The following is a 115,343-nucleotide window of genomic DNA, read 5'->3' as shown; positions in this document are numbered from 1 at the left end:
CAGGCTTAATGAGCTGCTCGCTAATGACTCGCTCAAGCGCTCGCCGCTTCAAGCTGCGATCCATCGAGCCGGCGGATTGGCCGTGCAAAATCGCCTTTTTCATCGCATCATACCATATGAGTCCATCCATTGGGGCTTTGTCACTTGGTACAACAGATACACCGACATGCAGCTTCCCGCCCACATATGATTGCTCCTCGTTGCCTAGCTCCTCTGCAAAACGTTTCTCCCACTCTGGGATATGCTTATGAGCAAACTCAAGCAGCCAGCCTTCCAGCAGCTGCTGATGCCCTGCCGCCAAGCGCATATGGATAAACAAATCCTCCTTCATCCAATACAGCCCTTCGTAATGCAAGAAGTTCCCAAATTCAGCTTCTGCCTCGAACTCAGCAAAAACTCGCCATTTTTCATGCTGCGAGGCAAAATGCTGTTTACGATCATCAGTCGGAAGCTGCCACGATAAATAAATTATGCCAAGATGACTCGAGTTCACGTTATCCGTATCATTAAGCCGCCATATGTCCCGAAGTTGTCTCAATTTCCGTTCCGTTCCTCTCCATGATGCATTCCTCTTATCTGATCCATTACGTAGACGCTGCCTTTAAGTGCTTTTGCTTGTTTCTTCAGCTTTGCCGCAATCCTCGGAATATCATCTGCTGCAAGCGCTACTTTGCCATCCCACAGCATCAATGACAAGGAGAGCGTTACACCCTCCTGCTCAATGAGATTACCCTCTCGATCCTCAACGGTTGTTACCTGGGCGCCTCCGTAAAATGCCTTTATCCCGTTATCAAAACGCTTAATCATGGCCTGACACAAATGCTCCGCCGCTTCCGCTCTCATCACCACAATGAAATCATCGCCGCCAATATGCCCGACAAAATCGTAGCCTTCGCCAAGCTGATCAAGCTCTCTTCGCAGCATATCTCCCAAATAGCGAATGAGATTATCTCCGAGCCCGAAACCAAAGGTATCGTTATACCATTTAAAATAGTCCAAGTCCGCATAAACGACAGCGAACGGCTCTGCTTGCCCGATCCGTCTAGACAGCTCAAGCTGAATCTCCTCATTGCCAGGCAGCCCCGTGAGCGGATTAGCTGTGCGAGCCGCCTCTGTACGAAGGGTCGTTATGCATTCCAGAATAGACCTTATTGTAGCCGCACCTGCCATCTGTCCGTCTCTGGTGATAAGAACTACATCGTATAGCTGCGAAAAATCTCTTGCCATAGCCAGCTGCGAAACATGCTCGACGGTTAGCTGCTCATCCACAATAAGCGGTTGATTGTTCATAATCCGCTCGATTGGCCTATTCCAATAAAGCGGCAGTCCGAACTGTCCTGCTAACATTTGATGAAGCTTCTCTTTCATTAATATACCTATCGGCCTGCCTTTATCGACGATTACAGCGCCCTGCGCCTTCGCGTTCGTGTCGAATAAATAAGCAACCTCAGATACCCTTGCCCTAGCAGGGAATATTGGAAAAGGTGCGGCAAGCGCTCCGATACGAACCGTTCGGGAGTGAAGCGCAAGCACATGCGCATGCGGAATTGACTGCATACACTCGCCAGCTCCGGTAAGATGCCCAAAACTCTCGATTGCCTGCATACTCTCCTTCATGGATTCATGGCGGTCCATGCCAAGCGTAACGTTATAGGCGCTTTGCTCCATCGCATCCAGCAGCATTCGGTAAACAACCGATTCGGAGGAGCGGCCAGTTGCTGGCGGATAAGCAACGGACAGACCTATGCTTACCTCCAGATCCGTGTCTGGATAATTCCCGTTCTGTACTTTTGTACTTGACTTCCTTAGACTGGCAATGAGTCGCTCCATCGCTTTCTCGATAACCCTAATGATTGGCTCTTCATTCTGCTGCCGATCAAAAAAATAGAAGTAATCCCATTCCAGTCGCTGACGCCAAAAGAGTCCTGATTCTGTGCTCTCCCATATCTGCAATGTCGATTCTGCTGCTGTGTTACCAACACGGAAGTGAACGTAAATGACACCTATTCCGCCTTCATGCCAGCGCTCTTTAATGCTGCGGAGCATGTCTCGATTGAATAAACCAACCTGAGCTCTATTCATGACAATCCCCTCAATCGACTATCGTCTATTTCAGTTCCCTATGTATTACTTTACCAGCCAATTGTGAATAGAGATGCATAAAAGGGTTAACGTTCGGTAAAATTCGACATTTTTCTTAGTTCTTTTTTCCTAAAAAAAAAAAAACCGTCCAGCAGTTTACTTGGGCGGCTTTAAGTATGTTTTTAAAGTAGGTTATACATTCAAATCGGGTCTGCTGCCTGTCACGAGGTAGACTACACTCTCACCGATATTCGTGGCGTGATCGCCAAATCTCTCCAAGTAACGGCCTACAAAGCTTAGCAGGGAGGATTGCGTAATATTCTGAGGATTTTCCATCATGATGGTATAAAGCTCACGCGTAATTTGACCATACAAAGCATCGACCTGATCATCGTCTTTTGCCATTTTGTAAGCCAAGTCCACATTTTCTTGTATGAAGGATTGGATGGACTCATACGTCATCAGCTGTGTGATCTCTGCCATGCGCGGCAAATCGATCAACGGCTTAATAAGCTTCTGGCCCTCTAACCGCAGCACAACATTTGCAATATCTACGGAGAGATCACCCATCCGCTCCAGATCGCTGGCGATTTTGAAAGCAGACAAAATGCGTCTCAAATCCTTGGCAACCGGCTGCTGTGTCGCAATAAGCTTCGAACCGATTTCCGTAACCTTTTCTTCCATTTGGTTAAGTGAGGGATCCTTCTTAATAACCTGCCTCGCGCGATCTGTATCTATCGTCTTCAATGCTTCCATCGATTCGACAAGGGCATTCTCTACAAATACACCCATTTCGATGATCAGGTTATGAAGATGCTCCAGTCCTTGGTCAAACTCTTTACGTGTGGTCATCACAACAGCATTCCTCCTAAAGGTTTGTGGAACAAACCTACTTCGAAAGCGTAGGCTTAGGTTTGTGGAACAAATCTACTTCGAAAGCATAAGCTTAAGGTTTGTGGAACAAACCTACTTCGAAAGCATAGAATCAGCCGAAGCGGCCGCTAATATAATCTTCCGTGCGTTGGTCCACTGGATTGGAGAACAGCTTCTCGGTATCCGAGAACTCTACAACTTCGCCATTAAGGAAAAACACGGTTTGGTTGGATACGCGAGCAGCTTGATGCATGTTGTGAGTAACCATAACGATCGTGTATTTATCCTTCAGCTCTTGAACAAGCTCTTCAATCTTCAGCGTGGAAATCGGATCAAGTGCCGAAGTTGCCTCATCCATTAGCAAAATATTCGGATTCACAGCTAGTGCGCGTGCAATGCACAGACGCTGCTGCTGTCCGCCGGACAGGCCAAATGCGGAGCGTTTCAAGTAATCCTTCACTTCATCCCATAATACAGCCGATTTCAAGCTCGTTTCGACAATTTCATCAAGCTCGCGCTTGTTTGTAATGCCATGCAAACGCGGCCCGTAAGCGACATTATCATAAATCGATTTAGGGAATGGATTCGGCTGCTGGAACACCATGCCTACCTTTTTGCGCAATGTCTCAACATCTACTTCATTGGAATAAATTTCTGTACCGCCAATTGCAATGCCGCCCTCGATACGAGTACCCGGAATCATATCATTCATACGGTTCAGCGTACGAAGCAGCGTGGACTTGCCGCAGCCGGAAGGCCCGATGAAAGCCGTGATCGCTTTCTCTGGTATCGTGAGCGTTACATCCTTCAAAGCGTGGAAAGCGCCGTAGAACAAATTCAATTTGTTAATATTAATAAGTGCTTCCATATCGTTCTCCTCCTAAAACTCTCTTTAAACGTTCTTCTGGTACTTGTTGCGAAGCAGAATAGCCGAGAAGTTCATAAGTAACAGCAATGCGAGTAAAACGATAATTCCGCTGGCCGCAAGCTCCTTGAACTCAAGCTGAGGCTTAGACAACCAGTTGTACACTTGAATCGGAATAACGGTGAATGAATCCTTAATACCGCTCGGCAGAAATGCAACATAGGTTAATGCTCCGATCATAACGAGCGGCGCAGTCTCCCCGATTGCCCGCGACATCGCTAGGATGACCCCGGTCAATACGCCCGGAAGAGCGGAGGGCATAACCGAACGGGCTACCGTTTGCCATTTGGTTGCACCAAGCGCGAACGAAGCATCGCGGCGTGATTTGGGAACCGCGCGTATTGCTTCCTGTGCCGAAACGATAATAATTGGCAGCACAAGCAGCGTCATCGTTAATGCGCCGGCAATTAGGCTGCGGTCTAACGAGAGAAGACGGACGAACAGGGTTAAGCCCAAAATACCGTATACGATAGACGGAACACCCGCCAAAGTACTGATGTTAAGCTGAATCATTCGGGTAATACGACTTTTCTTTGCATATTCCTCTAGGTAAATCGCTGCTCCGACACCGAAAATAAATGAAATAGGCGCCATAATAAGAAGCATATAAATCGAACCTACCAGCGCTGATTTCATACCTGAGCCGTCAGCCCTGCGGGATGGAAAGTTAGTGAACAAATCCGGCTTAAGACGGGCGACTCCGTCGATGAGAATATCTATGATCAGCGCGGAAAGCGCGAGAACTCCGACTGAAGTTGCTGCAACGAACAGGATATGCAGCATCCAGTCCATTTTCCTTCTGTTAGCAATTTGCTTTCGGTTTGCATCTTGAAATATGTTCATCTTAATACTCCTCTCTGAATCTTCTTGCAATATACTGGGCAAGAATATTAAGCAGGAACGTAATGACGAACAGCGTCATGCCGACCGCGAAGATCGATCCATACTCAATCGTTCCATGCGGTGTATCCCCTAAGCTTACTTGTACGATATAAGCGGTCATCGTCTGGATGCTTTCGAGCGGATTTGCGGTCAAATTAGGCGTAGAACCTGCTGCAACCGTAACGATCATCGTCTCACCAATCGCTCGGGAGAAGGCCAGTACAGCAGATGCCACGATTCCCGAGAAAGCGGCTGGCACTACGATTTTCAATGCGACTTCGAATTTTGTAGCACCAAGTGCATACGCGCCGTCGCGCAAGCTGCGCGGGACAGCTGACATGGCATCCTCACTCATCGAGCTAACCATTGGAATAATCATAATTCCTACTACGATACCGGCACTCAGAGCGTTAAATACGCCGGCACCGTTGAATATGCTTTGAATAATAGGCGTTACAACGCTTAGTGCAAAGTAACCGTACACGATTGTCGGAACTCCTGCGAGAACCTCCAAAATTGGTTTAATAATTTTGCGAACCCGTTTCGGCGCATATTCCGATAAGTAAATGGCGCTTGCCAACCCAAGAGGAATGGCAACCAAGCAGGCAATGAGAGTAATCATAAGCGTTCCTGACAAGAGCGGCAGAACGCCGAAGCTTTTGGGCGGGATTAACGGAGACCATTTCGTCCCAAATAAGAAATCAAAAATCGGTATTTTCTGAAAAAACTGATACGTTTCCGAGATGAGCGTGACGACAATTCCTATTGTTGTAAGAACAGATACGGAAGCACATAGAAACAATAGAATTGGCATAACCTTATTCATGATGCTTACACGTTTATTTTTGAAATCATATATTTCCTTGGTTACGGTCTGAGTCTTCTTGTTTACCGCTTGTATTCTTTGCGATGGCATTGCGGCGTCCTCCTTCTTGCCTTTACAAATCGTTTACATATATGCCGTGAAAAATGTGATGCCCCTCGAGACACCACATTTATTCATCCGGCTATATTGCTTCTTATTGGATTTTTGCCGCTTCTGCTGCGTATTGTTCATCTGGAAGAGCTACATAACCAACTTCATCAGCGAATTGTCCAATGTTGTTGATGTAATATTTCACAAACTCTTTTACTTCAGGACGCTCAAGCTCTTTGTTGTTTGCATAGATGAAGAGCGGACGGGACAATGGCGCATAACTGCCGTCTTTGATTGTTTCATAAGTTGGTTCAATTGCACCTTTTCCAGCATCAACTGGAACAACCTTCAACTTATCTTGATTTTCTTCGAAATAAGCAAAACCGAAGTAACCAATACCGTATTTGCTGCCTGCTACGCCTTGAACAAGTGAGTTGTCATCTTCGGAGAAGCTGATTGCTTTGTCATTGCGAATGCCTGCTTTATCAAGGATAGCTTCATTGAAATAATCATAAGTTCCGGAATCAGCGCCTGGCGAGAACATAACGATCGGTTCAGCAGGGAACGTATCACGAACGTCTTTCCACGTTTTAACTGTGCTGCCTGTTACAAAAATCTTGTTCAGTTCTTCTACTGTCAAGTGATCAATGAAATCATTGCTTTTGCTAACGACTACGGATAATCCGTCAAAAGCTACCGATAAATCGGTGTACTCGATGCCAGCAGCTTTGCAATCTGCTGCTTCTGAATCTTTAATCGGACGTGATGCATCCGCGATTGCGATCTCGCCTTTACAGAATTGCTTGAAGCCGCCACCTGTACCGGATACGCCAACAGGTACGCGCACATCCTTGTGCAATTTATTGAATTCTTCAGCTGCTGCTTCTGTTAGAGGGAATACGGTGCTTGAACCATCAATTTTTATTTCACCTGCTAGTTTAACTGTGTCATCCGTTGCTGCATTAGTAGGTGAATTGCTAGCAGAACCTTTAGTTCCGTTATTTGTACTATTTCCACAAGCTGCTGTAAACGCAAGCAGCACCACCATCGATAACATCAAGATCCCCTTAAAGCCTTTTTTCTTTAACAACTCTACCACTCCTCTTAGTATGTCTATAGGGCGTTGTTTCCCCGTGCCTCTTATACTACTAGCTGTTTGTAAATCTGGTATTCTGTTTTTGTAAACTCCATGTTAAAAATAAGATTGCTGCAATTTTTTCATTTCGCCAGAAACATGAACCGATTGCTGATGTGCTTGTTCAGTCAGTGAGCCGATCTGCTTCGCACTATTTCGGTTGTCCGCAGCGGCCCGGAACAGCCGGTTAAATGCCTCCACTGCATTATTTACAGACGCTTCACTAGCAGTCGTCTCAGCAAAGCCGGTTTGCGCCAGTAGAGCAGTCTGCGTGATTGCATCCACGATCATCTTCGTCAATGTTGTAATCTCATTCGCGAACTGCTTCGTCTGACCAGCCAGCTTCATCACTTCACCAGCCACTACAGCAAAGCCTCGACCATGCTCCCCTGCCCTGGCTGCTTCTATTGAAGCATTCAATGCGAGCATGTTGCTCTGCTCCGCGAGCTCTTTAATTAATAGCGATACTTTACTAATAGAGCCCGCTTCCGCTTGCAGCTCTTGCATCCGATTCTCCTGCAGCTTCGAGTTTGTAGCGATAGCCTCGAACGCTTTCGTAACTTTATCGAGCTCATTTTTTCCGGATAGCGTCAAATCCACCATCTCAACCGACAAGGACTCTCCCTGCGCTGTCGATTCGCGAACGCTGCTAACCGCATGCTCGATTTCATTCATTCGTTGATCGGCCGAGCGAATCATCATCATTTGGGCGTCTACGGCTTCCTGCTGCAGCAAGCGGGACAATTTGAGCAGGTCTGATACAGTCAAAATGCCCGCCAGCTTGTTATTTGAGGTCACGATGACGCAATCATAAAGCACGCTGTCATGGCGGCTTAATGCGCTGTCAATGAGCAGCTGTGGTGCATATTGATAATCTACCAGCAGCGGATTTCCATCCATCAACTTCGTAATTGGCTTATCATCATATAAATCGGCGCTAAAGCGATGTCCTAGTTTCAAGAAAAAACGATTTCGCATCATTAGGCCAATTGGAGCTCGGTTGTCATCGATTACGATGACGCACTCACACTCCGGATGCTTCTTAAAAATGGAAATCGTTTGTCGACATGTCTGCTCAGCCGTAATCGTCGGTACCTGACGCAAAAAATTGTTCAGCAGTACAGCTTTATTTGCCGCATTATTTGCCACTGAATCTGCTGAAGTATGATCAACTGTCGAACTGTTTTCTTTTTCTAGAACAGTCGCTATCATTTCTCCTCATCCTTCCTTCTATTTCCTCTTGCCATTACTATAGGTCTGAAGCATCAAGTGGAATACGCAGAAATGTTATCGCAATGTTAAATTCAACATTTTTTTTGAAGATTCGATACGATTAGCATTATTTCAAAAATCAAGATTGGGTTATCTGTCCTATAAACAAAACAAAAAAAGCTGTGCGCAGCATACATGTTCCCGTATGCTGCACACAGCTTTTTAATTGATAATCTTATTTCGATTCACGCTTTAGAATCCGGCAGCTATAAGGAGCCAATTCGATGCTTTGACCCGCATCATCACCTGTTAGCAAATCCAGATAGTTTCGCTCGTCGAGCTGAACAGCTTCTTTATTCGCGCTGAAGTTAGATAGGAATACATAATCGTTTGTGCCATCTGTACGCATTTGTGCAGTTACACTTTTCGGAAGCTCGGAATTAAGCACACGCTTAATACCTTCCTGCTCGACGATTCTTGCCAGCAAATCATTCGTAAACGCGGAATCATTGCGTGAGGCGATATAATAGGCCTTTCCAGCCCCTAATTGATTAACCGTTAATGCTGGACGCCCTGCATAGAAATCCTCTCCGTATACCGCTAGCGCCTCTGCGCCTTCAAGATGGATAAGATCGCATAACTCCCGTGCTGTATATTCACCGCTTAATCCAAGGGCATTTCCATCCTGAATGACAATGCGATTGGAATCATGATCATGAAGGGAATCGATTTCCTCTGACCATATGCCCAGCGTCTTACGAAGCGGTCCTGGGAAGCCGCTTAGGAAGCAAAGATCATTCTCGTCTACGATGCCTGTCCAATAGGTTGCAACGAATACACCGCCATTCTCAACGAAGCGCTCAATTCGCTCTCCAACACCAGCACGAACCATATAAAGCATTGGCGCAACAAGCAGCTTGTACGGATTGAATTCACATTCCGAGTCAATAATATCAACAGGAACGCCAAGATCCCAGAATGGGCGATAATGGCTCTTCGCCGTTTCTTCATAATGCAAGCCGCTGTTGCGAGGCCCTTGCGAGTCCTTCACCGCCCAGCGATTCTCCCAATCATAGATCAGAGCAACTTCCGGCTTAACAGTAGTACCCACAACCTCGGTCAGCTTCTCCAGCGTTGCGCCTAGCTCAGCAACATCACGGAAAACCCGGGTATGCTCATGACCGACATGATCAACAACAGCACCGTGCAGCTTCTCGCTTGAGCCTCTGCTTTTGCGCCATTGGAAGTATTGCACCGTATCAGAGCCATGCGCTACTGCTTGCAGTGAAGACAGCATATGCATGCCTGGACGCTTCATTTTACTGATGGGCTGCCAATTGGTCATACTTGGCGTGCTCTCCATGAGCATGAACGGCTTTCCGCCTTTGAGGGAGCGGAATACATCATGGTTAAAGCCGAACCACGCAGCTTGATCGCTGTCATCTGCACCATTATCATGCCACATTGGGTACGCATCCCATGAGATCATATCGAGCAAATCGGTAAATTTCCAATAATTCAACGGTTCGAAATCAAGCATAAAGTTCGTCGTAATCGGCAGCTCGCTGTTCGCAGAGCGAAGCGGCTCGATCTCATGGCGGCAGAAATCAACCGTTTGATCCGTCACGAATCGTCTCCAATCCAAATTTTGACCATGGACTGCTTTCTCGCCGCGGTCCGTTGGCGACTCGATCTGGCTCCAATCGGTATACGTATGGCTCCAGAATGCTGTCCACCATGCATCATTAAGCGCTTCAATTGTGCCGTATTTATTTTTCAGCCAACCGCGGAACGCCTCCTCGCAATACGAGCAATGACATTCGCCGCCGAATTCATTCGATATATGCCAGCCGATAACTGCCGGATGGTTGGAATAACGCTCCGCGAGCTTCGTGTTCATTATGTTGACCTTGTCCCGGTATACCGGGGAAGTAAAGCAGTGATTATGCCGGGCGCCATGCAAATTGCGAATGCCGTTCGGAGCTACGCGCAGCACCTCCGGATACTTCTGGGACATCCATATCGGACGCGCACCGCTTGGCGTAGCGAGCAAAGCATAAATGCCATTTGCAGCAAACCGTTCAAGCAGCTTATCCAGCCATTCAAACGTAAATACGCCTTCTTCCGGCTCAATGGCCATCCATGCAAATATGCCAACAGACATCACATTGCAATGAGCAAGCTTCATAAGCCGAATATCTTCTTCTAATACTTCCGGATATTTCAGCCATTGATCCGGATTATAGTCTGCACCGTGCAGCATTTGCGGTATTTTTCCACTAATTGGCGGGAATTTCAAGCTCATATCCATAACCTCCAGGTTCATCTTGATTATAGTCTTAGTTGGATATACTATAATGATATTCAAATTATAACTCGTATTTTATCTAAACAATATAATAGTATTTTCGCATATCTATCAAAATATGAAACTGGAGGTTTCACTAATCGATACGATGGTTTTTCCGACATTAACAGATACGGATCTGAGCCTTCCTGTCTATTTAACCAGCATTGGACATTGGAGCAATCAAGAGCCGATTGACCGTCCAGGCGGTTATCCCTTTTTTCAGTGGCTGCAGGTCGTTTCAGGGGCTGGGGAACTGCATGTGGGCGGTCAGAAAATGATTGTTCGAGCCGGACAAGGCTTCTGCTTATTCCCGAATGACCCGCATCAATATTTTGCTGTTCAAGAGCCTTGGGAGATTCACTGGCTCAGCTTCAGGGGAGAGCTCTCCAGCACACTGTTTAGACAAGCAGGCATTGTACAATCCGGTGTTTATTCCACCGCCGATCATGATATGATTGTGACTCATATGAAAAACATTTATGCGATGACACAATCCAGCCGAGCATTTCTCGGCCTTGAATGCTCTAAGCTTATTTACATGTTTTTACTTGATTTAATGAAGGTTATTCTCGTCAGCTCGCACTCTGTAGAACAGAATTATTTAAAGCTTCATCCTGTCTTTCAATATATAGAGAAGCATTATAACGAGCCAATATCCATTAAGGATTTAGCAGGTTGTTTAGATGTGACGCCGCAATATTTATGTTTATTGTTCAAGAAGGCGTTGAAGATCAGACCGATGGAATATGTAAACCGCGAACGCATCAATCGGAGCAAGGAGCTTATGTTCCACGAAAGCGACATCAAGATGCATGAAATTGCCCGCCGAGTCGGCTTTGATTCACCTAGCTATTTCAGCTCAGTATTTAGGCGAGTCGAAGGACTAAGTCCAGAGCAATTCAAAAAAATACACGGTATGCGCTAATAGAATAACATTTGGGAGGCTGCACCATGAAAAACAAACAAATCGTATATAAAGAAATTGATCATTACGCCGAGACATTTCGCTCCATATCCCGCTCCGTGGGAAACCGCCCTGAGCTTGGTCATCAGGAATTTTTCGCAGCTGAGCTGCTCTGCTCAGAGCTGGTTCGTCATGGCTTCAAGGTTGAACGAGGCATTCTCGGAATTGAAACCTCGTTTATAGCCGAGTTTGACACAGGTATGCCAGGTCCGTTGGCTGGCTTCCTATGTGAGTATGATGCCTTGCCGGAAATCGGTCATGCATGCGGCCATCACCTTATATGCTCGATGAGCGTTGCAGCCGCTGTCGGGCTGAAAGCTGCCCTGCAAGCGGGCAGCCTCGGCGGAAAAATCCGCATCTATGGGACACCGGCTGAGGAAACGCGCGGCGCGAAAGTTCCTATGGCCGCTGCTGGCCTATTCGATGATTGTGATTTCGCGTTAATGGCTCACCCCTACCATTCCTTTGAAAAATCCGGTGAGTCTCTTTCTATGGATGCGCTTCAGTTCGAATTTGCCGGGGCTTCTGCTCATGCGGCAGCAAGCCCTTATGAAGGAGTCAATGCACTTGATGCTGTGCTTCAGCTGTTCAACAGCATTAATGCGCTGCGTCAGCAAACGAGAAGCGATGCTCGCATTCACGGTATTATTGACAACGGCGGCAAGGCGCCGAACATTATTCCTGATTATGCATCCGCCAAATTTTATGTGCGCTCAGCTTCAAGAAGCTATACCAATGAGCTGACTGCGAAGGTGATGCGCTGTGCTGAGGGTGCAGCGCTCCAAACCGGCTGTACGCTTCGTGTTCACAATTATGAATACTCTTATGATGAGCTCCTTACGAACGAAGCTTTATCGGAGCAATTTATTACAAACCTCTTAGAGGCAGGCATACAGGCTGAACAAATTTCTAGCGGCAAGGATAATGGTTCACTTGATCTTGGCAATGTTTCTGTACGCTGTCCAGTAATCCATCCCTATGTGAAGGTTGTAGAGGATCGCCTTCTGCTTCATACGGAAGCTTTCAGAGACGCTGCAATGACCGATTATGCACTCGACGGCATGCTGTTCGGCGCCAAAATGCTGGCAGCCACTGCCTATGACGTATATGCGGATTCCGCACTGCTAGGCCGTATCCGCGAACAATTTGTAAAGCAAACGAAACAAGCTAATCGCAAGTAGCAAGGAGGAGAAGCCGTGACCAGCAAGCCGATTAGCAGTCAACAAATTACTCAAACCTGTTTATTAGCCGGTAAAATCATTTTGCAAAACGGCGGCGAAACCTATCGTGTTGAAGATACAATGGTCCGCATTGCCGCAGCTTACGGCATTGAAGACTCGCAAAGCTTTGTAACGCCGACCGGCATCATATTCGCGATTGATGGCTCTTCGCAAATAACGAGATTAATCCGTATTTCGGAGCGCTCAACAAATTTGAATAAGGTTTCGCTTGTAAACGATATTTCGAGACGTATCAGCAGCGGCAAGCTTCCCGTTGAGGAGGCCTATCGCCAGCTTCAAGAGGTTGATACGAATTCCTTTGTTTATCCTGCTTGGCTGAAGATTATTGCGGCAGCTATTGCAAGCGGCTGCTTTCTCATCATGTTCAAAGGGGGCTGGCAAGACTTTATACCTGTCGCCATCACAGGGGGTACCGGCTTCTGGTTTCTAATCAAGATTCACCGGATTGTACCGATCCGATTTTTTGCCGAGTTTATTACCGCTTTGCTTATTGGAACGATTTCAGTACTGCTCGTACATTATGGCTTAGGCAATAATTTGAACAAAATGATTATCGGTTCAGTCATGCCGCTCGTGCCTGGCTTGCATATTACGGCTGCTGTACGTGATTTGATGGCTGGTCATCTCGTATCGGGGCTTTCAAAGGGGGCAGAGGCATTTCTCACCGCATTTGCAATAGGGTCCGGCATAGCCGCTGTGCTCTCATTCTATTAAATATGCATCGGAGGTTTACTTGCGTTGATGATAATTGAACAGCTTCTAACAAGCTTTATCGCTTCCGCGGCCTTCGGCCTTATTTTCAATGTTCCAAAGCGGACCTTAATCCATTGCGGCGCCACTGGGATGGTCAGCTGGAGCATTTATATGATCAGCACAGAGCTATCCTTGGCAGCCATTCCCGCTACGCTCATTGCCGCATTTGTTGTTACCGTTATAAGTCAGCTATTCGCCAAGCTGTACAAAACGCCGATTATTGTATTCAGTGTCGCTGGAATAATCCCTTTGGTTCCCGGCGGCCTTGCTTATGATGCGATGAAACATGTCGTACAAGACCAATATGATATTGCGGTACAACTTGCTGTTGAAGCTTTCATGATCTCAGGGGCGATCGCCATTGGTCTTGTTTTCTCAGAAGTTATCAATCAATTAATTCGAAAAACAGATCGTTAGCTCAGCAGCTAAGTGGATGCAGGGGTTGTGTTATTCTTCGATCGCATACCTTGTCCGAAGGACATCAGCCATAGCGTGAACCTGCTCAATGGAAGGCATATCCAGCTTTGCTTCTGCTGCGCGAAGTCCCTGCTCCGTTTGCTGCGAGCGGATGATACGAGCAACCGCAGCAGCAAAGCTATCCCCTGCATTCTGGCCAATAGCCGTTAGCTCCTCTAAGCTTGCTGTGCTTCTATCGGTCACAACGGGATATTCGCCGGCTCCTTCTCCATTTGCCGCTCTATCATAAAAGGATCGAACAAGCCTTGCACGCTCTGCTCCAGAACCTTCAGCTACGACGAATGCTTGCACAATATAAGCATGTGTCTGCCTTCGCTGTGCAATACCGCAAAATTTATAGCCGTTTATGCTTAAATCAAATTCCCCTGGACAGTAAGCCCCTGCTATCTCACCCTTATCCACCTGACAGCCGTATGCTTCCAAGGCATGTCGAATCAGTCCGTACATTCGCTCGAAATCATCATGGAAATGAAAGCTGAGCGCATCCGATTTGGGCATTATTAGCGATATATTGATTACCCCTAGATCTAATGGAACGGCCGCTCCTCCTGAATTCCGCACAATAGTCGACCAGCCCATCGATTCCAACCATTGCTGCGCTGCGCCTGCTCCAGGCAATTTGCTGTCTCGCAAGCCCATTACGAACGCTTGCGGGTGCCGCCATATATGACAGATAGCCGGTCCGCCTTGGCCCGTTCTTCGGCACAGCAGCTCGTCCAGCGCAAATGGATACAGCACATCCCTTTGTGAGAAGTCATTCATTCGGTTCAAAACTAGCATATTATCAAGCTGCAAATCCTTTATATGATTCCATTCCATCTATCGTTCCCAGCCTTCTCCTGCTTATTGCAGCGCATTTCATGTTATTCTCCTTCTTATTCTACCGATAAATAAGCTTCCGTGCATCTCCTTTCCGTTTCTCCTTATTGCTAATGAGGTATGCTTTCACTACAATAAAGGTATTGTCATGTAACTAGCCAAGGGGGAAGCGGTATATTGGAAGCTGTTAACGAAAAAGTCGCATACGATAACCCGTTGCTGTCGCTGCGAGTTTTTCAGCCGTTGCGCGTTACTAGTGGATTTACAAACTGGCACTACCATAAACAGCTTGAGCTGTTACTTATTCTCGATGGTCATTTGGATGTTTATGTTGACGAGAGCAGCTTCCATCTAACAGCCGGCGACGTTGTCTTAATCGGCGCATCGGAGCTGCACCGGGATCGCAGTTCAAATTTATTAGATTATATTGTGCTTCAGTTCGATTTGGAGCAATTTTTCGATCAAAGCACGATTCCTTATATGCGCCATTTCTCAGAAACACAAATGCCTCTGAGTAAAGCCAATTATATTTTCGAGGAAAATGTAGAAGTCAAACAACAAGCCGCTTCATGCATTCGGCAAATATTAAATGAAGTTACGCTCAAAGAAACCGGCTATGAGCTGGCGGTAAGCATTCTCGTCAAGCAAATCTTATTGCTTCTGCTTCGCAATGATAGCCGTAAAGTATTAATTGAGCAGGAAAATTTCGATCGGTTGCGCTTAAAGCCTGTGCTTGATTATGTGGAGAACCATTTGACAGACCGCATTCAAGTCGAAGAGGTTTGCAAAATCGCAAATATGAGCTACTACTATTTCGTCAAATATTTCAAAAAAACGATTGGTCTCTCTTTTACGGAATATGTGAACTATCGCAAGGTAAAGTGGGCTGAGCGGATACTATTGACGAAGGATCTGAGTATTTCGGAGGTTGGCGAGCGGATCGGCATGCCGAATATGGCTCATTTCTACAAAATGTTCAAAAAATATAATGATTGCTCACCCAAGCAATTTCAACGCAAAATGCTCGTTTGGAATCGGCAGTAGCACCAAAAAAAGCTCTTACACCCTACTACAGTTTGGGAGTAACGAGCTTTTTGGGCATAACCAGCTTATAGCCGACACCGCGGATAGATTCGATTTGGACCGACTGTTGTCCAAGTTCAAGCTTCTTGCGCAGGGAGCTGACATGAACGTCAACCGTACGCTGACCACCAATATAATCAAAACCCCATACGACATTCATCAGATCATCACGTGTAATAACCATACCAGGACGCTGTACCAAATAGAGCAGCACTTCAAATTCTTTTGGTCGCAAAGGGATGGTATCATTATTCAAAATGACCTCATACTTTTCTGGGTAAATCGACAAATCTCCTGCTGTAATCACTTTCTCATTCGTTTCAACTGGCTTGCTCTCGTCAAGCTGCGTACGCCGAAGCACAGCTGAAACCCGCGCCAACAGCTCAGCAACACCAAAAGGCTTCGTTATATAATCGTCAGCCCCATGCTTTAGTCCTTGCACAACCTCTTCTTCTGCATTGCGAGCAGTCAGAATAATAACCGGTGTCCGAATACCATTCTGGCGAAGCCGATTTAATATTTCAAATCCGTTCATGCCCGGCAGCATGATGTCAAGGATAATCAAGTCAAAGGTATGCTTCAAAGCGGTTTGCAAGCCTTCTCCGCCATGATCTATAACGGTCGTTTCATAGCCCTCTTGCGTCAAATTGTATGATAATAATCGTGCTAGCGTCGGTTCATCTTCTATTACGAGCAACTTGTGCGACATGGTACCTCCAGCTTGGCAAATAGCAGCGCCGAAGCGCTGCATCTGCATATTTAAACTTTACTGCTATTTTAGCATGGTTTCGTTAAGAATAGGTAAACCTTTTTTTCTACTGCAGCACCGGAAGCTCAATAATAAACGTAGACCCTGCTCCAACCTCGCTCGTTACCGAAATGGTTCCTTTGTGCAGCTCAATCAAATGTTTGACGATGGACAAGCCAAGCCCCGTTCCGCCTGAACTGCGAGACCGTGCTTTATCCACGCGATAGAAGCGTTCAAAAATACGCGGCAAATCCTTCTTCGGAATACCGATTCCTGAATCGCTGATCACAATTCGGATATAATCCTCGCCTTTGCCTTCAACCTTTACCGACACTTTTCCCCCTTCAGGGGTATAATTGATGCCGTTCGATAGCAAATTCATAATAATTTGCCGCAGACGATCCTCATCGGCTTCAGCATACAAGCCCGGTTCAATGTCCATGCTCAGCTTTATATGCTTACGAGCGGCTTCCGACTCCATTAATTTAACCGATTTAGATACAAATGAGTCAATTTCAATGGGAGAAAAAATAAGCGGCACACGGCGCGATTCGATTTTGGACAGCTCCAATATATCGCCAATTAATCGGTTGAGCCGATCACTTTCATCAAATATGATTTGCAAAAAGGATCTCGCCGTTTCCTCATCATTAACAGCCCCGCCAAGCAGCGTTTCCGCAAAACCTTTAACTGCAGTAATTGGCGTCTTCAGCTCATGAGACACATTGGCTACGAATTCGCTCCGCATCCGCTCAAGTCTTCTTATCGCCGATACATCCTGCAGCACAAGCAGGACGCCAGAGAACTCATTTCCTTCCGGATGAATCGGTACTAAATTAAGCTCCAGCAGCCTCTCTTCCGGAAAGTAGAAATTAATCTCCTCGCGAAGATGCTCCTTGCTCTTCAAGCCTTCTTGAATCATTTGCGAAAGCTCATACTGCTGCTTTGCTTCCGCATAGTGGCGACCAACGAGATCTTTAGCCAAAATGCCCAGCACTTCCTCGGCACGTCTATTCATCAGCACGATCTTCCCATCGCGATCAATCATGACAATTCCGTTAATCATATTATCAAGCACGCTTTCCAGCTGATTTTCATTTTGCTGAATGCGCGTCATCTGAACCTGCAAGCTGTCCGCCATTGCATTTATAGCATGGCCAAGCTCGCCGATCTCACCTTTCCTAGCTACCTTGACGCGCGCCTGATAGTCCATATTTTTAATTCGTTTCGCAACCTTCGTAATCTGATCCAAGGGCCGCGTTAAGCTTAAAGCGATACGATAGCTGATTAATGCTGCAATTAGGAAAAGAATTAATAAGCCGATAAGCAGCACCATAGACAGATTTCGAATGCTTTCATCGACCTCGCGCAGGCTCATGGCAAGCCTTATAACGTATGGCGCCTCATTAGGCACCACCTGCACTGGGATCGCTACATAAATCATGTTTTGCTTAACCGTCTCACTAGAACGAATGGCTCTCCCCGTTCCGGACTCAAGCGCTTCCTTAACTTCCATACGGCTCAGATGATTGCCCATTTCCTTCGCATTTCCATCGGAATCGCCAAGAACAACACCATCATTGCGAATGAAAGTGACGCGAGCTCCCGTATACCCCTTAAATTCCTTAGCCTCGTTCATATAAAGCGTATAAAGGGATGATAATTCGCCTGTTTTCCATGTCATTTTTGCTGAGATGATCCTCATCTCTCTAATCATGTTATCTTCAAGCGCGTTTATATGATTTTCTTTAAACGTCTTGACCATAAATATTCCTGCCGCACTTACCGACAATGCGATCATTGCGATCATAATAAGGGTCAGTCTGGTGCGGAAGCTGTTCATCTGCCAATTTCCCTCCTTGTTTCACAATTAATTACAGATAACGTTCAGACGTCATTTCTACTTTATTTATCGTACATGCGGTGCTGCTGTTTCGCCAGCTTTGTTTTTATTAATTTTTTGTAAATAATAATGATGCAATGTTGCGAGCGGCTGCTGAATGAGAATCGATAATACGACCGGAACAGCGGCCAGTGGACTGAAATAGCCAAGCGCAAGCACGATGCCAAGCGAAATATTGCGCATGCCTGTCGCATAAGACACTGTCACTTGCTGCTCGTAGCTGCGCAGTGGAGCTGTCCCAATGAAACCTAATGCGTAGCAAATACCTACTAATACAACAACAAGCGGCACAAGCACCAGCATATCCTCCTTCAACTGCTCCAAATGCGGAGCGATCGCTGATGCATTAAGCGAAACAACCGCAACAAAACAAAATTTAGATATCGGTGCCGCATAGGGCTGGACGGCACCTTGAATGCGTCCGCGGCTAATTCCATTGAGCGCGACACCGATTACGGTAGGAAGCACAATAATTACGAGCAAATCCACGATAATAGGCCATGCCTTCACCTCAACTGCCGAATCAAAAAACAGTTGAATGCCCGTCGGCACGACAAGCGGGCTGAGCGCTGAATCAAGTACGACCATGGCGAGCATAAGCGGTACGCTTCCGCCCGACATTCCTACCCATAGAACGGTTGATACCCCTATTGGAATAATCGTGAACAATACAAGCCCTACCACATAGGGGGAATCGGCTCCAAATACCAGCACTCCAATACCGTAAGCTGCTAGCGGCGATATGACATGCGCTATGACGAAAGTAAGCACCATAATGCCCGGTCGCCGCATAACCTCGCGTAATTGTCCCAGACCGCAGCCAATCGCCATCGTCAATGTTACATATGCGAATAAATAAGGAACGGTTTCAATAAATGGCTGAAGCTGAGGAGCGAATACGAATCCAAGCACCAAAGAGCTCGGTATAATGATAAACATCCATTTTTCAAAAATCCGATTAAATGCCAAACCAAACTCTCTCATCTATTTTCCCCTCGTTTACCTCGTCTAGTCGTTTTTGTCCATAAGCTTTATAATAGCATAGACAGAACTTACCTTGAACGGAAACTCCAGCATTGAGTCAAGAAAAGGGGAAATTCGAATGAAAAACGGCAAATTCACGAATACCATAATCCGTATGCAGTATGTACCTAGATGGAGCGAGCACGCACCGCGCTTCGAGGACAGCGCCTCCAGCCATAGCTTTAGATGCGCTGCCTTATCCCTATTGGTCGGTATTATCGAAGAAAAAATTGTGCATCGCTCCGTCGATAAATTAAAGCTGCTCGCTAGATGCCTATGGGCAGACCTCAAAAACACCGGAACAGGCTCTATCAAGCACATTACAAAAAAAGAATCGCTCGTTATGAATCATATAAGGGACTTCGAAACCGAGCTGAGCAAAGAAATTGTATCCTATCTGTCTAAATCTCTGCAGCCAGCTGCCTTCGATTATATTGTGAATGCCCATGACGATTCCGATATCGGGCGTTTAGTTGATGCCATCGATACGTTAGACGCTTTTTTATTCTGTCATCGCGAGGCAAAGTCCGATACTAACCCTTTTTTTCACGCCAAATATGAAGAGCTGAAGCTTCAGCTTAAAAGTACAGAGCAGCAATCGATCCTTTGGCTGCTGGAGGAATACGAGAAAGAAGAAGGCGTATATGAATTTATTCAATATATTATTAATTTGGACACGGTAAAAAGATGGAACGGTAACTATAACCTCGTGCCAGATAACGATGCAACGCACTCTTTTCGGGTAGCTTCGCTCGCCTTGTTTAACGGCATGCTCGAAATCGAGCGCTTCGGGAACAATAGCATTGATCTGTATAAGCTTCTTGCAAAAGCTACGCTGCATGATTTGCCTGAAGCTCTTTCTGGCGATGTCGTAAGCAGCTTCAAGCATAATAACGCGGAAATTAAAGAAGCATTCCAACAATACGAGCGTGAAACCGCTCAATTAATGGTCAATAAACTGCCGAAGGAATTTCATGCAGACATGACGGAATTCATCGTGGACAGCAAATCAGATGATTACGAGGGTGAGATGGTAGATATTGCGGATAAGCTCGATGCGCTTATTAAAACAAGCCTGGAAATGCGAAATAATCCCCATTATGCTGATACCTATTACAACCAGCTTGTGAAAATCCAGCATCAGTACGAGAATCCTTGTGTCGTATTTTTCTTAGCCTACATTTTGCATGACTTAACCTATACTAATCTGATTGGACAGTAGTTTATACAGAAAAAGGCCAACCAGCATCTCTGGTTGACCTGATCATACGGTGACTGCCTTAAAGTGATACCCTTTAACCGCTCACTGCTGCACTCCAGCCAAATGGGTAAGCAGCCGAAATTTCCAGCGGCAGCGTACCTACAGGATTCAAGTCTCCCAGCAATGTTCTTGCGGCTGAGGAAAGCGCTAAAGGCCGGCATTCATACACAGCAATATAGGTATTCACATCGGGGTAAAGCAATAAATCAAGTGGATTGCGAACCGATACGGCTACTGTACGATCAGGAGCCAGGCTTACAACCTCACGTGCAATATTACGCTCCAACTCATGCTTGGACGCATCATAGGTAACCACGATGATCTGTGCGAATTTCTCCAAATCAGCGAGCGGATCAGCATCACTCATCTGACGCTCAACGACATTCGCCCCATATTGGCTAAGGAAATAGCCCAGCGTTCCATCTCCTTGGAGCATCTCATCCGCTACCGATACGGGGACGATGTCCGGCCATAGAACAAGCGTGCTTTCCGCACGGTTTAAAGGCAGCAAGCCTCCATCATCCTTTACGAGAGTGACCGAAGCTTCACTCCACCTTCTGGCCACAGCTTTATTCGCTTCCGTACCAATCATCGATTCCACCTGCGCCCAAGGCAGCAATGGCTCCTCAAGCATAAGCTTCTCCTTGAGCCTCATGATTCGATCAAGCGCCTCGTCAATACGCGCTTCGGCAAGCTCACCGTTCTCCACAGCAGAGGCAACTGCCTCTAAAGCAGCCCATTGCTTCTCAAACGTATGACTAACAAGCACCATGTCCGCGCCTGCTTGAAGCGCCATGATCGCTCCCTGCTCCGGGCCATAGTTTTGATCGATCGCATCCATCTCCAAGCAATCCGTTACAACAATTCCTCCATAGCCAAGCTCCTTGCGCAGCAAGCCCGTTATTACAGGCTCTGATAAGGTTGAGGGCACTCCGGATGGATCAAGCGCAGGCAAGCAAACATGAGCAGTCATTATGCATTCCGTACCCGCTTCTATTGCAGCACGGAACGGCTTCAGCTCAATTGATTCCAGCCGTTCGCGTCCATGAAGCAGAATAGGCAGCGCATGATGGGAATCAACCGCCGTATCGCCATGTCCCGGGAAATGCTTCACAGTCGCCGCCACCCGCGCTGATTGATATCCGGCAACAGCGGCTGCGCCAAGCTCAGCCACTACGTCCGAGCGGTCGCTGTATGAACGAACATTAATGACGGGATTATCTGGATTATTATTCACGTCTATGCAAGGCGCATAATTCATCGTAACACCTAGATAGCGAAGCTCTTCCCCGCAAATGCGCGCAGTTTCTCTTGCTCCCTCTGCTTGGCCGGCCGCTCCCAGAGCCATATTCCCCGGCATAAGCGTTACACCGTCAACAAGCCTCGCAACCATGCCGCCCTCTTGATCGATAGCTATGAATAAGGGAGGATTTCCTGCGTTTTTCGTGATGCTTTGAAGCTCTCCGCTCAGTTTATGCACCTGCTCTGCATTTCTAACATTGCGAGTGAAATAGATCGTACCGCCAATACCATTTGTTTCGATTAATTGTTTGATTCCCTCGCTTGGCTCGAAGCCGTGAAAGCCAAATACGAATAATTGTCCGACCTTTTTCCTAAGGCTCCAGCTCTGCCATTCCCGCTTGGTGCTCATTTGCTTCCTCTCCCATCTCATTCCCATTTATTGAGTCGGTTCAATTAGATCCTCGTCATGGTGCAAGTCGTCTTGCAATCTGCTGCGGTAGTCGGTTGGGTTCTCTCCCGTATATTTCATGAATACCTTCGTGAAATAACGCCGCTCCGCATACCCGACTTCCTTCGCGATTTGTGCCACGCTCTTCGGCGTGTCAGCAAGCAACGCCTTTGCCCGCTCCATTCGCTGCCGAGTTACATATTCAATAAACGTTTCCCCAAACGTTTGCTTGAACAATAGGCTGAAATAGGATGTGCTTAGGCCCACATGAGTTGCCGTCTCCTCTACGCTAAGATCACGGTAAAGGCTGCGATCCAGAAATGACTTTGCCTCGGTCATGGAGTACTCGGACTGCTTCTTCTTATCTGACGATTTCTCCGATACGGTATTCGTAACTTCGCGAATAACCGATAACAAATCCTTGACTCCAAATCGACGATCTAATCTGCGCCATAGCATATCCTCTTGCTCGCGAGAGAAAACGCCCATTTCCTTCATCTCTCGCATAAGATGCAGAACGAAGAAATGCAGCAATGGCTTGACTCGGTCAATCGATGGCTCATTCAATCGCTGCAATAGCAGCGTAATGCTCTGAAGCTCACTATCCACGCCGACCGTATCCCCGCGCTTGACCGCCCCTATAATCTTCTCCGCTGTGTCCCAGAATGCTTGATCCGCGATCGATGATTGCTGCTGATCAGAAGGATAAATGGCGATAATGTCATGAACAGGCGTTAGCTGCATTCCTTGCTGCACAGACCTGTAGGCTAATGATAAATCAGCAACAGCTGCAAACTTATGATAAATACCCGCAAATAAGGATAGCTTGACGTGGTTTTTGATTGTGGCTAGCAGTATATCTGCCCAGCCTCTAATAATCGCAATATCGAAAGCGGCTGTCTTCTCTGTTTCAATAAGCACACACCATTCGCCATCGCGAATTTGAATAACCGCATGATGCAGCCCGTTTTGCCGCAGCTGCTCACGCAGCACGTTGCAAACAGCGAAGTTCCACAGCTTTCTTTCCTTATCCGACCAGTCTCGCCAATCCTTCGTTTTCTCTGAGCTTACGTCCAAATCAAGCACAATCAATACGAATTGCTGACGCTTGAGCTGCTGCTCATCTCCCGTTAGAAGCCAGTTGTCTGCCGTAACATCGGTATAGTCCATAATAATGTCGTACAAAATCTTCTCACTAGCCAGATCAATCATCCGGCCCAGCTTCTGTTTCTCCTGATGCAGCTGCTTCTGCTTGCTTCGCTGGCTGGACATGACCCTTGCAATAACACCCGTTAATTCATCATAAGGTATCGGCTTCAGTACATAATCATTAACCCCGAATTGAATCGCTGTTCGCGTATAAGTAAAATCCTGATAGCCAGACAGCATAATAATATCGCAAGGAATCGCTTTATCACGAATATGCCGCACAAGCTCCAAGCCGTCCATGACCGGCATCCGAATATCACAAAGCAATAAATCAAACGTTTGCTGCTCCATAAGCTCCAATGCTTCAACACCATTTTTCGCTGTGCCTCCAACGGTCAATCCGAGCATTTCCCAGGGAATAACTTTTTCTAAATTTCGTGTAATATGCGCCTCATCGTCAATTAGAAGCACTTTACCTGTCATAGCTGATCACCTCTGCTCTTCGGAATGACGCAGCGTATAACCGTTCCGCTGCCCTCTTCACTGCAAATCCACAAACCGAAGGACGGGCCATAATGAATCCGCAGCCGGTCTGCAACATTGCGCAGTCCAAGTCCCCTTCTTTCACCAATCTCCGCAGTATTAGACGGCTTGCTCGAAGGATATGAGTTAGCCGCTAACTTCGTTAATACGCCTGTACTCATGCCTCTTCCGTTGTCGCTCACCATAATGACGATTTGGTGGGCCTGCACGCATACGTCCAGCGAGATAATTCCTTGTCCATCCTCATATCCTTCAAAACCATGCTGAATGCTGTTCTCAACAAGCGGCTGCAGCGTAAGCTTTAAGATTGAATAATCCAGCGCTTCTGTAGAAACATTCAATTCATAGGTGAACAGCTCCTCGAAACGGTACTTTTGAATTTCCAAATAGCTGCGGACATGCTCAATTTCTTGATTGATTCCTATTTCTTCGGAATGATGCATGCTTGTGCGAAGCAGATTGCTTAATCTGCGCACCATAAGCATAATTTTCGCGCCTTCATTTTGCGCCGCAAGGGCATTAATCGATTCCAGCGTATTAAATAGAAAATGAGGCTTGATTTGAGCCTGCATCAGCATCATCTCCGCATGCTGCTTGCGGGCTTGCTCTCTCCGAACCTCGCTAAGCAAGCTCCCTATTCGCTCCACCATGCTATTGAAGCTTTTTGCGAGCAGCACTGTTTCATCCTTGCCCTGTGCCGTTATTCGAATGTCGAGCATGCCTTGCTCAACCAATTTCATTTTCCTTACGACTTTGATGATCGATTTCGCTACCCGATTTACGAAGAAAACATTGAACAGTACCGCAGACAGTAAGCCAAGCACCGTAATCATGCCAATCCACTGTACAAATCGCACATTCTCATTCGTAAGCGAATTCCACGGCTTAACCGAAATAAGCGTCCACTCATTACGATCCAATTGATAGGACGAAACTAGACTGTCAACGCCCTCAAACTCAACCCTTGAGCTGACATAATTATTCGTCAGTTGCGGCAGTGAATTGGTTTGCTCATTAATGTTATGGCCGTCAAATTCATTCTTGCTGTCCAGCATAATAAGGCCCGATTTATTAACGATAAGATACCTTGTTTCTACAGCATCGGCTTGCGGGTTTTGAAAGGCTTTGAGCATGCTTGAAATCTCTTCTGTTTTATACTGTGTAATCATCACGCCAAGATCATTAAAAGTTTCCATATCCTTTACGACGCGCATTTGCGTAAATAAAGGCGGATCAACGCCTGTAAGCTCACGCTGCTCATAGGGGCCAATCCAGAGCGGCCTGCCGCCAAGCTTCATAACCTCTTTGTAGAGGGAATTCTGCTCCAGCATAACGAAGGAAATAGGTTTAAAGGTGATGGGATCATTGCGGAACGCGCGAAACATTGTCCCATCCTTCGCATAAAGTACCACAAAGCTGACGGCCGGATGCTGAAACAAAATACGCTTCATTTCTTTCTCAGCCTGGTTAATGGCAATGAGTGCACTGGCATCATCTGTCGTATGCTTACTGTATTTAAGCGTGTCCTGGACCTCCGAGCTTGTGAGATTGCCGTCGGAGAGCTGATCCAGCTCACGGAAGAAATAACGGATATTCCCGCCTACTGCTCTGAGTGAAATTTCAGTTTGCTCGCTATATTTTTTCTCGAGAAGTGTCTCTGAATGCAGGAAAGAGAATATGCCGAGACCAATCATCGGAATGATAATTAGAAATATAAAGGCAAGCATCAATTTCGGTCTCAAGTTCATCTAGCAGACTCCTTTTCTCTTATCCTGTCGAAATTACTTAGCTGCGTTTGCTCTTTCCTGCGATGCCTGAATTTTCTCTGCCGCTTGTTCCGGCGTGCTTACTTTTCCGATAAGCTCTTGGATGCTAACGTTGATGTCCGCTCCTACAGCTGGTTGAACGATAGCATCATACGCTTTCCAATAACTGGAGGCATTCGCCATTACCGTTAATATTTCAGTAGTCAGCGGATCTACGCCTGACAAGTCGCTGAGCCTCATGGATGGAAGCGTTTTATCTTCTACCAATGTACGCTTTTGGACCTGTTCCGTATAGAAATTAGCAATAAATCTTTTGACTGCAGCCACTTGATCATCATTCAGGTTGGCGGAGAAGCCAAAGCCGTTGGAATACGAAGCGTTGATGGATGTTTGATCGCCAGCGCCTCCTTCAATAGAAGGAAACGCAAAGTAGCCGATTTGTCCCCTCAGATCGCCCGCTTCATCGCCGGAGAAACGGTTGGCATCCCAGGTTCCCGTAAATACCATTGCCGCTTTGCCGCGAAGCAGCTGTGAACCTTGGTCAGCGTTAGGAAGCCCCAGAGCGCCCTTCGTGAAATAATCTTTGTTAACAAGCTCAACGTAGGAAGTAAAGCCTTTTATGAAGTTTTTATCCGTCCATTTCGTTTCGCCCGATACGACTTTATTTAACGCTTCAATTCCAACATGACGCTCCATAATCGTATTCCATAACATGCCGGTAATCCAGCCATCCTTGGCAGCCAAGCCGAACGGCGTGTAGCCCGCATCTTTGATTTTCTCAGAAATCTCAAGCAATTTTTCCCAAGTCGTTGGCACTTCCAAGCCTAGTTCCGAGAACATTTTCTTGTTGTAGAAAACAGCCTCACTATAGCCTGCGAATGGAAGCCCATACACTTTACCGTCAATTGTAAACTCATCCAAGCTGGTGAACTTGTTTTTCAGGCCAAGCTCTTCAATGATAGGCGTCAAGTCCAGCATGCGGTTAGCTTTCACATAAAGAGCAAGATCAGCTCCTCCGAACACTTCAAATATGTCTGGAGGGTTACCTGCTGCCATCTCAGCTTTCAGCTTCTGATCGCGATTAACGATCTCGTCAATGCCTTCAAGCTGGAAGGTCAGCCCTTTATATTCCTCTTGTGTTTTCTCAACAACATCCTCTAAAATTTTCAAACGGGTTTTGCTTGTTTCCTTAATTTGCGTATGGCGGAGAGATAACGTGATGTTCTTGGAGTCGGTAGGTTTATTCGTATCTGTAGGATCAACTCCACAGGCTGATATGACCAGCATAACGGATAACAAAAGAGGTGAAATGAGTAAAAAGCTTCTTTGCATGGAGAGACCTCCTTGTTTATGTTGTTGCTCTTTACGCCTCTCTCCTTTATTATAGTTTGTTTCATTCGTGGGGGAGGAGGTCCAAAATACGATGAGTTAGGGATACAATTCTCTTATTTTTCAAAAGAGGCTAGAACCTTAAAACCCGCCGGGCTGCGATTCCCGACGGGCTTTGTCATCCAGTCTTACGTGTTAGTCACGCATTTCCTTCGTTATTTGTTTAATAATCTCATAAAACCGCCGCCATTCTGGATTAGCTTCGGCTAACTGGCGATTTTGTGATAGTGAATTCTCTTCTGTATACGAAGCTTTATCAGCATCATTCACTTTAGGGGTTCCCAGCTGTAATCTTTCCTGCTTCGCGCGCAGACTGTCGTCTGACATTTATATCCCTCATCCCTTCAGCCAGCTTTTCCGTAATGCAAAAAGCTCCCGTAGATCCTCGGTAGACATTTCGGTAATCCATTGCTCCGACTGACCGACAACCTGATCATTCAAAGACTGCTTCCGATCAATCATTTCATCAATTTTCTCTTCTAACGTACCGAGCGTAATAAACTTGTGCACCTGTACTTTCTTCGTTTGCCCGATGCGGAAAGCCCGGTCCGTCGCTTGATTCTCAACAGCCGGATTCCACCAGCGGTCAAAGTGAAACACATGGTTAGCAGCTGTCAGATTAAGTCCAGTTCCTCCAGCCTTCAGCGATAAAACAAATGCGCAGCAAGGCTGCTCCGTATCTTGGAACCGTTCTATCATCTCATCCCGCTTCACTTTAGGCACCCCGCCATGTAAATAAGGCACAGGCAACCCTAGCCTCTCCTCAAGCAGCTGCTGAAGCTGATGTCCCATATCAATATATTGGGTGAAAATAAGACAGCGCTCGCCCTCAGCCGCAATCTCTTCGCACATTTCTAATAAGCGCGCAACCTTGTTGGAACGATCGATATCCCATAATGCAGGTTTGTCTTCTTTCGCCAGCAATGACGGATGATCGCATAGCTGCTTCAGCTTCGTCAATGCAGCAAGAATTAGACCCCTTCTCTGCATCGGACCCAGCTTATCGAGATTTTCCAGCAAATCAGCGACTAAATTCTCATACATAGCTCCTTGTTCTGCTGTTAGCGTCATATAAGTTTTGGATTCATTCTTATCCGGCAGCGAGAGTTGAATGGATGGGTCCTTCTTAATACGCCGCAGCATAAATGGTTTAACCCAGCGCTGAAGGCCTGCAATCAACTTCTCATCGCGCGTTCGCTCAATCGGTGTTACGATCTCTTTACGGAACTCGTTCATATTGCCTAAATAACCGGGATTGATGAAATCATAGATGGACCATAGCTCAGTTAGGCGGTTCTCCATCGGCGTTCCTGTGAGCGCGATACGATGCTGCGCAGGAAAACGGCGAATGGCAATAGATTGCTTCGTATACACATTTTTAATATTTTGCGCTTCATCCAAACAAAGAGCATCCCATTCAATCTGGCATAATTCCTCTTCATCCAGCTGTGCGATTGAATACGACGTAATAACTAAATCAGCCGACTGAACTGAATTCTGAAGCATTTCTCCTTTTTCCCGCTTATTTCCATAATGCAATAAGATGCGAAGTGAAGGCGCAAAGCGTTCCAGCTCCTTCTCCCAGTTCCCAATAACAGAAGTTGGGCAAATGAGGAGGGATGGTCCGCTATCCTTAGGCATTCTTTCCTTCACATAGATGAGATAGGCCATGAACTGAATGGTTTTACCAAGACCCATATCATCAGCCAAAACTCCACCTAATCCGAATCTCCTCAGAAATAATAGCCATGATACACCCTCATGCTGATAGGGACGCAAATCACCGAGAAATTTATCCGGCACCTCAACTAACGGGATTTGTGAAACATGCTGAAGCTGTTCCAGCCATGCCGTCAAATGCTCATTAAGCTCGACTTCGGCTTCTAAATTCGATTCCAGCTCACTATATTCTTCAAGCGGAGCACCGCCGCGCAGATGCATTTCCAGCACATCGCGGAAAGACAAGCCCTTGCGCTTGCCCATTCGTTTCAACCACTGCTTAATTTGAGTAACGTCCTGCGGATCCAAATGGACCCATTCACCGCCTATATGGAATAAACGGCGATTCTGTTCAGCTAGATGGAGAAACTCGGCTTCAGACAAATCAACGTCGCCTAGCGCAAGCTTCCAATCAAATTGCACAATCTGGTCCAGCCCGAACATCGGCTGTGCAGCTGATCCCACAGACGATTTCATCTTTGCCTTTAAACGGAGCTTGCGCGAGCGCACCGCTTCCCACCAGCCAGGAAGCAATACCGGACAGCCAGCTTCAAGCAAGCGAACGCTTGCTGTCTCCAGAAACTCCCACGCTTCGTTATCCGAAAGCTGCTCTCGAAGCTTCCCTTCTTCCGCATGGTCCACCCATTCGGGAAGAGCAGTTATCCACTTCTCTTGCTCTTTAGCCAGCTTGGCATCCAAATAAGGATACCATTCTGTGTTAATGGATCGCTCATCGTCGATAGCCGACTCCCATATATTATGCCATTCATTATGTTGAATGGGCAGCCACGGGCCGCCTGCGCGATCCTGCAGCGCCGGACGCAGAATCCAGCTATGCGATTCATTCGGCTCTACGAGCTGAAGCGCTACTCTAAAGGGCAGCGTATCCTTGCGCAAACCGATTGCAATCATCCAATCGTCCTCATCAGATGATTTCCTTCGTAGCACTGCCTCTCCCGTTACGGCCTCAACCTCACGCCATGCCTGCGCTGCTTGCTCATTTTCTGCAATCATTTGCTCAATTGCGCCGCTCAGCCACTGCTGTATCCCAGTATCGCCATTTGAAAGCGCGGCTGCAACTGTCTGATCCCACAGCTCCTTCATTTCTGATTCTTGCTCGGGGAAAGCGGCTTTCCAGCTTCGGCGTTCATCAGTCCATCGCCCCCAATCAGGCGTAAACCAACCATTTACCAATATCATTCTTATTTGCTTTGCCATTTGCATCAGGGTGCCTAACCGATCCGTCCATTCCAATTGAAGCAGCCGCACTTGCATCGGCAATGATAGGTAATCAACCGCGAGCATAGGAGGCACTTTCAGCAGCTTTCGCTCTCCTAAGCTGATTTCTTCAATGTCAGCGCCGTACCAGGATGCTTTATGCCATGCAAACAAAAGTGAGCGCAGCCTTCCGTCTGCTGCATCCTTCCGATCGACCGCGCTTAACAGAATGGAAGTACCAGCTTCATCTTCATTCCAGAATCCGTCTATCACTAATTTGCGCGTGCCAATGTAGGTTTTCATGTTACAATTTTCCCTTTCCACAGCTCTTCCTGAAAAGCTCTAAGACGCTGATGTTTACGCACTAATCCTGCTATATAATTGTCCCATCTCGAAACATCCTTGTCTGCTTTGTATAGCCGCTCCAGCTTCTTAAGCTGCTTGACAGCCATTCGGTATCCTTGTCGATTACGTGTCTGAATCCAAGCTTCTACGGCTTGATGGTAGATCGGCATCAAAACGCGCGGCGCCTGCTTCGCGATATCTCGGAGCGCATGAGCGCCAACATCCTCTGGCTTAGAGCCAATAAGCAGCTGAAGATCAGCCCATTCCTCATAACGCTTCTGATTCAGCCAATGCTCGGATAATTCCGTATAGGAATGCGGCAGCAACTGCGTCATATATTCGGTCCAGATCGTCATATCCGGACGATCCTGATCGGCTCTACGGCATAGGGTAACGAAAGCACCCACTGTTCGGCTATTTTTCACTTTATATACACGCTCGAACAAAAAACTCATCCAATGCTGTACGAGCTCCCATTTCCCTTCCTCGATGCGCTCTGCCGCGCACGGATACATGACCTTCTGCGATTTCTCAAAGCTGGTTTGCGCAAAGTGCTCTATCGAAAGCTCATCTCTATTATCGAAAAAGTACATGCTCCCGATGGCGCTATGCAGAAAATCTTTATTAACATCCTCCTGCAGCTCGCTGCTATTGACGAGCTCTAGCATAGAGGCAAGCTCACGCTTATACCATAGTTGATTTTCTGAAAGCTTCTCGCTCAGCACTAAATAAATATGATCCCAATCAAACAGCTGCTGCTCCATACTTGATGCGCGTTTCTTCACATGCGCAACTAACGCATCTGCCCATAATTCCTCTTCTTCCTCCATCGATTCCGGTGTAAGCTCTGAGACAAGTGTATTCAAATGCTCTACCCAAGGCTCTGCCATGCGAAGGAAGGACATTTCATGATAATATCGACTGAATGAATCTACAGTCGTAATGGCGTGCTCCGCTTGCTCTAATACAAAAACAATGGCGGTTGACCAGTGCAAGCGCTGCAAGCTCTTATCCCAATCCTTAGACAAGCCTTTGAGCGAGGATAAAACAGGCTGCAGAGCATGAAGCGAATGTCGGCACTTACGCCAAGTATCGCCATGCACGGACTCCATCCATTCCAACCACTGCAAAGCAGTGCCGCCCAGACCTGGGTCGCGCGGTACTTCAAGGGCGACGGGTGCAGTTATGGCTATGGACTGCTCGGCCTTGACCTTAACATAGCTGCTTGCTGCTGAGAGTCCCAGCAATCGGAAATATGAGCGCTCAGCCAGCGTATGGCCGCCCTCCTGCTGACTGCAATATTGGAAATAAACAGCAGCCATATGCTTGCAAAACCCATTATATGGACAAGTGCATGAGCTGTATCGTAAATGTCCTGCGTCAAGGATTACCGCATATAAATCTTCTCCTTGCACGACGCCATAAAGATTATCATGGCTTCCAGCATTCGCACTATTAACATGGCCTTCGACATAATAATGCCAGCCGCGTTTAACAATTGTACTCGCGACATGATCGTTTAGCTGCTGTTCGAGTGCAGCTTGCAGCTTTTCATTAAGGCGCATTGCAGACATCACCCGCTTCCTTTCCGTTCACTTGCATTCTTTCCATTATATCAAGCGCGAAGAGCCGAAGCCATCCTTTGGCCGTAAAAGCTCTCCTCACTACGGTATGGAGAAAGAAAAAAGCCTCATATTGACGAGTATATATCCGTCATAAGAGGCCCGATTCGTTTATATCGGTATTTTCACTATAAATGTTAATTTCCCAGCTGGCTCTGCCGTGACAAAAACATCTCCTTTGTACTGCTTGGCGATGGTCTTTACGATGGAGAGGCCTAGTCCTTGATGGTCCTGCTGTTTAGTGGAATAGCCAGCGTCAAACAGCGGCTTGACTACTGCTTCATCCGCATTCTCGCATGTGTTGCTAATCGTAAATTCAAGATAATCTGCCGACTGCTTCCCAACAAGCGTTACATGACGCCGGTCTTCTGGATATCTAAGCACCTCGTCAAAAGCGTTGTCGATCAGATTGCCTAGCATTCGATTGACATCTAGCGTCTTGACTCCCATCTCTTGCATATTTAATCCTGTAAAAGAGCAGCTGAATTTGATTTTATAGCTTTCCGCCTGAGAAATTTTAGAACGCACAAGCGCTGCAATTGCAGGATTTCCGATATTAATAATATCGTTCATCAAACGTATGTCGCCCGTTAATTCTTTCGTATAAGCGACAAGCTCCTTCGATTTCTCCAGCTCCGCGAGTGAATGAATCGTCTGTACATGATTTAAGAAATCATGCCGCTGCGCTCGAATCGATTGGAAAAGCTGATTAATTTCTTCAACATACGTTTCTTGGGTTACGCGAACTACCTTGTCTCGCGACTGTCTGTAGTAGCGCATCGCCATAAAAGCTATTAATAAGCTGAGGCCGGTCAGAGCAATAATGATGATTCCTAAATTTAGAAACTGTGAGTCCAGCTTTTCCTGAATGACATGATAATCGGAAGTTAACATCAGCACATAGCTATTCATCGGCTGGCCGTCTTTGTCGGTAATATTAATCCCATTTTCAATAGCAAACACAGGAATATACATTTTGAAAATGTCTTTTCCGTCTATCTTTTCCTTCAGTGTTACGGTTTTTTTCGTTAAATAGGCTTGCCGCACTAAATCTGTATCCTGCTCAGACTTTATCGTATAAGCGCCATAAAATATCGGGTCCTGCACTTTATGGCCTTGAACCTGACCTTCTGGATTAATCGTATTAATTCCATCTGGAAATGTTTCGGGATTAATAAAGGCGATCTCCAGCAAAGAGTCGCTGCTTTGAATTGAATTTTCGATCATATGATGAACGCCGGTTGCATTCTCATATTGCTCTTGTCTCGAATAATCAACGTATGGATCAATAATATAATTCGTTGCGCCGTCGTAGTAATAGCCCCATTTATTTATTTTGTGAACATCGGTCGATGAGACCTCGAATGGTCCACTCCAGAAACTCGGCAGTGTTTGTCCAAGCCATTTAACAGATACATTTTTTTCATAAAACAGCTGATTAAATACTTCATACCACGGCTTCCACGTCTTCGTGCTTTTATTTAATTGTCCTTCATCAGAGGATTTGTATAATACAATGTCATCCGGAAATTTCTTGAGAAGCGTGATGTGGCTAATGCCCAGCTTATCGCGAAGCTCCATCAACTGCTCATTCGTAACTTTCTCAATATCCGGGTCAAGCGCGTATTGCACTGCGATTGATGCTGCCCTAAGCTCCCGTCCAATTTGATCTTGAAACTGCTCCGAGCCAAGTCGTGATTGCTCCAGTGAAACTTCGAGTCGCTTCGCATGATTATGCAAATCTTCATTGAAGGAATCTTCCATCGTTTTTTTGGTAAGAAAATAATAGAATGTGTTATTTAATAATACTAAAACGACGATAACACTAATCGCCATAAGCCAAATATTGCGTTGCATCTCGCGCATCTTGCCCTTCTCTCTAATATAAACTTCATTATGTAGCATTATGTTAAAAAGGACAATACTGCTTACAATAACAAATAATAACAATAATTTTCTATTTTACTAGTCGATTCGATGAAAAGCGTTACCTGAACATCTTTTTCCAGAGCAAACGAACCGCCCATTTCCGCTCCTGCCGTTTCTTGTAGCGAGGAAGCATCCGATATATTTGCAAACCTTCCTCCGCCGCTCGCTTCGCTTCCTCTTCTTGACCCATCCCCTTATAAATAGATGACATGCGGTCATAAGCCTCGCAAGAGGAAGATTGAATCTCCTGGAATGCACGTATGTAAGCGAGTGCTTGTTCCGTTTGATCCTTAGAATAATAGGCAGCCAGCCTCAGATAAGGGGCACCGTATTTAACTCGCGGATTGAGCTTTAGAGCATGAACCATGCTTGCTATGCCGCGCTCAACTTTGCCTGAGAATAAGCTGCTGGTCCCCAAGTCATCCCAATACTCAGCTGAATCCTCCAGTGTTTGCTGCAGCGGCTCCAACAAATTGGCTGCTTCGCTGTATTTCTTTCTTTCTATTAAAAGCCGTGCAAGCTCATGCTTGGCTGACACATCATTTGGCGATAGATTAATATGCTGCTTCAATTTTTTTATTCTGGATGATCTTTTAATTGGTTTGAACAGACTAGGCATCAGCCCTACAAAACGGCGGTCCAATATATAAAAAAGGACCAAAAGTACAATGATTGCAATAAACGGATTTCCAAACAGCCATGCTAATAATATAAAAAGACCGAATTTCAGCATCTTATCCTCCTAAAGGTTTACGAAGTAAACCTACTTCGAAAGCATACACTAAGGTTTACGTAGTAAACCTACCTCGTAAGCGTAGAAAACCACCTTCGCAAAACCGTGAGCAGCCCATATAAATGTAGTCCTATCATACCATATTCCCAACTAATAATGAGCAGTTCTATCTAATTAACAACATTTAATTATTAGAATAATGAAGAGAGAAATGAATAATACTACTTAATTGTAAGGAAATATAATGAAAATTGGAGGCTTCCAGCATCATGACATCGAAAGAAAATTCAAAAGATACGAAAAACGATTCAACAAACCAAACTTTGACAAACAGGCAAGGCCATCCCATAACCGATAATCAAAACATTCGAACAATCGGCAATAGAGGCCCATCAACCTTGGAAAATTACCATTTTATCGAGAAAATCACGCATTTTGACCGAGAGCGCGTACCAGAACGCGTCGTTCATGCACGGGGCGCTGGTGCACACGGTTATTTCGAGGCATATGGCAAATTAGGAAACGAACCGATCTCTAAATATACAAGAGCCAAGCTCTTTCAAGAGGCTGGCAAGCAAACGCCAGTATTTGTCCGTTTCTCCAGCGTAATCCATGGCGGTCATTCGCCTGAAACCCTTCGTGATCCGCGCGGCTTCGCGACAAAATTTTATACGGAGGATGGCAATTGGGATCTGGTAGGCAATAATCTAAAAATTTTTTTTATTCGTGATGCTATTAAGTTTCCCGATATGGTTCACGCCTTTAAGCCTGACCCTGTTACTCATGTGCAAAGCATGGAGCGTTTCTTCGACTTCGTATCGTTATCGCCGGAATCTACACATATGATCACATTTCTCTTCTCGCCATGGGGCATTCCTGCAAATTATCGCCAAATGCAGGGCTCAGGCGTTAATACATACAAATGGGTTAACGCTGAAGGCAAAGCCGTGCTCGTTAAATATCACTGGGAGCCGCTCCAAGGCATTCGCAACCTAACTCAGGATGAAGCCGAGCAAATCCAAGGAAAAAACTTTAATCATGCCACGCAGGATTTATACGAAGCGATTGAACGAGGCGAGTATCCAGAATGGGAGCTGCAGGTGCAGTGGATGAGCGATGACGAGCATAAAGAGCTTGACTTCGATCCGCTTGACGATACGAAGCTCTGGGACACGGATCAGTTTCCGATGCTGCCTGTCGGCCGTATGATATTGAATAGAAATCCTGAGAACTATTTCGCAGAGGTGGAGCAAGCTGCTTTCGGTACTGGTGTCCTTGTGGATGGATTGGATTTCTCTGATGATAAAATGCTGCAAGGGCGCACCTTCTCCTATTCTGATACGCAGCGGCATCGTGTTGGCACCAACTATCTGCAATTACCGATAAATGCACCTAAGAAGCCCGTTGCTACGAATCAGCGGGATGGCCAAATGGCTTTCTACATTGATATTGCAGAAGGAGAAAATCCCCACGTCAATTATGAGCCTTCATCGTTAGGAGGACTAAAGGAAGCTGCGCCCTCAGGTGTGGCATATGAGCCTTATTATGCTGACAAGCTAGTCAGAGAGCCCATTGATCGGACTAATAACTTCAAGCAAGCTGGAGATACGTATCGCAAGTTTGAGAAGTGGGAGCAAGACGAGCTAATTAAAAACTTGGTTGATGCGCTTAGCACATGCAATAGCACAATCCGTAATTTGATGATTAAGAATCTAACCGAAGCAGACGAGGATTACGGCAAACGCGTAGCCGAGGGTCTTAAACAGGCTGAACTGCACGATAAAGAAAACAAGCATATCGGCACACATCCCGCTAACGAAGGCATGGAAATATCATCCGAGCTTGGACAATCGACGGATGGGTATTAACTAAGAGCGCAAGAAATAACGGTGCAAGATCATTCTTGCTCCGTTATTTGCTGTTTAGCCAATTAAAATTTATGAGTGCAAAAATCAAATTAATCGCTGGGAAGAAGAGATCGCATAATCTCCATCTGCCTTGACTAAAAGGTAAGGTAAGGCAGCCAACGGAAATATATTATTTGCATCGCTCAATTGCGATTGCAGCAAGCAGTGAAGCTCCAAGAGGAATACAATCCTCATTCAGCATATATTGGGGATGATGGAGGCCGAAGGCTTCCTCAGCATATTCAGCAGGACCTGATCCAAGCCAGAAGAAGCAGCCCGGAACTTGGCCAAGATAGACTGAGAAATCCTCACCGGCGAGTGTGGGTGCCGCCTCTACTCTGTGCTGCCTGCCTATCATTCGATCTATTACAGCCTCGGTATGAAGTACGCATTCATCGTGATTGACCAGAACAGGTACCTGGTGTATATAGCTGAGCTTCGCTTTACAGCGATAGCTAGCAGCCAATTCGTTGACAATACGTTCAATTTGGCTAGGTATACGTTCTTGTACCTTCGGATTAAACGTACGGACTGTTCCGGTCAATTGTGCACGATGAGGAATGACATTATTGGCTTCTCCTGCATGAATGCTGCCGATTGTAATAACTACCGGGTCAAAGGGAGAAATTTCTCTGCTAACTACCGTTTGCAAAGCCATTACGATAGACGAGGCGCATACGACAGGATCAATGCTTTGCTCCGGGATTGCACCGTGGCCTCCTCTTCCCTCAATCGTAATTTCAATACGATCAACCGATCCCATCAATGATCCGCACCTCGTTGCAACCTTGCCTGCAGACAGAGTCGGCAAATTATGCAGGCCATAAATCTCATCAACACCTTCCAAAGCACCATCCGCGATCATTGCTTTAGCGCCCGCATTGATTTCTTCGGCCGCTTGAAAGAGGAATCGAACCGTGCCTGCAAGCTGCTGTGACTGCAGCAAGCGAGCAGCGCCCAGAAGTATAGCTGTATGAGCATCATGTCCGCAAGCATGCATAATGCCAGGGCTTGCAGATGCGAATTCCAACCCGGTTTCCTCTTGAATCGGAAGAGCATCCATATCCGCGCGCAGTGCAATTACGGGTCCCGGCTGATTCCCTTGCAGGTCAGCGATAATACCGTGTCCACCTACTCCCGTCTTACAATGAAACCCCCACGCTCTTAACTGGGCAGCTACTTTTGCAGCCGTTTCGGACTCATGGAGGCTCAGCTCCGGATATCGGTGAAGCTCCCGCCGAAATTGAATAAGTTCCCCTGCCATTCGTTGTCCTGATTCAATTAGATTCATGTTTGAGGCGATTCCCCTTTCTTCTTGCCTCTGCCATTCGGGCCATATAAATCCTGCATAATCCGGCGGCCGGTCGGCGTCTGTGCTAATCCCCCTTTAGCTGTTTCCCTATGCTTGGAAGGCATCGCAGTGCCTACCTCCAGCATGACCCCAATCACTTCATCAGACGGTATAACGCTTCGAACACCTGCAAGCGCCATATCAGCCGCTGCTAAAGCAGTAACAGCTCCAAAACCATTTCTTACGATGCATGGTATTTCAACCAGCCCGCCCACTGGGTCGCAAATCAAGCCTAATGAGTTTTTTAGCGCAAGCCCCACAGCATGTATCGCTTGCTCTGGTGTTCCTCCCCGCAGCTCAGTCAGAGCGCCAGCCGCCATCCCAATTGCGGATCCGACCTCCGCTTGACAGCCGCCTTCCGCTCCTGAAATAAAGGAGTTATTCGCAATAACGTAGCCAATCGCGCCTGCGCTGAACAAGCCCATCACAAGATGATCGTCGTCCCAATGGAACCGTTCCTGTGAACTGACAAATACGCCTGGAATGATTCCGCATGAACCCGCCGTTGGTGTCGCCACAATCCGGCCCATCGTCGCATTTACTTCTGACACGGATAACGCGTAAGCGAGCGCACGGCTTGCCTCCTTCCCAGAGGAAGGTTCATGGTTTTTCATATAACTTTGCATTCGCACTGCGTCTCCGCCTGTTAATCCGCTCCGAGAAGCCACAGGCTCCTCAATCCCCCTGCGAACAGCTTCTTTCATAATGCTGTAATAGTCAGCCATCTGCTGGAAAGTTTGCTCTTCACTTATTCCCGTTTCTTTCGCCTGCTCCGTTAACATCAATTGACCCATCGTTACTCCGTCTTGGGTGCAGCTATCCACAAGCTGCTGTAATGTTTTGAATCTCAACCCTTCACCTCATTGTCCGTTAGATCAGCCTCACAAATACGATGAATGTCTTGCAAGCCTCGGATACGTTCTATTAACGCAAGCGGTACTGCCTCATCCGTTTCAATGACGGTCAATGCATCACCGTTTCTGCCTTTGCGGTCTACATCCATGCAGCCGATATTGACACCTCCGCTGCCGAGTATGGCCGTAATATCTGCGACAATGCCTGGCCGATCGTTATGAAAAACGAGCAAAGTAGGATAGTTCATCGTAAATTTCACATCGAAATCATTGATCGCGGAAATTTCTATGTTCCCGCCTCCAATCGACGCGCCGATTACGCTGTCTTCTTGACGCCCTTTACCTTTAAGCTTTAGCATGACCGTATTGGGATGAGCAGAAGGTTTCTTGCTTGTCTGGAACGAGAGGCTCATTCCCATCGTTTCAGCGATGCTTACAGAATCTCTAATTCGGATATCGTCCGTATTATAATCGAGCAGACCTGCTACAATGGCCAGATCAGACCCATGTCCGCTGTACGTTTCAGCGAATGACCCATAAAATATAATTTCGACCTGCTCTGGGAACTCACCGTAAATCTTCCGCGCTGCTCGGCCAATGCGCGCTGCTCCAGCCGTATGAGAGCTGGATGGACCGATCATGCTCGGTCCAATAATAGAGAACACATCTTTAAAACGCATGGCGCCCCTCCGTTCAACAGATTCTCAAGCTTTAGTTATTAGTCCTTCAGCCAATCTTGCAAATGCTTGCTCACAAACTCATCATCATGCAGATGCGGGTAATCCTTGTAAACCCGATCGATCTCTTCATACTGTCCTGGTGACAATGTTTCATGAGGATTCAAGCACCAAATGCCTTTCATTAGCCCCTGCCTGCGCAGCACCTCATGAATGCCGGGTATGCAGCCTGCGAATTGATGCGCCGGATCGAAGAATGCCGCGTTGGAATCTGTTACTTCAATGTTTCTTGTCAGCCATTTTCCCGATAGGACTTCGTCATTTCGGCAGCGCTTGATTTCTTCAAGAAGCTCAACTGCTTTCTCCGTCCAAACTGCCCAATGCCCAAGCAAGCCGCCAACCATACGTTTTTCGACCATAGAACCGTCAACCATGAATCGATATGTTGTTAACAGATCATTCACGATATTATCATCATTGCCGGTATAGAGCGCGATTTCATCACGTCTGCTGGAATAGCATACAGCCCGGACAACGTCAATGGTCTGATAACGATTGAACGGCGCCATCTTGATCGCGACTACATTCGGAATTTCTGCGAATTCACGCCAGAAATCAAAACTGAAAATTTTGCCGCCTACAGAAGGCTGCAAATAAAATCCGATAACTGGAATCTTCTCCGCGACCTTAGCTGTTCGCTCCAAAACCTCTTTCTCGCTCCAACCGGTTAGACCTCCCATACTAAGCAAGCCAACATCATAGCCTAGCTCCACAGCTATTTCAGCTTCTTCCAGCGCCTGCTCAGTCGGACCGCATAACCCGGCAACTTTAATAAACGGCCGGTCGAGCTTCGCTCTCGCTATTTCCTCCGCCGCCATACGCAGCAGCGGCTCATACAAATCAATGCCTTTATCACGGATTTCAAATTGTGTGGAGTGAACGCCAATGGCAATGCCTCCGGCACCTGATGCAGCATAGTATCTCGTTAACGCCCGCTGATGACGCTCGTCAAGCTTTCGGTTTTCATCCAAAGCAAGCGGATGTGCCGGAATGACTAAACCTTCGTGCAGCGCTTTGGCAAGTTCAACGGACAACAGGGGCTTACGTGCTTCACTCAATTAAAATTTCCCCTTTCTCTCTTGAAAATGCGTCGGTTTGTTCCAAGTGTAGCCATCCGCTTGTACCCAATCCGCCGTCCAATCAATCATTTGGAGTAAGGATACGCTTGGATAACCGAATAATTGGTGAGCTTTAGCAGCATTATTCAGAAGTGCGGTATCAGATTCCACACCAGTGAAAATGGCTTCCTTGCCCATTCTTTTCGCAAATTCTCCTGCAGCAAAGCGAATTGACATTGTCTCCGGTCCAGTCACATTGATAATGGAAGGGGGATTAGAGCATTGTGTTAAGCAGCGCAATGCCATTTCATTAGCATCCCCCTGCCAAATAATATTTGCATGTCCCATCGACAGGTTTATAGGACGTTCCTCCCAAACTGCTTTCGCGAGCTCCAGAAGAACTCCGTAGCGCATATCGATAGCGTAATTAAGACGATAAATAGCCATAGGCGTGCCATTTTGATGGGAGAAATATTCAAATACGCGCTCTCGTCCTAGGCAGGATTGGGCATATTCACCAAGCGGCTCCGGTGCAGTCCCCTCATTAACGCCTCCGCTTCCCGTGGGCGAGAATGGGTACACATTGCCAGAGGAGAATACGACTATTCGAGAGTTTTTGTATTTCTCAGCTACTCTGCCGGGCAGATAAGCGTTCATCGCCCATGTGAAATATTCCTTGCCTGTTGTCCCAAATTTATTGCCAGCCATGTAAATTACATTCTGCACATCCGGCAAACGATTTAACGCCTGGTCATCAAGCAAATCACAGGAAATGGTTTCAACACCGGCTTCCTCAAGCTCCCGCCTTGCTTCTTCATTGGAAAACCTTGAAACGCCAATTACACGTTTGTTTAAGCCCCCTTCACGGATTGCGTTTTTTGCCAGCCTAGCTAAGCTGGGGCCCATTTTCCCGCCAATTCCAAGTACTAATATATCGCCCTCTATCTGACGTAAATCCTCAATAAGCTTTTTGGACGGCTCTGCTAATTTTGCTTCCAATTCTGCAATTGTTTTCATTCTCATTAACTCCCTTCAGATCTGTTTTCTTCTCCATCATACCTACAGCTGATATATAAAGACAAATCTTTTAATCGTCTTTATATAAAACAAAAAAAGACCCTATGAAGGGTTCTTTTGCAAAAATGTAAATTTATATATTTGTCTAGGCCTGCCGCGAGGCACCTTTTCCATTCCTGAAATATCGACTAATTCGTTATCAATCCATAACAGGAGCAGGCGATGCGCGCTTCTTACCGTAATATCAAGCAGGGCTGCAAGCTCATGCACCTTATACTCATATTTCCCAAGCCGGGCTCTATTGTGAAGCAGCTTGCTCAAATAGGCGCTGGTCATACCGGCATCCTCAGCACGCTTGATCAGCTGCGCATCTGTGAAGGACAGCACATCACGAATCGGATCAGCCATTTCGAGCGGACCGATTAATGTACCGTCCTCTCGGACAATAAAGCATGCATTGCCACCGGCTTCCTTCGCCTTTCGCATTGCGATTCTAGCATTTGTGCCCGCTTCATTCGCAGATCTCCCAAAGCCCATGCCAATGCTTAGCGATACTTCAAAGGTTTTATTTACGTCTTTGGCTAGAGGAATCGTCTTATAACCACCTGTTTCACGCTCAAATATACCCCTTGTCGTAAAGAAAAGATATTCATCTCCGCCAAGATGAGTTAAGTATCCATCAAGCAGCTCAACATAATCGAGCACCATCCGATGTATGTTCAGCTTCAGCTTCTGGACCTCATGCTCACTGCTTCGCTTTATAGCCATTTTCTCGAAATGATCAATATTTAATATGCCTACGACGATTTGCGCTTCTTTGCTGCGGCGTGACTCCGTGGAAAGAAGTGCACGCTCTAGCGAAACGACAATATCCTGATCGGATGGCATCAGCTGTACGTTCGGTATTTCAAGTCTATCCAGCTCCTTGGCAACTGACTCCAGGCCGGTAAAAGCAACAGAGCAGGCTCCTGCAAGAAATTGAGCTTTATGGAATGCAACGAGCTTGTCCTCAGAAGCATAAGCTGGTCCATCGTAAATGATGGATTGGGTTTCGGGTATGCCCAATCCCGTTAGGGTTCGCAGCACCATCGTTTCCGTCAAAGTGTCAACAGAAATTCCGCTGCCAAGCTTGTCCACATACTGCGCTTTAAATAATGCCTTATATAAACCAGCGTCAGTAATCGGTACATGATGAACAGGGATTGACAGGTTCAGCTTCTCCTTCATCTTCCGATGTGAGAGCGAATCGGAGATGAGCACAACCTCAACCTCATTGCCCAGTTTCTCAGCAAGCTCTGATGCATCGTCTGCGTGATTCAGAATTAGAGGGACTGGGGAGAATGAAGGGAAATTCTCAAGCACCCGCAGCATTTGATCCACGATAACAGGAGGACCAATGATGCCGATTCTAATTAGATTATTATTTTCGATATTAATTGTGGACATAAACGTATCACTCCCCTATGTAAATCATACTCGACAGAAAAATTTTGGCAAGTGAGGAGGAGTCCTCGGGCAAATACTCCTATGGTCGCTACCCTTCAATGTTTGTCGCCTTTATTTCTTTTTTCTATCCTCTAACTTATGACTTCTATTCTTTAATAAACTCGTTTAGCGGAAACCCCCGACTCTGCTCTTATTTGAACAACTAGCTGGATTTTCTACAGTTAATCGTCTTGAAAACAGCTCCAATCAAATACTAACTGTAAAAGCTACCGTTAAATCATCGCTTCGGAAGGAAAAGACGCTATTTCCTACAAATTAGCTGCATGTTTTCCTGCTAAGTTGGTTTAAACCCTTAATTCCGCTCAATTACATGTAGGAAATACCGTTAACCCCCGTTAGAACGTATATATCAACACAACACATAAAACAAGACAGCATAACAGTATGCTGCCTCCATATATTCATATGTTAGATTTGTAATTCACCAAGCTTTATTAGCTCGACAACCGCTTGCGAACGACCTTTTACATTCAATTTTTGCATGACATTAGAAATATGGTTGCGGACAGTCTTCTCGCTGATGAATAACTGCTGTGCAATATCTCTTGTGGTTTTGTCCTGTACCAACAGCTCGAATACCTCGCGTTCACGATGCGTCAATAGAAATTTACTCTTATGGTCGCTACCCTTCAATGTTTGTCACCCCTCCTTGCGCGGGTTTTTATGGTTTAACAAGGTTAAGGGATACAGTCAACTTATATTATGAAGGGGCGATATCATTGGTGCCGTGTCTGAAGAAAATGGGCTCCTCTAGCTTACATCTTGGCGTGGATGATTAAACGATGTGTTGGATTGACGATTGGATCGCAAGTAATTAATGTGAGCAGCTTGTCTTTTTTGTTATAGTTTAGAACGGATACATCCTTCGGCTCAACAATCGACACTTGATAAACCGTGTAGGTAAAGGATTCATTCTTAGTGCTCACCACGATTTTGTCTCCGACCTCAATTTCACCGAGACGGTTAAACAGTTTGCCCTTCGCACGCATCCGATGGCCTGCGATTGCAGCATTCCCAATTTGACCGAAGCCTGTTGTTTCCTTTAAATGCGCGGTCGCGGACTTCATGTTCTTTTGGGTAGCGCCCTCAACGACAGGCAGCTTTAGTTTGATTTTATCAATGATGAGCGTTGCGATCGGGGTGAGCTTTGGCGTCACCGGTACTGGCGAAGGAGTTGCCGTTATTGATTCAGTCGGCAGCTCGTTAGGTGGTTCCGTCTCGGTTGGAATATGCCCCAAAGCCGATGTTGGATCTAGATGGTCCGACGCTGACTCCTCATTGAATAGTTCGGTCAACTGCTCATACTGCTGCTGTGCCTGCTGCTGTGCCGTTTCTTCAAAGCTTGCTTGCTCCCACTCCGCCATCAGCTTTGCTTGCTGCCTATTGTCATACCATTCGTTAGCTTTCGGATAGAGGAGAACCAAAATACCCAGAACGACTAATGTATAAGACAGTATTCTTTTCATGTCCCCACCTTCCTTGGCAAAAAGAAGTGATGAGTTTAGTTCTCTTTACTTCTTTTCATTTCTCTCTGTTTTTATGTACATCTTTTGTAAAAATTTCATTCTACTTGAGGCTCCTTTGATACAAAAACCCATTTCTTGCTGCCATAAAAGTTGAGCCCAACGGTTGTAACCGTAACTAGAGCTTTAGCCAATACGGCCTCCATCCCCCACCAATTCGTTAAAGTGGCAAGCAGAAGCAGCGATATTCCGAGCAAAATACTATTCCATACAAGGAATCTTCCGCTCATCTTTAAATCCAATGAATGCTTTGAAGCTGCTTCACCCTTACCAAATGTATATCGGTTGTTTAGTACCAAGCTATTAATCATTCCAGCGCTGTATGCAAGCAGTTGAGCAAGCAAGTAATAAGTACCGAACCAAATCAATAAGGTGAATATTAAAAAATCGATTGCTGTGTTGAGCAATCCAATGAGATTAAACTTAATAAATTGCGCAGCGACCATTTTCCAGTGGGATCTAGACATATTCTTTTTCACGCTCTGGATCTTGGTTTGCAGTCACGTCTTTCTCGCTTGCCTTATAACCTTGAAGCTCACGCACGATATAGAGCGGCCTGTTTTTGGACTCATCATAAATCCGTCCGATATATTCGCCAATTAATCCAAGGAGCATAAGTATAATGCCATTGAACAACAAATTAACCGCAACTATGGAAGCCCATCCCGCTACCGTGCTGCCTGTAAACAGCTTCTGAAAAATAACAACGAGCAGGTAAATAAAGCTGCTGATCGATAACGTAAAGCCTGCGTAGGTTGCAATCTTTAACGGCTTGTAAGAGAAGGACGTAATGCCGTCTATCGCGAAGGCGATCATTTTTTTCAGCGGATATTTGGTCTCGCCCGCAAACCGCTCCTCCCGCACATATTCAACCATCGTCTGCCTAAAGCCGACCCAGCTGACCAAGCCTCGCACGAAACGGTTTTTTTCTTTCAAGCCGCGAAGCACATCACATACCTTGCGGTCGATCAACCGGAAATCGCCCGTATCGACAGGAATATCAACATTGGTCATGCTGCGCAGTATGCGATAAAACAGCTTGGCTGTCAGCTTCTTAAATAAGGTCTCTCCTTTGCGCTCTAAGCGTTTGCCGTAAACGACCTCATATCCTTCCTTCCACTTGGCGATCATGTCTAATATGACCTCTGGCGGGTCCTGAAGGTCCGCATCAATGACAACGACTGCATCACCCTGCGCATAATCCATGCCAGCCGAAATCGCAATTTGATGGCCAAAATTTCTCGAGAAATTAATGAGCCTTACGTTCGGGTCTATATCACATATGATAGATATTAATGCGACGGTCTTGTCCTTGCTTCCATCATTTACGAAGATCAGCTCGTACGGCTCCTCCGTAAGATCCATCACTTGCTTTAGCCGTTCATACGTATGCTCAATAACCGCTTCTTCGTTATACATTGGAACAATCACGCTGTACTTCAACGTCGAATGCTTCATATCAGCAGCCTCCTTTCTTAGAAAAACCAACTTGGGAACCAGCGCAGCACATGCTCTACATACCAGCTTTGTACAGTCATGCCAGACAAAGCCGGATAATACATAATAAACAAAAGGATCGCTACAACTAAGAAGGCATGTCGCAAACGCTTGTAGACAGCATTTTTCTCTTCCAGCACCTTAAATATATACACCAAGCTAAGGATGATGAATGGCACCATTGCAAAATAATGATAAAGGAATGTCAGCCGCGTAACGAGCATCCAAGGTATATATTGCGCAAGGAATGCAATCCATATTGTATAAATAGCTTTATCTGAGCGCTTTATGCTTATCCATATCGTTGCGAGCATTGCTAAGATTCCGCCCCACCAAATAATTGGATTGCCCATCGCTACAATGGTTGACTTCAGGCCTGCTGGCAAATTGTCGCCTGAATAGTACCAAACCGGTCTTTTCATAAACGGCCATTCCCACCAAGACGAGGAGAAAGGATGTGTTGATACTAGATTGCTATGGTAACTAAACATATGCTTCTGGTAATCGATTAAGCTTTTAACCGTATAGCCCTCACTCATAACGGTCAGCACCGGAATGTAGGACAGCGCATATATAGCGATCGGAATAACGATATAAAACACCAAACAAATCAATATAGTAATTGTTGTATATCGTGGAAATACGTGAATGATCTGCTGAAGCTTCTCTCTCACAAACAGCTGCTCCTGCGCTCCACCATTGCGCAGCACTCGCTTTGCAGCTGCATACTGCTTATATCGTTCGAACAAAGAAAGGCCAAGCATAACCGCTAACCCAGCTCCGCCGTATAGAACTATCCATTTGGATGCAACGCCTATTCCAAAAAATAGTCCCGCCAAGAAGAGCGGCACGAGCGTTGCACCAAGCTTTACGCGATAAAAGCTTAATGTATAATACTTGTGCATGAAATAGAACATAAGCAGAATGAAAAACACACCGTACACATCGATGGTAGCAATACGCGTTTGCGTGAAATGCATAAAATCGGCAGCAAACAGAGCTGTTGCCAGAGCGGCATAAACATAGCTGCTAAACAGCCTTCTTGCAAATAAATACATTAAAGGCAGCATAGCAATACCAAAAAGAGTGCCTGCGATGCGCCAGCCGAATGGATTCAATCCAAACAGCTTGATTCCAAGCGCGATGATGATCTTCCCTAACGGCGGATGCGTATTCTCATAAGCCACTATATGCTCTAAATGCTCATACGCTGTTCGTGCGTGATAGATTTCATCAAAATAGGAGCTGTCCATAAAGGTCGATTCATATACAGCAAGCTGCTGCTCGTCGAACAATAACGAGATGCTCCCTCTTTTGGGACTCGCTTCTTCCCGATCATTAATTCCGATGATCGGCAGCGGCTCCTTGCTTCCTTGCTCATAAATGGCGAGCTCATGCATGGAGAAACCGGTCTGAATAGTCGAAAGCTTAATATAGCGTGCTTGCAATGCTGCCGGCTGAGTGTTCCACTTAAAAACAGCAACATGGCTGCTTTCGATTTCCATGACATGGTCCCATTCCGTGCCGTCACTGCTGAATTCATATTTAAATTTTCCGGTACCAACCCCGCCGAAGCTGTTGATCCGGTCAAGCTGCTTCACCTCTCCCAGATCAATAATGAAGTCTTCACCAGATGCGGAAGGCTGCCACGCTGTTTCCGGCCCTTTCATATCTCCGAGCTGATACAAGGCCACAACGGCATAAATGAGTGTAATGCCCCCCATCCATATCCAGTCCTTACGCCCCAGTCTTTTCACTTCACTTTTTGCTCTTGTAACAGCCTCCACTTTAAATTCCGCTAACATCCTCGTGTCTGCTTCTATTCTATTCGCTTCAAGAATCGGTATAATTGGCGTTTCCCTGCCGCGTATGTAGCTCTCATAGCCAAGATACAGCAGATAAAGCATCAGAGCGATATTTGCGGTGGAGCACAGCAGAACAATGCCGTTAAACGGTACATTCGTGCTGACCTTGCTGTAATCAAGCACATAAATCATATTAATGAAGTTAGTAATGCTGAATCCCAAATATACGTTCAGCATTCTACGATCTAAAGATTGGATAAAAGCTAGAATAGCGAGCAAAATAATAGGGAACATATAACGCTCATGCATTTTCGTAACACCTATAAATACAACGGCAATCAGAACCATCGCTACATAAGTGGATCGATTGGAATCGCTGCCTTTTCCCTTCGCAAGAGCGAAGAAAATGGCAAGCAATACGGCTGCGCCAATGAAAAAGTTGCCCCAGGTTTGAAATGAAAACAGCAGCCAAGTATCCGTTATCGGCTTCCAATTCGCATTGCTTAATGCATAAATATTAAAGGCATTCAGCGTAGCGTACGGATAAGAAGAAAGCGTCCCTTTATACAGATCAATAAGAGCTGATAAACCGCCATTCCCCCAGAAGTAAGGCAAAGCAAGCACTATAAAAGTAGTAAACCCGTAGAAGGCGCTGACCGGAATTTGTTTCCAGGCCCTTCGATAAATAAACCAAAGCAGCAGCACTGGCATAAAAATAAACGCCTGAGGTTTAATTAATGCTGCAATGGCAAACCATACAGAAGCTCGCTCGATCTTGTTCTCGGATAGACCATGTATGGACAGCACAAGTACAAGCGCAAATATGGAGTCTACTTGGCCCCATGCAGCGGAATCAACAATGATAGCTGGATTAAATAAGAAAATAATCGCGATCCCCAGCGCAAAAATAGCATCTGTTTTCTTTTTGGACAACCTATAAATGAGATAACCCGCAGCTAAATCTGCTAATATAGCGGGCAATTTGAATAACAGAAGGGCTGCTTTCGACGACGAATCAAGTGCCAGCATACTTTTAACGGCACCTAATAGATAGAGGATATAAATATAACCCGGCGGGTAATCTACGAATGTACCTGTATGATAAAAGCCGGAAAGGCCTTGCGTCCAAGCATGGTTGGCCCATGACATGAATAGAGCTATATCATTGGCATAACCTTTGTTCGAAATGGCGATTGCGATTCGAAGGACAAGGGCCGCTATTAAAGCAACCATAATCGGCAGCTTCTGGAAGCGATGCTTGTCCCGGAGCCAGCTCCGGTCTCGAAGCAGCTTATTATATACGATATAAAATAGGATACAAAACAAAGCAGTTATTAATAACGCAGGGAGAACCGCACCCGCATTGCCCGCATTTTCTGTATCTCCGCTTTGCTCTGTTCCCATTAAGCTGAATACCTCGGCGCCTGCAGGCGCACGGGATACCTTCTCAACGCTTAAATCATCGAAATAAGCCTTGCCTGTATTGATGCTTCCATAACCGCCAAGACTAGCACCGATTACAATGCTCTTCTGCTCCTTGCCCGTCTTGGCATAGAAGTACACATGCTCCCATTTGCCTTTCGTATCCCGCACTTCGGGATAGTTCACCGCCACTCCGTCTACATAAAGAAGTGCGCCGGCACCGTCAGGGCCAATTCCCTCTGTCTTCACATAGCCGGAGATCTTATAAATCGATTTCGGCTTAACGCTAAGCGTTTGCGTCCAACGCGAGTGATTAGCTTCCCGGTTTTCCAGCATGGCGGAATATTGTCCCGTATGCGCATCGCTGTCAGTAAGAGAATAAGCCGTTATATGTTCTTCCATTAAATATGCATCATGGCTCCAATCGTCGGGAGCGCCGTTAGTTACATTCTCGAAGCTTGCATTTTTCAGAAGATTGCTGGCGGCATGACCGACAACAGCAGGCCAAAGAAGGGTTAGGAGAAGGATAGTTATGGCAGTGCGAGTACATATTTTCATCATCGTTCTGATTTCCACCCCATATCGGCAATTAGTATAAGCTTTTACAGTGAAATACATTATCACTGTATAGGATAATACTAGCATGGTCAACAATATTTGAGGGGGAAAATAATCAAAAAAGGCGTCTCTTCATAAGACGCCTACTTCGTCCGTTCTATTCCTCCTATTCACCGAAACGAATCAAGCTTCTTATGCGCTCCGTTTCCGTTGCAGCACTCTTGGCCTTTTTGCTCTGCTTTGCTTCTGTCTCTTAGATGTTAGCCTCTTTAAAACTATACTTTTCGTTTTCAAACGCGTTTTTTTTCCACGCTTAAGAGGCTGAGGCGCTGTCCCTTTGTTCTCTTTACTATTTCCTGCCTCTTCCACGAAAAACGAATTCGACAAAGAAAATGGGTTGTCGATTTCTGGATTATCATAATAATGCTTACGATAGGCAGTTTTAGCTTTGTCTGCAATCTGCTCACCGCTTGTGAAGAAGCTATAACTCCAAGGTATTTTGCTCATTCTGCTTTGTCCCATCTCTTCCAGCTCTTCTGCATATTCATTATAAATATCGTTATATATACACCCCTTGCTTTCATCAATCCAAGAAGCAGCCTCAAGAAAATTAAAGGAAAAATGAACGCATCGAAGCGCGCTGCCATCAATCGTATACGCCTTCGATCCCTCTTGATCAATATTCCAGCGCTCCTCTATATTCCACGGCCCAACATTATAGCCAGGATGCCGCAGTGCATAGACATCATCGAAATAATTATGCGCGAGATCCAGCCACACTTGATCGGTGTATATCTTTTCACTAGGTTCGATATAACCGTTTCGCTCGCATAGCTTCCCCCACCAGTTCAAATACTTCTCTGCGACTGGATGTCTTTTGAACGCGAGAAAACCTGAATTATATATACCGCGAACCTGGAAATCAGGTAATTGCATATAATCAAACTGGTCTGGATTAATATGATGGCCTGTAATAATAACGGGATGATTCTCAGCTATGGCAGAAAGCTCAGTAAACGGAGACATGACCTTCATATCCGAATCCATATACACCAGAAGCTGCTCATCTGCATACTTATCGTAGATATACTTCATCACTTGCGCCTTGCTCGAGCCTGCAGCCTCCTTTTCCCTATATTGAAAGAAAAATTTGCGATAATTAGGGTACATTGTCATGTTCTTTACGAGAACCGCCTCATCGAAATAGGGACAGTGGGCAGCCTCTAACGGCATCGTATCTTCAATAATTCCGATGACGACTTTACTTTCCGGCATATGCTCTTTGATTGACCGAGCCATAACCATTGCTCTCGGCAGATGCCCAGCGCTCGAAACCGTTCCAAAAATCATTCAATCACCTCCTATATATTAAACCAGTCTGGATATTATCCCTCATGTAACGTGTTCGCATATGCAATGTCAAAGTTGGATTGGGATAGTATATGAAAAATACCTATAATCGTTTGGACCATTAACCTAGAACAAAAAAACGGCTTTTAGGATTTATTCACCCTAAGAGCCGTTAGTCATTTATCTGATTGATCTTGTATAAACGATTAATCGTAAATATAGGTTTGATTCTTGATACTCATGCTCTTTAATCCATTTTCACTAGGCTTTGCCGGGAAAACCCGCTCCACCATCGCGTTAAACTCTGCAATATAGCCTTGAATTGGACGCCCCAGCTTGACATCATTCATATAAGCATTCATTCGTCCCACAAAATCCGGGTTTGCTGATACGTAAACATGCTCTACAGTTGGTTTAACACGTTTGATGTCTTGCGATATTTTATCTTTTAGTTGATCAGTTAGCATATGATGGCCTGTCGAGAGGCTGCTCATTTGTCTGCTTAGCTTCGCGCCCTCTTTGCTGGTATTCGTTCTGCTCATCATTTTGGAATTAATGTTATGTTCGCCCTGATCTAAGGATACGGCCACATAAGCATTTCTGTCAGTCATCATGACATAGGAAGCTTTGACTTCATCCATACGATTAATGTTCTCGGCTATTTTCTCGTTCATTTCCATACGATAATTTTTGTGCGAGCCGACAATATTATTGCTGTTCATTCTGCGGCCGTACATACGGTTCATTTCGTTGCTTTGATCATTCGCGAATCTTTTATTACTCAATATATTGCCGTTTGCATCATACCTTATACTGTTCGAACGAATGTCTTTGTTCCCTAGCTCACCGTGATTTGCCATACAGCCCGCCAGCATCGTACTAAGCAGCACACCAGCTGACAATACAGCTAATTTTTTGCGCATTTAGTCATCCTCCATTTCCGTTTGAATAGATTTCAGACCCGTACTTAGCGTTCGCTTCTCACGATCAGACTATACATTGCTTCTTATTTGACAAAATAAAAATATTGAAGTAAATTGGTATCAGATACTAGTACTTGGTACTAATTTTGAGAGGAAGGTGTTGTGTATGTATGAAGCAAAAACTTCTGCCATTCACTCGAATGCCGTCATTACCGCAATCGGCACATATGTTCCTGATCGAATTTTAACAAATGCTGATTTAGAAAAGCTCGTTGATACGAATGATGAATGGATCATGCAGCGAACCGGCATTCAAGAACGACGCATTGCTTCCGATAATCAATTCACAAGCGATCTATGCTTCGCCGCTGTTCATAACATGATTGAACGCTATGCTGTAACAGTAACAGATGTTGATTATGTTATTGTTGCGACCTCTACACCTGATGCCATATTTCCTAGCGTAGCTTCACAGGTACAAGCACACTTTGGCATGAATAGCAGTGGAGCTATGGATTTGCAAGCTGCTTGCGCGGGCTTTGCTGCAGGCATTCAATTAGCGAACGGCTTGCTGCTTTCAGGCGCATATCGGAAAATTCTCATTATCGGAGCTGAGACGCTATCGAAAATTACCGATTACACTGACCGTACGACTTGCATATTATTTGGCGATGGAGCTGGCGCATTCCTAATGGAAGCGAGCAATGACGGCCAAGGAAACGTGATTGCTGTTCACAGCAAAACGGACGGCGCGCAAGGGCATATGCTTTATCGCAGCAGCTTAGCACCTATGTTAGGGGAGCACCCGATTCAAACGAACGGTTTAATTGTTCAGAATGGACGGGAGGTGTACCGCTGGGTAGTCACTCAAGTAGCTGCCGGCGTATGCGAGCTGCTGGAACGGAGCAAGCTAACCACAACGGATATCGATTGGTTCATTCCGCATAGCGCGAATATGCGTATCATTACATCCCTATGCGAAAGTACCGGCTTTTCAATTGATCAAACACTAACGAGTATTAGGGCATTCGGCAACACCTCTGCCGCATCCATTCCGCTTGCGATCGATGAAGCCGTAAAAGCCAATAAAATAAAACCTGGTCAACTTATGCTCCTGTACGGCTTCGGTGGCGGATTGACACAAGCAGGAGTTGTCCTTCGCTGGTCTTTGTAAATAGAGCCAAAAAGCCTTATATCACATCGTTTCTGCTCCAATCAGAAACAATATGTGATATAAGGCTTAAATGCTGCGCCCATTATAGCTGCTGCTCATAGGCAGCTTGATGCCCGTCCTCAAAGCCTTTTGCAAAACCGGTATTAAAGCCTTCATTATAGGTAAGCCCAAGGCTTGCTCGCTCGTTCTCCTTTTGAGTCAGACGCTCTCTATATGTCTTTTTTCTACGAAGGAGTGTATTTTGGTTTGTCTGATTACTTCGATTTGTCCTTTTACTCGGAACTGCTGCACGTTCTTTCGTTCTCTGTGCTGAAGTAAGTCTACTCTTAAGCAACACTCAATCGCCTCCTGAGTTTCATTACTGTAATTTCACGCTGCAAATCCACTTCCGTCCTCACTCCTACAGATTATGCACGATACCTGCTGGTGGTACTGAAACATAAGCTACAAGGCTCTACAAGGCTTGAAATAAACGTATCGGTGCAATAATAGGCAATCCGTCCGGCAGAGCTCGCAGTTCCGCGTCTGACAATGAGATCTGCAAACAATCGTTTAAGCCCCATGCCTTTTTTGCCAACTGGCTTATGATCAGCCGTTTTTCACCATTTTCTATATAATACCAGACTCCTTCAGCCGCCTCATACACCTTCCCATGATATGAGGCCACTTCATCCGAATTACCCATGCCCAGACGATTCGACAATTGTGCAGCTAATATCGGCTCACCCATAGGCCATCTCCATAAATCCAGTTGCGATAGCGTATTGATAGACATAGTAGACGGATTCCATTGTCCTTCTATCGGTCTTCTTACTCCCGCTTCTATCCAGTACATACTGCCATTCAATCCCTTTACCACCATTTCCTGCGGAAAAAAAGCAGCTTCGCCAAATCTCCGTCTACTGACCTCCTCCGAACGATAAGAAAAAGGTTGTTCGTTGAACTCTGCTTCGCTGAATTGCTGCCATTTTTCCATATAATATTGCTTAGAAGCTTGTAATTGCTCTTCATACAAAAGAGTAGAATCTCCCTCCAACTTATCTTCTTTATCGACATATACGTACGAATCTCCCGCGCATTTCAGAATATATCCCAGTAAGCTCACGCGATGGCAGTAATCCAATTCATTGTAAGGTCCCTCTAGACAGGCTTCATCCCAATAGCCAACTTTCTCTAGCAGCTCACGTCGAAATAATAAGCATTCTTTGCTCAGAAATGATGTACGCTGCCATTTGTTGTGGTCGCTTACATTATTAACGCATGCGAATTCATACACTTCTTCCAAATCATCAAATTCTGCTTCTACCCTTTGATTCTCGCTTAGTCCATTTGATACCGGCCCAACCATTCCGATTCGATGATCACTGTGCAAGCAAAGCAGCAAATTATCAAGCCAATTCTCTGTTGGGACAATTCGATGGCTCATCAATAGAATTGTCGTTCCCTTGGCCATCATAAAGCCTCTATTCGCAGCGCCAGTAAAGCTTGTTTTCTCATCCAATATTCGGTATCTCACCTGTCCATCTAATTGCTTCAAATAGCGCTCGAGCCCATCTTTGGAACCATTATCTATGACAATGATCTCATAGGGGAGATTGGTATGATCCATAATGCCTTCTATACAAATCTTAATCGCTTCAATACTATTACAAACGGGGATGATTATGCTTGTGCCTTCGAAATAAGCTTGGTAGCTTTCCCTGCCTGCTTGGAGACCCTGTTCATACCCCTCTTTATGGCCTTGTTTATATTTTTCAAGGCGTTTTTGTGCTTGATTGCGTAAAGCAGAAGTGTTTGTGAGACGTGTTGCGGGACTTTTTTTTCGTCTCATTTGTTATCTCTCCAATTCTTCATAAACTCATTTGCATCACATAGCCCGTATCACAGATCGCACAGTTAGGCTGATATAAACAAAAGCAGGATTTCGACGTATGCTGCTTACGTTCAAAATCCTGCTTAGTCAGATTACCTGTAGTTTATCTTGTTATTGGCCAAATGTGGATGTGTCGACTACCCTTTGCCAATCGCAATCCAGTTTATATAGCCACTTGGTTCTTGACTAATACGAGTGCGAATAATGTTTATAGCCGCTTTATCGATTGATTTTGAATGGACGACTGCATAGCAAGCAGTATGATCTGTCGAAACCGTTAAAACATAACAATTGTCTGCAAAAGGCTCTTCGAAAGACAGGGTGAGCTCAACCTGCTCCGCTTGAGCTTCAAAGCTGTAAGGACATAGTCCGAACTGCTGCTTAACAACTCCGTTCCCTGAAGCTGTAATAACCGGCGAGAACCGTAATGCAGACAGTTCAATGGATTGCTGCTGGATATGGTTTCCTGATATTGCGTTATTCGCGATATGATCCGACTGAATAGTCGCTAAGCCTAAAGTGTATTCAGGCAGCAAACCTGGGGCAAGCTTATCTGCCGTGATGCTGCTCGCGGCTAGTTGCTCCGTTCCTACGCTTCCCGGCGCCAGCTTATCTGTCGTTACGCTGTGCGAAACAAGCTGCTTCGTTCCTACACTTCCAAATTCCAGCTTATCCATCGTTATGCTGCCGGCTGAAATTTGCTCTGTATCTACGCATCCGATTGCCAGCTTTTCTGTCGTTACACTGCCCGTGGCAAGGTGCTCCGTATCTACGATTTCATACGCCAGCTTATCTGAAGTTACGCTGCCCTTTGTTAGCTGCTCCGTTCCTACGCTTCCACTCGCAAGCTTATCTGTCGTTACGCTGCCTGTCGCAATCTGCTCCGTTCCTACGCTTCCACTTGCAAGCTTATCTGTCGTTATACTGCCTGCCGATATTTGCTCTGTGTCTACGCTTCCGATTGCCAGCTTATCTGTCGTTACACTGCCCATGGCAAGCTGCTCTGTATCTACACTTTCATATGCCAGCTTTTCTGTCGTTATACTGCCCGAAACTAGATGCTCCGTTCCTACGCTGCCAAGCGACAGCTTTTCTGTTGTTACGCTGCCCGTGGCAAGCTGCTCCGTTCCTATGCTGCCAAGCGTCAGCTTTTCTGTTGTTATGCTGCCCGTGGCAAGCTGCTCCGTTCCTACGCTCCCAAGCGCAAGCTTTTCTGTCGTTACACTGCCCGTGACTAGATGCTCCGTTCCTACACTGCCAAGCGACAGCTTATCTTTCGTTACGCTGCCCGTGGCAAGCTGCTCCGTTCCTACGCTCCCAAGCGCAAGCTTTTCTGTTGTTACACTACCCGTGACAAGCTGCTCCGTTCCTACACTGCTAAGCGACAGCTTATCTATCGTTACGCTGCCCGTGACTAGATGCTCCGTTCCTACGCTCCCAAGCGCAAGCTTTTTTGTCGTTACGCTGCCCGTTGACAGTTGCTTCGTTCCCACACTGCCAAGTGACAGCTTATCTGTCGTTACGCTGCCCGTGGCAAGCTGCTCCGTTCCTACACTGCCAAGCGCAAGCTTATCTTTCGTTACGCTGCTCGTTGACAGTTGCTCCGTTCCCACGATCCCTAGTACCAGCTTATCTGCTGTAACGCTGCCCGTGACTAGATGCTCCGTTCCTACGCTGCCAAGCGCAAGCTTATCTGCCGTTACGCTGCCTGTTGTTAGTTGCTCCGTTCCCACGCTGTCCGCAGCAAGCTGCTCGGTGCCGATTGCCCCTTGCTTTAGCTTGATACCTGCAATACTATTGTCAGCTATTTTATTGAATGCAAGGATGTCGTCTCCCAGATGAGCGACTGTAATCGTTCCTTTTCGAATATGATAGCCTTGTATCGAATTCGACTTCAAATGTTTGCCGGCAAGCGACTCCAGCTGCACATGCTCGCTTGTTACCGAATTCAGAGCCAGCTTCGTACGCGTTACGGCTCCCTCCTGCAGAGCCTGCTCGCCGATGCTCCCCGCTGTCAAATGCACCTCATGAACCGATTCAGGTTGAAGCAGCATCGCATTAATGGAAAGATTCGCTATTTTATCTGACGTAATCGCTCCGTTAGCGATCTGATCGGTCCCAACCGCAGCATGCTGAATCGCTTCTGCATATACAGAGCCTATTTGAAGTTGGTCTGACCCGACGCTTCCTGCAGTCAGCTTATCTGTCGTCACACTACCTGTTGACAACTGCTCCGTTCCCACACTGCCATGCGCCAGCTTATCTTTCGTTACGCTGCCCGTGATTAGATGCTCCGTTTCTACGCTGCCAATTCCAAGCTTATCTGTCGTCACACTGCCCGTTGACAACTGCTCCGTTCCCACACTGCCATGCGCCAGCTTATCTTTCGTTACGCTGCCCGTGACTAGATGCTCCGTTTCTACGCTGCCAATTCCAAGCTTATCTGACGTTACGCTGGCCGATGACAACTGCTCCGTTCCTACGCTGCCAAGCGCAAGCTTTTCTATCGTCACACTGCCCGTTGACAGCTGTTCCATTCTTACACTGCCATGCGCCAGCTTTTCTGTCGTTACGCTGCCCGTTGACAACTGCTCCGTTCCTACGCTGCCAAGCGCAAGCTTTTCTGTCGTCACACTGCCCGTTGACAGCTGTTCCGTTCCTACACTGCCATGCGCCAGCTTATCTGTCGTTACGCTGGCCGATGACAACTGATCCGTTCCTACACTGCCAAGCGCAAGCTTTTCTTCAGTGATGCTGCCCGTTGACAGCTGTTCCGTTCCTACACTGCCATGCGCCAGCTTATCTGTCGTTACGCTGCCCGATGACAACTGATCCGTTCCCACACTGCCAAGCGCAAGCTTTTCTGCAGTGATGCTGCCCGTTGACAGCTGTTCCGTTCCTACACTGCCATGCGCCAGCTTATCTGTCGTTACGCTGCCCGATGACAACTGATCCGTTCCCACACTGCCAAGCGCAAGCTTTTCTGCAGTGATGCTGCCCGCGGCAAGCTGCTCCGTTCCTACACTTCCACTCGCCAGCTTTTCTCCCGTTACACTGCCCGTGGCAAGCTGCTCCGTATCTACGCTTCCACTCGCCAGCTTATCTCCCGTAACACTGCTGGACGTTAGCTGTTCACTGCCTACGCTGAACGCAGCAAGCTGCTCGATGCCGATCGTTCCCCGCTTTAGCTTGCTTCCTGTAATGCTATTGTCAGCTAATTTATTTAAGGCAAGCACGTCGTCTCCAAGATGAGCGACTGTAATCGTACCTTTTCGAATATGGTAGCCTTGTATCGAATCCGACTTCAAATGCTTTCCGGCAAGCGATTCCAGCTGCACATGCTCGCTTGTTACCGAATTGTAAGCAAGCTTCGCACGTGTAACAGCTCCCTCCTGTAGAGCCTGCTCACCGATGCTATTCCTTGTCAAATGCTCCGCATAAATCGATTCAGGCTGAAGCTGCTTAGCACTAATTGAGAGTTTCGCTATTTTATCTGACGTAACCGCTCCGTCAGCGATTTGATCGGTACCAACCGCCGCATTCTGAATCGCTTCTGCATAGACGGAGCCTATTTGCAGTTGATTTGCCCCGACGCTTCCTGCTGTCAGCTTATCCTCGGTAATGGATTCATTCGCCAAATGAATGCTTTGCACACTGCTCTCGCTCAAATGTATGCCCAGTACAGCTTCATTCGCCAAATGTCGGCTCTGCACAGCTTCATCCGCGATTTGCTTCACCTGCACAGCACCGCTGGACAGCTTGCTTGCTGTAATTGCGCCGTCTTGAATAGCTTCTGCTCCAATAGACTTTGCTGCCAGATGACCGGCGCCAATTGCTCTCGCTTGAATATGAGCCGATTCAATGGACTCGTATTGAATATGCTTAGCCGTAATGGACTGCTCCGCGAAATGGCTGGCTAAAACAGCATTCGGGGCGAGCTTCGTGCTTGTAATGCTTGCGTCCGCCAGCTTTGATTCGGATACGCTTAAATCAGCCAGTTTATCCGTCGTGACTGATTCCGGTGACAGCTTCAGCGAATTTACAATATGGTCCGCCAAGTGATGGGAGAACACAGCTCCTGGGCCGATATACCGCGCCGTCACTGCCTCGTAGGCCAGCTTATCACTTGTGACCGATCCAGCCCGAAGCTTCTCCGTACTTACAGCCTCCAGCGAAAGATGACGGTCTTCGATAATACCGGATTGCAAATGCTCTCCTTGCACAGCATCCGGTGATATAGCCTCTTCTTTCACTGCAGCCTTCGAGAAATGATAAGACCGAAGCGCTTCTGGCGCTATTTTCTGAAATGTAATGATCTCATCCTGCAGATGCTGCGATTGAACGGAGTCTTTTGCCAAAACCGATCCGTCCACTGCCCCTTCTGTCAGCTTGCTCCGTGAAATAGACTCATCGGCTAATTGTGCCATTCCAACAGCTTGAAAGCCAATATGCTCTTCCCTAACGGCCAGCGGAGCCAGCTTATCCTCGCTTACGATACCATTGCGCAAATGTTCATTGGAGATAGCATTAGGCGAAATATGCTTTTTTGAAACCGCTGCTGCTGCTAGATGAACTCCGTTGATTTGCTCATCGGCAATTTTATCGGAGGTAATAGTACCTCTTCCTAGGTGGCGGTTCTGTATCGAATCATTGACCAGCTTTTGAGCGTTGACGCTTTGATCAGAAAGCTTGGATAGCGTTACGGAATGATCTACAAGCTTAATTGTTGAAACAGCTTGATCCGCAAGCTTCGCAGAGTTAACCGACTGCTCAGCTAAATGGCTGCTATTTATTTGCCCTGCCCGAATGTGCTCGCTTTGTACCGCCGCTGTCTGGAGATGAGAGGAAGATACCGATCCGCCCGCCAATTGTTCGGACCCGACCGCCCTCTCCCTCAGCTCCCTTGCTCCTACCGCCCCTTCCACCAGATGCTCGGCTGCGATTTCGCCAGGGGCTAAATGCTTTCCCTGAATAATCCCGACTGCGACATGCTCAGCAAGAAGAATACCCGGTTTCAAATGATGGGAATCAATGGACTCAGCAGCTATTTTCTCACTTGAAACACTGGCATCGCGAAGCTTTGACAACGTAACGGCTCCGTCTGACAGCTTAGAGTTGTCAATTACGTTATTAGCCAAATTATCCGTCTGAATTGCACCGCTTTTAATCTTGTCAGCTGTTATGGCTTGCTCTGCAATCAGCTCTGATGTAATGAGGAAAGGCTTCAAATGCCTGGAATCAATGGAACCTTCAGCAATTTTGTGAGCCTCGATGGTACGATCAGCAAGCTTATCCGACGTAACGCTTCCTTCCAGCAGCTTGCTTCCTGAAATGGAATAATCAACTATTTTTTCACCGGATATCGCATTGTTGACTAAATGGATGGAAGTAATGGAATCGGCTGCAATTTTGGAGGAATTGACGGCTCCGTTTGCGATGTGAATGTTTTCTACAGCATAATCGGCAATCGAGCCTGCTTGTATACTGCCGCTTGCAAGCTTGCTGCTGTCAACCGCTCCAGGCGCAATCTTCTCAGCTGTAATCGCCTTGTCAACCAAATCATCCGTGTAGATAAACGGCGTAGACGTATTTGGATTTTGTTTTTCTGTAATCTTCTCCTGTTTCTCTTCATAACTCACATTTCTTATTTGCTCCTCAAGCTCTTCCACGGCTTGAAGCTCCATCTGCTCGACTTGCTCGATATGCTCGATATGCTCGATATGCTCGATTTGCTCGACTTGCTCGACTAAGGCCAATTCAGCCTCTATTTGCTCAACAGGCGGCTCTAAAACAGACATAATTGAATTAATACTAGCTTTTTGCTCCGTCGCATCCTCTGCTATGATGGCTATTTGCGGCTGCACTTCAGCCTTTTTCTTATTCAAACCATCCAACCACTTTAACTCGGAAGTATTCGGATTATCGACATAAAAAAGCGGCTTCCGCCCCTTCGGGCTTTTCCCTTTTCTGCTTTTTGCCATTGTCCTCTCCTTCTCCCACCTGAAATGTCATAGGCAATATATGCACCTGCTTCTAGGCTGGCTACTCAGATTAAGAAGATAAACAAACATTTTCACAAAAAGCACAAAAAAGCCGCGTAAGCTGACGCGGCTGAAACAAAATTAATCTATTATTTCGAACGGGACAGCAAATATAGAAAATAGGGTGCCCCGATGACAGCAACTACGATTCCTACAGGAATTTCAGTCGGTTGAAATGCCCAGCGAGCCAGCGTATCCGATACGATTACAAGCAATGCGCCTACTAATGCCGATGTCGGCAGCAGCACCTCATGCTTGGGTCCGACGAGTCTTCTCGCCAAGTGAGGAGAAATAAGTCCGACAAAGCCGATTCCCCCGCCGACAGCAACGCATGAGCCTGCCAAGGCAACCGCGGCAGTTAGCAGCCACGCTCGCTCTTTATTCACATGAGCGCCTAGCCCTAACGCCAGCTGGTCGCCTAGATTAAGAGCATTTAATGATTTAGCCTTATAAGACACGAATGGTACAATAATAACGAGCCAAGGCAGCAGTGCAAGTACATACTTCCAATTTGTTCCCCAGATGCTGCCTGCCATCCAGACTGCAAAAAATTGATACCGATTAGGATCAAGCCTTAATGTTAAAATTTGAGTCACAGCGACAATACCGGCAGCTATAGCTATACCGACTAATACCATGCGGGTTGGCAACAAGCCTTTATGTTTCTTATACGAGAATAAATAGATGACCAAAGCGGTTAAGAATGCTCCAATCAACGCTAGAAGCGGCATCAAAAAAATAGAACCGCGCTCCGTTGTCGGATAATATACGATGAAGAGAATAACAGCTAATCCCGCTCCTGCATTAATGCCGAGAAGCCCGGGATCTGCAAGCGGATTGCGAGAAAGGCCTTGAATAATACATCCTGATACCGCAAATCCAGCACCGATTAATATAGAAATAACGATTCGCGGCAGGCGGAAATCAAATAAAATAAGCTCCTGCATATCCGTCCCTGCTCCGAACAATGTTCTGAGGACCTCTATGGGAGAAAGACTAATAAGTCCGGTATTCATACTAATGATAAATGAGAGAATGATAAGCAGCGTGAGTGTGCTCATCACAATGATTGAACGTTTTCTTCTGCGCTGCTCGGTTGCGTTTATGAATAACGAATCCAAAGCTATTCCCCTTTCATTCTAGTAATCAGATATAGGAAGAAGGGAACGCCGATCAAAGCGATAATAAGGCCGATTGGCGTTTCATGCAGCGGGTTAATAATGCGTGCGCCTATATCGGCAAATACCATCAGCAAGCTGCCGAGTAAAGCCGAGCATGGAATAACCCAGCGGTAATCAACACCGACCAGAAACCGTGCAATATGCGGGATAATAAGGCCAACGAGGGCAATCGAGCCTACCGCGGATACAGCCGCACCCGCTAAAAGAAGAACAATAAGCACTCCTGCCGCTTTCACTAATCCCGTCCTTTGACCAAGTCCCGTTGAAATTTCCTCACCTAGGCTGAGAAGCGTAATCGAACGCGATATAGCTACAGCAGCAGCTAACCCGCCCAGCATCCATGGAGCAACCACTTGAATTTGCAGCCATTTCGTACCGGAAAGCCCGCCTGCATACCAGAACGCTAAATCCTGTCCTATTCGGTAATAGATGGAGACCCCTTCCGTCAGAGCAAGAAGCAGCGCTCCTACTGCTGCGCCCGCCAAAGTTAGACGAACGGGGGTTAATCCACCCTTGGCCAGCGATCCAATTCCATATACTAAACCAAGGCCGATAGCCGCACCGGCAAAACAGAACAGCATCAAGCCCATATATGACATCGTTGGAAAAAAAGCGAAGCAGACCGCCAGCATGAAAGCTGCGCCAGCGTTTACCCCGAGCAGACTGGAGTCTGCAAGTGGATTGCGTGTCATCCCTTGCATCAAAGCTCCAGAGACCGCGAACGCTGCGCCTACCAATGCACCCGCTATTGCGCGCGGCATACGCAGCTCTTTAATAATTTGATGATGCATGATATCTGGATTAAAATGAAATACCGCTTCCCACACCGTCGATAAACGAATATTTGCAGCGCCTACACAAATGGATAAGGCAAGAGAAAATAGTAGAACTCCTGCTCCTCCAAACAAAATAATTGACGCTGTAAATGGCCGAGTTCGCAGCTTTGCGCTGTCCAATGTTCTCGTATTAGAGTGAGATGACATCTTCTAACTACCCTTCTGTATGTAAACTTTAGCTAAAATAAAAAAATCACAAAAAAACGCTATATTGATAACGATTCTCGTTTTCAATATAGCAGATTTTATTGTGATTTTCAATCTAATAAAAAAGTCCATGACTAGAGAGTAAAACGGCTTGGAGAAAATGCGTTGATGTTGAAATCATTCGCCTTTCCCTCAAGCAAATCAGCAACGATAGCCGCTGTAACAGGGCTTAATAAAATACCATTGCGATAATGTCCGGCAGCTATTATTACGGATGGAACCGAATGCAGCTGACCAAGCAGCGGCTGGCCGTCTCTAGTTGCCGGACGCAGCCCAGCCCAGCGATGTGCGGTCTGCTTGTTCTCTAGAAAGGGAAACAACTGATTGCTGCTTCGAATTAATCGGCCGATGCCTCGCTCGGTCACGCTTGTTTCGAAGCCTGCGACATCCTCAGACGCACCGCAGATGAGCCTGTTATTCTTTTTCCCAACCCAATAGGCTTGACTCGAAAACACCATATGATTGATCTCATTCGTATGATGCTCAAAGGAGCAGATCTGCCCGCGTATCGGATGTATCGGAATAGAAAGTCCGAACCAACGTTCATAAGCGCCCGCCCAAGCTCCTGCACATACGACTAGCCGATCAGCATGGATGGCTGACTCCAATGACCTGGCACGAATAGTTACGCCCCCGCCTGTGTGAACAACTACATCGTCAATCTCTCCGGCATGATCCAGCAATACAACGCCTAGCCTGCGGCATGCCGTTTCAAGCGCCGCCACTAGCTTCGGTGCATACACATGGCTTTCATGGGGCAGGAATATGCCGGAAACAGCCGATGCCGCAAGCTGCGGCTCAAGCCCTCGAAGCTGCGCAGCATCAATCAGCTGTGCTTCCGCCCCCCATTCGTTCTGCCAATGCAATCTCGAATGGATAGGCAGCACATCCGCTTCATGCATGAATACATTGATGCTGCCGCTTTGAATCCACTCTGTCTGCAAGCCTGACAGCTCTTCTACAGCTGCTATCCAGCTGGGATAGCTTCTCAAGCTGCGCAAACAAAGCTGAAAGAAGTCATCCGGCTGCTCGGTATTTTCCGAGAATGGAGCCAGCATGCCTGCCGCCGCCCCTGACGCTTGACCGCCAAAAACTCCGGGCTCGATTACCGTAACCCGCATGCCTCGGCGCGCAGCTTCAAATGCGCTCGATAATCCGATAATGCCGCCGCCCAAAACAATAACAGATTGAGGCATTACATTTCGCCTCTATTTCTAGCAGAACCAGCTGCAGCCGGTTCATATAATGAGCCTGCCCAATCACTGCTTGCCGATGCATAGCGTTTCTTCGGAATTCGGCCAGCCAGCCACGCTAGTCGTCCCGCTTCAATCGCTAATCGGAAAGCATGTGCCATTCTTACTGGGTCCTGTGCTTTCGCAATCGGCGTATTAGCCAGTATGCCATCCGCACCAAGCTCCATCGCCTCCGCCGCATCCTTCGGCGATCCAATGCCCGCATCAATAATAACAGGCACATTTGATTGCTCGGCTATAAGTCCTAGATTATAGGGGTTCAATAATCCGAGACCTGTACCAATCGGGGAACCGCCAGGCATAATGGCCGCTGCACCGGCTTCCTCCAGTCTGCGGCACAATATGGGATCGTCTGACGTATAGGGCAATACAATAAATCCTTCTTCAGCCAGCTGCTTCGTTGCGTGAAGCGTCTCTATAGGGTCCGGGAGGAGTGTGCGTGGATCACCGCTAATCTCAACCTTGATCCAGCTGCCGAGGCCGGCTGCACGTGCAAGCCGGGCAATTCGAACCGCTTCCTCCGCTGTTGACGCACCGGATGTATTTGGTAAATAAATGACAGGTTTGTCTTCCACATGCTGAAGCAAGGAATCATCCATCGTACTCTCCAGATTGACACGCCGAACCGCGAACGTAATCACTTCCGAGCCTGATGCATCGAGCGCTTGCTGCAATACCGCCGGGCTTGGAAAGCGGCCCGTTCCAAATAGAAAACGAGAATGCAGCTTATGGCCCGCGATTGTTAGTGGATCCCCTTTCAACCATTCATTCAATCCCATCAGCCTCCTCCCACGAAATGGACAAGTTCTACTATCGCACCACTGTGCAGCACGGTTTCCGCCCACAGTGCACGCTGCACGATTTGTCCGTTAAGCTCGACAACAAGCTTTTTGTTCTGCTGCCCCAGCTCCACAACCAGCTCATCAATTGTCCTTGCGCTCGACTGCTCCTGTTGTCCATTCACCGTAATCGATTTATAGCCGAATGCTGCCGAATTTATTTGTCTTAGAAATGAACGGCATACCTCAGCAGGATCATCACTGCCAACAATGGAGGATACAGCGCATATCCGCTTTGCTCCAGCAGCAAGCACCGCATTCACATTGCTTGGCGAAATACCGCCTATCGCTACAAAAGGGATTGAAATATGCCTAGCTGCCTCCGCGACATAGCTTGTGGTGACAGCAGGCCGTCCCGGCTTCGTATTTGTTGGAAAGACGGGGCCAACTCCAATATAATCGGCCCCGTCACGCTCTGCCGCTTTCGCCTGCTGCAAATTATGCGTTGAAATTCCAATGATACGTTCCTGACCCAGCAGCCGCCTCGCTTCGGCTATCGGCATATCCTCTTGCCCTAAATGAACACCTTCAGCATCGATTTCAAGGACAATATCAGCATAATCATTAATGAGGAACGGCACATTGTACTTTCTGGTCAATATCCGCAGTGCTTTCGCCTGCTCCAATACTTCTTCCCTTGTGCCTGTTTTATTCCTTAGCTGCACTATTCCTGCACCGCCAATAAGCGTCTGCTCCATCACATCAACCAAGGATCTGCCAGGATGATTCGATTCTGCCGTTATGGCGTATAATTGAAAATCCAGCCCTGCTTTCTTGCTCATAGCCATAGACAATTGTAACCCCTTCCTTGATTCATTCATTTAATACTCCAATAGATACTTCTTGCAAAGCATTACAGCGTCATCCGCATCCGTTGTTCCTTGCACGAGCACCCGTCCATCTGAGAAAATAACGAGACGCCTGCTGCATGAAAGCTCGGCTCGCACAAGATAACGATTCACGGTTAATAAGCATCCCTGCATTTCTAATCTTTTCTCCAGCTTTTCCAGATCAAATGCCTTGTCAATCGTTACCTGTACGGTATCCCTTCCGCAAAGGACAGCAGAGCTGACTGCTTCTTCGTGCGCATCCTGTTCATTAGCCGATCTTTCATGTGATGCCTGCTCCCTGGCAAGTACCTGCGAAGCCTCTCCACAATAAGAGCATTCATCTCTCCCTCTCGGCAGCTTCGATTCATGTACCCGAAACGACCATAGATCCATGCTTAGCCAGGTTTGCCGCATCGCCGCTCTGTTGCCCGTTAAATATTTAATTGCCTCTGCTGCCTGCAAAGATGCGATAAATTCAACGGCAGGCGACAGTACGCCAACTGTATCGCAGGTATCAACCTCGCCTTCAGATTCCTCCGCGCCAATTAAACAGCGCAAGCAAGCCGTTCGCCCTGGCAGGAGAGATGCATTCATGCCTTGTGCGCCTGCAATACCGCCATAAATAAACGGAATGCCAAGACGAAAGCATATGTCGCTCATGACGAGCCGAACAGCTGCATTGTCGGTTCCATCCAGCACAAGCTGCGCACCTGCGGCAAGCTCGTTCGCATTCGTTTGGTTTACATCGGCTACCGTAGGAACAATATTAACCTCGCTGTTTATACGGCGGAGCTTATTTGCAGCGGCGATCGACTTCGGCAGCACCGCAAGCGCATCAGATTCATCAAACAGTATTTGCCTTTGCAGATTGCTTGGCTCGACGAAATCACGATCCACCAGTCTGACTTCCCCCACACCGGCTCGAACCATATGCTGAGCAAGCGAAGCGCCAAGCGCGCCAACACCGACGATAAGCACGGATGAGCCGGCCAGCTTAAGCTGGCCCGCCTCTCCTATCGGCGCAAATCTCGTTTGTCTGGAATATCGCTCAGACCATGCCGAATTCTGATCATGAGCCATAAAGTATACTCCCCGCCGCTTTGAACGCTTCCGCTTTCTCCTTCATCCCTCGCTCAATAGCTTCCGACGTTTCCATATCGTTCTGCGCTGCATATTCCCGAATATCCTGAGTGATTCGCATACTGCAAAACTTAGGGCCGCACATGGAGCAGAAATGCGCTGATTTCGCTGCATCCGCCGGAAGCGTTTCATCGTGATACGCCATCGCACGCTCAGGGTCTAGCGACAGATGGAACTGATCACGCCACCGGAACTCGAACCTCGCCTTGGACAAAGCATCATCACGCAGTTTGGCCCTTGGATGTCCCTTAGCTAAGTCAGCTGCATGAGCTGCAATTTTATAAGTAATGACGCCTTCCTTCACATCCTCTTTATTCGGAAGACCCAAATGCTCCTTGGGCGTAACATAGCAAAGCATGGCCGTACCGAACCATCCGATCATGGCTGCTCCGATAGCCGATGTAATATGGTCATAGCCAGGTGCAATATCGGTAGTAAGCGGACCTAGCGTGTAGAAGGGAGCTTCATCGCAAACCGCCAACTGTCGGTCCATATTTTCTTTTATAAGATGCATGGGTACATGGCCCGGTCCTTCGATCATGACCTGCACATCATGCTTCCAAGCGATCTTTGTCAGCTCGCCCAGCGTATCTAGCTCGGCAAACTGCGCAGCATCATTCGCATCGGCGATGGAGCCTGGTCTTAGTCCGTCTCCCAGCGAGAACGATACATCATACGTTTTCATAATCTCGCAAATTTCTTCGAAATGCGTATACAGGAAGTTCTCTTTGTGGTGCGCTAGACACCATGCGGCCATAATGGACCCTCCCCGTGAGACAATACCCGTAACGCGCTTAGCCGTGAGCGGTATGTAACGCAGCAGCACACCCGCATGAATCGTAAAATAGTCGACACCCTGCTCCGCCTGCTCAATAAGCGTGTCGCGGAATACTTCCCAGCTTAGCTCTTCCGCCTTGCCGTTCACCTTCTCCAGTGCTTGATAAATCGGCACTGTCCCAACAGGAACAGGTGAATTGCGGACAATCCATTCTCGTGTAGTATGTATATTTTTGCCCGTAGACAAGTCCATGATCGTATCCGCTCCCCAGCGGGTCGCCCATGCCATCTTCTCCACCTCCTCTTCAATCGAGGAAGCCACAGCGGAATTACCGATATTCGCATTGATTTTCACGTGAAAGCGACGTCCTATAATCATCGGCTCGCTTTCTGGATGATTGATGTTCGAAGGAATGATCGCACGCCCTGCAGCAATCTCGCTGCGTACAACCTCTGGGCTCATTCCCTCGCGAATCGCGATAAACTCCATCTCCGAGGTAATGATCCCCTTCCGAGCATAATGAAGCTGCGTTACATTTCGCCCGGACTTTGCCCGCAGCGGTTGTCTTGTCAAGCCAGGAAACCGCTCGGCACCGCGCTGCTTCATGTTATCCTCCGTCATAAATCCATTATCCTCCGGCTTTATTTCTCGGCCATCATAATGCTCCACATCGCCGCGTTCGTTAATCCATTCGCTGCGAAAGGCTGGTAAGCCGCGTCGCACATCCCAATCATAGCCTTCATCCGTATATGGACCGCTAGCATCATAAACTCGTATCGGCTCATTCGGCTGCTCTTCGCCATTTCTTCCCTTACTTCCCTCTAACGCAATTTCCCGCATCGGAACGCGGATGCTTTCCTTTGAGCCTGTCACATACACTTTTCGGCTGCCCGGAAGCGGAGTCATAATAATAGACATAACAAAAACCTCCCATGGATTAAATAGAACTCCTCCTGGAGGCATACGAGCATATAAGAAAGTTTCAAGCACCGTGCTTTACACATGCACGGCGGCTACGTGAGCTTCTATCACTGGAGCGTGTCTGAAAAAACAAAAAAACCGCTCCAGTGAAGGAGCGGTTGAAGTGTGTCGTCATAGGCGCGGCATCAAACGGACATTCCCCCGGTTAATGCAGCTCCGCCAAAAATGCCTATTCAAGCTGAACAATCAGCTGAATTCGGCAGAGCCTACTCGCCCTTTACATAAACGCACAATCCCACTTTCCTACGCTGGCATAACCCAGATCAGGTTCAAAGGGACCAAAGCGTTTCGCTTTATCTCAGCCGTGACGGCGCCCCTAGTGGATATCCTTGTATGACTATACCGTTTCGGAAAGTGAAATGTCAATCCTATTATTTCTAGCCGGCCCTCATTTAATGCCGCTTTCCTTTATCAGCTTTATCCAACGATCAGCAGTATGATGCCAAGTAAACATCCCTTCCACTCGCTCGCGGCTGCGTCGTCCTAGATTTTGTCGCAGCTGCTTATCGCGCAAGAGCATGTGTAATTTTTCCTTCAGCTCCGATTCGATATGATTCCGATTAACCAAATAACCCGTAACGCCATTCCGAACGATTTCCTTCATGCCTCCTGCACGCGTAGCGATAACAGGTACTCCGCAGGACATCGCCTCAACGTTGACAAGGCCAAATGCCTCACGCTGGCCAGAAGGCACTACCACTACATCGGCAACCAGCATCCAGCCCGGCACTTCAGAATGAGGGATATATGGGATAAAACGTACATGGCCGGGGCTTTTTCTTCCTAGCAGCTCCAGCTTCCGCGTATACGCCGTTTTCCGATGCGAGCCATAGAAAGAGCTGCCGACAATAACGACTAGAAGGTCGGGATGGCTTCTTGCAAGCTCCGGAACGATATTTAGCAAATGATGCACACCTTTAAGCGGAATAAGCCTACCCATAAACAATACGACCTTCTTGCCGCTCAAGCCTCTTTTCTGCCGCAAGCTTTGCCTCTTTGCTGCTCCTTCGGCTGAATATTGCGATGGAAACCGCTGCGTATCAACACCGGGATAAATGACCCGCAGCTTCGCCGAAGTTTCAGGGGCTTTGGACACAACGATCCTTCTCAAAAACTCGCTGTTGACGATGATCTTATCTGCACCCTGCAAACAGCGATGCAGCTTAGCTGGTGAGATATAGGACTGCCCAATGAACGTGGACGAATGCAAATAAAGCCAGACACGTGTGCCCGGATTTATTTTCTTTATCTTCAGCACGAACTCGGGACGATTCTCGACATCGATCACATGCGGAGCAAATCGCCGTACCGCTTTGGCTACCTGCTGCACATAACGTTGTTTATTGCCGCCTGAGAACCGTTCGCAGACAACACCGTGTAATTGTCCATGACGAGGCAGTCGCTTGCTTAATTTTCCGTAAATTCGCGGTTCCGCATAAGGCATAAGGAGCGGAGCGAACTTCTCCACCACCCGCTCAACGGAGCTGCTTCCCGGAGAAGGGATTGGGAATGAGCCAGGGGTAACAATCGCTACTTTAATGGGTGCCATTTATTCGAAAGCCTCCTACATGTTCTGCTAAATGTAGTATCATACGCTCCGTCCAAGTGGACTGACACGGCGACTGGTCACCCGTTAAAGTTTGATTTTCATTTGGAACAGTCCAGCCTTGCGCGCGGCCATATAAATAATGACGACGAGCGGTCCAATAAACACGCCGATGACACCAACTAGCTTGAAGCCAACGTATAAGCTTACCAGTGCAGACAAGGAGCCGATGCCCACCGAATCTCCAAGAATCTTCGGCTCAACGATGCGGCGAAACACAGTAATGAATAGAAACAGGACAATTAGTCCGATTCCAGTATATGCATTGCCGGTAAGCAGTAGATAGCTTCCCCAAGGCACAAGCACGGAGCCTGTCCCAAGTATCGGCATAATATCAACAACTACAATGAGTAATGCAATCGCTAGAGGGTACTTCACATCGAGAATCAACAGTCCGATTAACGAAAGAACATATGTAATGGCACTCAAGATGAACTGTGACCGTAAAAATCCAAAAATCGATTTTCTCAAATTAATCATTACATCGTTTACCTGCGGCTGCGACTTTTCATCAAACATCGACAAAACAGTCGACTTCATCGTATTCAGACTAAAGCTTATCATGTATATGGCAACCAAAAACACGATAAAGAAAATGAACATCCCCGGAATGCCTGAGGCAAAGGAAAGAAACGTATTGGACAAGGAGCCGACCATTGCGGTAAGAGTGCTCGTTAGTCCCTTCAGCCATTCCTCTAGCGAAGCAATGGCATCAGGAGGTAAATTTTGATAAAGAGACTGCGCCTGATTAATAAGGTCATCGACCATTTCATTCGCATGCTCGAAATAGTTAGGCGCCTTTTTGAAAAAAGCAATAAGCTCTGCGACGATTTTCACTCCTAGCAGGGCGATTAACCCAATGAGAATGACCGTGAAAATCGTACTTGAAATGGCAGCTGCCAGAAGCCGATTCATTCTGAATCTGTTCATAAACAATTGATTAAGTGGCTCCAGAAAAATAGCAACAATTAATGCAAGCAAGAAGGGTGCTCCTACTGTAAATAATAGATAGATAAGCAATAATCCAAGGGCAATAAATACGACCGTCTTTATCGACAAGAGCCTTTCCTCCCCTCTATTATGCTATATGCTTGCAATAATTCGTTTAAGCCTGGAATTGTCCCAATAAACTAATCAATCACCGCGCTCCGCTGATGGAAATCAACTGTTTTGTAATACATATCCTTCACAAGCAAATTTGGTCCGCAGCATGCTGCTGCAGCGCAATGGCAATTGACGCTGCGCGCAAGGGAATGATCGAGCCATTTGTCAAATAGATCCTCCAGCTTGGAATTAGCGATATTGCCAAAAGCCGGTACGTCGGAGAAATCTGTAACGAACACATCACCGGTAAATAAATTAACATTAAGCCGGTTACGGCCGTCTGGATCATTACGGACGGTTACGTTCGGCTCGTTCGCTAGTTTCGTCAGCAGCTTCCGTTCATTCGAATTGTCACTGCAGCGATAGAAGGGAAGCGTTCCGAATAACATCCATATCGATTTATCCCTAGCTTGAAGCAGAAGCTCGATTGCTTCCAGCATTTGCTCACGCGTGAGCACAGGCAGATCTTTGGCAAAGGAGCTTGGATACATCGGATGCACCTCATGGCGCTGGCAGCCCATCTCCACGATTAGCTTATGAATCTCGTCTATTTTGTTATACGTTCTATAGTTGATCATAGATTCCGCCGAAACAAGCACGCCGGTTTCACTCAGCCGCTTCGCATTGTCAATCATTCTATCATACAGCTTTGTTGCTGCTTCAAGCGATACATGATGACCGGCTTTGGCAAAGCCTACTTCATGGAAATCTTTGGGGGACGTGTAATTAAACGATATATGCATAACGTCTAGATAAGGAGCAAGCTGCTCATATCTGCTGTACGGCAGCGTTATATTGGAATTAATTTGTGAGCGAATACCACGGCTGCGGGCATACTGGAGCAGCGGTACCATATAATCTCTAACCGTTCGATCAGAGAAGGTAGGCTCTCCGCCTGTAATACTGATCGTCTCAAGATGTTCAATTTCCTCTAGTCTGTTCAGCATCTCTTGAAGCGGCAGCTTCGCGGGCTCAGATAACACGAGTGTATCTCCGACGGCACAATGCTCGCACCGCATATTGCAAAGATTGGTAACGGTCATTTCGACACTGGTTAAACGATGTCTGCCATACTTCTGCAGCGAAGAAATCGGATCCCACGGATCATTCGTTGGCGATAGCGCAGAAAGCGGCTTGTATGGATGTTGCAAGTCTATAGTATTCATTAATTCAGCACCTGACTTTATTTTCTGGAATGAAAAATTCTCTTTCAATTGTAATCCCCATATGGGCAGGAAGCAAATAATTCAACAAAAAAAGCGCATAGGAGCCTTATCGGCTCCTATGCGTATTAAGCTTTACACATTTGCGGCATGTTTGACCTCCGCAGCATCATCATTCACACTAACAATCATCATATTCAATTGTTTCGACAAATCCAGTTCATATGGCAATTTCAAATCTTCGCCTGCTTCATTGTACAAGACACGAACAATAGGCCTGTGCGGGTAAGAGTGATTAAGATCCGAGATGACGCCTGCTTCTCCCGTATTCAGCTTAACCGTTATACCGATAGGATAAATAGCTACTTTATCACGGAACATCTGCAGCATTCTCTGCTCATAGAGCGTGCCCGATCCTGCATAAAGCCGTTCGACCGCATTATGCGGCAGCATCGGAGAGCTATAAACACGATTAGTCGTCATAGCGTCATATGAATCTACAAGCCCGATCCATTTGGCATAATCATGGATTTCATCGCCCTTGATTCCCCGCGGATATCCGCTTCCGTCAATTCGTTCATGGTGCTGGAAAGCGCAGTGCGCTACCAGCAGAGGAAGATTGGGCTCATCCTTCAGCAGCTCAAATCCGATTCTAGCATGCTGCTTCATCGCTTCGAACTCTTCTTTTGTCAGGGAGCCTGGCTTTTTAAGCACATCAATTGGAATTTTAGTTTTCCCAATGTCATGAAGCAGCGCTCCCATGCCAAGCGTCGTTAGCTCTTCTCTTGTATATCCATTCCCCATGCCGAGCAGTGTAGTATATACACATACATTCAAGGAGTGCTGCAGTAAATAATGATCTACGGAGCTCATGTCCATCAGCATGATCATAGCGTCCTCGTGTCCGGATAAATCATCAATAATCATGTTCATCATTTGCTTTAACGGCTTTGCTATATAAGGATATATAACCCCTTTCTTAGTCAGCGGTCGATCCATGATCTCGCGGAAGCTTGAACGCACTTCCTTAAGCGCGACCCGCATCGTTTCCTCGCTAATTAAGGAAGGCAATATAATATCATCCGTTCTCGGATCTGCAATGTACACATATTGAATACCGCATTGTTCCAAACGGAGAATAAGACGCTCAGTCAACTCTATGTTTTCGCCTAGGAGAACGAGGCCCTCCTGAGAAAATATTTTTTTTGCCAGCTTCATTCCTGGCTTACATTTCGTTATTGGCAGCAGACGCATTTTCTCGGTCCTTCCCCTAAATGATATGCTAAATATTACATCGGAAAAAGCCGATCGTAATGTTAATGTACGGGAAAAACGAGAAAATCGCAACCATTTTATGCTAGTTAATCGACATTATATGTCGATAAACCTATGTTTTCGAATTATTTCGTTTCATTATGCCAGTGGATTTTTCGACATTCCCTGAGCGCTGTCGAATTTTGTAATTGATCAGCGATGACGTCGCGAATGAATTCGGGCAAATAATACTTCAGCTGTTCCATCCTCGCTAACGTTTCATAACCTGCCTTGAAGCTGAACATATCGATCGTACCAAGCGTATAGATTCGTTCATCCGCGAGCGGATCTCCATTCACCGTAACGGAAACGAGCTTGCTCCCGTCAGGCCTCGACGAATCATAAGCAATAGACAGGCCGTCTACAGCGAGCGTGCCAAGCACTTCTCCGCGGAAGCCGTAGCCCTTCAGCGGCTTGTGAATGAACTCGGGCAGCAGCGCTTGCTCAAGTGCTGCACGGATATGCTTGCCGGCAATGCTCATCCGGCAAGGATTAATAGGCGAAGGACAGAGGGCATGCAATTCACCCGCTGTCACGTCTCCTTGCGCAAGGCCGCCAAGCAGCTGTCCCGCGTTAACGATGCCGATCTCGGCATCAGTCCAGCGGCGCAGGCCGGCCGCAAGCAGGTTGCCGAGCGGTGATTCGCGCTCGACACTGGCTGGCAGCGGCGCGCTCAGTCGGGCAATAACCCGGCTGAGCCGCTGCTGGCTCGCTTCGCGAAAGCCGCGAATAATGGCGGCGGCTCCTTGCTGTTCAGGCATAGCGGCAGTCGGCACGCAGGCTGCCCGGAACACAGGGCGAGCAGAAACGGGATCCATCCCGATTTCAACCCGCCCAACGTACTCGCCGAACTTTCCGGCCGCACAAATGGTAGTACCGCCAATAATAAGCGGCACCTCTAACAAATGATGGGTATGAGCACCAAGTATAAGGTCTATGCCTTCCAACTTCTCCGCCATCAGACGGTCGGCTGTTATGCCAAGATGCGACATAACAACGATCACATCCGTCTTGCTGCGGATACGCTCAACCTGCTCTTTAATCGCTTCGAAAGGATCCGTTGACTTCCAGCCCAGCAAGGTATAAAAATCAGTAAACGCTGCGGTAACGCCTATCAATCCAATACTCAGGCCATTTTTGTCAATAATGGTGCTGGGTATCATCCACTCGGGCGGCTCACCGGTGTCTGAAGCCTTCATATTCGCGCACACAATAGCGAACTGTGCCCGATTGACATATGCTTCTGCCAATTGATCAAATGAATAAGTCAGTCCTTCATTATTGCCGATCGTAATCGCTTCATATCCAGCATCATTCAGAAGCTCTACATTTACGACGCCGTTACTGCCTTCTGTTTCCACACGCATCCGATCCATATGATCGCCGCAATCAACGGCAAGAACGCTATCGCTGCCAAAGGTCCGCCGCTCCTCCGCGATAAAGGAAGCTATTTGGGCGGCATGCTCTAAGCGACTATGGATATCGTTCGTGTGAATGAGAACCACTTTGGTACGTATGCTGTCTGTCAAATTCATGCACGCCTCCTAATCGCTCCATATCAGCGCTTCAACTCAGTCTATTTGTGCATACGCAGCTCTTCTGCCGAAAATGTATGCTTCATTTATTAACCTCCAATTTGCGACATTCGCCGCTCGGTAGGCACATGAGTCAACGCAGTGTCAGCCAGCTTGGCAGCCATTTCATGATTTTCCGGCTTTATATCCATTGCTTTAAGCAGGATTTGCCGCATTGCGTCCGGATTGCCGAAGGCATCCTTCACATTTAATTCATCAACCCAATATAAGCAAGGCTTGATCGAGCCGTCAGCTGTCAAACGAAGCCGATTGCAATTGCTGCAGAAATGATCGCTAATAGGATGGATCAATCCAAACGAACCGCGCCCCCCTGCCATTTGATAATCCTCAGATGGACCATTTCCGTGCACATTAGGACCGCGTTTTATGGAATAGCCGGCTCCCTCCGCTACCTCCAGCACCCTTGAGAGCGGCAAATAGTGCTTTTTCCAATTTTCATCTGCGTGGCCGATCGGCATATATTCTATAAACCTCACATGCATAGGCTGCTCATACGCCAGCTTCAGAAAGGCAGCAATTTCGTCTTCATTAACTTCTTTTAAAAGCACGCAATTAAGCTTGATCGGATTGAACCCTACAGCAGCAGCAGCCTCAATCCCTTCCATCACTCGTTTCAATTCTCCGCTGCGCGCTATAAACCGAAATCTTGCAGCATCCAATGTGTCTAAACTTATATTAACGCGGTTTAAGCCTGCTTTGCGCAGCGCTTCTGCCTGCTTGGCAAGAAAAATCCCATTTGTGGTTAAAGCGATATCGCGTATTCCATTGATAGAGGATAAACGGCTAATCAAATCGTCAAGCCCTGGTCGAATTAGCGGCTCTCCGCCTGTAATTCGCAGCTTGGAGATGCCTAAAGCAGCGCCCGCTTCTACCACCTCGACAATTTGGTCATAAGATAATAAATTAGCGGACTCCGTAAACTCCATTCCCTCTTCAGGCATGCAATATAAGCATCGTAAATTACATCGATCTGTTACTGAAATACGCAAATAATCGTGTACGCGTCCATAACGGTCCGTCAAGGTCGGCATGAGTCACGCTCCTTTTTTTATACCTCTCAGCATAACATTTTTTTTCGAATTATGATATTCTATATACAGCTTTTAGCCTAAAGAACGTGAGGTTCTATATCATGACATATAACTGGACTATCCAACTATTTGCCGGCCTTCCTGAACGATTAGGACTGCCTGTGCTAAACATAAAATCCGAATTCGAGCATTTAACCGTAATGCAATTAAAGGAAGTGATCGCAGCTCAATACCCTGATCATAGCGGAATTATCCACATTTCATTCATCGCTCGCAATCACGCATATGCGGCAGAAGAAACGCTTCTTCACGCGGCAGATGAGCTTGCTCTGCTGCCCCCTGTCTCCGGCGGAGAGGAAACATCCAGCGCCACAGATAAGCAGCGCAATCGCTATGTGATTACAGCTGAAACCATAAATGCAGATGAAGTGCTGGCGAAGGTTATCATTCCAGAGCATGGGGCTGCCATCGCTTTCGTGGGGACAACCCGTGAATGGACGAATGGACAGCGGACAGTGAGTTTGGAATATGAAGCTTACGCTCCAATGGCTATTGCCACGATGCAGCAAATCGGAGATGAAATAGCTCAGCGCTGGCAAGGCGCAAGCTGTGCAATCAGCCACCGCATCGGAGTTGTGGGCCTAGCAGAGACTAGTGTCGTTATAGCCGTATCCTCACCGCATAGAGATGCCTGTTACGAAGCAAGCCGCTATGCCATCGAGAGATTAAAGCAAATTGTGCCGATATGGAAAAAAGAGATTTGGGAGGACGGCTCCGAATGGAAAGGCCATCAGCTTGGGCCGTGGAATCCGCTAGATCCCATAACCGAATTTTAAGCTTGACTATTAAGTAGAAATATAATTTTAGAAAATAAGAAGGAGAGTTCTCAGATGAAAAAGACAATTCACCAGGCTGCTTCTTCAGAAATGAATGCTTCTCCTGCCACAGCGCGCTACGCCCGGCAAATTCGTTTTGCCTCCATCGGCGAGCAGGGTCAGCAGGCGCTTGGAAGCAGCCGTGTTGCCGTCGTAGGTATGGGTGCGCTTGGCTCAGTCATTGCACAGCATCTGGTACGATCCGGTGTTGGTTATGTGCGAATTATTGACCGCGATCTCATTGAATGGAGCAATCTGCAGCGGCAAATGCTATATACCGAAGAGGATGTTCGTTCCTTGCTTCCGAAAGCGCAAGCAGCTGCTAGACACTTGCAAGCTATCAACAGTTCCGTAACGATAGAACCGATTGTTGCTGACTTAACCGCTTTAAATGCGGAAGAGCTTCTTTCAGATGTGCAGCTCATCATGGATGGCAGCGATAACTTCTCCGTCAGATACCTCATAAATGACTATAGCATCAAGCATGGCATTCCTTGGATATACGGCGGAGCAGTTGGCGCATCAGGCTTGACCATGACCATTATCCCTCATGAAACAGCTTGTTATCGCTGCTTATTTGACGAGCCTCCTGCCCCAGGCACTACAGATAGCTGTGAAACAGCTGGCGTGATCTCACCGATAGTAGATATTATCGCCTCTGTGCAAGCTGCGGAAGCGATTAAGCTGCTTTCAGGTAATCGGCAGTCGCTGCACAACACATTGTTTCAGGTGGATCTCTGGAACCATTCCTGGCTTCCAGTCTCGTTAGTGAATGCCAAGCGAAGCAATTGCACCTGCTGCAGTCAACAGAGCTATACATTTCTGAATGACATGCATTCGGAGCTGTCTGCTGCAACGCTATGCGGTCGCCATTCTGTTCAGATTTCTCCATATCAGCCTGTAACACTTCACTTAGAGGAGCTTGCTGAGCGATTAAAGATGGTTGGCCCCATTTCATCCAATCGTTTTTTACTCCGCATTGAATTAAAGGAAGGCTTGACCTTTGTCCTATTCAGTGACGGTCGCGCTATCATTCAAGGGACCGATGAAATTATAAAAGCAAGATCGATTTATGCTGAAATTTTAGGTATTTAGACTCATTTAATTTATCCTCATATTGCCATTCTAACAATAGATTGTTACTATTGTAGGTATATAACTTACTATAATTAACTGAGGTGTCTTCATGAGGGTTCATGTAACAGATTTATTGAATGGAGACGAGTTAAGCCGTGATATGTTTAATAATTACGGCCTTCATGTTCTCTCAAAAGGTACAACTCTTAATGAAAAGGAAATATCTAAATTATTTCAGCATCAAATCGAGTATGTTGATATAGAAGAAAGACAGAATAGTAAACCAATCTCTCGTACTATTGAATCTACGATAAATCCGAAATGGCTGCCTTCCGTACAGCCCATTTACGAAAACGCTGTCAAAAAAACAGAGAGCTTATTTATGAACGCCCTCGATCAAGGCTTCATAAATGACCAAGAAGTAACTTCCATGCTTCAACCATTATTGAATAATCTCCAAATGGAACGTGATGTCGTATCGATGCTGCTTCTGCTCAACACCAATGATGAATATACTTATCAACACTCCGTACAAGTAGGTATGCTATCCTTCTACTTAGCCACTTGGGTTGGTTATTCTGATGAAGAAGCCAAACAAATCGGTAAAGCTGGATTTCTGCATGACATTGGAAAATGCAGGATTGATGAAAGTATTCTCAATAAAGCCGGCAAGCTTACAACAGAGGAATTTGACGAAGTAAAGAAACATACCATCTACGGACATGAAATTATTTCCAATTCCGTTTATGAACCCTTATTTGCTTACGGAGCGCTCCAGCATCATGAACGAAATGACGGCTCTGGTTATCCTTACGGATTAAGCGGCGAGGATATCCATCCCGTCGCCAAAATCATTTCCGTAGTTGATATTTACAGCGCCATGATCTCTCAGCGAGTCTATCAGAATAAGCGTGATTTATTACTCGTGCTTAAGGAAATATATCGTTTAAGCTTCAAAGAGCTTGATGCTCATACCGCTCATACCTTTATTAAGCATATGATTCCAAACTTCATCGGCAAACGAGTTGAGCTTGTTTCTGGCGAGGTCGGAATTATTATTATGACTCATCCTACTGAATTTTTTCAGCCGCTTGTTCAAATTGAAGATCGATTCATTGATTTAACTATTGAACGTGATTATGAAATAAAGCATGTTTATATATGATGTTATTTTAAGATAAGACTTACTTTAACAAAAGACAAACCGCGAATATCTGACTTGTACACAAGTCAAGTATTCGCGGTTTGTCTTTTGGCTCGTTCAACTAGATCATTATCATAGTCAGGTAGCCCGCTAATTATGCAGCGGGCTTTTTTTCATTATTATTTCCTACTGAAAACGCTGTTCCATTCCCATTCCCGTATTCATTGGATTGGATGCGGATTGATACGTATTCAGTATGGTATTCGTTGTTTCTTGCTTCATCGTCGGTACTTGATAATAGCCCATATGGTTCATATATTGCCATACTTCATAAGCTTGCTCAGCGCAATTAACAGCTCCTTGCTGCAGCATTCTTCGAAGCTGAGGATCAGCACACTCCAAGGCAGCTATCATTTTCATTGTAGCTGAAGATTTATGACAAGCAAGCATACTGCTGGATACGTCCCGATCATCGAATTGATTCATACTCATATTAGGGCTTTGCCTCACTGGATTATCAAGTCCATAGATTGGGGCGCTCTGTCCTGAGGAGCGGTATGGAACAGCCGCGGTATTCCCTTGATTATTCAAGGTGTTCACCATTTGGTTATATTCATTAGTCATAAATTGAAGCTGATTATTGAGTATTTGACGTAATCGTTGATCTTGCACGAAAGAACTATACAGATTGAAGTGGTTAATGCCATTTATCGCCGTTGTTAAGATTTCATGCACTTCCATTGTCTCATGTGCCCCTAAATTTGCTGCCACTGGTTTACCTCCTTTATTTTTGAAACTTGTATTACTTTGTCCAAATATACTTTAATTATCTATATGATTTTTTATATTTTTCCCTCGTATTTATAACATCCTTGACTGCATTCAATAGCTCTGCATACAAACTGCTCTATATTAGAATGTAGCATTACTTTTTCATTGATTATGTAATGGGATAGCCCCTTTATTATTAATCCAAACAAAAAAAAGAATCCATAGTTAAGTTCTACGGATTCTATCATTCCTATTTAAGTAAAGCGTAGGTTTTACAACAACCTATCAAAAAAATTAAGGTTTACGCATATTGGGCTAAATGGATCGAATAGGTATCGTATACTCATACACTATTTCGAAACCGTTTAGCCCTTGATACGACTGCGTTTTTATTAACCGATGGAGCCTTCCATCTCGAACTTGATCAAACGGTTCATCTCTACCGCGTATTCCATCGGCAGCTCTTTCGTGAACGGCTCGATGAAGCCCATTACGATCATTTGCGTCGCTTCCGCTTCGCTCATACCGCGGCTCATCAGGTAGAATAATTGGTCTTCTGATACCTTCGATACTGTAGCTTCATGCTCAAGTGTAATATTATCGTTCAAAATCTCGTTATAAGGAATCGTATCCGAAGTCGATTCATTATCGAGAATGAGCGTATCACATTTGATGTTCGCTTTCGCACCGTCAGAGTTGCGTCCGAAGGAAGCAAGTCCACGGTATGTTACTTTACCACCGTGTTTACTGATCGACTTGGAAATGATAGTGGAACTCGTATCAGGTGCAAGATGCGTCATCTTAGCGCCTGCGTCTTGGTGCTGGCCTTTGCCTGCTACTGCAATCGACAATACCATTCCTTTCGCACCGCGACCGCGCAGTACAACAGCAGGGTACTTCATCGTCAGCTTAGAACCAATGTTTCCGTCTACCCATTCCATAGTTGCATTCTCATCAGCAACGGCACGTTTCGTAACGAGGTTGTAGATGTTCGGTGCCCAGTTCTGAATCGTCGTGTAACGAACACGAGCATTCTTCTTGACCAATATTTCTACGACCGCGCTATGAAGCGAGTTCGTGCTGTATACAGGTGCTGTACAGCCTTCAACATAATGAACGGAGCTATCTTCGTCAGCTATAATTAGCGTACGCTCGAATTGACCCATGTTCTCTGAGTTAATACGGAAGTAGGCTTGCAAAGGAACTTCACATTTCACGCCCTTCGGCACGTAGATGAAGCTTCCTCCCGACCATACCGCACTGTTCAATGCAGCAAATTTATTATCATTCGGAGGAATAATTGTTCCGAAATATTCTTTCATCAGTTCCGGATATTCGCGAAGCGCCGTATCCGTATCGGTGAAGATAACGCCTTGCTTCTCTAAATCCTCTTGCATGCTGTGGTAGACTACCTCAGACTCATATTGAGCTGATACGCCGGCAAGAAACTTTTGCTCAGCTTCAGGAATACCCAGCTTATCGAATGTTTCTTTAATTTCGGAAGGAACCTCTTCCCACGTCTTGCCTTGCTTATCCGAAGCACGAACATAATATTGGATATCATCGAAATCCAACTCATCCATGTTGCCGCCCCATCTAGGCATCGGCATTTTGAAAAATTGCTCCAGCGATTTCAGACGGAAATCAAGCATCCATTGAGGCTCATTTTTAATTTCCGAAATCGTCCGTACAATTTCCTCCGTTAATCCTTTACCCGATTGGAATACAGCTTTGTGCTCGTCACGGAAACCGTACTTGTATTCTTCCATTTCCGGCATAGATTTAGCCATCGTTCTTCACGCTCCTCTTATGATCTTTACTGTTATTCTTGCTGCTGTTCGATCCCTTTGCGCAAGGCGTTCCAGGCAAGCGTCGCGCACTTGATTCGTGCGGGGAATTTGTTCACGCCCGAAAGTGCGTCTAATTCTTCATATTCATCAAATTCGACAGGTTCACCCTTCATTAATGCCGAGAATTTCTCAGCCATGGAAAGTGCCTCATCAAATGTTTTCCCTTTAATCGCCTCTGTCATCATCGATGCAGAGCTCATGCTGATCGAGCAGCCTTCGCCGCTAAATTTTGCATCCGCTACTTTGCCTTCCTCCATCTGAAGCTGAAGGGAGATGCGGTCGCCGCAGGTTGGATTATTAAGGTTGATCGTTACCGATTCCTCATTCATCGTTCCGCGGTTTCGAGGATTTTTATAATGATCCATTATGACTCTGCGATATAAATCATCCAATTGCATGACCGAAGAACTCCTTTGTTTGTAATAAAGCATCGGCTAAGCGGTCAATGTCATCTTCTGTATTATATAGATAAAAGCTTGCTCTAGCCGTAGCCGATACATTCAACCAGCGCATAAGCGGTTGGCAGCAATGATGGCCTGCCCGAATCGCAATGCCTTTGGAATCAAGCACAGTCGCCACATCATGCGGATGAACGTCATCCAAATTGAAGGTGATGAGTCCGACCCGATTTTGCTTCGGCCCGTATATGGTAATATCATCCATCGCTGAAAGCTTCTCATAAGCATAAGCAGCTAGTCGCTTCTCATGCTGATCGATTTCATCAAGTCCAATCTCCTGCAGGAAATCAATTGCCGCCCCAAGCCCGACTGCACCTGCAATAATAGGTGTTCCGCCTTCGAAACGATAAGGAATTTCTTTCCAGGTTGATTCATAAAGATCTACAAAATCAATCATTTCGCCGCCAAATTCGATCGGCTCCATCTTATTCAGCAATGCCTTCTTGCCATACAAAGCGCCAATACCTGTTGGACCGCACATTTTATGTCCCGAAAAAGCATAAAAATCGACATCGAGAGCTTGCACGTCAACTTTCATATGCGGGGTGCTTTGAGCGCCATCGACTACCATAACAGCGCCATTGCGATGAGCGATTTCTGTAATTTCTTTAATAGGATTGATAAGTCCCAGCACATTCGAAACGTAAGTGACAGAAACCACCTTCGTATTCGGAGTAATGGTCTTCTCTACATCCTCCAGAGAAATTGTACCATCCGGCTGCAGCGGAATATATTTAAGTGTTGCACCCGTCGCTTTCGCAGCTTGCTGCCACGGAATCAGGTTACTGTGATGCTCCATTGGTGTGATGACAATTTCGTCGCCTTCTTTGCAGACCGAACGCGCATAGCTCGATGCGACCAAATTCAATGCAGTCGTCGTGCCCCGTGTAAATATAATTTGCTCGGGTGCTCCCGCATTCAGAAAAGCAGCGACCTTCTCGCGCGCTCCCTCATAGGCATCAGTCGCCCTGGAACCGAGTGTATGCACGCCGCGATGCACGTTCGCGTTATCCAACTCATAGTACCGATTAACCGCATCAATGACGGAGCGCGGCTTCTGCGAAGATGCCGCGCTGTCCAGATAAACGAGCGGGTGCCCGTTTATTTCTTGATGCAATATCGGGAACTGTTCCCGAATCGCATTTATATTCATCCCTCAAGCTTCCTTTCGAGCAAACGCTGAAGCTGCCCGCGTACCGCTTCGACCGGAATTTCCGATACGACCGGAGCCAAAAAGCCGTAAATAATTAAGCGTTCAGCGTCTTGCTTAGATATACCGCGTGACATCAGGTAATAGACCTGTTCAGGGTTAACTTGCCCAACGCTTGCCGCGTGACCGGCTGTTACATCATCTTCATCTATAAGCAAAATCGGATTGGCGTCACCGCGCGCTTTCGGGCTCAGCATGAGCACCTTCTCGGTTTGTACACCGTTCGCTTTGGTCGCACCTTTCTCAATTTTTGTAATACCGTTAATAATCGCGGAAGCAGAATCCTTCATTACCGCACGTGTTACCATGTTGCTGTCCGAGCTTTTGCCGAAATGAACAGCTTGTGTAGTCAGACTGTTCTGCTGAGCGTTTTTGCCGACGCTAATCACTTTAGCATCTGAATTAGATCCAGTGCCCTTAAGAATCGATTTCGTGTCGGACAATGTGTTTCCGTCATTCAGATCGCCAATAATCCATTCCATTTGGCCATCATTTTCTATGATTGAGCGGCGAATTGACATATCTACGCCAGTCTCAGCCATTTGATGAATGGTGCTAAAGCGAACGTGAGCGCCTGGCTTCACGAAAACCTCTACGATGGAAGGATGGACGAAAGGAGCACTGTTTGCTCCTGACTCAGATACTACACAATCCACGTAAGTCACTCGGCTATTATTGTCCGCTACAATTAAGATATGCGGAGCGAATGTCGCTTCAGCATTATCATTGTAGAAAATAGCTTGCAGCGGAAGCTCTACTTCTACGTTCTTAGGAACATAAACAAATATTCCGCCATTCCAGATCGCCGCATGAAGAGCTGTAAGCTTATCTTCGTCCTTCGCTACTGCTTTGAACAAATAGTTCTGAACAAGCTCGCCATGCTCCTTGCATGCTGTTTCTAAATCGGTGAAAATAACGCCTTTGCTTGCCAATTCACTTGAAAACTGGTTCCAAACCGTACCAGAATTGCGCTGTACAATCAGGTTTTCCGTGCCTTCTGTTACCAATTCGCGAACAGCTTCAGGCAGCTCGCTAATGGCTGAAACCGCTGACGGCTGCTCATAGCTGCCTACCGCTGTCAAATTCCAACGTTCAATTCGAACCTTCTCAGGCTTTGGCCAACCAAGTGTTCCGGCAAGCTCTGCAGCTTCACCGCGTAGTTCAACGAGCCAATTAGGCTCGCCTTTACTACGAGCCAGCGCTTCAGCAGCTTGACGGGTAGCCTGCGTCGATAGTTGTGTACTCATCCGTAATGCCCCCTTCTCCGCTTAAGCCTGGCCGACTGTTTCGTCTACAATGCCAAGTTCTTCTTTAACCCAATCATAACCTTCGTTTTCCAAACGCTCTGCCAACTCAGGACCGCCGGATTTAACAATGCGGCCTTGCATCATAACATGTACAAAATCTGGCGTAATATAGTTAAGCAAACGCTGATAGTGAGTAATAATGAGGAAACCGCGATCTTCCGAACGCATAGCGTTAACGCCTTGTGATACGATACGAAGCGCGTCAATATCCAGACCCGAATCGATTTCATCAAGAATGACGATACTTGGATCAAGCAGCATCATTTGCAAAATTTCATTCCGTTTTTTCTCGCCGCCTGAGAAGCCTTCATTCAAATAACGGTGAGCAAACTCCGGGTTCATTTCAAGTTCTTTCATTTTGCCTTCCATCTTGCGAATGAACTTAATGAGGGAAATCTCATTGCCTTCACCAAGACGTGCATTCAATGCGCTGCGAAGGAAATCAGAATTAGTTACGCCTGGAATTTCGCTTGGATATTGCATAGCTAGGAACAAGCCAGCCAAAGCACGCTCGTCAACGCTCATTTCAAGCAAATCTTCGCCGTTCAAAAGCGCTTTGCCTTCTGTTACTTCATATTTTGGATGTCCCATCAAAGCGGAAGCCAGTGTACTTTTGCCGGTACCGTTAGGGCCCATGATCGCGTGAATTTCTCCACCTTTAATTTCAAGATTTATTCCTTTAAGTATTTCTTTTCCGTCGATTGCCGCTTTCAGGCCATCGATGACAAAATGTGTCGCCATAATATGCTGATCCCTCCAAGGTTGGTTTAATTCGTTAGTTACAACTTTATTATCAAGCCTGTCTGTATAGAGTGATTCTCAAATGATTCTCAATAATCATTTTAATATAGTTTTTGTTATAAATCAATGTGAGTTGTACCCATCCCCCATGCAATGTCACTTTTTGGTCACATTTTGTACTAAAGCTTGCTTAATTTGCTTCACTTTATGTTGAAATTCATCCTCCTCGATTACCGGTGTTATTTTCGAATGGTCTGCTATATTGTCCAGTCTTACCCAAGATTTGCAGCCATTATAAGCGTCAAGCATCGGAATTTCCAATGCTTCCTCCAGTCGATAGACTCTGAGAATCAATAAATGAAGCGGATTTTTCTTCTTCCACCGCAATCTTTCCTGTGCGAACGTATCCGTCCATATATGAAATTCTCTTAAAAGATCGAGCGTATCCTGATCCGTTATCTCAATATCCTCAACAGCCTCGGCATATGCCTCCAGCTTGATGGTTTCCATACCGGGAGTCCAGTAAGTGAGCGTCTCATCCAATTTATTTTTGTATTCATCCTTCAACAGATGCTTTTTCTGATGCTCATATGCGGGCATTAAATAAAAAGCTGGACTAAGAAGCTGAAAGTCTCGTGTTTCTTCAATAATTCCGCCCTTGCGCATCATGATCATTTGCTTGCCTTCAGCTAATGCCTGCACGCTTACCGCCCACTCTTTTAAAGCAATATTTGGCCGTACTTTATCAGTATGCAATATGACTCCCCCATCGATCGGTCTTATATTTAATAACATTATATCAAACGGGGTATTCCAAGGCGAAAAAATATCCATTATACTATGTTGAGATGATTACTGGGCATTGTGCCCGACTAAATATAAAACGGAGGTGGACAGCCATGTCCTCATATCACCCTTTAACCGAGCAGGAAGCAATTGAAATAGCGCTCTCTCTCGATGGTTTCTTCCCGGCAGGAGCAGCTTTGCAATGCCGTGAGATTGGTGATGGCAACTTAAACTTAGTATTCCACATCACGGACTCGGCCAGCGGCAAGAGCCTTATTATGAAGCAGGCGCTGCCTTACGCTAAGGTTGTAGGAGAGTCTTGGCCTCTAACATTGGATCGGGCACGAATCGAGAGTGAGAAGCTTATTCTAGAAGGAGAGCTTGCCCCTGGCCTTGTGCCTCAAGTCTATAAATATGATTCCGAGCTCTATCTCACTATTATGGAAGATCTGAGCGATCATATTATCATGCGGCAAGGCTTGATTGCAGGCACACGCTATCCGAAATTTGCTGATGATATTTCAACATTCATGGCTCGCACATTATTTTTCACTTCCGATCTCGGAATGAATCAACAGGACAAAAAAAATCGCGTCAAAGCTTTTATTAATCCAGAGCTGTGCAAAATAACAGAAGATCTTATCTTCGACGATCCCTATACCAACTCTTCAAACAACAGCTTTGATCCCGCTATTAAAGATGCGGCTGCTGCACTTTGGGAGGATGATGAGCTTCACCTTGAAGTCGCCATTCTACGAGATAAGTTTTTGACAAATGCACAAGCCCTGCTTCACGGCGATCTTCATACAGGCAGCGTGTTTGCAACACCTCAGTCCACCAAAGTAATCGATCCTGAATTTGCTTTCTATGGCCCAATCGGCTTTGATATCGGTGCTGTAATCGCCAATCTCCTTCTGAACTTTGCCGGACAGGAGCACTGGTCAGCTAATAACGAAGAACGCAATGATTTCCGTCTATATTTAACAGATACGATTCGTAAGGTGTGGCAATTGTTTGAACAAAAATTTCTTGCGCTATGGGACGAGCATGGTCTAGATCGGATCGCTTCTTCAACGCCTGGCTACAAGAATTATTACATGAAGCGCTTATTGCAGGATGCTATAGGTTTTGCAGGCTGCAAAATGGTGCGCAGAATCGTCGGCTTATCACATGTCATCGATATTGACCGTATTCCAGACCCAGCGGTACGCGAGAAAGCACAGCGTCTTGCTCTAGCTATTGGAACAACCCTTATTCGTAATAACCGCAACGCGCAATCCATCGAGGAAGTAATCGATGCTGCATCAGCGGCTGTGAGCAACTAATAACAACAAGGAGGAAAATGACATCATGACAACTAATAATTATGCTGGTTTGCAATCGGTCATTTGGAAGGAAGACAGGCTGGATCTGCTGGACCAACGTTTATTGCCAGAGGAAGTTATATATTTGCCTTTGACGACAGCAGAGGATGTATGGGAAGCGATTCGCCATTTGAAGGTGCGGGGTGCTCCAGCAATCGGAATTTCGGCAGCATACGGCGTTGTTCTAGGCAGCCGCGACGAGCAAACTACAGAAGCATGGCTTTCACAAGTGAACAAACAAGCTGAATATTTAGCTACATCCCGCCCTACTGCAGTTAACTTGTTTTGGGCATTAGACCGTATGAAGGCTGCTGCGGCAGCTTATGCAGAAAAAGGATTATCGCTTGAGGATAGCAAAGCAGCCTTGCTTGCCGAAGCAATCGCCATTCAAGTCGAAGATGAGGAAACAAACCGCCAGATCGGCGAGCATGCTCTGTCCTTATTCAAGGATGATATGGGGGTGCTGACTCACTGCAACGCAGGCGGCTTGGCAACGGCTAAATACGGCACGGCGCTGGCTCCGTTCTATCTTGCACTAGAGCGCGGCATTACGCTGCGCGTATTCGCAGACGAGACACGTCCCGTACTTCAAGGCGCACGTTTGACTGCATTTGAGCTGCAGCAAGCAGGCGTAGATGTCACTTTGATTTGTGATAATATGGCTGGAATGGTCATGTCTAAAGGCTGGATTGATGCTGTAATCGTGGGTACTGACCGAGTAGCGGCAAACGGCGATGTAGCTAACAAAATTGGAACTTACAGCGTAGCTGTTTTGGCAAAGGCTCATGGCATTCCCTTCTATGTAGCCAGCCCATTATCAACCATTGACCTCAGCACGCCTACTGGAGCAGAAATTCCGATTGAAGAGCGAAATGCAGAGGAAATTACAGAAGGCTTCGGCAAACGTACCGCACCTCAAGGCGTAAAGGTATACAATCCCGCCTTTGATGTGACACCAAATGAATATGTAACAGCTATTATTACTGAAAAAGGAATTGTTCAAGCTCCTTATGATGTTAATCTGCGCAAGCTGTTCGAGGAAGCTTAAAGAGCTTAAGCCCTCCTTTTAGCCCTATTGCGATTCATAATACAAAAAGCCCTAATCGTCTAACGGACAGCAAATCCGAATGACTCATTAGGGCTTTTTTTATTTTATACTAGAGCATTAAACGAAGCGCTTCCGAGCCCTTCATGCCAACCACGATACCTAAAGCTTCTGCCGTGAAAGTAACTGATTCCAGAGGCGCCTCCATTAATTCCTCCAAGGTTCGTACGCCAACGGCACGGCCGGCAATGATTTCCCGATCCTTTAACCGTTCGTTAAGGAGGGAGACATCTAAAGCACCGCACATAATATATCCCTTGTCAGTCATTATGGCGAGCAACGTTGTTTTGGGCAGTTTTGCTTCAATTCCAAGCACCGTTTCTCCATGCTCAAGTGTGAAAGGAACCATTCGCATCATATGGGATCCACCCCCTTCGCTCCTTTTTGTAAGAGGAATTACACTGCACCATCATTATATGCAAAATTATTTCCGCAGTGTTGGTCAAATGCTCATTTATCGTCTATATGAAATATAATTTTAGTGGTATATTAGTACTATATTAAACCCCACGGAGGTCTTATGAATAAATACCCCTCAGACCAATCATCCTTTGTATTCAATATCGAGGTTCTTGTAGAAGGAAAAAACAACGGCGAAGCTTTAGCAGAGCTCATTCATGCATTGAACAGCAATCATTTTCTTGATTACCGAATCCTTTCAGGCATTAAGCTTGGTCAGGAAATCGATGTAAGAAAAGCAAACAGCCAGTCCATTGAAGACCTATCCATTCAGCTCCCGCCGACTCCAAGCACGAAAGAAGATACTCCGCCAGTTCAGGCGATCTCTAACGAAGCTTACACACAATCTGAATCTTCGAACGGATTCGATAATATAAGAGCGTTAATGAAAAGCAATTCATTGATACGATTAATCGTAAACAAAGGGCTTGGCATTAAACTCAGCATACCATGCAGAATTATTAACATGGACGAGAAAGAAAATCTCATCACGGTATATCACGTGGACGAGAAGCAAGTATATACGTTCCGAATGAATGAAATTGAGGATTTCTCCTAACTCGATACACAAATACTTTAAAGGAGCAGTTCCAAAAGTAGCTAAGGCAACTTTTGGGGCGGCTCCTTTTGTACTTCCGCCATTCCCCCCGATAATAGAGCTAATTTCTAGCTCTATTCGGTTCAGCCTTCGTCATATGAGCCTCAAATTTAGAAAAAGGGGCTGTCCCTTAAGGTCCATGACCTTAAGAGACAACCCCATTCATTGTTTAGGAGGAGACTATGTATACGTGTATGCTTATCCCGCCATTAACATCTGTTCAATATTATCGCTTGTTACTGGAGGGCTCCATAGATAGCCCTGCATTTCATCGCATTTATGCTTTCGCAGAAAAACCATTTGTTCTTCGTTTTCAACGCCTTCTGCGATGACCTGAATGTTCAGATTATGTGCCATTGCAATAATCGCTGCAACAATTTCTGCATCATTAGGATCCTGCTGAATGTCGCGCACGAAGGAACGGTCAATTTTCAAACGGTCAATCGGGAAATTTTTCAAATAATGAAATGAGCTGTAGCCGGTGCCGAAATCATCAATGCTAATGTTAACGCCCAACTCAGTCAGATCCAGCAAGCAGCGCGATACTTGAGATACATCCATCGTCATTGACTCTGTTATTTCTAAATCCAAATATTTAGCGTCGAGGCCTGTTTTCTCAAGAACGCTGGATACCTTTGCGGTGAGATCATTTTGGACAAATTGTCTAATTGATAAATTAACAGACACTGGAATATGCGGTAGACCTGCATCCTGCCAAGCTTTATTTTGCCGGCATGCTTCCTCAAGCACCCAATCGCCTATTTGAACGATCATTCCGCTCTCTTCTGCAAGAGGGATGAAGCTTGCAGGCGGAATCATGCCTCTCTGTGGGTGATTCCATCTGACAAGCGCCTCAACGCCTACCATTGAGCCTGATAGCAGATCATATTGGGGCTGATAATGAAGAATAAATTCATTTCGTTGAATGGCTCTGTACATTTCATGCTGAAGCGTAAGCCGCTCTAAAGATGAATTGCTCCAGCTGTCTGAATATAACAGGCAATCATTCTTCCCGCTCTCCTTCACTTTCACCAATGCCATATCTGCTTTCTTGATAAGCGTATAGCTGTCATCATCCTCATTCCGATTCGTCACCGAGCCGATGCTGGCTGTAATATGTAAAGGAAAGCCTCTTAATTCATAAGGCTCTTCAATTGATTTCAGAAGTTGACGAGATCGTTCGAGCAGCTGCTTATCCGATTGCGCATTACAGAACAACAAAGCGAATTCGTCGCCTTCCAGGCGTGCGGCAAAATCGTTCTCAGAGAGGTCTCTGCTTAATCTCTCGGCAACCTGCATCAGCAGCATATCGCCAAACTCGCGTCCAAAGGAAGCGTTAACAAGCTTAAAGCGGTCTAAATCCAAATAGCATATGCCGACTACGCGCTCTTCTTCTTTCGCACTGCTGAGCGTTTCGTTTAATTTTATTTGAAATAATGTACGATTGGGCAAACCAGTCATATCATCATAATATGCCATATATCGTATGCGTTCGACATTTCGTTTGCGATCACTGAGGTCTTGGCTGATCATGACGATACCGATGACCTCATCCTCTTGATTCATAGGTGCGCAGACAACCTGAAGCTCCAGCGGAAAGCCGGAACGATGAGTAATATTGATATTGGTCTGATTAGCCTCGCCGAGCAGCGCCTTCTCGAATGAATCATGCAGCATCTGTCTGCTGCTATGCTCGACCAGTCGAGAAATAGGCTCTCCCAGCAGCTCCGTTCGCTGATAGCCAAGGGTGCGGCTTGACGCTTCGTTCAATTCCATAACATTTCCGTTTCGATCCAGTATAGCAAGCGGTACAGCCTCAGAACGGAGCAATGTCTCCACAATTGCAGTGTGGTAATGATGAAAGCCAAGCCCCTTCAGGCGGCTTATATAAACAATAATTGCTGTAATAATTAATGTTGAAGCAATGGAAAAAGCGATCCATTTGTACATCGGATTAGTAATCCATAGAAAAGAAATAACGATCCAAACTGACGCAAATGCTGCCAGCAGCCAACTAACTCTTGACGCTCCGTAGAACGGCTTTACATACTGCCGCTTATGTTTATCAGGCAAACCATCCGTCCGTTTTGTCACGCACCAACGTCCTTCCTCTAATACGAGTCAAGTGAGTGTTCGCTTTATTATAAACGATGTAGCCGCTTCGGTATAGAAATATTTACTAAAGAAAATGATTTATTTGTCAGAAATCAAAGAACGATGTCAGATAACCGTTATTTCTTTGATGATTTCAAAGCAGCAGCGATCACATAAGCCCAGCCTGCGATGAGAGCTATCCCGCCGAAAGGTGTAATTATTCCCAGCTTGCTTACTCCAGTTAATGTCAGCGCGTAGAGGCTTCCGCTGAATAGGACAGTTCCTGCCAAAATAAGACGAGCCCCCATTAAAGCAAGCTTGCTCCCACCAATTTGCTTTGCCAGCAGCGCAATGAGCATAAGGCCGAGCGCACTGTACATGTGATAACGGACGCCTGTTTCAAAAACTTGCAAGTAATGCTCACTGAGCCTATTCTCTAATCCATGTGCTCCGAAAGCGCCTAATGCGATGGATAGAGCTGCATTAAACGCTCCAATAGCAAAATATTTGGGAAACATATGTTTTCAATCCCTTCAGATTTGTGTATAATTTTACCTTAATTAGCAAAGGAGATGATAGTAATGAATAATGAACATGACAACTCCAATGATCCGCATACAGGGCATACAATTGGGCTAGAAAAACAAGATACAAGCAGTTCAGCGTTTTCTCCCAATCCTTTTGAGTCCGGCTTCTCCAATCCGCCATTTGTGCCGGAAGTCCCGAAGACACATTCCAAGCTTGGCGTTGCCTCTTTTATTCTAGCTTTAGTTGCAGTCGTTCTATTTATTGTAGCAATCGCGTTCGGTTCTGTATTTGTTAAACAGATCGTAGATAGCAATATTGTGCTGGCTGATCCTTCTGATAGAGCTGCTTTCGAAGCTTCTCTTCAAAACTATTTAGAAGATCTAGGAAAAGAATTCTTTATACCTGTTATGATTGCCGTTATGAGCGTACTCGCAGCCATGGCTTTATCCTTTGTTGGACTTATTCTCGGAATCATTGGCGCTTTTACCAAAATGCGCAAAAAAGCATACAGCGTGGTCGGAATTATTATAAACGGATTAATTGTAGTCAGCACGATAGGTTTCTTTATCATAGGATTAGTATTTGCCGCAGCTGGCAGCGTTTAAACACTGATCCTTTCTTATTTGATACATAAAGTCTGCTGCAGCCTCCAAGGAGTGCTGGAAGCAGACTTTTTCATTATCGGGTGTTACTTCACAGTAATGAGAGTTCGGCTAAATCCTTCCTTCGTCTTATTAACCTCAAGACAAGCAGGGAAAGCATCCTTAAGCTCCTGCACATGCGAGATAACGCCGATCATTCTGCCAGCCCTCTGCAAATCTACTAGTGCGTTAATCGCCTTCTGCAACGATTCCTCGTCGAGTGAGCCAAAGCCTTCGTCAATAAACATCATCTCGATCGTTACGCCTCCCTGATGCGATTGGATAACATCAGTCATTCCAAGTGCCAGACATAGAGAAGCATTAAATTTCTCACCGCCGGATAACGTCTTCACATCACGGTTCTGGCCCGTGTACGCATCATAGACATCAAGCCCTAACCCGCTTTGCTTTCCTCGTGTCTCAAGCCGTTCACTTCTTTGCAAGGTGAACTGTCCGCCTGAAAGCTCGCGAAGACGCGCGTTGGCTGCATATAGAATCTGTTCCAGAAATTCAATTAATATATAACGCTCGAACGAAATTTTCAAAGCATTGTCGCCCTTCAGCATTTGAAATACGTCCATTACTTCCTCAAGGCTGGCTTCCAGCTTCTTCACATGCGCATATGCCCGTCCTATAGAAGCAGATAATCGCCTTGCTTCCAATGCAACTTGCTGCGCGGTCTGAGCTGCGGCAATCATTTGCTCCAGCTGCTGCTTTAAGGCAGTAAGCTGCTCCTGAAGGCTATCAAGATCAACCCTCTGCTTCCCGGCAAGCTCTAATTGAAGCTCAATCAGCTGCTGATTAAGCAGCGCAACCGCTGCTCGGTAGGCTTCAATGTCCTTCCTAAGCGTATCCCTGGCTTCCTCAGACAATACGGCTTCATTGTACTGCTGAATATGAGCAAATCCAGCTTTCCCAAGCTCTTCCGTCTGACGATGCTCGGCAAATAATTTATTTTTTTCAGCTTCCTCCAGCTGCTTCTCCGACTGATCGGTATAAGCCTTCTGTTCGGCCAGCTTAGTTGTCGCACGCTGGAGCCATTCCTGCGCTGTTTTCCATGCGGCTGTAAGACGATCTAATGAAGCTTTCGTCTCATTAAGCTTAGCTGTCAGGTGCTCTGGAGAACGCAGCTGCTCAGGTATACGGTCAAGCTCCTTCTGGAGCGCCGAATGCTGGGCTGTGCGCTCAATTATTCGGTGCTGCTGCTCTTTTTGAAGCTGCTCCTTCTCCGTTTGCTGCTTCTCGAGCAGCTGATCAAGCTGATCAATCAGCTGCTTAAGTTCTGGCAGCTGCTTTGATTTAAGCAGCAGCTTGTCTGTATCTTCCTTGAGCGCGCGCCATTGCTGCAGCAGCTCAGCTCTTTGCTCCTCCAGCCTCACCGCTTGCAATCCGAACTCAGCAAGCTCTTTCACCCCGTCATCCCGGGTCGCTTTCGCTGCTGCCGCCTGAGCTCGTGCTCCAAGCAGCTCCCGCTCGACTGCGCTAAGCTGCACCTTTATTTCCTGCAGCCGCTCTCGTGAAGGAATCTCGGCAGATGTCAACGCCTTGTCGGGATGATGCTCGCTTCCGCACACCGGACAAGGCTTGCCGTCATGCAAATGAGTGGCGAGCAGTGCAGCCTGTCCTTCTATCCATGAGTTCTCCAGCTGGTCATGCTCCATCTTCGCCGCTGCAAATGATTGTCCAAATTCCAGTTCAAGCTGGGCTGCGCGCGCCATATCCTTCTCGACATCCACCAGACGATTCAACTGTTTTCCATGCTGCTCCACCTGGCGGAGCTTGTCCAGCTTCTCCGTCAATTGAGCGGTTTCCAGCTCTGTATCTTTAATTAATTGATTCGCCACTTGTTTGCGACCACGCAGCTGAACAAGAGCAGCTTCCGCAGCTTGCAGCTTAGCTTCACAGCCTTTCTCCTCCTGCAGGAGCTTGTCAATTGCTTGCTGCTGATGTGCTAGCGTTCTAACGATTGGCGCCATCTCGTTTAGTTTATTCCATTCTCGCTCCATGTCACGCCGATCATCCTCGCGCTTCTCCTCCAAGGCATAACGCTCAGTTGCCTGAGAATGCTCGTGCTGTGCTGTTTCCTGTTCACTCCGCCTCATTAAGAGCTGGCTTCGCTTCAACAACACATCAGCGTTCATTCGTTCAGCCTGCTCGATGTAAGGGGCCAGATGAGCAGCCTTCTCTGCAAGAGTAAGCTGCTGCTCTTTCCTATCGTAGTCCACTTTCTGCATATCCAGCAATTGCTGCTGTAATTGTTTTCTATCATGCTCTGTATGTTTGCTATTTATGGCCATAGCAATCCGGAGCTGCTCTTCGTGCTTATTCAGCTCAGCAGTAAGCAGCTCCTTCCCTTCGCCCGCTTGCTCAGCAAGCTTCCGATAATAGTCGAATTCCAGCTCCAAAGCCTCTGTTACTTGTACCGCACTAAAGATCTCCTGCTTAAATGTACGGGAAAGCTCACTCTCCTCACGCTCAGGCAAAGCCTCCTGCGCTTGCTTCATATAAGCATTCGCTGTTGCCTTTGCTTCTTTAAGCTCGTCCTGCAGGTCGCGATTTTTCCGTTGGAAACGGTTCTCAAGCCGTTCATAGAGCTCCGTGCGGAAAATCCGCCTTAAAATTTCTTCCTTATTATCCGTATCGGAAGTTAGAAGCTTGCGAAACTCTCCTTGAGGCAGCATAACAATTTGACTGAACTGTTCCTTTGTTAGCCCGATAATTTGTTCTAGCTTTGCATTGACGTCCGATACGATGAAGCGATCTACTGCCGGAACCGCCGTGCCGCTTGTCGTCTCATACAACTCAGCCTTGCCGCCCGTCTCGCTCTTGTTCCCGCCCTTGCGATGAGGCATTTGCCGGAGAACAGAATAGCTTCTTCGTCCGACCGCGAAATCGAATATGACGGAGGTATGGGTATCTTCATCAGCGAAATGGCTGCGCAGCATACGCGCATCGGAGCGGTCCTCACCGCTTGCCGTACCATAGATTGCAAAGCAAATCGCATCAAATATCGATGTTTTGCCCGCTCCTGTATTACCTGATATGACGAACAGCCGACGATGCTCCAACAAGCTGAAATCGATTGATTCCGAATCGCGATAAGGGCCGAATGCCGTCATGGTTAGCTTGAGTGGTCTCATACGGCTCCCCCTTCCTCACGCAGCAGCTCTGCATACGTATCGGCGAACAGCTGTTTTTTGGCTTCGGACAGCTGCTGCCCTTTAACCTCTTGATAGAATGCTGCGAACAGCTCTATCGGATCGGCCTCTCGCCTTCCCGTATTGCCGCTAATTTCCCCTGTGCTATCAGCCCCGTTGCTGCTGTTCAGGAGCAACGGCCTGCGCTCCACATTAAGTGCATTCGGATAAACCGCACGCACCTTTTCCATCGGAAATAATACTGGATTATCATTAAGCAGCGTGACAAATACATAATCATCGTTTACGGCGTGCTTCTCTATTTCTTCTATGTGAGCAGCCACTCGCCTCATATCGTGCAGCGGCAGCAGCTCGCGCTTCTCAATACGAGCCTCACCCGCTTCATCGAGCTCAATGACCAAGTAACCCTTTGCATGGGTTTCCTCTGAAATGGAATATTTCAATGGTGAACCCGCATACCTTATCGTGTTGTTCCGAACAAAATGAGCCTGATGCAGATGACCAAGCGCAGTATAATGAAAACGCTCGAAATGAGCTGCGCTGACATGCTCGGCTCCCCCAATTGATAATGGCCGCTCGGAATCGCTAGTGTTAAGCTCAGGCTCTCCGGTTGCCGTAACAAAGGCATGCCCAACAAAAATATGCCTAGCGGCAGGGTCCATTATAGTTTCCAGCTTCGAGGTAATAGCTCGCATGGCATCATCATGAGTGCGTATCGATTCATCTTGGAGGATATGTCGAACCATCGCGGGATCAGCGTAGGGCACGAGATGAAAATGAACCTCGCCGTGTGCATCACGGAGTATGACAGGCTTAGGCTCATCCTTCCATTGCCCCACGATATAGAGACCGCGGTTTTCCATTAGCTTCGAACCGAAATTGATGCGATCAGGACTATCATGGTTGCCTGAAATGGCAAGCACTGGCGTATTCAAATCAATAACGATCCGTTTCAATATCTCATCCAACAATTCAACCGCTTCGGTCGGCGGCACTGCACGATCATAGAGATCGCCTGCAATAATTACCGCATCCGGCCTTTCTGCTTCTACTGCTTGCAGAAGCTGCTCCAGCACGTACCGCTGATCTTCCGTCATATATACGCCTTGCACAAGCTTGCCTAGATGCCAGTCCGCAGTATGAAATAATTTCATTCGTTGCTAACATCCTTTCTTTGCATTTCTTCATTTCTACCATTCTATCATTTATATTACCATTCGTTTCAGCGCATCGCATAGCGCACCAATAATCGGCTGTATATTGTTATTGCGCAAATGACCATTACAAGATAAAGTAAAGGACGATTCTCATGCTATTACTCATTAATACTATTATAATTACAACGTTGGAGGTCAACAAACTTGTCACGCTTAACCGTCCGTTTATCCAAAAATTACATTCTGCTTCTCATCGTCGTGTTCGGCGGTTTTCTCATCTTCGGCTTTTCCGAAAATATTAAAGGGCCAGCACTTCCCAGAATGCAGGCAGAATTAAAGCTCGATGAGCTGCAGGTCGGTATCCTTCTTGCCTTCAACTCCCTTGGCTATCTTATTGCATGCAGCTTTACTGGCTGGCTTGCCCGCCGTGGAGGGATGAAGCTAACGACATCGCTTGCATTCGGCTCCATGGCGGTCTCAGGCGTTTGTATCTATTACGCTGCCAATTACACATCCCTATCTGCCGCTTACTTTCTCATGTATATCGGTAATGGGGTACTAGAAATTGGGCTCGCGATATTAGCAGCCCGCATTTTCATCAAAAACACGGGCACCATGATGAACCTTGCTCATTTTTTCTATGGTCTTAGCTCTATGTTTGCTCCCATGATCGCCTCTTCGCTAATGGGCATAAATGTATTTGGTTCTGCCCTCGGCTGGCGCGGTATGTATATGCTGATGCTCGCTTTATCTATTTTGCCAATGATACCTGCACTGATGGCACGATACTCGAATGATGGAGCGAAGCAGGAGGATCGGATCTCGATAAAGGAATATACGAGAGAGCCTATTGCTTGGCTAATCGTCCTGGTGCTCTCCTTCGGAGTTGTCTCGGAGCTTGCTGTCGGCGGCTGGCTCGTTAATTTCCTGGAAAAAGCATACGGCTGGAGCGTCGATTCTTCATCCAAAATGCTCTCCGCCTTCTTCTTCTGCTTCATGATTGCGCGGCTTGTACTGGGGCCTGTGACAGATAAAATCGGCTATACGATGTCGCTCATTCTATTGTCCGCATTTTCCGGCGTATGCTCGATTACTGCTATTATAGTTGGCGAGCCCGGTGCGTTTCTATTTGCTCTCGCAGGTGTCGGCATCGCACCGATCTATCCTACTGTTATGGCTCTGCTGGCTAAACGATATCCTAACAGCGTCGACACAGCCATTACGTTTACAGTAACCTTGATGGGCATTGCCAGCGTAATAGGCAACCTAGCTATAGGCTTCATCACGGAATGGACAAAGCACCTGTTCGCATATGGCGAGCTCGAAGAAGCCGGACTAATCGCCGGCTTGCAGGGTGGATATTTGTTCATTGGCGCATGTGCCCTGCTCTGCTCCTTCACCTCTATCATCCTATACCGTATGCTCAAGAAGCAAAACGCCATTTTATAAGCAAATTAAGAAAATGCCTCCGCCTATGCTGATCTACAGCGTATAGCAGAGGCATTTCTCCTATATATTTAAAACATCAAACAATCCTTTGAGCACAATGTCCGCTTAGGAGGAATAATCATTAAGCCATAAGCTAGATTGATAGAAATGGACTTATTTTCCTTCACATAACCGCTCGGCACTTGAATATATTGAGTAACAGACAAGAAAAAGCGAAAAGGTATGGTTTTCGTTTCTTGCATGCTGCAGTAGTAACTTATTCGAAATGAGGTGAGGGTAATGGAGTCAAAGCCGCTGTTTATTGTATCCCGCGAGGATTGGTCACTCCACCGCAAAGGCTATGAGGATCAAGCGCGGCATCAGGAGAAGGTACAAGAAGCCATTAAGCAAAACCTTCCCGATCTGGTTTCCGACGAAAGCATCATCTTGTCTGACGGCAAGCGTACGATCAAGGTACCCATTAAAAGTCTCGACGAAACTCACTTTATATACAACTACAACAAGAAGCAGCATGTCGGACAAGGAGATGGAGATTCGCAGGTAGGCGATGTGTTGGGAGTTGATCCGCAAGCCGCTAAGGGGCCCGGCAAAGGTCAGGATGCTGGAGACCAACCGGGAGAAGATGTCATTGATACGGAGATCAGCATTGACCAGCTGGAGGATATGCTGTTTGATGAGCTCGAGCTGCCTAATTTGGAACAGAAGCAGAAAGATCAGCTGCAAACGACTGAAATTGTTTTTCAGGATATACGCAAAAAAGGCATTATGTCTAATATTGATAAAAAACGAACCTTAATCGAGAATCTTAGGCGCAACGCAAACGCTGGGAAATCCGGCATCGGCGGCATCTCACCTGACGATCTTCGTTATAAAACCTGGAATGAAATCGTAAAGCCGCAATCGAATGCCGTCATACTCGCGCTCATGGACACGTCTGGCAGCATGGGCTCATTCGAGAAATATTGCGCGCGAAGCTTCTTTTTCTGGATGACCCGCTTCCTGCGCCGGAAGTATGAGCATGTGGAAATCGTCTTTATCGCCCATCACACGGAAGCCAAGGAAGTTACAGAAGAGGAGTTTTTCAATCGCGGCGAAAGCGGCGGTACGATATGCTCCTCCGCATACCAGAAGGCTATAGACATTATTGACAGCCGTTATCCTACAGCCAATTGGAATATATACCCCTTCCATTTCTCCGATGGCGACAACCTCACATCTGACAATGAGAGATGCGTGAAGCTCATTAATCAATTAATGGAGCGTAGCAATATATTCGGCTATGGCGAGGTTAATCAGTACAACAGGAGCAGTACACTAATGTCAGCATATAAGCATATCAACCATAAGAAATTTATGTATTCCATTATTAAGGAGAAAGGCGAGGTTTATAAGGCGCTGAAAACCTTTTTCTCCAAAAAAACAGTCAGCTCATAACTTCACCCTGCTGGTAAAAAAAGAAGCTGGACCCGAAAGAATGACGCTCCATGACAATCGTGAAGTGTATATCTTTCGGGTCTTTTATAGATCCGGATCAATCCCCTTTGTTTCTTTCCCAACAAACAGTACAGTAAATGCTCCGATAACAATCGCAACGAAAAATACGACAAACACCGCTGCAATAGATGCCCCCTTCGCTACAAGCATGCCAACTAAATAAGGTCCGATAACACCGCCTACGCGACCGAATGAAGCCGCAAAGCCTACTCCGGTAGCTCGAACAGCAGTCGGGTACAGCTCTGGCGTATAGGCATACATGGCCCCCCAGGCTCCCAAATTGAAAAAGGACAAGCTCATGCCAGCCGCAATAAGCATTCCTGCCGAATCGGCATTGCTAAACCAGATGGCGCTGCATGCAGTTAGCAATAAATAGGTAACAAGCACAAATTTCCGTCCGAATTTCTCAATAAAATAAGCAGCGGTAAAGTAACCGGGAAGCTGTGCCAGGGTAATGATCAATACGTACTGAAAGCTTCTGACAAGATCATACCCCTTCATGACCATAACCGTTGGAAGCCATAGAAACATGCCATAATAAGAAAATACGACTGTGAACCATAAAATCCAAAGCGCAATCGTAGAACGACGGTTCTTGACCGACCAGATCGATGCCAATCTTTCCTTTAACGACAGCTTAATATGCTGCTGGGCCACAAATCGAGGTGAATCTTGAATCGATCTTCTAAGATAAACAGCATAAAACACAGGAAGTGCGCCAATTACGAAAGCCATTCTCCAGCCATAAGCAGGTATGATGAAGTAAGAGATCAGCGCTGCCAATATCCAGCCGCCTGCCCAGAAGCTCTCCAGCAGCACAATAGCGCGACCTCGATCTTTCGCCGGAACAGATTCGCTCACAAGCGTTGAGGCTACGGGAAGCTCGCCTCCTAGACCAAAGCCTGTTATAAATCGGAGCAGGCATAATACGATAAAGCTCGTTGCAAGCGCGGATAAACCGCTGGCAACGGAAAATATAAGCAACGTCCACAGCAGTATGGACTTGCGTCCATAGCGGTCCGCAAGCGAGCCCGCTACAGCCGCCCCCACAGCCATACCGATTGAATTAATAGCTGTCAGCATTCCGATCTGCTGCGCTCCAAGCCCCCATTCTACGCTTAAAGCCGCAACAATAAATGAAAGTATTCCTACATCCATCGCATCGAACAGCCAGCTAAGTCCGGCACTAAACAATAATTTGCGTTGCTTCCTGTCACGCAGCAGAGTTGTCTGACTCATGTGTAGAACCCCTTTTCCACTATTTACTCATTTCACTTATTCATTATTACACACTATCAGTATGACTTAAAAAGGGCTGATCCATCACAGCTATACTTTTATTCATTTCTACTATCCGAATAAAACTTTTTTATAAAAAATAGCCGAGCAGGTTTTTTACACCTGTTCGGCTATTTGCTTCTTTGGTCCAATGCTGCCTGCTCATTTTGTGTGTAAATCAACTATTATCCTTCGTTAGCTCAATAATGAATTATTCATCATATTCTTTCTTATCTTATCTTTTTCTTGTAACGTATGCCTCCTGCCTTATTTCCTTTGTATACGATTCATTAGGCTTTTTTTTCTTCCTCAAAAAACACACCCCCAAAGTATCATCGGTTTCCCTTAGGGGATTTCCAATGGCTACTTTAGGGGTGCATTGCAACAGGTCAATAGGCTTTTTCTTACTCATTCCACATTCCACATATCGCCAAATTAGCATATTTGTTGTAAGCTAGTCCTAAGAATTAGTTTATATGGAAGGAAAAACGAAAAAATGATATGCGCTTGCAGACAAAAAATTGAAGTCTTAAGGAATGCAATGACATTAGCATTTAATAAAGTTGGTTCATTTACAGATGCATCTGTTCTCGCTGCTAGTCAATCTCTTGATGAGGCACTGGTTGAATATAGAAAATGTTCCATGTATGAATTGTGTAATACCGATAGCTGGAGACAAATAGATAAGGAAAGCCAAAATAGTAATGTTGCGAATCCGAATCCTACTATCAAAAAAATAGCGATATAAAAAATCTTAACCTATTAATATTCACTCACGCGATAATGTTTTGTATTTACTTCTAGAAATTATCGTTTGCCTTTAGGATCAAAGGCATCCCTTAATCCATCTCCAATAAAATTAATAGCCAGAACCGTTAACAAAATTGCAGCACCTGGCGGAATCCAAGCTTCAGGGAATTTAGTCAGTACCCTAATCTGCCTTGCCTCATCAATCATATTTCCCCATGTTGGAGTTGGCTCCGGAATGCCGAATCCGATAAAGCTAAGAGCGGATTCTATAACAATCATGGTTGCCATCGTTAATGTCGCATTGACGATAATCGGACCGATCGCATTAGGCAGGAAATGCTTCGTAATAATTCTGAAATCAGAACAACCGATAGAACGAGCACCTAAAATAAACTCCTTCTCCCGCAATGACAAAAAAGTACCCCGTAATATTCGCGTAATATTAGGCCATGTAGTAAATGCAATAATGACTACAAAAATACCGATGCTTACTTTTTGCAAAATAGCTATAATTGTCAATACGAGCAGCAAAAACGGAATCGTAAGCATTAAATCGGTTGCTCTCATTATTACAGCGTCCACTTTTCCGCCATAATAACCTGCTAAAGAGCCCAGTACGAGTCCAATTACAAGCGTAAATATCATAGCTGTGAAGCCGACCGTCAATGAAATTCGAGTGCCAAAAACGAGTCGAGAAAAATTATCGCGTCCTGAAGCATCAGTCCCCAGGTAATGCTCACTGCTTGGCTTACTATAAACTTGGGACAAATTTGATACAGTAGGATCTTGAGTCGCAATGAACGGAGCAAAAATACCAATTAGAATAAAAATCACCATCAAAAAAAGACCGACTAAAGCTAATTTATTTCGTAAGAAACGACGCATCGCGAGTTGAGACGGACTAAGGCTTCTTTCTGGTTGGAGAGTTGTTCCTTCTACATTTACAGTTACGTCTATTTTCACCCTCATCACCTCAATCGTAACGAATACGCGGGTCAGCTACCGCATAAAAAATATCTGCCAGTAAATTTCCAACTAGAATGGTTACAGCCAAAATTAAATTAATGGCCATAATGATCGGATAATCCCGATTCAGGATTGATGTAAGGAACAAGGTTCCAATTCCCGGGTATACATATATAGCCTCCGTAATAACTGCACCGCTGAGCAGCGTACCAAATTCAAAGCCTAATAGAGTAATAATAGGAATCAACGCATTACGAAGCGTATGTTTATAGAGGACGGAATTATTGCTAAGCCCTTTCGCTCTAGCCGTACGAATAAAATCGCTTCCCATCACATCCAACATTTCCGTTCTCATATAACGCATATAAATAGCCGTACTCGACAGCCCTAATGTAAATCCAGGCAAAATCAAATGCTTGATCTTATCGATAAATAAATCAAAACCGGTTAACCCAATCGTCGTTATCGTACCTTGTGAAGGCAGCCACCCTAACTGAAACGCAAATACATAAATCGCAATTAAGCCTGCAAAGAAGCTAGGCGTCGCAAGGCCTAGAAATGCGAATGTGGTCGTGCTGTAATCAAGCAAAGAATACGGCTTTCTGGCAGAATAAATGCCTAAAGGCAATGAGATAACAATCGTAATAAATAAGGCAAACGTAGATAAATATACGGTGTTCATTATTCTAGCTTTAATTAGATCCGCTACGGATTTGCCCGTATACATCATCGACATGCCTAAATCACCGGTGGAGACACTGGATAACCATCTTCCATATTGCATATATATGGGGTCATTCAATCCTAGAGCTTCACGACGCTCCTCGTATACATCTTTTGGAATATTAGGATCCATCATCTTTCCAGTCAACGGGTCACCGGGAGCAAAATAAGCTAAAGCATAAACAATAATCGAAACCAAAAAGAGCATAGGTATAAATTGTAAGATTCTTCTCGCGATGTATTTATACATGCTTGTCCTCCTCCAACTTCAAACAAAGAGGGGAGCTTAACCAATCAGGCACCCCTCTGCTTATCCCTTAAGTCCAAACAATGTTACTGCTTAACCCACCATAAATGGGCACTGCTCACAATTGTATGCGGTTTAACGGAAATTCCTTGAAGTCTGCTGTTCCATGCATGAATATCATTGCCGCTGTATAAAATAATTGCCGGTTGCTCCTCTGAGTAAAGCTTAGCCCAGTCGGAATATATTTGCTTTCTATAGGCGATATCAAATGCTTCTGGAGCCTTCATCGCTTTCTTAATTAAATCATCGCTATCCTTGTTCATCCAACGAATATAATTATATGGCGCTGTGGATAACGAAATTCCTGCTGGATCGGGGTCGCCTGAGTCCAAAGACCAACCGGCCAAATACATATCTAAATCTGTATTATTTTTCTCGATAATCGCGAAATGTGACGATGCATCCCGTGGATTTCTCAGGTTCACCTTAATTCCTACATCCTTGAGATTCTCTACGATAATAGGAGCCGTTTTCTCACGAACTTTATTTCCTGTTGGATAATCTAAATTCAATATCCACTCTTTTCCATTCGGATCTTCACGGAAACCATCGCCATTCGTATCTTTATAACCTGCTTCATCCAGCAAAGCTTTCGCTTTGTCCGCATTGAAATCATAATGGATGGTCGCTTTAGCATCAAATGCCCAAGAAGCTTCTGGGAATGGGGCGTCGATTACTGTACCTTTGCCGAATAATAATCCATCAACGAAGCCTTGCCGATTAATGGCGTAAGCAATCGCTTGACGCACTCTTTTGTCTGCAACCTTCTCATTAACTTTCCAGGTTGAGGGATCGTTCCATTTGGATTCATCTGTTGAAGTATGAAGTTTAAATCCTAGATATTGATAGGCCAGCGCCTGCTGTTCAAGTACTTTTACGTTAGGCAGTGCTGCGATATCATCGGCATCTGATGCTGGAATACCTTCTGGTCGCGTAACCAAATCCAGCTCATTATTTTGGAGCATACCCGACATAATAGCCTGATCTAATACTCTGTAAACGATTCGGTCCAAATAAGGAGCGCCTTGCCAGTAATCATCGAAACGTTCAAGAATATATTGCTCGCCCTCTTGATATTTTGTAAGCTTGAATGGGCCTGTTCCGATAACTTCTCCAGCCTTGAATGATGCGCTGTAAGTTGGCATATCCTTAACCGCTACATCTTTGAAAATATGTTTAGGGATAATTGGAAAAGCTGTGTTGCTGATCGCAGTAACGTTTGGCTCACTAAACTTAAACGTTACCGTGTAATCATCGACTTTCACCACGCCTGGAAATTCTGTCGACTTTCCTCCTACGTAGTCATCATAACCCACCAGCTTGTCTACATACTCTACACGAACACCGCCGGCAGCTGTATAGTCTGGATCAGCAATCGATTTATAGGTAAATACAACGTCGTCTGCTGTTAATGTTTCTCCATCTTGCCATTTAACACCTTGATTCAGGATGTATGTAAGCTCAGTAAAATCATCATTGAATTTCCATTCTTTTGCTAGAAGAGGTATAAACTCCAGCTTATCATTTTGTTCAACTAATCCTTCAAATACGAGATCTAATATATTCGCGTCATAAGCAGAATCATAAAAAATAGGGTTGAATTGGTTGTCCGGAGGCGAGAACATGGCTGCCGTAATTTCTCCACCCTTTTGCGGACCATCTGCATTGGGCTTTTTGTCATCCCCAGGCGTAGATTCCACAACATTGCTTTCTTTCGGTGATGTTGTTGGTGTTGTTTTCGAATTATTATTTGTACAAGCAGTCAAAACGACGATGAGCGTTAAAGCTAAGATAAGAATAAACTGTTTATTCTTCATTCTCGTTCAACCTCCTATTATTTGAATATAACGGAAAGCAATGAAGCGCTGCAGAATCACCTCCTCGACTTAGTAGCTTTGCTGAGAAAACCTTTATTTGGGGTCATACAGATGACAGGCAACAAAATGTCCCGTAAATACTTCTTTCAGGTCCGGCCTTTCTGCTTTGCAACGGTCATGAGCTTGCGGGCATCTCGTATGAAAGGTGCACCCCGACGGTGGATTGGAGGGACTTGGCATCTCGCCCACCAGCTTGATTTTTTCTTTTTTATGTCGAACATCAGCAACGGGTACAGCTGATAACAATGCCTTCGTATACGGGTGCAGAGGCTTTTCATATAAATTATCTTTATGAGCAAGCTCAGCTAATCGTCCTAAGTACATAACGCCTACCCGGTCGCTAATATGCTTTACGACGCTAAGGTCATGGGCGATGAACAAATAGGTTAATTTGAATTCATCCTGCAGATCATCCATCAAATTAAGAACTTGAGATTGAACCGACACATCTAGAGCAGAAACTGGCTCATCACCTATCACAAATTTTGGATAAATGGCAAGGGCCCTTGCTATGCCAATCCTTTGTCTCTGCCCGCCGGAAAATTCATGCGGATATTTAGAAGCAGCCTCAGGCGGCAAGCCGACCTTTCCTAATAGTTCGATTACCCTTTCATTTCGATCAGACTTCGCTACAGTCTTCTGAACCAGCATGGGCTCAGCTATAAGCTCGCCAACACTCATTCTTGGATTCAAAGAAGAATATGGATCTTGAAAAACCATCTGCATGTCCCTGCGGTACTTGCGCATCGCTCGTTGACTAATCGCGGATATATCTGCATCTTGAAATCTAATCTGTCCGCCAGTCGGATCTAGCAATCTAATTAATAACCGCCCCAGCGTCGATTTCCCCGAACCGGATTCCCCTACGATCCCTAATGTTTCCCCTTTATAAATATCGAAAGAAACGTCATCAACCGCTTTAACATAACCGATCGTTCTTTTCAATACACCGCCTTTAACGGGGAAATACTTTTTAAGATTTCTTATTTCGATGAGCGTTTCTCTAGGCATAGACATCTGAGCTCCTCCTCACTTTCCAAAAAGATGACAGCGAACTTTTCGATTCGGTTCTATCTCTATAAGCTCTGGATTAATCAGGCGGCATTTCTCCATTGCCATCGGACAGCGGGGCTCAAAGCGGCAGCCCTCTGGAAAGCGGTCAGACGGAGGAACTGTACCTGGTATTGAATGAAGTCTCTCTACCGTTCGGTCCATATTCGGAATACTTTCTAATAGACCAATGGCATAAGGGTGCTTAGGCTGCGTGAACAGATCATGGACGGACGCCTCTTCCACAATTTGACCGCCGTACATAACCATCACACGATCAGCTGTTTCAGCTACTACGCCTAAATCATGAGTAATTAATAAAATAGAAGAATTAAATTCTTTTTTGAGCTCCAGTAAGAGATCGAGTATTTGGGCTTGAATCGTTACATCAAGTGCGGTTGTCGGCTCGTCTGCTATGAGTAAATCTGGATTGCATGCAACCGCGATTGCGATCATTACTCGCTGTCTCATTCCCCCAGACAGCTGATGGGGATAATCGTGTATGATATCATCAGCTCTCGCGAAACCAACAAGCTTTAACAAGTCCACCGTTTTTCTATAGGCATCCTTTTTCTTCATTTTCTTGTGCCGCATTAACGACTCCGCAACTTGATAGCCAATGGTGAACACTGGATTCAAAGAAGTCATCGGTTCTTGAAAAATCATACCAATATCATTACCCCGTATGCGCATCATTTCTTTATCCGAAAGCTTTAATAAATCCTTGCCGCCGAATAGAATGGAGCCGGCTTCTATTTTCCCTGGCGGCTGGGGGATTAAGCCCATGATGGATAACGAGGTAATACTCTTGCCGCTCCCAGATTCTCCAACAAGCGCTAATGTCTCACCCTTGAACACCGTAAAATCAACATCATCTACTGCTTTGGAGACTTTGCCATCTATGTGAAAATAGGTTTTTAAACCTTTCACCTCAAGCAACGGCTGTTGATCTTCATTTGTGATCTTTGAACTCTGCCATTTAATCAAAGTTGACATCACTTTTTGCACCGCCCCTACAAATATAGTTGAGAGATTCAAAAAAAGATTAATAACTTTAATATTATGAATTTTCTGAATTTTAAAAACGTAAAATGCTTATGTACGAAATAAGCGGAAAAACAATACATTTTGTATGAGATATTGTGTGAGTGGTTAGTAAATATGTGTGGTTGAAAAGAATTTTGGAGGTTGTTACTTCCTTAAAAAGCAAAATATGAATAAGGATTATGTAATGATTAATTAAGTTTAAGTAAAATCCCTATAAAAGGGATAATATAGGGTATTTAAATTTATGTCAATTAAATGTTCGAATTTCATATCATAATACCACTCTGGTGTTATGTTTGATAACATAAACTTATTAATTTTTATGTTTATAAGCTAAGTTTGCTTTTACATAGCCCCTACCCGAAAAACACTGAGTCCTATACAGGCTCTCAGTGTTTTGGATTGGGAATAGAAGTGGCTTAGCCGATAACTCTATTCCGTATTTTCAGATTCATAGCTGTCAAACTTGCCATCTACAGCAAAAATATATTCACACCTATTATCGCCCCATTCAGCCGTAATGCTATAGACTCGGCCCGTTGTGGGGATATCGCTTAACGAAGCCGCTGGATTAGTAAACTCATATCCTGAACTTGTTTTCAGCAGCGGAATAGATATTACAGGCAATAAGGATTCATCATAGCTTTCTGTTAAATACGCCATTTTTAATGTAACTTTATCCGGTAAGGCATCAGCGAATTGGAATGTGAATTTCTCTCCCGGCTTTGGTCGATGCAGTCCCGTTAGCAGGGTTGGCTCACTATGCCAAGCAATATAATAAAAGGAAGGACCTTCCTCTTGCACATCATTCCAAACCAATTTCCGTATCTGATAATTTCCAATTGGACTTGAGCCCGTTTCATTGTTTATTTCCATTTGCGGAGGTTCATTTGGAATTATGCTGCTGCTTTCGCCTGCGCTATTGCTACTTATACCTTTGCTTGCCCCAAGAGCCACAGCACTGACAGCCACTATTCCAAATAAAATAATGGATAAAATGATAACCATTTTCGGCTTTTTATTATGCTTCATAATAGCAACCAGCCTTTCTTTAAGTATGGCTTTCTCATCACTAAAAGTAGCCCGCACAGCTCCGATAGATTTTTTATTTCCGCCTGCTACTGAAATTAATGTATTTCCATATTGTTGTTTTTCCGATGTATTTAGACGTTTGATCACGGCTTCATCACAAGCTAATTCACAAGCGTTGTTGATTTCTTTTTTTATAAAATACATTAAAGGATTAAACCAGTGAAGAGAACCCGCGATTACACCCAACCATTTGATCCCAATATCATAGCGCTTCAAATGAGTGAGCTCATGCAGCAGTATATTTTTTAGCTGAATGTCGCTAAAATCGGTATCTGGGATAATAATAATCGGCTTTACAATACCAATTAGCATGGGAGTAGTAACATAAGAATTGCGTAATAGCTTCACCCGATGTCTTCCATTCATTAAGAATCTTAGCATTCTGCTTTCCCATTCATCCGCCGGTTTGCTCGTAGTCCTGATGTATGTTGAGTATCGCATATATCCCGATAGGCTAACGGCAAGCGAGATCACTACCCCGATAAGCCAAATATAAATAACATACTCATTAAATAGGTATTGCAAGTATTTGTTGTGATCGACATCATTATTAAAAAAACCTGAAGCTACGTTATTCGCTGTATTTAATAACTGAAATGAGTTTATTGAACCTTCTTCTTGACTGCTTTTGCCCATATTTTCACCTGAAGCAGCCAAAGAACCTATTGTTTGATTTCCATAAAAAATACTATCCATAAGGCTCCCCTCTATGGAGAAGGGAATCATAAGCCGCAGGAGCACCACAATCCATATGTAGTATTGAATTGACTTCGAGAATCTGTGCTTCATAAGCGGCTTGATGAGAAATAGAAATCCTGCTAGCATGCTTCCTGATATAGAAAGAGAAAGTATTAGTTTCATTGTGTCACTCATTTTTATCCTCTACTTTAAACATGGTACGCAGCTCCTCAAGATCTTCCTCATTAAGCCTGCTGCCTCCCAATAGAGATGCTACAAAGTTTTTGGCGCTGCCAGCGTATAATCGATCAATTACGTTTTGAACTGTATAGTCGTTATACTCTTTTTCACTGACTAAAGGTGTGTAGTAAAATAGTTCTCTCTTTGCTGCCAGCACAACACCCTTCTCACAAAGTCTGCGAAGCAGCGTTTTTATTGTTGAGCTTTCCCAGCTGCTTGATTGTTCGAGTGATTTCCTAATTTCAGCAATAGGCAGCTCCTTGCCGGCTTCCCATAACACACGCATAACTTCAAGTTCTGAATCCGTAATTTTGGATACTAATGTATTCATGCTCCTCCGCCTTTCGGGTTACAATTGTAGACTTATATGCAGTTTACAACAGTAACCTCTTGATGTCAATTCGAATATTGGTTTGACAGTGTAAGGCAAGCATTTGCCTGTATGGGTTCGCAGGAGGTTTGATTTCGACTAATTAAAGCGGTAAACTTGCTTATAGAACATTCTCTTTATCATTGCCACCATTCAGCCAATTTGATAGGTATAGACGGTCGGAGTAACTATATATTAATAAGTAGGTGAATATAAATGCCAAGCTTAATTTTGGAGGGAGGAACTCTTCGTCCTATATTCAGCGCAGGTGTAATGGATGCATTATTGGATCAAAAGCTAATGTTTCCCTATTGTATCGGCGTATCAGCAGGTATTAGCAATGGATTTTCCTATATCTCCAAGCAAAAACGGAGAAACCTAGATATTATGGAACAATATCGGCATGATAAGCGTTATATCGGTTACCGTAATTTTCTGCGCAGCCGCAGCCTTTTTGGACTTGATTTCGCATTCGGAGAAATTCCTGATAAATTAATTCCGTTTGATATGGATGCCTTTCGCAGCTATAACGGCCAACTTCTAGTGGGGGTAACCAATGCCCATACTGGATTGCCTGAATATATGAATGGTATGGATGTGGACAAAAAATGGACGATGCTGCGTGCTACCTGTGCCATTCCGCTATTCTTTCCTTCTATTGAATTGAACGGTTCCAAATACTACGATGGAGGATTGACCGATCCTATCCCCATCCGCAAAGCAATTGCTGACGGCAACGAGAAGCATCTGATTATTCTGACCCAACCCAAGGGATATGTTAAACAATTCAGCAAACAAAATGCATTTATTAGCAAACTGTTGAAGAAAAAATTCCCTCAGCTTGAGGAAGTCTTACTAACCAGACATGAAAAATATAATGAAACCGTTGCTTTCTGTGAGCAATTGGAGAAAGACGGAAAAGCCATTATTATTCGTCCCGAATATTCTCTTAATAGCTTTGAGAAGGATATCAGCAAGCTTAGAGAAACCTGTCAGCATGGTTACGATTCGGCAATAGACCGTATGCCAGATATTCGTAAGTTGTTCAACTAGCTATCCCCTTTAAAGCTTCCCAAGCAAATAAAGAACACGCCCTATTCGGCGTGTTCTTTATTTGCTCTTAGTATCAATAGCTCACTGCTGATCATCAGCTCATCTAAGCTTTTAAACTCATAGCCCTGACGACGTGCCTCATCAATAATGCTTCCTAAGGCCTCTGTGTTATCCTTGGAGACCGAATGCAATAAAATGATAGCACCAGGATGGAGCTGTTTTATGACTTCTCTATACGCAAATTCTGTTCCTCTCTGTGCATTCACATCCCAATCCTTATAGGCAACAGACCAGAAAACATTTGTATAACCGAATTGCTTGCTTGCCGCAAGCACCCTCTCGTTAAAAATACCTCTCGGAGCACGAAGATAATTCATTTCCTTCTGTCCAGTTAATATGGCGACTTGCTCTTTCACTTTCTCCAGTTCTAATTTAATTTGTCCCTCTGAGAGCTGAGACATGTCGGGGTGGCTCCATGAATGATTGCCAACAATATGCCCCTCTGCAACGATTCTCTTCATCAGCTCCGGCTGATCCTTCACATAATGCCCGGTTACAAAAAACGTCGCTGGCACCTTTTTGTTTTTAAGTACATCGAGAATTTTAGTCGTATAACCGTTCTCATAACCATTATCAAACGTTAAGAAGAGATCTTTCTTGTTCGTATCGCCGAGAAATAGAGCACCGTGCTTCATTATAATATCTTTAAATCCCTCTTCATCAATAGAAGGCAAACGTCCGTCTACGCTCTTTTTAAAGCCAAAATGGTATGCTCCCGGCTGTGCCAGAACAGACGATACGAACAATAGGCAGCACCCTATGACAATTAACAAAGTAGTTATCGATATCTTACGCTTCAAAAATAAAACCCTCCCTATCCATTTCCTCAATTAAACATTCTAGTGTAGCTATATTACCCCAAATTGGGCATTTATACTCCTAACGGTTCAGAAGGAATGTATAGGTAAGCATAAAAAAATCACCTACTCAATTGTCTTGTGGACAAAAGAATAAGTGATTTATGTATCGTTCATTAATTGAGAAAAATGGTCGGGACGACACGATTTGAACATGCGACCCCCTGGTCCCAAACCAGGTGCTCTACCAAGCTGAGCTACGTCCCGAGAAAAGATGGTGCCGTCGAGAGGACTTGAACCCCCAACCTACTGATTACAAGTCAGTTGCTCTACCAGTTGAGCTACAACGGCACATCGATTATGATCACCATATCGTGGTGATTTGGATGAGTATCAGTAAGCTGATCTTCATCTTAAGAAAAAATGGTGCCGTCGAGAGGACTTGAACCCCCAACCTACTGATTACAAGTCAGTTGCTCTACCAGTTGAGCTACAACGGCGTATAATGTTTCTTCACCCTGAAGGATGATTGGTTGCGGGGGCAGGATTTGAACCTGCGGCCTTCGGGTTATGAGCCCGACGAGCTACCGGGCTGCTCCACCCCGCGTCAATTAAATAAAATATGGTGACCCGTAGGGGACTCGAACCCCTGTTACCTCCGTGAAAGGGAGGTGTCTTAACCACTTGACCAACGGGCCTTGAGAAATAGGAACGGAGAGAGAGGGATTCGAACCCTCGCACCACTTACGCAGTCTAACCCCTTAGCAGAGGGTCCCCTTGAGCCACTTGGGTATCTCTCCAAACTTGGCTCCCCGAACAGGACTCGAACCTGTGACAACTCGATTAACAGTCGAGTGCTCTACCAACTGAGCTATCAGGGAAAATATGGTGGGCCCTAGTGGACTCGAACCACCGACCTCACCCTTATCAGGGGTGCGCTCTAACCAGCTGAGCTAAGGGCCCTAAGCGAAAACATAACCTGCTATGTATGGCAATTTTGTTTTTGCAAATTTAGGGAAAATTGCGCCCTGAAAACTGGATACGAAAGATAGGTTTGCTGAAACCTTATTGCTGCTGTCTGCCGGATGTATGGGTCCAAACAAACGATTTTAGGATAAGCCCTCGACCGATTAGTATTCGTCAGCTCCACACATTGCTGTGCTTCCACCCCGAACCTATCAACCTCGTCGTCTTCAAGGGGTCTTACATACTGGGAAATCTCATCTTGAGGGGGGCTTCACGCTTAGATGCTTTCAGCGCTTATCCCGTCCGTACTTGGCTACCCAGCGGTGCTCCTGGCGGAACAACTGGTACACCAGCGGTACGTCCATCCCGGTCCTCTCGTACTAAGGACAGCTCCTCTCAAATTTCCTGCGCCCGCGACAGATAGGGACCGAACTGTCTCACGACGTTCTGAACCCAGCTCGCGTACCGCTTTAATGGGCGAACAGCCCAACCCTTGGGACCTACTTCAGCCCCAGGATGCGATGAGCCGACATCGAGGTGCCAAACCTCCCCGTCGATGTGGACTCTTGGGGGAGATAAGCCTGTTATCCCCAGGGTAGCTTTTATCCGTTGAGCGATG

General features: G+C 45.9%; 91 protein-coding genes, 8 tRNA genes, 1 riboswitch and 2 other annotated features (1 of these 102 only partly in view). Of the genes, 19 read left to right on the top strand and 80 right to left on the bottom strand.

Annotated elements, in window-relative coordinates:
• From CEF13_RS08025 to CEF13_RS07985, 9 genes are all read right to left on the bottom strand, one after another.
• Positions 1 to 538, bottom strand: the 5' end (the start) of a protein-coding gene (locus CEF13_RS08025) for an EAL domain-containing protein (protein ID WP_102710206.1). The gene continues 683 nt to the left of window position 1, outside the view; only the first 538 of its 1,221 coding nucleotides appear in the window; it begins with the start codon at positions 536 to 538; its stop codon lies beyond the left edge, outside the window.
• Positions 535 to 2,082 (bottom strand): GGDEF domain-containing protein, encoded by a 1,548-nt coding sequence (locus CEF13_RS08020; protein ID WP_102710205.1) that lies wholly within the window; start codon positions 2,080 to 2,082, stop codon positions 535 to 537. The genes CEF13_RS08025 and CEF13_RS08020 overlap by 4 nt, the downstream gene beginning before the upstream one ends.
• A 192-nt stretch (positions 2,083 to 2,274) precedes the next feature.
• Positions 2,275 to 2,934, bottom strand: a complete 660-nt coding sequence (gene phoU / locus CEF13_RS08015; protein WP_102710204.1) for a phosphate signaling complex protein PhoU — start codon at positions 2,932 to 2,934, stop codon at positions 2,275 to 2,277.
• 133 nt (positions 2,935 to 3,067) lie between these two features.
• Positions 3,068 to 3,823 carry a phosphate ABC transporter ATP-binding protein PstB gene (pstB, locus tag CEF13_RS08010; RefSeq protein ID WP_102710203.1) on the bottom strand — a complete coding sequence of 252 codons (756 nt, stop codon included), beginning with the start codon at positions 3,821 to 3,823 and terminating at the stop codon, positions 3,068 to 3,070.
• Between the two features lie 24 nt (positions 3,824 to 3,847).
• A complete protein-coding gene (gene pstA, locus CEF13_RS08005) occupies positions 3,848 to 4,723 on the bottom strand; it encodes a phosphate ABC transporter permease PstA (protein ID WP_102710202.1) in 876 nt (291 codons plus the stop codon).
• A gap of 1 nt (position 4,724) precedes the next feature.
• Entirely contained in the window at positions 4,725 to 5,588 is an 864-nt protein-coding gene (gene pstC / locus CEF13_RS08000; protein WP_243864533.1) for a phosphate ABC transporter permease subunit PstC, read from the bottom strand.
• A gap of 193 nt (positions 5,589 to 5,781) precedes the next feature.
• On the bottom strand, positions 5,782 to 6,768 hold the full coding sequence (locus tag CEF13_RS07995; RefSeq protein WP_102710200.1) for a PstS family phosphate ABC transporter substrate-binding protein: 987 nt from the start codon (positions 6,766 to 6,768) through the stop codon (positions 5,782 to 5,784).
• Between the two features lie 102 nt (positions 6,769 to 6,870).
• A complete protein-coding gene (locus CEF13_RS07990; RefSeq protein ID WP_102710199.1) occupies positions 6,871 to 8,025 on the bottom strand; it encodes a methyl-accepting chemotaxis protein in 1,155 nt (384 codons plus the stop codon).
• 235 nt (positions 8,026 to 8,260) lie between these two features.
• The gene (locus CEF13_RS07985) at positions 8,261 to 10,330 is read right to left on the bottom strand and encodes a beta-galactosidase (protein ID WP_102710198.1); all 2,070 of its coding nucleotides are present in this window, start codon (positions 10,328 to 10,330) and stop codon (positions 8,261 to 8,263) included.
• Between the two features lie 121 nt (positions 10,331 to 10,451).
• On the opposite strand from CEF13_RS07985, the gene CEF13_RS07980 reads away from it, so the two are divergent.
• Genes CEF13_RS07980 through CEF13_RS07965 form a run of 4 tightly spaced genes read left to right on the top strand, consistent with a single transcriptional unit; the run spans position 10,452 to position 13,750 of the window.
• Positions 10,452 to 11,300, top strand: coding sequence for an AraC family transcriptional regulator (locus CEF13_RS07980; protein ID WP_102710197.1), 849 nt, complete (start codon positions 10,452 to 10,454; stop codon positions 11,298 to 11,300).
• A 26-nt stretch (positions 11,301 to 11,326) separates the two neighbouring features.
• Complete coding sequence (locus CEF13_RS07975) at positions 11,327 to 12,520, top strand: M20 family metallopeptidase (RefSeq protein WP_102710196.1); 1,194 nt, start codon at positions 11,327 to 11,329, stop codon at positions 12,518 to 12,520.
• Between the two features lie 15 nt (positions 12,521 to 12,535).
• Positions 12,536 to 13,294 carry a threonine/serine exporter family protein gene (locus CEF13_RS07970; RefSeq protein WP_102710195.1) on the top strand — a complete coding sequence of 253 codons (759 nt, stop codon included), beginning with the start codon at positions 12,536 to 12,538 and terminating at the stop codon, positions 13,292 to 13,294.
• Positions 13,295 to 13,321: 27 nt separating this feature from the next.
• Positions 13,322 to 13,750, top strand: a complete 429-nt coding sequence (locus tag CEF13_RS07965) for a threonine/serine exporter family protein (RefSeq protein WP_102710194.1) — start codon at positions 13,322 to 13,324, stop codon at positions 13,748 to 13,750.
• 30 nt (positions 13,751 to 13,780) lie between these two features.
• On the opposite strand, the gene CEF13_RS07960 is transcribed toward CEF13_RS07965, so the two are convergent.
• A complete protein-coding gene (locus CEF13_RS07960; protein ID WP_102710193.1) occupies positions 13,781 to 14,629 on the bottom strand; it encodes a lipoate--protein ligase family protein in 849 nt (282 codons plus the stop codon).
• A gap of 177 nt (positions 14,630 to 14,806) precedes the next feature.
• On the opposite strand from CEF13_RS07960, the gene CEF13_RS07955 reads away from it, so the two are divergent.
• The gene (locus tag CEF13_RS07955) at positions 14,807 to 15,673 is read left to right on the top strand and encodes a helix-turn-helix domain-containing protein (protein ID WP_102710192.1); all 867 of its coding nucleotides are present in this window, start codon (positions 14,807 to 14,809) and stop codon (positions 15,671 to 15,673) included.
• A gap of 25 nt (positions 15,674 to 15,698) precedes the next feature.
• Here CEF13_RS07955 and CEF13_RS07950 read toward each other — a convergent pair whose 3' ends face one another.
• The 3 genes from CEF13_RS07950 to CEF13_RS07940 form a co-directional block, all read right to left on the bottom strand.
• The gene (locus CEF13_RS07950; protein WP_102716272.1) at positions 15,699 to 16,421 is read right to left on the bottom strand and encodes a response regulator transcription factor; all 723 of its coding nucleotides are present in this window, start codon (positions 16,419 to 16,421) and stop codon (positions 15,699 to 15,701) included.
• Between the two features lie 106 nt (positions 16,422 to 16,527).
• The gene (pnpS, locus tag CEF13_RS07945; protein ID WP_102710191.1) at positions 16,528 to 18,303 is read right to left on the bottom strand and encodes a two-component system histidine kinase PnpS; all 1,776 of its coding nucleotides are present in this window, start codon (positions 18,301 to 18,303) and stop codon (positions 16,528 to 16,530) included.
• A 66-nt stretch (positions 18,304 to 18,369) separates the two neighbouring features.
• Positions 18,370 to 19,347 (bottom strand): bile acid:sodium symporter family protein, encoded by a 978-nt coding sequence (locus tag CEF13_RS07940; RefSeq protein WP_102710190.1) that lies wholly within the window; start codon positions 19,345 to 19,347, stop codon positions 18,370 to 18,372.
• 118 nt (positions 19,348 to 19,465) lie between these two features.
• Here CEF13_RS07940 and CEF13_RS07935 point away from each other — a divergent pair, with 118 nt between their 5' ends.
• On the top strand, positions 19,466 to 20,608 hold the full coding sequence (locus CEF13_RS07935; RefSeq protein ID WP_102710189.1) for a YfbR-like 5'-deoxynucleotidase: 1,143 nt from the start codon (positions 19,466 to 19,468) through the stop codon (positions 20,606 to 20,608).
• A gap of 73 nt (positions 20,609 to 20,681) precedes the next feature.
• Here the strand turns inward: CEF13_RS07935 and CEF13_RS07930 are convergent, their stop codons facing one another.
• From CEF13_RS07930 to CEF13_RS07890, 9 genes are all read right to left on the bottom strand, one after another.
• The gene (locus tag CEF13_RS07930; protein ID WP_102710188.1) at positions 20,682 to 22,298 is read right to left on the bottom strand and encodes a glycoside hydrolase family 3 protein; all 1,617 of its coding nucleotides are present in this window, start codon (positions 22,296 to 22,298) and stop codon (positions 20,682 to 20,684) included.
• A gap of 27 nt (positions 22,299 to 22,325) precedes the next feature.
• A complete protein-coding gene (locus CEF13_RS07925) occupies positions 22,326 to 23,969 on the bottom strand; it encodes a response regulator transcription factor (protein ID WP_102710187.1) in 1,644 nt (547 codons plus the stop codon).
• Positions 23,966 to 25,777 (bottom strand): cache domain-containing sensor histidine kinase, encoded by a 1,812-nt coding sequence (locus CEF13_RS07920; protein WP_102710186.1) that lies wholly within the window; start codon positions 25,775 to 25,777, stop codon positions 23,966 to 23,968. The genes CEF13_RS07925 and CEF13_RS07920 overlap by 4 nt, the downstream gene beginning before the upstream one ends.
• A gap of 33 nt (positions 25,778 to 25,810) precedes the next feature.
• Complete coding sequence (locus CEF13_RS07915) at positions 25,811 to 27,127, bottom strand: extracellular solute-binding protein (protein ID WP_102710185.1); 1,317 nt, start codon at positions 27,125 to 27,127, stop codon at positions 25,811 to 25,813.
• Positions 27,128 to 27,319: 192 nt separating this feature from the next.
• The gene (locus CEF13_RS07910) at positions 27,320 to 27,511 is read right to left on the bottom strand and encodes a hypothetical protein (protein ID WP_102710184.1); all 192 of its coding nucleotides are present in this window, start codon (positions 27,509 to 27,511) and stop codon (positions 27,320 to 27,322) included.
• 9 nt (positions 27,512 to 27,520) lie between these two features.
• Positions 27,521 to 30,424, bottom strand: coding sequence for a DEAD/DEAH box helicase (locus CEF13_RS07905; RefSeq protein WP_102710183.1), 2,904 nt, complete (start codon positions 30,422 to 30,424; stop codon positions 27,521 to 27,523).
• Positions 30,421 to 32,040, bottom strand: coding sequence for an SWIM zinc finger family protein (locus CEF13_RS07900; RefSeq protein ID WP_102710182.1), 1,620 nt, complete (start codon positions 32,038 to 32,040; stop codon positions 30,421 to 30,423). Before CEF13_RS07900 ends, CEF13_RS07905 begins: the two co-directional genes overlap by 4 nt.
• 159 nt (positions 32,041 to 32,199) lie before the next feature.
• Positions 32,200 to 33,954: a sensor histidine kinase gene (locus CEF13_RS07895; protein WP_243864513.1), complete on the bottom strand. Its 1,755-nt coding sequence runs from the start codon at positions 33,952 to 33,954 to the stop codon at positions 32,200 to 32,202.
• A 121-nt stretch (positions 33,955 to 34,075) separates the two neighbouring features.
• Positions 34,076 to 34,750 carry a tetratricopeptide repeat protein gene (locus CEF13_RS07890; RefSeq protein ID WP_102710181.1) on the bottom strand — a complete coding sequence of 225 codons (675 nt, stop codon included), beginning with the start codon at positions 34,748 to 34,750 and terminating at the stop codon, positions 34,076 to 34,078.
• Positions 34,751 to 35,019: 269 nt separating this feature from the next.
• On the opposite strand from CEF13_RS07890, the gene CEF13_RS07885 reads away from it, so the two are divergent.
• Positions 35,020 to 36,618 (top strand): catalase, encoded by a 1,599-nt coding sequence (locus tag CEF13_RS07885; protein ID WP_102710180.1) that lies wholly within the window; start codon positions 35,020 to 35,022, stop codon positions 36,616 to 36,618.
• Between the two features lie 169 nt (positions 36,619 to 36,787).
• On the opposite strand, the gene CEF13_RS07880 is transcribed toward CEF13_RS07885, so the two are convergent.
• The 13 genes from CEF13_RS07880 to CEF13_RS07820 all read right to left on the bottom strand — a co-directional run bounded on the left by CEF13_RS07880 (position 36,788) and on the right by CEF13_RS07820 (position 52,258).
• Complete coding sequence (locus CEF13_RS07880) at positions 36,788 to 37,948, bottom strand: M20 metallopeptidase family protein (protein WP_102710179.1); 1,161 nt, start codon at positions 37,946 to 37,948, stop codon at positions 36,788 to 36,790.
• Complete coding sequence (gene sdaAA / locus CEF13_RS07875; RefSeq protein WP_102710178.1) at positions 37,945 to 38,859, bottom strand: L-serine ammonia-lyase, iron-sulfur-dependent, subunit alpha; 915 nt, start codon at positions 38,857 to 38,859, stop codon at positions 37,945 to 37,947. Before sdaAA ends, CEF13_RS07880 begins: the two co-directional genes overlap by 4 nt.
• Positions 38,856 to 39,542 (bottom strand): L-serine ammonia-lyase, iron-sulfur-dependent subunit beta, encoded by a 687-nt coding sequence (sdaAB, locus tag CEF13_RS07870; protein ID WP_102710177.1) that lies wholly within the window; start codon positions 39,540 to 39,542, stop codon positions 38,856 to 38,858. Before sdaAB ends, sdaAA begins: the two co-directional genes overlap by 4 nt.
• 38 nt (positions 39,543 to 39,580) lie before the next feature.
• Positions 39,581 to 40,657 (bottom strand): dihydrodipicolinate synthase family protein, encoded by a 1,077-nt coding sequence (locus CEF13_RS07865; RefSeq protein WP_102710176.1) that lies wholly within the window; start codon positions 40,655 to 40,657, stop codon positions 39,581 to 39,583.
• Positions 40,658 to 41,674 (bottom strand): NAD-dependent epimerase/dehydratase family protein, encoded by a 1,017-nt coding sequence (locus tag CEF13_RS07860; protein ID WP_102710175.1) that lies wholly within the window; start codon positions 41,672 to 41,674, stop codon positions 40,658 to 40,660. It abuts the gene before it with no gap.
• 102 nt (positions 41,675 to 41,776) lie between these two features.
• On the bottom strand, positions 41,777 to 43,120 hold the full coding sequence (locus tag CEF13_RS07855) for a nucleotidyl cyclase domain-containing protein (protein ID WP_102710174.1): 1,344 nt from the start codon (positions 43,118 to 43,120) through the stop codon (positions 41,777 to 41,779).
• 468 nt (positions 43,121 to 43,588) lie between these two features.
• Positions 43,589 to 43,813, bottom strand: a complete 225-nt coding sequence (locus CEF13_RS07850; RefSeq protein WP_006040330.1) for a helix-turn-helix domain-containing protein — start codon at positions 43,811 to 43,813, stop codon at positions 43,589 to 43,591.
• Positions 43,814 to 43,935: 122 nt separating this feature from the next.
• Positions 43,936 to 44,646 carry a class D sortase gene (locus CEF13_RS07845; protein WP_102710173.1) on the bottom strand — a complete coding sequence of 237 codons (711 nt, stop codon included), beginning with the start codon at positions 44,644 to 44,646 and terminating at the stop codon, positions 43,936 to 43,938.
• 95 nt (positions 44,647 to 44,741) lie between these two features.
• On the bottom strand, positions 44,742 to 45,170 hold the full coding sequence (locus CEF13_RS07840; RefSeq protein ID WP_102710172.1) for a GtrA family protein: 429 nt from the start codon (positions 45,168 to 45,170) through the stop codon (positions 44,742 to 44,744).
• Complete coding sequence (locus CEF13_RS07835) at positions 45,163 to 46,161, bottom strand: glycosyltransferase family 2 protein (RefSeq protein ID WP_102710171.1); 999 nt, start codon at positions 46,159 to 46,161, stop codon at positions 45,163 to 45,165. The genes CEF13_RS07840 and CEF13_RS07835 overlap by 8 nt, the downstream gene beginning before the upstream one ends.
• 17 nt (positions 46,162 to 46,178) lie before the next feature.
• Positions 46,179 to 49,988 carry a phospholipid carrier-dependent glycosyltransferase gene (locus tag CEF13_RS07830; RefSeq protein ID WP_102710170.1) on the bottom strand — a complete coding sequence of 1,270 codons (3,810 nt, stop codon included), beginning with the start codon at positions 49,986 to 49,988 and terminating at the stop codon, positions 46,179 to 46,181.
• 189 nt (positions 49,989 to 50,177) lie between these two features.
• Positions 50,178 to 51,335 (bottom strand): hypothetical protein, encoded by a 1,158-nt coding sequence (locus CEF13_RS07825; protein ID WP_102710169.1) that lies wholly within the window; start codon positions 51,333 to 51,335, stop codon positions 50,178 to 50,180.
• A gap of 206 nt (positions 51,336 to 51,541) precedes the next feature.
• Complete coding sequence (locus CEF13_RS07820) at positions 51,542 to 52,258, bottom strand: YhcN/YlaJ family sporulation lipoprotein (RefSeq protein WP_102710168.1); 717 nt, start codon at positions 52,256 to 52,258, stop codon at positions 51,542 to 51,544.
• A gap of 166 nt (positions 52,259 to 52,424) precedes the next feature.
• On the opposite strand from CEF13_RS07820, the gene CEF13_RS07815 reads away from it, so the two are divergent.
• On the top strand, positions 52,425 to 53,432 hold the full coding sequence (locus tag CEF13_RS07815) for a ketoacyl-ACP synthase III (RefSeq protein WP_102710167.1): 1,008 nt from the start codon (positions 52,425 to 52,427) through the stop codon (positions 53,430 to 53,432).
• A gap of 82 nt (positions 53,433 to 53,514) precedes the next feature.
• On the opposite strand, the gene CEF13_RS07810 is transcribed toward CEF13_RS07815, so the two are convergent.
• From CEF13_RS07810 to moaA, 16 genes are all read right to left on the bottom strand, one after another.
• Entirely contained in the window at positions 53,515 to 53,766 is a 252-nt protein-coding gene (locus CEF13_RS07810) for a hypothetical protein (protein WP_146022687.1), read from the bottom strand.
• Positions 53,767 to 53,886: 120 nt separating this feature from the next.
• On the bottom strand, positions 53,887 to 55,263 hold the full coding sequence (locus CEF13_RS07805) for a glycosyltransferase family 2 protein (RefSeq protein WP_102710165.1): 1,377 nt from the start codon (positions 55,261 to 55,263) through the stop codon (positions 53,887 to 53,889).
• Between the two features lie 179 nt (positions 55,264 to 55,442).
• A complete protein-coding gene (locus CEF13_RS07800; RefSeq protein WP_102710164.1) occupies positions 55,443 to 61,286 on the bottom strand; it encodes a WIAG-tail domain in 5,844 nt (1,947 codons plus the stop codon).
• Between the two features lie 149 nt (positions 61,287 to 61,435).
• Positions 61,436 to 62,407 (bottom strand): FecCD family ABC transporter permease, encoded by a 972-nt coding sequence (locus tag CEF13_RS07795; RefSeq protein ID WP_102716270.1) that lies wholly within the window; start codon positions 62,405 to 62,407, stop codon positions 61,436 to 61,438.
• Between the two features lie 62 nt (positions 62,408 to 62,469).
• Positions 62,470 to 63,510 carry a FecCD family ABC transporter permease gene (locus CEF13_RS07790; protein ID WP_102710163.1) on the bottom strand — a complete coding sequence of 347 codons (1,041 nt, stop codon included), beginning with the start codon at positions 63,508 to 63,510 and terminating at the stop codon, positions 62,470 to 62,472.
• A gap of 134 nt (positions 63,511 to 63,644) precedes the next feature.
• On the bottom strand, positions 63,645 to 64,766 hold the full coding sequence (gene thiO, locus CEF13_RS07785; RefSeq protein WP_102710162.1) for a glycine oxidase ThiO: 1,122 nt from the start codon (positions 64,764 to 64,766) through the stop codon (positions 63,645 to 63,647).
• A complete protein-coding gene (locus CEF13_RS07780; protein WP_102710161.1) occupies positions 64,766 to 65,602 on the bottom strand; it encodes a thiazole synthase in 837 nt (278 codons plus the stop codon). The genes thiO and CEF13_RS07780 overlap by 1 nt, the downstream gene beginning before the upstream one ends.
• Positions 65,602 to 66,450, bottom strand: coding sequence for a thiamine phosphate synthase (thiE, locus tag CEF13_RS07775; RefSeq protein WP_244917057.1), 849 nt, complete (start codon positions 66,448 to 66,450; stop codon positions 65,602 to 65,604). Before thiE ends, CEF13_RS07780 begins: the two co-directional genes overlap by 1 nt.
• A gap of 33 nt (positions 66,451 to 66,483) precedes the next feature.
• On the bottom strand, positions 66,484 to 67,572 hold the full coding sequence (locus CEF13_RS07770; protein ID WP_102710160.1) for a ThiF family adenylyltransferase: 1,089 nt from the start codon (positions 67,570 to 67,572) through the stop codon (positions 66,484 to 66,486).
• A complete protein-coding gene (gene thiC / locus CEF13_RS07765; RefSeq protein WP_102710159.1) occupies positions 67,562 to 69,328 on the bottom strand; it encodes a phosphomethylpyrimidine synthase ThiC in 1,767 nt (588 codons plus the stop codon). Before thiC ends, CEF13_RS07770 begins: the two co-directional genes overlap by 11 nt.
• Positions 69,329 to 69,614: 286 nt before the next feature.
• A riboswitch (TPP riboswitch) is annotated at positions 69,615 to 69,719 on the bottom strand.
• Positions 69,720 to 69,779: 60 nt separating this feature from the next.
• Positions 69,780 to 70,940, bottom strand: coding sequence for a glycosyltransferase family 4 protein (locus CEF13_RS07760; protein ID WP_102710158.1), 1,161 nt, complete (start codon positions 70,938 to 70,940; stop codon positions 69,780 to 69,782).
• Between the two features lie 84 nt (positions 70,941 to 71,024).
• Complete coding sequence (gene ytvI / locus CEF13_RS07755) at positions 71,025 to 72,056, bottom strand: sporulation integral membrane protein YtvI (RefSeq protein ID WP_102710157.1); 1,032 nt, start codon at positions 72,054 to 72,056, stop codon at positions 71,025 to 71,027.
• Positions 72,057 to 72,127: 71 nt separating this feature from the next.
• Positions 72,128 to 73,267, bottom strand: coding sequence for a radical SAM/CxCxxxxC motif protein YfkAB (gene yfkAB / locus CEF13_RS07750; RefSeq protein WP_102716268.1), 1,140 nt, complete (start codon positions 73,265 to 73,267; stop codon positions 72,128 to 72,130).
• Between the two features lie 132 nt (positions 73,268 to 73,399).
• Positions 73,400 to 74,518, bottom strand: a complete 1,119-nt coding sequence (locus CEF13_RS07745) for an HD-GYP domain-containing protein (RefSeq protein ID WP_102710156.1) — start codon at positions 74,516 to 74,518, stop codon at positions 73,400 to 73,402.
• A 146-nt stretch (positions 74,519 to 74,664) separates the two neighbouring features.
• Complete coding sequence (locus CEF13_RS07740) at positions 74,665 to 76,113, bottom strand: bifunctional metallophosphatase/5'-nucleotidase (protein WP_243864511.1); 1,449 nt, start codon at positions 76,111 to 76,113, stop codon at positions 74,665 to 74,667.
• A gap of 89 nt (positions 76,114 to 76,202) precedes the next feature.
• Entirely contained in the window at positions 76,203 to 77,204 is a 1,002-nt protein-coding gene (gene moaA / locus CEF13_RS07735) for a GTP 3',8-cyclase MoaA (RefSeq protein WP_102710155.1), read from the bottom strand.
• 101 nt (positions 77,205 to 77,305) lie between these two features.
• Here moaA and CEF13_RS07730 point away from each other — a divergent pair, with 101 nt between their 5' ends.
• The 3 genes from CEF13_RS07730 (at position 77,306) to CEF13_RS07720 (ending at position 80,321) form a co-directional block, all read left to right on the top strand.
• Positions 77,306 to 78,040 carry a molybdenum cofactor biosynthesis protein gene (locus CEF13_RS07730; RefSeq protein ID WP_102710154.1) on the top strand — a complete coding sequence of 245 codons (735 nt, stop codon included), beginning with the start codon at positions 77,306 to 77,308 and terminating at the stop codon, positions 78,038 to 78,040.
• 54 nt (positions 78,041 to 78,094) lie between these two features.
• Positions 78,095 to 79,174 (top strand): ThiF family adenylyltransferase, encoded by a 1,080-nt coding sequence (locus tag CEF13_RS07725; protein WP_243864510.1) that lies wholly within the window; start codon positions 78,095 to 78,097, stop codon positions 79,172 to 79,174.
• A gap of 91 nt (positions 79,175 to 79,265) precedes the next feature.
• Positions 79,266 to 80,321, top strand: coding sequence for an HD-GYP domain-containing protein (locus tag CEF13_RS07720; protein WP_102710153.1), 1,056 nt, complete (start codon positions 79,266 to 79,268; stop codon positions 80,319 to 80,321).
• A 165-nt stretch (positions 80,322 to 80,486) separates the two neighbouring features.
• On the opposite strand, the gene CEF13_RS07715 is transcribed toward CEF13_RS07720, so the two are convergent.
• From CEF13_RS07715 to CEF13_RS07685, 7 genes are all read right to left on the bottom strand, one after another.
• A complete protein-coding gene (locus CEF13_RS07715; protein ID WP_102710152.1) occupies positions 80,487 to 81,071 on the bottom strand; it encodes a spore coat protein in 585 nt (194 codons plus the stop codon).
• A gap of 392 nt (positions 81,072 to 81,463) precedes the next feature.
• Positions 81,464 to 82,861, bottom strand: a complete 1,398-nt coding sequence (gene sufB / locus CEF13_RS07710; RefSeq protein ID WP_102710151.1) for a Fe-S cluster assembly protein SufB — start codon at positions 82,859 to 82,861, stop codon at positions 81,464 to 81,466.
• Between the two features lie 32 nt (positions 82,862 to 82,893).
• The gene (sufU, locus tag CEF13_RS07705) at positions 82,894 to 83,319 is read right to left on the bottom strand and encodes a Fe-S cluster assembly sulfur transfer protein SufU (RefSeq protein WP_102710150.1); all 426 of its coding nucleotides are present in this window, start codon (positions 83,317 to 83,319) and stop codon (positions 82,894 to 82,896) included.
• Positions 83,306 to 84,532, bottom strand: coding sequence for a cysteine desulfurase (locus CEF13_RS07700; RefSeq protein ID WP_102710149.1), 1,227 nt, complete (start codon positions 84,530 to 84,532; stop codon positions 83,306 to 83,308). The genes sufU and CEF13_RS07700 overlap by 14 nt, the downstream gene beginning before the upstream one ends.
• On the bottom strand, positions 84,529 to 85,836 hold the full coding sequence (gene sufD, locus CEF13_RS07695; RefSeq protein ID WP_102710148.1) for a Fe-S cluster assembly protein SufD: 1,308 nt from the start codon (positions 85,834 to 85,836) through the stop codon (positions 84,529 to 84,531). Before sufD ends, CEF13_RS07700 begins: the two co-directional genes overlap by 4 nt.
• A gap of 21 nt (positions 85,837 to 85,857) precedes the next feature.
• On the bottom strand, positions 85,858 to 86,637 hold the full coding sequence (gene sufC / locus CEF13_RS07690) for a Fe-S cluster assembly ATPase SufC (protein WP_102710147.1): 780 nt from the start codon (positions 86,635 to 86,637) through the stop codon (positions 85,858 to 85,860).
• Between the two features lie 156 nt (positions 86,638 to 86,793).
• Positions 86,794 to 87,393, bottom strand: coding sequence for a DUF1802 family protein (locus tag CEF13_RS07685; protein WP_243864509.1), 600 nt, complete (start codon positions 87,391 to 87,393; stop codon positions 86,794 to 86,796).
• A gap of 143 nt (positions 87,394 to 87,536) precedes the next feature.
• Between CEF13_RS07685 and mtnK the strand changes: the two genes are divergently transcribed.
• Together mtnK and mtnA are read left to right on the top strand one after the other, a co-directional pair.
• Complete coding sequence (gene mtnK / locus CEF13_RS07680) at positions 87,537 to 88,748, top strand: S-methyl-5-thioribose kinase (protein ID WP_102710145.1); 1,212 nt, start codon at positions 87,537 to 87,539, stop codon at positions 88,746 to 88,748.
• Positions 88,749 to 88,773: 25 nt separating this feature from the next.
• Positions 88,774 to 89,835, top strand: a complete 1,062-nt coding sequence (gene mtnA, locus CEF13_RS07675) for an S-methyl-5-thioribose-1-phosphate isomerase (protein ID WP_102710144.1) — start codon at positions 88,774 to 88,776, stop codon at positions 89,833 to 89,835.
• Positions 89,836 to 89,944: 109 nt separating this feature from the next.
• Here mtnA and CEF13_RS07670 read toward each other — a convergent pair whose 3' ends face one another.
• Positions 89,945 to 90,250 carry a YunC family protein gene (locus tag CEF13_RS07670; protein ID WP_102710143.1) on the bottom strand — a complete coding sequence of 102 codons (306 nt, stop codon included), beginning with the start codon at positions 90,248 to 90,250 and terminating at the stop codon, positions 89,945 to 89,947.
• A 162-nt stretch (positions 90,251 to 90,412) separates the two neighbouring features.
• On the opposite strand from CEF13_RS07670, the gene CEF13_RS07665 reads away from it, so the two are divergent.
• Positions 90,413 to 90,910, top strand: a complete 498-nt coding sequence (locus CEF13_RS07665) for a hypothetical protein (RefSeq protein WP_102710142.1) — start codon at positions 90,413 to 90,415, stop codon at positions 90,908 to 90,910.
• Positions 90,911 to 91,147: 237 nt separating this feature from the next.
• On the opposite strand, the gene CEF13_RS07660 is transcribed toward CEF13_RS07665, so the two are convergent.
• Complete coding sequence (locus tag CEF13_RS07660) at positions 91,148 to 93,043, bottom strand: putative bifunctional diguanylate cyclase/phosphodiesterase (RefSeq protein ID WP_244917056.1); 1,896 nt, start codon at positions 93,041 to 93,043, stop codon at positions 91,148 to 91,150.
• 137 nt (positions 93,044 to 93,180) lie between these two features.
• Positions 93,181 to 93,561 carry a DUF423 domain-containing protein gene (locus tag CEF13_RS07655; RefSeq protein WP_102710141.1) on the bottom strand — a complete coding sequence of 127 codons (381 nt, stop codon included), beginning with the start codon at positions 93,559 to 93,561 and terminating at the stop codon, positions 93,181 to 93,183.
• Between the two features lie 63 nt (positions 93,562 to 93,624).
• On the opposite strand from CEF13_RS07655, the gene CEF13_RS07650 reads away from it, so the two are divergent.
• A complete protein-coding gene (locus CEF13_RS07650) occupies positions 93,625 to 94,176 on the top strand; it encodes a hypothetical protein (protein WP_102710140.1) in 552 nt (183 codons plus the stop codon).
• A gap of 83 nt (positions 94,177 to 94,259) precedes the next feature.
• On the opposite strand, the gene CEF13_RS07645 is transcribed toward CEF13_RS07650, so the two are convergent.
• Together CEF13_RS07645 and CEF13_RS07640 are read right to left on the bottom strand one after the other, a co-directional pair.
• Complete coding sequence (locus tag CEF13_RS07645; protein ID WP_102710139.1) at positions 94,260 to 97,352, bottom strand: AAA family ATPase; 3,093 nt, start codon at positions 97,350 to 97,352, stop codon at positions 94,260 to 94,262.
• A complete protein-coding gene (locus CEF13_RS07640; protein ID WP_102710138.1) occupies positions 97,349 to 98,524 on the bottom strand; it encodes an exonuclease SbcCD subunit D in 1,176 nt (391 codons plus the stop codon). Before CEF13_RS07640 ends, CEF13_RS07645 begins: the two co-directional genes overlap by 4 nt.
• Before the next feature lie 207 nt (positions 98,525 to 98,731).
• Here CEF13_RS07640 and CEF13_RS07635 point away from each other — a divergent pair, with 207 nt between their 5' ends.
• Positions 98,732 to 99,976, top strand: a complete 1,245-nt coding sequence (locus tag CEF13_RS07635; protein ID WP_102710137.1) for an MFS transporter — start codon at positions 98,732 to 98,734, stop codon at positions 99,974 to 99,976.
• Between the two features lie 279 nt (positions 99,977 to 100,255).
• Complete coding sequence (gene yhbH, locus CEF13_RS07630) at positions 100,256 to 101,410, top strand: sporulation protein YhbH (RefSeq protein ID WP_102710136.1); 1,155 nt, start codon at positions 100,256 to 100,258, stop codon at positions 101,408 to 101,410.
• An 84-nt stretch (positions 101,411 to 101,494) separates the two neighbouring features.
• Here the strand turns inward: yhbH and CEF13_RS07625 are convergent, their stop codons facing one another.
• Complete coding sequence (locus tag CEF13_RS07625; protein ID WP_102710135.1) at positions 101,495 to 102,709, bottom strand: MFS transporter; 1,215 nt, start codon at positions 102,707 to 102,709, stop codon at positions 101,495 to 101,497.
• A 535-nt stretch (positions 102,710 to 103,244) separates the two neighbouring features.
• On the opposite strand from CEF13_RS07625, the gene CEF13_RS07620 reads away from it, so the two are divergent.
• A complete protein-coding gene (locus CEF13_RS07620) occupies positions 103,245 to 103,496 on the top strand; it encodes a Spo0E family sporulation regulatory protein-aspartic acid phosphatase (RefSeq protein ID WP_102710134.1) in 252 nt (83 codons plus the stop codon).
• A gap of 59 nt (positions 103,497 to 103,555) precedes the next feature.
• On the opposite strand, the gene opp4C is transcribed toward CEF13_RS07620, so the two are convergent.
• The 7 genes from opp4C to CEF13_RS07585 form a co-directional block, all read right to left on the bottom strand.
• Complete coding sequence (gene opp4C / locus CEF13_RS07615; protein WP_102710133.1) at positions 103,556 to 104,467, bottom strand: oligopeptide ABC transporter permease; 912 nt, start codon at positions 104,465 to 104,467, stop codon at positions 103,556 to 103,558.
• A 4-nt stretch (positions 104,468 to 104,471) separates the two neighbouring features.
• Positions 104,472 to 105,437, bottom strand: a complete 966-nt coding sequence (locus CEF13_RS07610; RefSeq protein ID WP_102710132.1) for an ABC transporter permease — start codon at positions 105,435 to 105,437, stop codon at positions 104,472 to 104,474.
• Between the two features lie 83 nt (positions 105,438 to 105,520).
• Positions 105,521 to 107,311 carry a peptide-binding protein gene (locus CEF13_RS07605; protein WP_102710131.1) on the bottom strand — a complete coding sequence of 597 codons (1,791 nt, stop codon included), beginning with the start codon at positions 107,309 to 107,311 and terminating at the stop codon, positions 105,521 to 105,523.
• 93 nt (positions 107,312 to 107,404) lie between these two features.
• Positions 107,405 to 108,382 (bottom strand): ABC transporter ATP-binding protein, encoded by a 978-nt coding sequence (locus tag CEF13_RS07600; protein WP_102716264.1) that lies wholly within the window; start codon positions 108,380 to 108,382, stop codon positions 107,405 to 107,407.
• An 18-nt stretch (positions 108,383 to 108,400) separates the two neighbouring features.
• Positions 108,401 to 109,417: an ABC transporter ATP-binding protein gene (locus CEF13_RS07595; protein ID WP_102710130.1), complete on the bottom strand. Its 1,017-nt coding sequence runs from the start codon at positions 109,415 to 109,417 to the stop codon at positions 108,401 to 108,403.
• A gap of 483 nt (positions 109,418 to 109,900) precedes the next feature.
• Positions 109,901 to 111,421 carry a M56 family metallopeptidase gene (locus CEF13_RS07590; protein ID WP_279588872.1) on the bottom strand — a complete coding sequence of 507 codons (1,521 nt, stop codon included), beginning with the start codon at positions 111,419 to 111,421 and terminating at the stop codon, positions 109,901 to 109,903.
• 4 nt (positions 111,422 to 111,425) lie between these two features.
• Positions 111,426 to 111,809, bottom strand: coding sequence for a BlaI/MecI/CopY family transcriptional regulator (locus tag CEF13_RS07585; protein WP_102710128.1), 384 nt, complete (start codon positions 111,807 to 111,809; stop codon positions 111,426 to 111,428).
• Between the two features lie 255 nt (positions 111,810 to 112,064).
• Here CEF13_RS07585 and CEF13_RS07580 point away from each other — a divergent pair, with 255 nt between their 5' ends.
• Positions 112,065 to 112,901 carry a patatin-like phospholipase family protein gene (locus CEF13_RS07580; protein ID WP_102710127.1) on the top strand — a complete coding sequence of 279 codons (837 nt, stop codon included), beginning with the start codon at positions 112,065 to 112,067 and terminating at the stop codon, positions 112,899 to 112,901.
• A 41-nt stretch (positions 112,902 to 112,942) separates the two neighbouring features.
• Here CEF13_RS07580 and pdaA read toward each other — a convergent pair whose 3' ends face one another.
• The 9 genes from pdaA to CEF13_RS07535 form a co-directional block, all read right to left on the bottom strand.
• On the bottom strand, positions 112,943 to 113,779 hold the full coding sequence (gene pdaA / locus CEF13_RS07575; RefSeq protein WP_424991965.1) for a delta-lactam-biosynthetic de-N-acetylase: 837 nt from the start codon (positions 113,777 to 113,779) through the stop codon (positions 112,943 to 112,945).
• Positions 113,780 to 113,948: 169 nt separating this feature from the next.
• Positions 113,949 to 114,025: transfer RNA gene (locus CEF13_RS07570), tRNA-Pro, on the bottom strand.
• A gap of 8 nt (positions 114,026 to 114,033) precedes the next feature.
• A tRNA-Thr gene (locus tag CEF13_RS07565) sits at positions 114,034 to 114,109 on the bottom strand.
• Positions 114,110 to 114,182: 73 nt separating this feature from the next.
• A tRNA-Thr gene (locus CEF13_RS07560) sits at positions 114,183 to 114,258 on the bottom strand.
• Positions 114,259 to 114,288: 30 nt separating this feature from the next.
• A tRNA-Met gene (locus CEF13_RS07555) sits at positions 114,289 to 114,365 on the bottom strand.
• A 16-nt stretch (positions 114,366 to 114,381) separates the two neighbouring features.
• Positions 114,382 to 114,456, bottom strand: a tRNA-Glu gene (locus tag CEF13_RS07550).
• A 14-nt stretch (positions 114,457 to 114,470) separates the two neighbouring features.
• A tRNA-Ser gene (locus CEF13_RS07545) sits at positions 114,471 to 114,558 on the bottom strand.
• Positions 114,559 to 114,563: 5 nt separating this feature from the next.
• Positions 114,564 to 114,639, bottom strand: a tRNA-Asn gene (locus CEF13_RS07540).
• A 5-nt stretch (positions 114,640 to 114,644) separates the two neighbouring features.
• Positions 114,645 to 114,721: transfer RNA gene (locus CEF13_RS07535), tRNA-Ile, on the bottom strand.
• Positions 114,722 to 114,880: 159 nt separating this feature from the next.
• Positions 114,881 to 115,134, bottom strand: a sequence feature (23S ribosomal RNA rRNA prediction is too short).
• A 19-nt stretch (positions 115,135 to 115,153) separates the two neighbouring features.
• Positions 115,154 to 115,313, bottom strand: a sequence feature (23S ribosomal RNA rRNA prediction is too short).
• Positions 115,314 to 115,343 lie beyond the last annotated feature (30 nt).

Origin of the sequence: Paenibacillus castaneae (assembly GCF_002884445.1) — a bacterium.
In the GTDB taxonomy this organism is placed as follows: domain Bacteria; phylum Bacillota; class Bacilli; order Paenibacillales; family Paenibacillaceae; genus Pristimantibacillus; species Pristimantibacillus castaneae.
The sequence above is the reverse complement of the archived record's forward strand: the minus strand, read 5'-3'. Positions and strand labels throughout refer to the sequence as shown.

Bases quoted from the DNA above. Each gene is read 5' to 3' on its own strand.
- CEF13_RS07655 (WP_102710141.1), bottom strand. From the start codon at position 93,561: ATGTTTCCCAAATATTTTGCTATTGGAGCGTTTAATGCAGCTCTATCC.
- CEF13_RS07990 (WP_102710199.1), bottom strand. From the start codon at position 8,025: ATGATAGCGACTGTTCTAGAAAAAGAAAACAGTTCGACAGTTGATCAT.
- CEF13_RS07805 (WP_102710165.1), bottom strand. From the start codon at position 55,263: ATGAGACGAAAAAAAAGTCCCGCAACACGTCTCACAAACACTTCTGCT.
- mtnA (WP_102710144.1), top strand. From the start codon at position 88,774: ATGACAACTAATAATTATGCTGGTTTGCAATCGGTCATTTGGAAGGAA.
- CEF13_RS07935 (WP_102710189.1), top strand. From the start codon at position 19,466: ATGAAAAACGGCAAATTCACGAATACCATAATCCGTATGCAGTATGTA.
- CEF13_RS07605 (WP_102710131.1), bottom strand. From the start codon at position 107,311: ATGAAGAATAAACAGTTTATTCTTATCTTAGCTTTAACGCTCATCGTC.
- pstB (WP_102710203.1), bottom strand. From the start codon at position 3,823: ATGGAAGCACTTATTAATATTAACAAATTGAATTTGTTCTACGGCGCT.
- sufC (WP_102710147.1), bottom strand. From the start codon at position 86,637: ATGGCGACACATTTTGTCATCGATGGCCTGAAAGCGGCAATCGACGGA.
- CEF13_RS07745 (WP_102710156.1), bottom strand. From the start codon at position 74,518: ATGCGTCTGCTGCCAATAACGAAATGTAAGCCAGGAATGAAGCTGGCA.
- opp4C (WP_102710133.1), bottom strand. From the start codon at position 104,467: ATGAGGGTGAAAATAGACGTAACTGTAAATGTAGAAGGAACAACTCTC.
- CEF13_RS07815 (WP_102710167.1), top strand. From the start codon at position 52,425: ATGTATGAAGCAAAAACTTCTGCCATTCACTCGAATGCCGTCATTACC.
- CEF13_RS07975 (WP_102710196.1), top strand. From the start codon at position 11,327: ATGAAAAACAAACAAATCGTATATAAAGAAATTGATCATTACGCCGAG.
- CEF13_RS07900 (WP_102710182.1), bottom strand. From the start codon at position 32,040: ATGTCTGCAATGCGCCTTAATGAAAAGCTGCAAGCTGCACTCGAACAG.
- CEF13_RS07730 (WP_102710154.1), top strand. From the start codon at position 77,306: ATGACATATAACTGGACTATCCAACTATTTGCCGGCCTTCCTGAACGA.
- CEF13_RS07595 (WP_102710130.1), bottom strand. From the start codon at position 109,417: ATGTCAACTTTGATTAAATGGCAGAGTTCAAAGATCACAAATGAAGAT.
- CEF13_RS07640 (WP_102710138.1), bottom strand. From the start codon at position 98,524: ATGAAATTATTTCATACTGCGGACTGGCATCTAGGCAAGCTTGTGCAA.
- yfkAB (WP_102716268.1), bottom strand. From the start codon at position 73,267: ATGAATACTATAGACTTGCAACATCCATACAAGCCGCTTTCTGCGCTA.
- CEF13_RS07880 (WP_102710179.1), bottom strand. From the start codon at position 37,948: ATGAATCTAATTGAATCAGGACAACGAATGGCAGGGGAACTTATTCAA.
- CEF13_RS07645 (WP_102710139.1), bottom strand. From the start codon at position 97,352: ATGAGACCACTCAAGCTAACCATGACGGCATTCGGCCCTTATCGCGAT.
- CEF13_RS07590 (WP_279588872.1), bottom strand. From the start codon at position 111,421: ATGAAACTAATACTTTCTCTTTCTATATCAGGAAGCATGCTAGCAGGA.
- CEF13_RS07925 (WP_102710187.1), bottom strand. From the start codon at position 23,969: ATGACAGGTAAAGTGCTTCTAATTGACGATGAGGCGCATATTACACGA.
- CEF13_RS07920 (WP_102710186.1), bottom strand. From the start codon at position 25,777: ATGAACTTGAGACCGAAATTGATGCTTGCCTTTATATTTCTAATTATC.
- CEF13_RS07580 (WP_102710127.1), top strand. From the start codon at position 112,065: ATGCCAAGCTTAATTTTGGAGGGAGGAACTCTTCGTCCTATATTCAGC.
- pstA (WP_102710202.1), bottom strand. From the start codon at position 4,723: ATGAACATATTTCAAGATGCAAACCGAAAGCAAATTGCTAACAGAAGG.
- CEF13_RS07795 (WP_102716270.1), bottom strand. From the start codon at position 62,407: ATGAGCACACTCACGCTGCTTATCATTCTCTCATTTATCATTAGTATG.
- sdaAB (WP_102710177.1), bottom strand. From the start codon at position 39,542: ATGCGTTTTAAAGATGTGTTCTCTATTATTGGACCGAGCATGATCGGT.
- CEF13_RS07950 (WP_102716272.1), bottom strand. From the start codon at position 16,421: ATGTCGCACAAGTTGCTCGTAATAGAAGATGAACCGACGCTAGCACGA.
- CEF13_RS07585 (WP_102710128.1), bottom strand. From the start codon at position 111,809: ATGAATACATTAGTATCCAAAATTACGGATTCAGAACTTGAAGTTATG.
- CEF13_RS07650 (WP_102710140.1), top strand. From the start codon at position 93,625: ATGAATAATGAACATGACAACTCCAATGATCCGCATACAGGGCATACA.
- CEF13_RS07760 (WP_102710158.1), bottom strand. From the start codon at position 70,940: ATGGCACCCATTAAAGTAGCGATTGTTACCCCTGGCTCATTCCCAATC.
- CEF13_RS07600 (WP_102716264.1), bottom strand. From the start codon at position 108,382: ATGCCTAGAGAAACGCTCATCGAAATAAGAAATCTTAAAAAGTATTTC.
- CEF13_RS07610 (WP_102710132.1), bottom strand. From the start codon at position 105,437: ATGTATAAATACATCGCGAGAAGAATCTTACAATTTATACCTATGCTC.
- thiE (WP_244917057.1), bottom strand. From the start codon at position 66,450: ATGGCTATGAGCAAGAAAGCAGGGCTGGATTTTCAATTATACGCCATA.
- pnpS (WP_102710191.1), bottom strand. From the start codon at position 18,303: ATGAACAGCTTCCGCACCAGACTGACCCTTATTATGATCGCAATGATC.
- CEF13_RS07965 (WP_102710194.1), top strand. From the start codon at position 13,322: ATGATAATTGAACAGCTTCTAACAAGCTTTATCGCTTCCGCGGCCTTC.
- CEF13_RS07980 (WP_102710197.1), top strand. From the start codon at position 10,452: ATGAAACTGGAGGTTTCACTAATCGATACGATGGTTTTTCCGACATTA.
- CEF13_RS07885 (WP_102710180.1), top strand. From the start codon at position 35,020: ATGACATCGAAAGAAAATTCAAAAGATACGAAAAACGATTCAACAAAC.
- CEF13_RS07895 (WP_243864513.1), bottom strand. From the start codon at position 33,954: ATGCGCGAGATGCAACGCAATATTTGGCTTATGGCGATTAGTGTTATC.
- moaA (WP_102710155.1), bottom strand. From the start codon at position 77,204: ATGCCGACCTTGACGGACCGTTATGGACGCGTACACGATTATTTGCGT.
- CEF13_RS07770 (WP_102710160.1), bottom strand. From the start codon at position 67,572: ATGGCTCATGATCAGAATTCGGCATGGTCTGAGCGATATTCCAGACAA.
- CEF13_RS07620 (WP_102710134.1), top strand. From the start codon at position 103,245: ATGATATGCGCTTGCAGACAAAAAATTGAAGTCTTAAGGAATGCAATG.
- CEF13_RS07845 (WP_102710173.1), bottom strand. From the start codon at position 44,646: ATGAAAAGAATACTGTCTTATACATTAGTCGTTCTGGGTATTTTGGTT.
- CEF13_RS07830 (WP_102710170.1), bottom strand. From the start codon at position 49,988: ATGATGAAAATATGTACTCGCACTGCCATAACTATCCTTCTCCTAACC.
- CEF13_RS07940 (WP_102710190.1), bottom strand. From the start codon at position 19,347: ATGAGAGAGTTTGGTTTGGCATTTAATCGGATTTTTGAAAAATGGATG.
- mtnK (WP_102710145.1), top strand. From the start codon at position 87,537: ATGTCCTCATATCACCCTTTAACCGAGCAGGAAGCAATTGAAATAGCG.
- CEF13_RS07930 (WP_102710188.1), bottom strand. From the start codon at position 22,298: ATGAGCACCAAGCGGGAATGGCAGAGCTGGAGCCTTAGGAAAAAGGTC.
- pstC (WP_243864533.1), bottom strand. From the start codon at position 5,588: ATGAATAAGGTTATGCCAATTCTATTGTTTCTATGTGCTTCCGTATCT.
- CEF13_RS07725 (WP_243864510.1), top strand. From the start codon at position 78,095: ATGAAAAAGACAATTCACCAGGCTGCTTCTTCAGAAATGAATGCTTCT.
- CEF13_RS07825 (WP_102710169.1), bottom strand. From the start codon at position 51,335: ATGATTTTTGGAACGGTTTCGAGCGCTGGGCATCTGCCGAGAGCAATG.
- phoU (WP_102710204.1), bottom strand. From the start codon at position 2,934: ATGACCACACGTAAAGAGTTTGACCAAGGACTGGAGCATCTTCATAAC.
- CEF13_RS07840 (WP_102710172.1), bottom strand. From the start codon at position 45,170: ATGTCTAGATCCCACTGGAAAATGGTCGCTGCGCAATTTATTAAGTTT.
- CEF13_RS07905 (WP_102710183.1), bottom strand. From the start codon at position 30,424: ATGAAAACCTACATTGGCACGCGCAAATTAGTGATAGACGGATTCTGG.
- yhbH (WP_102710136.1), top strand. From the start codon at position 100,256: ATGGAGTCAAAGCCGCTGTTTATTGTATCCCGCGAGGATTGGTCACTC.
- CEF13_RS07960 (WP_102710193.1), bottom strand. From the start codon at position 14,629: ATGGAATGGAATCATATAAAGGATTTGCAGCTTGATAATATGCTAGTT.
- thiO (WP_102710162.1), bottom strand. From the start codon at position 64,766: ATGCCTCAATCTGTTATTGTTTTGGGCGGCGGCATTATCGGATTATCG.
- sufD (WP_102710148.1), bottom strand. From the start codon at position 85,836: ATGAGTACACAACTATCGACGCAGGCTACCCGTCAAGCTGCTGAAGCG.
- CEF13_RS07670 (WP_102710143.1), bottom strand. From the start codon at position 90,250: ATGATGCGAATGGTTCCTTTCACACTTGAGCATGGAGAAACGGTGCTT.
- thiC (WP_102710159.1), bottom strand. From the start codon at position 69,328: ATGTCTATTATTATGACTCCGCTTCCGGGCAGCCGAAAAGTGTATGTG.
- CEF13_RS07820 (WP_102710168.1), bottom strand. From the start codon at position 52,258: ATGCGCAAAAAATTAGCTGTATTGTCAGCTGGTGTGCTGCTTAGTACG.
- CEF13_RS07720 (WP_102710153.1), top strand. From the start codon at position 79,266: ATGAGGGTTCATGTAACAGATTTATTGAATGGAGACGAGTTAAGCCGT.
- CEF13_RS07860 (WP_102710175.1), bottom strand. From the start codon at position 41,674: ATGAAAACAATTGCAGAATTGGAAGCAAAATTAGCAGAGCCGTCCAAA.
- CEF13_RS07625 (WP_102710135.1), bottom strand. From the start codon at position 102,709: ATGAGTCAGACAACTCTGCTGCGTGACAGGAAGCAACGCAAATTATTG.
- CEF13_RS07800 (WP_102710164.1), bottom strand. From the start codon at position 61,286: ATGGCAAAAAGCAGAAAAGGGAAAAGCCCGAAGGGGCGGAAGCCGCTT.
- CEF13_RS07835 (WP_102710171.1), bottom strand. From the start codon at position 46,161: ATGAAGCATTCGACGTTGAAGTACAGCGTGATTGTTCCAATGTATAAC.
- CEF13_RS07780 (WP_102710161.1), bottom strand. From the start codon at position 65,602: ATGGGATTGAATGAATGGTTGAAAGGGGATCCACTAACAATCGCGGGC.
- CEF13_RS07985 (WP_102710198.1), bottom strand. From the start codon at position 10,330: ATGAGCTTGAAATTCCCGCCAATTAGTGGAAAAATACCGCAAATGCTG.
- CEF13_RS07790 (WP_102710163.1), bottom strand. From the start codon at position 63,510: ATGTCATCTCACTCTAATACGAGAACATTGGACAGCGCAAAGCTGCGA.
- CEF13_RS07910 (WP_102710184.1), bottom strand. From the start codon at position 27,511: ATGTCAGACGACAGTCTGCGCGCGAAGCAGGAAAGATTACAGCTGGGA.
- CEF13_RS07855 (WP_102710174.1), bottom strand. From the start codon at position 43,120: ATGTCCACAATTAATATCGAAAATAATAATCTAATTAGAATCGGCATC.
- CEF13_RS07915 (WP_102710185.1), bottom strand. From the start codon at position 27,127: ATGCAAAGAAGCTTTTTACTCATTTCACCTCTTTTGTTATCCGTTATG.
- sufB (WP_102710151.1), bottom strand. From the start codon at position 82,861: ATGGCTAAATCTATGCCGGAAATGGAAGAATACAAGTACGGTTTCCGT.
- CEF13_RS07890 (WP_102710181.1), bottom strand. From the start codon at position 34,750: ATGCTGAAATTCGGTCTTTTTATATTATTAGCATGGCTGTTTGGAAAT.
- CEF13_RS08020 (WP_102710205.1), bottom strand. From the start codon at position 2,082: ATGAATAGAGCTCAGGTTGGTTTATTCAATCGAGACATGCTCCGCAGC.
- CEF13_RS07740 (WP_243864511.1), bottom strand. From the start codon at position 76,113: ATGAATTTGACAGACAGCATACGTACCAAAGTGGTTCTCATTCACACG.
- CEF13_RS07700 (WP_102710149.1), bottom strand. From the start codon at position 84,532: ATGAATATAAATGCGATTCGGGAACAGTTCCCGATATTGCATCAAGAA.
- sufU (WP_102710150.1), bottom strand. From the start codon at position 83,319: ATGCAATTGGATGATTTATATCGCAGAGTCATAATGGATCATTATAAA.
- CEF13_RS07665 (WP_102710142.1), top strand. From the start codon at position 90,413: ATGAATAAATACCCCTCAGACCAATCATCCTTTGTATTCAATATCGAG.